Source organism: Glaciecola sp. G7-5 (assembly GCF_055808975.1).
In genome coordinates, this window is record NZ_CM147892.1 from 2,364,532 (window position 1) to 2,479,874 (window position 115,343).

A 115,343-nucleotide genomic window follows, 5' to 3' on the forward strand; every position below is an offset into this window, starting at 1 on the left:
CGTCGTATAAGTACGCGAAACCACCCGTCATACCAGCGCCAAAGTTAACGCCTACACTTCCTAATATTGCAACTATTCCGCCAGTCATATACTCACATGCATTGTCGCCTGCACCTTCAATCACCGCAATGGCGCCTGAGTTTCTTACCGCAAAGCGTTCACCAGCTCTTCCTGCTGCGTAGAGTTTGCCGCCGGTTGCACCATATAAACAGGTATTCCCCATTATGGCACTAGCGTGAGTGTCAAACGTGACCTTTCTTTGTGGACGAATCACTAAGCGACCACCTGCCATGCCTTTACCTACGTAATCGTTAGCATCGCCAATTAAGGTCATTTCAAGCCCACCCGCATTCCACACACCAAAGCTCTGCCCGACTGTGCCGGTCAGGGTGATTTTAATTGGGCTGTCATCCACGCCACTGTTACCGTAACGTTGAGCTATCAGACCACTTAAGGTCGCGCCCACAGAACGGTCAGTATTGCGTACATTATAAGACAATGATTTGGATTTTTTCGCAACCACAGCGCCTTCACAATCTGTCACCATTCTTTGATTTAATAAGCCTTTATCGATAGGTTCATTAGTGATCTCAGAACAGAATAGTTGCGTGTGAGTCCCCGCTAAGGGTTTCTCAAGCAGCGGCGATAAATCAAGCTTATTCTGCTTAGCCGTAATGCCATCAAGTAATTCAAGTAAATCGGTACGACCTACCAAATCTTGGAACTGGCGTATGCCAATGCTTGCCATTATTTCACGTACTTCTTGAGCAACAAACTTAAAGTAGTTCATTACCATTTCTGGCAAGCCAATAAAGTAGTTGTCACGTAATTTACTATCTTGTGTTGCTACGCCTGTCGCACAGTTATTTAAATGACAAATACGTAGATACTTACAGCCAAGTGCGACCATAGGGCCAGTGCCAAAACCAAAGCTTTCAGCGCCTAACATACCGGCTTTTACAACATCGAGCCCGGTTTTAAGACCACCATCGGTTTGCACGCGTACTTTGTGACGCAAGCCGTTTTCTACTAAAGCTTGTTGCGTTTCGGCTAGACCAAGTTCAAAAGGGCTACCTGCATATTTGACCGAGGTTAACGGACTTGCACCCGTGCCGCCGTCGTAACCAGAGATTGTAATCAAATCAGCGTAGGCTTTCGCCACGCCGGTTGCAATGGTGCCTACACCTGGCTCTGATACTAATTTAACTGATATTAGTGCGCTTGGATTAACTTGTTTTAAGTCAAAAATAAGCTGGGCCAAATCTTCAATTGAATAAATATCATGATGCGGTGGAGGCGAAATGAGCGTAACGCCAGGCACAGAGAAACGCAGTTCGGCAATATACTTGTTTACTTTGTCGCCGGGTAACTGACCGCCTTCACCGGGTTTTGCACCCTGAGCAACTTTAATTTGAATAACGTTTGCATTCATTAAGTAATGCGGTGTAACCCCAAAGCGACCCGATGCAACTTGTTTAATTTTAGAGTTTTTCTCGGTATTAAAACGTTTAACGTCTTCACCACCTTCACCTGAATTAGATTGCCCACCTAAGCGATTCATCGCGATGGCTAGTGCCTCATGGGCTTCAGGACTTAACGCACCAATTGACATTGCCGCGGTGTCGAAACGCGGGAATAGGTTCTCACTTGGTTCAACTTCTTCAATGTTGATGGCGCTACCCGCTTTAATCCCCATTAGGTCACGTAAATGACTCGGGTTGCGGTTATTTACTAAACCTGAAAAGACTTGATAATCGCTATATTCGCCGCTCATAACGGCCTTTTGTAGCGAACTTACTACATCGGGGTTATAAGCATGGTATTCACCCCCATGGACAAATTTAAGCAATCCGCCATGAGAGAGGTTTTTACGCGCTAACCAAGCAAGTCTTGATACATTAATCAAGTCTTGTTCGAAGTCTTCAAAGCTTGCGCCTTGAATACGGCTAGGTACGCCTGCAAAACATAAATCAATTACATCTTTGTTGATGCCAACCGCTTCAAACAGTTTTGAACTACGGTAACTAGCGATGGTGCTTATGCCCATCTTAGACATAATTTTGAATAAGCCCTTGTTTATACCTTTGCGATAATTTTTAACCGCATCAAGCGGGCTCATATCGATGTCGTTCTTCTGGACCATTTGCTCGATGGTTTCGTAAGCTAAATAAGGATAAATAGCGGTTGCACCCAAGCCAATCAATACAGCAAAGTGATGAGGGTCTCTAACCGAACCGGTTTCTACCACGATGTTCGCATCACAACGCAGTTGGTCGTGTACTAAGCGTTTCTGCACCGCGCCTACAGCCATCGCAGATGGGATGGGTAAGGTATCTTTAGATATTTTACGGTCAGACAAGATGACAAACGCTGCATTTCTATTTTTAACGGCATCAACCACTTCGTCACAAACGCGTTTTATCGCGTTTTCTAAACCCTCTTCAACATTATAATTAATATTGATTTTTTCATTGTGATAATACTTATCATCAAAATCGCGCAGTTGTTTTAAGTCAGTGTAGACTAAAACGGGTGATTCAAATAATACGCGGTGCGCATAACCACTGGTTTCGTTAAATACGTTTTGCTCACGTCCAATACAGGTTGCCAGTGACATTACATGGTTTTCGCGTAAAGAATCGATTGGCGGGTTGGTAACTTGTGCAAATTGTTGTCTAAAGTAATCAAAAAGTGTGCGCTGTTTTGACGACATAACCGCCATAGGCGTGTCATCGCCCATTGAACCAACCGCTTCTTGGCCGTCTTTTGCAAGGACCTTAATCACTTGGTTGATTTCTTCATAACTATAATTAAAGAGTTTATGTAGGGTGGCCATCTCATGGTCATCATAAGCGCGCTTACCAATTAAGCTAGCATCACATTCTTCAAGCGGCTTGAGCCTTTCTATATGCGACTCTAGCCATTGTGCATATGGATGTTGAGATTTTAATTCTTGGTCGATTTCGTTTGAACGCCAGATTTTACCTGTGTGAGTATCTACTGCTAGCATTTCACCGGGGCCAACACGCCCTTTTTCGATAACATCTTGTTCTTTGTAATCCCAAATGCCAATTTCTGAAGCTAGGGTAATAAAGCCGTTTTTCGTAATGACATAACGTGCAGGTCTTAGGCCATTGCGGTCAAGGTTACACGCAACATGGCGACCATTGGTCAATACAATCCCAGCAGGTCCGTCCCATGGCTCCATATGCATCGAGTTAAATTCGTAAAATGCCCGCAGGTCTTTGTCCATGGTTTTGTTGTTCTGATATGCCGGTGGCACTAACAAACGCATGGCGCGGAAGATATCCATGCCGCCTGCTAAGAATAGCTCAAGCATATTATCTAGCGAGCTACTATCTGAGCCTTCTACGTTAACAAAGGGTGCTGCTTGCATAAGATCAGGAATAAGCGGTGTTGCAAATTTGCTTGTTCTGGCAATAGCCCAATCACGGTTACCTTTAATTGTGTTTATTTCACCGTTGTGCGCTAAATATCTAAAAGGCTGTGCTAGTGGCCACTTGGGTAAGGTGTTTGTAGAAAAGCGTTGATGAAACACACATATAGAAGAGGTCAGCTCAGCGTTCGCCAAATCCAAATAGAATTTGGGCAAGTCTTTGGGCATTACTAGCCCTTTGTAGATGGTTACAAAAGTCGACAAACAGGCGATGTAAAAATCACTATCCTCTAGCGCAACGCGTTTTTCTGCGCGGCGTCGAGCGATATATAAACGCCGTTCTAAATCAGGGGCCAACCAACCACTAGGCGCGTTTACAAATACTTGTTCAATTTGCGGTACACCAGTTTTAGCTAAGTCGCCAAGTACACTATGGTCAACGGGCACTTCACGCCAACCTAGTACATTCAACATCTCTTTTTGTAATTCTTCATTTAATACTTTACGCGAAGCTTCGGCTTTGATCGGGTCTTGTGATAAAAAAACCATACCAACCGCATAGTTTTTGTTTAACACCCAGCCTTCCTCTAAAGCTACTTTTTTGAAAAAAGTATCAGGCTTTTGCAATAGCAATCCACAGCCGTCACCGGTTTTGCCATCAGAGGCAACACCGCCTCTGTGCTGCATGCGGTCCAAACCTTCAATCGCAGTAGCCACTAACTGATGGCTCGACTCGCCTTCAGTGTGCGCTATTAAACCAAATCCACAGTTGTCTTTCGAATCTGATGAATGATATAAACCCATACATTACTCCTTCGCGCCGTTTATAAAAGCGGCGCTCGTTGTGCTTTCCTATGAAATAAGGACCTAGTCATCTAGCATGTAGCCATTGCCACTATGCTAATGTATTTGTCGACTATTATTATTGTATTTGTTCGACGTCGTTAGCTGTTTTGAGGATACGGTTGCGTATCGAATTTTTATTCATTCCACTAAGCGGGATGTTGAAGTTACATACTTACGCGCCAGAAATCAATTATCTTGCATTAGAATATTGATACTCGTCAATTTGAAATCAATTAAGTCTTTGTTTTATATGTGGATATATTTTTAGTCTATAAAACAGGCAAAGTATGTTTTTTGACGCTTGAGGTAAATAAAGTGTTAAAAATAGTTGAAACAGCAACTTTTATCTTAATACGAATGCAATAAAACAGGGGTTTATCGCATAATTATAGTTTTTTAATGCGTAAACTTGCACTGACATTGTTTTGCAACAAATTTAGCCTAGGTTTCTGCCTTATTCGACTATTCGTCACTCCAAATTCTTGATAGCATGCAAGGCCCAAACTTTCTTTTATATCGCTTAAACGCGGTTTGCTTGCTTAGGCACCAAAAAAACTATGTTAAATAAAACTCCAAGTGACTCATGGGCAATTAACGTCGCTCAGTATGTGAATAAATTAGGCACGTTTAAAGTCAGTGTTTTATTTGTCCTGTTTACTTTGTGCTTTACCATTTCAGGCTCCTTTGTGGTGCGCTTAGCGCTTGGCAGCGATATTCGTACTCATGATTTATTAAGTGCAATTGTTTTAACCTTAATCGGTGCACCATGTCTGTTGTTCTTCTTTGGCAAATTAATTAAACAATTAGAACATTCTCGTATCAATTTAGAAGAAGCGGTCAATCAACTTGAGCGGCTGCGTCGTCACGATGTGATACTTAACCGTGAACTGCAAAACAATATTCGTCAATTGAATTACGAAATCGAACAACGTAAGCATGCTCAACTTGAACGCGAAGCGATGTTTTCAAAATTAGAGCAAGAAATAAAACAAAAGTCTGAGCAAGAATTAGAAGCGCGCAGACTATCTACGTTAACGCGTTCCATTATTGATGCTTCTCCTGATTTGATTTATTACCGAAATGAAGAAGGGCGCTTTGAAGGCTGCAATAAAGTCGCCGAAGCGCTTGTGGGTAAAACTCAAGAAGAACTAATGGGCTTAACACCGCATCAAGTATATGATGAAGAGTTAGCCAGACAAGTAGCTGCTTCGGATCAAGAAGTATTAGAAACAAACGCGCCTATTACTGAAGAATTATGGCTGCGTTTTGCGGACGGTCGGCGTCGCTATTTTGAAATGCGCAAGGTACCTTTCTTTGATCATGACGGTAAAAGGCTTGGTTTATTAGCCTTTGGTCGCGATATGACTGAGCGTAAGCAGTCGCAGTTGGCAGTAGAGCAAGCGAGTAAAGATAAGACAAAGTTTATAGCAACCATATCGCACGAACTGAGAACGCCACTCAATGGTATTGTCGGTTTGTCGAGAATGATGCGAGACACTAAGCTAAACGCCGAACAATTTGAATGGGTGAGCACTATATACGCCAGCGCAATCACGTTGGGGAATATTTTCAATGATATAATTGACCTCGATAAACTCGACCGCGACAAAGTAGAAATGCAATATAAAACGGTCAGTACAGTCAATTTTGTCAATGAGTTAGCGAGTATTATTAAGTTGCTGGCTGCAGACAAGGGCTTAGCATTTAATTGGAAAATTGTAGACCCTGTCCCTGTTGCCTTTGAAGCGGATGGCACGCGCTTGCGCCAAGTACTCTGGAATATGCTTTTCAACGCTGTCAAATTTACTCCGAAAGGCTCCGTATCGTTGACTATGTCGGCAACAATACACAGCGAGACGCAAGCTGATATCACATTTACGATTCAAGATACGGGTATTGGCATTGAAAAAGACCAACTCGACAAAATATTTGCCATGTATTATCAAGTTCAACGTGATGACTTTCAATCTGCGACAGGTACGGGTATAGGCTTAGCTATATGTAAGCAGATGGTAGATAAAATGAATGGTAGCATTCGTGTCAATTCAGAGCTTAATCAAGGCACGTGCTTTGAAATTAAACTGCCTGTGACTGTCAGCCATCAAAGTCCAGATGTAGAAGAGCTGAGAGTAACTGGCTTAAACATTCTTTTAGTTGAAGATATTGAACTGAATGTAATGGTCGCCAAGGCCTTGCTAGAGAAACTAGGCCAACACGTTGCCGTAGCAATGACCGGGCAAGAAGCGATTGATATGGTTAAAGAAACCACCTATGACCTCATTTTATTAGATATTCAGTTACCTGATATGAGCGGTTTTGATGTTGCTCGCACATTGTTAGAAGAGGACTTAGTGCTGCGTACTCCCATTGTTGCCTTAACTGCCAATGTGATTAAGACAAGAGAAGAGTACTTACAAAACGGAATGGACGATGTTATCGCAAAACCCGTTAAAAAGAGTCGCATTATCCAAGTATTCAATGAGTTGTTCGCTACTGATCTACGCAACGATCTGCCCCCACCTCGAAACACTGATCAAAAAGGGAGTAAAAAAGTCGTGATAGAACAAGAGTCACAAAAAGTCCTCGATCTTGACTTGCTTATCATGTTAATTGAAACCATTGGTGAGGGCATGGTAGAAGCGAGTTTAGCGGTCTTTGAAGACAAAATACCAGAATACATGGAGATATTGAATGTATCGCTGGCCGCCGATGATAAAGACGAAGTGTGTTCGCAAGCGCATAAAATAAAAGGTGCTGCTAGTTCTGTGGGCTTAAGCCGAGTGCAAATCACCGCGAATATGATTCAACAAGGGGATCACCCCGCTTGGTGGGAGAATGTTCACGAGTGGGTAGAACAACTGCAAATGGCAATAAGCAAAGATGTGCCTTATTTGCATGAGTGGCTTAAACAACATCAATACGACGATTGAGTTGACGGGGCGCTTTGCAAACCTTACATAAGAAACAATGTTGCGGTGCCCAAAAAGGCAAATATACCGACCACGTCTGTGATGGTGGTTAATATAACGCTACCGGCAAGGGCTGGGTCTATTTTCATTTTCTTCATGACGATAGGTAAGGTAGCACCGGCTAAGCCTGCAGCAATCATGTTCATCAACATGGCGAAGGCGATTACTAAGCCAAGCATGTAGTCTTGTTTCCACAGGGCAATCACAGACGCTATCAAAAAAGCCCAGATAATACCGTTTAGAAAACCAATCGCGAGTTCTTTTCTCACTAACCATAATGCGTTGGCGCTAGTTACATGACCCAAAGCCATACCGCGAATGACTAGGGTTAGTGTTTGATTACCTGCGACTCCGCCCATACTCGGCACTATGGTGTTAAGAATCGCCAAAACAGCTAATTGACTAAGTGTGGCTTCAAACATATCGCTCACTGCTGCCGCGAGTAAAGCCGTGACTAGGTTCACACCAAGCCAAATAGAGCGGCGCTTGGTAGACTGGCCGACAGGAGCAAAGGTATCTTCTTCATCGTCAAGACCAGCCATACTCATCATTGAGTGCTCTGCGTCTTCACGAATGATATCAACGACATCATCAATCGTTATTCGTCCGACTAACTTTCCGTCTTCATCTACGACCGGCGCTGACAACCAATCGTAGCGCTCGAACATACTTGCCACGGCGCGTTCTTCCATATTTACGGTAAGTGCTTCTGGTTCGTCGTCCATAATATCTTCGACACTGACATTTGGACTTGAGGTTAACAAGCGAGAAAGTGACACCGTTCCAATTAGCACGTCCTGCCTATTCACGACATACAGGGTGTCGGTATTTTCAGGTAGCTCAGCTTTTAAACGCAAATAACGTATCACTACATCAACAGTAACTTCATGGCGTAGCGTGATAGTGTCGGTATTCATAATGAAGCCGGCGGTATCTTCTCCATAAGAGAGCGCTTTTTCAGCTCGCTGCCTATCTTGAGTGTCCATCGACGTTAAAATGCTATTGAGCACGTTCTCTGGCAAAGAACTTAGCGTTTCTGCCAAGTCATCAGTATCCATGTCTTCTAGCGCATCGACAACGCTTGAGGGCATCATTTTACTAATAATACCGTTACGTACGTCCTCAGATAATTCTTCTAATACATCACCATGAAAGTCCGCATCAAGCATTTGCCACAGAATATCACGCGTTTTGGTGGGTGATGATTCAAGCAGTAGGGCTGCATCACCAGCAGGAATGTCATGTAATAGTTTTCGAACACGCACAAATGCACCAGCAGCTAGTGACGCTGAAATCTTTTCTAACCTAGCTTGTGTGTGCGTTGTTTCGATTGTGTCAGACATTGAGTCGGTCTATATAAGAGTGTTAATTTGCGCTACAGCAATATTACTGTGTCTTATAAATGCTTTTGTTGTGTTTGTAAATAAGAATGTTGCAGTGCGCTATGATGTGGCGCAAGTATAGCATTTGTCAGAACATTGTGGGATGAATTGACTGGAAAGATGCTATTTATTCGCCTTCATCAAATTTATTCGCGATGAGGTTTTCAATATTCTGCATAGCGACTTGTGCATCAGCACCGTCGCAAATTAACGTCACTTGTTTGCCTTGGCTGCTTTCTAACATCAATAAGGCAAGTACGCTATTTGCGGGGGCTTGTTGTGAGTCTTGTTCAAGCACTATTTCGCATTCATAGCTATTGGCTAACTGCACTAACTTCGTCGCAGCCCTTGCATGTAAGCCTAGTTTATTAACAATGGTAAGTGTCTTTACTAGCCTCATTTTTTAGCTCCGTTTTCCCTAGTTTACTCGCTGCCGGCTTCGCTATTGATGTTACTTTGTGCGTCAGGCGTTTCTTCAGCGTTTGCCATTTCTAAAGGTTTTGATAAGCCAATTTCACGGTGTTTAACTTGCACATCACCGTGGCTACTTTTAAATGCCTCTGCTAAAGACTGCGCTACGTAAACCGAACGATGTTGGCCTCCTGTGCAGCCAATCGCAATGGTGACATAAGAGCGATTATTGCGCTCTAAGTGGGGTAACCACGTTGTTATTAAATTTTGAATTTGCCAAATTAACTTCATTACCAATGGTTGGCTTGATAAAAACAACTCAACGGGGCCATCAAGTCCACATAATGGTCGTAGGTCAGGATCCCAATGTGGATTAGGTAGAAATCTTACATCAAACACATAATCTGCGTCTTTGGGGATGCCGTATTTAAAACCAAATGACTCAAAGACAATGACTAAATCAGAGCTTTTCTTACCTAAAACGCGCTCGCGAATAAGTTCAGCTAAATCATGTACCGATAGCTTGTCGGTATTTATATGTAAATCCGCTTTTTCTGCGACGGGCACTAAGATTTCGCGCTCTTCGTTGATCGCATCTACCAGTGAGTTACTGCGTTTGAACAAGGGATGTAGGCGCCGCGTTTCACTATAGCGTTTGACGAGTACATCGTCACTTGCATCAAGAAAAATAATGGTAATTTCCCAAAATTCAGGCAGGTAATTAAGTAGTTCGCTAATTTCATTTTCAGTTTCAGGCATATTGCGCACATCAATACTCACGGCAACAAGTTCATGTTGATCCACCAAGGTGTGCGTAAGTGTGGGTAGAAGTGAAACTGGAATATTGTCTACACAGTAGTAGCCAAGATCTTCTAGTGACCGCAAAGCGATTGATTTACCCGAACCTGAGCGACCGCTAATAATCAGAAGTTTCATTTATCACCTTATAAGAGTTACATATGCGTTTGTTTTTATTGCGCTTATGTTCATGAAAAGGTTTAGGCTAACGCGGCGACGATTTCATTTTTGTTTGTGGCTTTACGTATAGCCTTGACGGTGTCCTTATTACTCAGTTTGCGTGCAATACCAGATAATGCTTGAAGGTGTTGATCGGTTTGTTCCTCAGGGACTAATATGGCAAAGAAGATATCTACAGGTTTGCTGTCAATAGCGTCAAACTCAATGGGCTGACTACTAGTGACTATCACCGCAATCATATTGCTTAAGTCTTTAATTTTGCCATGGGGGATAGCAATGCCATGCCCTATACCAGTACTGCCCATTTTTTCGCGGGCCAGTAAACTGCTTAATACTTCCACTTGGTCTAATTCAGGGGATTGTTGGACCGCAATCTCGGAGATGACTTCGAAAATTCGTTTTTTGCTATGACATTCGACCGAACATTGAGTTCGGTCGAGTGAAATGATGTCATTTATTATCATATTCTACTTAGTGACGTTTCTGTTTTTCTTTGTGTTTAATGACCTGACGGTCAAGCTTATCAATGAGGCCGTCGATGGCCGCATACATATCTGTGTGTTCGGCATTCGCAAATACTTCGCCGCCACTTAAGTGAAGCGTCGCTTCTGCTTTTTGAGTGAGCTTTTCGACGTTGAGAATAACATGAACATTGTTAATGTGGTCGAAATGCCTTTCGAGTTTTTCAAATTTGGTATCAACATAATTGCGAAGTGATTCTGTTATGTCGATATGATGACCGGTTAGGTTTATTTGCATAATGCTCGTCCTCTAATGCTTGGCCTCAAACGAGGCTTTTTCGTTGATTCGAAGGGGGAATATGTAACGATTCCCGGTATTTTGCAATTGTTCGTCTAGCTACCTTAATACCCTGGTCCGAAAGCAATTGCGCAATCTTGCTATCGCTTAATGGCTTATGCGCAGGTTCGTCAGCCACGAGCTTCTTAATAAAGGCTCTGATAGCGGTGGAAGAACAATTTTCACCTGACTCCGTTGCTACATGTGACGAAAAGAAATACTTAAGCTCATAAATACCTCTGGGAGTATGCATGTATTTTTGGGTTGTTACACGCGAAATTGTAGATTCGTGCATATCGACCATTTCGGCTACATCATTCAACACCATTGGTTGCATTTTTTCTGGCCCTTGCTCAAAAAATTCGCGTTGTTTGGCAACAATACAATGCGACACTTTAAGTAAGGTTTCATTTCTGCTCTCTAAGCTTTTTATAAACCATTTTGCTTCTTGTAAATGAGACTTAATATATTGAGAATCGTTCGGATTTTTAGTCGTTTTTGACAATTTAGCATAGGTTTCGTTTACCGTCAGCGCAGGTAGAGCTTCGTTATTGAGTTCAACCGTCCACACGCCTTTTTTCTTATAGACATTTACGTCGGGCACAATATATTCTGGTTCTCGTGACGATATTGAGCTGCCAGGACGAGGATTTAAGGTTTTTAATAAACGCATTACTTCCCGAAGTTGGTCTTCTTTGAGGCGAGTCTTGCGCATTAAGGTACGATAATCTTTGCTACTAATTAAATCTGAATGTTCATCAATAATACTGCGAGCTTGCGCCAACCAAGGTGTATCTTCGTTAAATTGTTGAAGTTGTACGAGTAGACACTCTTTTACCGAACGCGCGCCTGAGCCCACCGGATCAAATCGTTGAATGCGTTTCAATACACATTCGACTTCGTCGAGTTCTATGTCTTCATTATCTAAACTCTCGAGAATTTCTTCACTACTAACGGTCAAGTAACCTGATTCATCGATAGAATCAATAATTGCAATTGCGATAGATTTGTCATTATCACTAAAGTGGGTGAGTTCTACTTGCCACATAAGGTGGTCTTGAATAGATTCGGTTGTTTCTCCTTGAAAAACGTAGTCATCATCAGGATTAATACCGGTCATGCGCGTTGGCGCTGAAGTCGACCCTAAATACTCTTCCCAAGAGCTATCTAATGGCAAGTCATCGGGCAGTTCTCTATTCTCAAGCGCATCATGCGAATCCATAGTATCTGGCACTTCAGTGTCGCCGTTGGCCATTGCTGTATCGTTGTTGTTTGTCGCTTCGGCACTCACTGACAACTGTTCTTTATCAGTGCGAGAATCAAGGGTTTGATTGTCATCCGATGACGCACTATTGCTTTCTACATCATGCTCTGCAGTCTCTAATAATGGATTGGATTCAAGGGCTTCTTGAATCTCTTGTTGTAAATCCAGAGTAGAAAGCTGCAACAACTTGATTGCCTGTTGCAATTGAGGAGTCATGGTAAGTTGTTGACTAAACTTGAGCTGCAACGAAGGTTTCATTACTGACCTTCTACTTTATTAATGCGGTGTTTTTGCATAAGGGGCTCTAATTTCTCCAATTGTAGGAAACATCGGTTCCTGTCTATTTTGACATAATGCTGAAGCTATCAACGACTAAGCACTCACTTTTCTACATGATAGCGCTTTAGCGAGTCATTACAAAGAAAATTGTTCACCTAAATAAACATCTCTCACCGTCTGGTTCGAAAGTACTTCTTGTGCACTGCCCGAGGCAATAAGTTCCCCATGGCTAACAATATAGGCTATTTCACAAACATCGAGGGTTTCTTTAACGTTGTGGTCGGTAATGAGTACGCCAATGCCGCGCTCTTTCAACTGATAAATAATCTTCTTTATGTCATTCACCGATATAGGATCGACACCAGCGAATGGTTCATCTAGTAAAATAAATTTAGGATCAGCGGCTAATGCGCGAGCAATTTCAACTCTTCTGCGTTCACCACCCGACAGGCTCATGCCTAGACTATTGCGAATATGATTAATATTAAAATCATCAAGCAGTTCATCTGCAATGCGTTCGCGTTGTTCTTTTGAAATCTCTTTGCGCGTTTGTAAAATTGCCATTAAGTTCTCATACACGCTCAGCTTTCTGAATATAGAAGCTTCTTGTGGCAAGTATCCAATACCCTGACGCGCTCGCTCATGCATCGGCTGAAAACTTAAATTGGTTTGGTCTATAAAGATATCGCCCTTATCTAAGGGAACTAAACCCACAATCATATAAAAGGTAGTGGTTTTGCCTGCGCCGTTTGGTCCTAATAAACCCACTATTTGCCCGGTCGATACTTCAATACTCACATCTCGTACTACTTGACGTGACTTATAGGACTTGGCTAAATGTTTAGCGGATAATGTACTGCTCACGGTTTGTCCTCATCGTCTTTTTTATCTGAAACGAAGGCACCTGGACTCAATACGGTCGTTACTGGGATTTCACTATTGGCATCAGTTGAGGCAATAATTTGTTCTTTGGCCATGTTAAAAGCGATAGAGTCACCATTAACCTTAATATCGTTTTGGTTAATTGCAGCATTGCCTTTTAAAGAAATCGTTTGTATTTCTACTTCATATTTTATTTCATTTGCACTGGCTGTGACCACCGAGCCATCTTCAAGCTTCTGTTTATAACTAGCAGGATTCCCCGTTGCAGTGATGACCTCTTTGCCTTTACCTGCGGTCGCATCTGCAACAACCTTATCGGCTAAGATTTCAAGACTACCTTGGCGTATTATTACATTATCGATGAAAATTGAAGTTTTAGTTTTACCATCGACAGATTGATTTTTGGATTTTGCGGTGACCGGCAATAAAAAATCGGTCGCAATGGTGCTTTGCTCACTTGAGGGCGGTGTTGATTGCGCCGCGATGACTTTACTCCCAAGGTTGACAACCAACAAGCTAGCCAAGATGCTGGCATATAAGCCCTTCCTACGTACAGACTTATTCAGCTTAACTGCGTAATTGCTTTGACCGCCGTTATTAGCTTTGGCATCGCCGCCTTTTGCAAGGCGTAGATTAAAGAACGGGGTTAAATTGGGTCTGTACATGTTGTTTAAACTCGTATTGTTGGGTCGTTAAATTACCAAAGATGCCAATGCTGTTAACCTCATAATTGAGGCCACTAATGGTTACTTTTTGGTCTGAACTTAGGGTTTTGTCTTGTAAGTTGATTTCAATGTACTCGGTGCTTATTTCCTTAATATACTCTTGCGATCGCAAATTCACAATCTTGACGTTTTTTTCAAGTTGAATTCTATTGTTCGTATATAATGTGCCTTCACCAGCAGTCACTTGCCACGGCTGCCCATCATCTAAATAGAGGGTGTAGACAGGATTATGAAATACTGCAAAACCTAAGGCATCGTAATGCTCCATTTTATCGGCAGCCACTTGATGGCTCAGCCTACCTTCTTTATCATACAACTTACTATTTAGGTTAACAGCTTGATAATTTGGAATTAATTCAATATCACGGTCGTTGGCTATTTGTTGTTCTTCATCTTCAAATAACATTGGTAAATAAAGAATGAGTACCGCCGTAAAAATAATAGCGATACTCCATGTTATACGATTCATATACTGGCACCGTGAACTATCTCAAGCTTACCTTTTGCCTGTAAGAATAAGTCACACACCTCTCTTACCGCACCTTTACCACCACCTAAGGTGGTAATGTAATTAGCTTTCATTTTAATAAGTGGATGGGCGTCAAGCGTTGCTACTTTGATACTGCTAAAAGGAAACATTTCCATATCAGGCATATCATCACCAACGCTGGCTATTTGATGACTTTGGTATCCTGTTATACGCATTAATTCAGCTAAGGCTTTGTGTTTGTCTTCACGCCCCTGTAACAAGTGGCGCACGTTGAGCGCTCGCATACGTTGCTCAACAATTGCAGACTTACGACCGGTAATTACGCCCACCATTACACCGCATCTCGCAAGGGCTTTGACGCCGTAGCCGTCTTTCGTATTAAAGGCTTTTAATTCTTCGTTGTTATTACCTAAATAAATTTGGCCATCACTAAAAACGCCGTCTACATCAAAAACGACGAGTTTTATCTTTTTACATTTTTCGAAAAATTCTGATGAAACGGGTTGGTAAAGTGTGTCAATCATCGCTTCATTATTCTCTTCGCTCGACAATGCTTGATTTTGTGTGTCGTTGTGCATATCTACACGACTCCTGCTTTTAGTAACATGTATGTGGTCAGTGCGCCTATCGCTTGTTTCTTTTCATTCAAAACAAACAAGGCGTTTATTTTTTTACTTTGCATTAGATTCAATGCGTCTATGGCTAGGGCGTTTTCGGTAGTGCTTACTCCCCCACGGTCATCACTTCGCAGATTGGGGTTTGATGAATGTCGACACGTTTGTCGAGTGCTCTGCGAAGATCTCCATCACTGAAAATACCTATTACCTGATTGCTGTCGTCTACCACAGCAGTAACCCCAAGACCTTTCGATGAAATGTCCAGTAACGCTTCTTTTACATTGGCAGACGATGGTGTTAAGGGAATATCTTTACCACTTACCATAATGTCAGCGACGGTCAGTAATAAGCGTTTGCCTAAGGCGCCGCCAGGATGAGAAAAGGCGAAATCTTCGGCGGTAAAACCTTTGGCTTCTAGTAATGCTATGGCCAATGCATCGCCTAATACCAATGTTGCCGTAGTGCTCGTGGTGGGTGCTAAGCCCAATGAACAGGCTTCTTTTTTCACGCCCAGTTGCAATACCACATCGGCATATTTGGCAAGGCTACTGTCTTGCTTATTGGTAATTGCAATTATAGGAACTTGAATTCGTTTAATGGACGGTAAAAGGCCTATCAATTCATGCGTTTCGCCAGAGTTTGATATCGCTATTACGACATCATTTGGACTAAGCATGCCAAAATCACCATGATTTGCTTCACCCGGATGCATGAAGAACGAAGGCGTTCCTGTACTAGCAAAGGTGGCGGCCATTTTATTACCAATGTGACCAGACTTACCCATACCTGATACAACGACTTTACCTGTGCATCGCATCAGTAAATCACAAGCTTGAGTAAAACTTTCATCGAGTTGCGATTGCAAGGCCCCAAGTGCTTCTATTTGGTTGTTAAACGTTCTATTTGCGGATTCTAAATAAGTCATATAGTCGAAAATAACCTGAAAATATTGTAAAAATGATGCACCTAAAGTGTACTTATACCAGTGCCAAATCTTGATTGATAAGCACAAGGCCTAGGTCGTAACTAGGCAAATAAAAAGTACTGATAGCCCACAAAAATCCCAAGGAAAATAACCGCTTCTATGCGATTAATTTGTCTTGTTCCTTTTAGATTAAAGCAGAACACAAACAATAGTATAGATAAACCGAGCATGACCAAGGTGTCTCGATTTGCTGCACTGGCGTCAATCGCCCCTGGTGCAATCAGACCCGGCATAGCTAAAACTGCAAGCAAATTAAAAATGTTTGAACCGATGATATTGCCTAATGCAAGATCATCTTCACCTTTCATGACGCCCGCAACACTGGCTGCTAACTCAGGTAAACTAGTCCCTATTGCAATAATTGTTAAGCCAATCACTAAATCACTAATACCAAAGTACTTAGCAATATAGACCGCCGATTCAACCAAGAAATGCGCACTAAGCGGCAGAACAACCAAACCCACGCAGACCCAAAATATTGCGGTACTTGTTGCTACGTTACGCGGGATTTCTGAGTCCGTCTCTTTTATTAAGGGGTCGTTCTTCTCTACTTTAAAAGACAACAGCGCCATACCTGCAATCACTAGCACAAAAAGGGTGATTAAAACGATGCCTTCAATTCTCGATAAATCGCTATCAGCAAGAAAATATACGCCTATCAGCGTAATCACTAACATAACGGGCAATTCACGTTTTAGCGTCGTAGACGAGACTATTAAGGGCTTTATTAGCGCTGTAATGCCAAGCACCAGTGCGATATTTGTAATGTTTGAGCCTATTGCATTACCAACTGCGGTGTCTGTACTGCCTGCAAAAGAGGCCGTTGCGGCCACGACTATCTCTGGTGCAGAAGAGCCCATAGCGACAATGGTCAGACCGATCATCATAGGCGCTACACCTATATTTTTCGCAAGCGCTGAGGCGCCATAGACAAAACGGTCAGCACTCCAACTTAACACTATTAAACCAACAACAAATATCGCTAAATTAACTATCACTACCGAATTCTTCTTTTTGGTGGAAAGGCTTTATTCTATGACAAAGTGTAGCGATTTCGAGATAGAAAATCACACAAAATCAAAAATAAATAGCTTATACGAATAAAATGTACGTTTTGTTACGTATTTCTCACGCCAAAAGGCTTGAAAAGGGCTAAACTATACCAACATAGAGGTGTCTAGTGTAGAGCACTACAAAATGTGTATGAATTTTAGTCTCTTTTCATCCTATATACGCCTTCATACAATGGCGTATAAAAAAGAGAAAACAAGGGCGTAAAAATTTATTCGATAAGTTAAGCGCGTTTAGATGAACTTTTCTTAATGATCATGGCCTTGTTGTAAAGCGTAAACCAAATTACAAATAGCATTGGAGTTTTAAAAATCAACGGATGTCTGAAAATATAGTTTCAATCACTGACATGCAATTTTACCGAGGCGAACGCGAGATATATAAAGATATTTCGTTGTCGGTAAAGCGCGGCGGTATCACCGCTATTATGGGGCCCAGTGGTATTGGTAAAACGACGTTGCTCAAAATTATAGGCGGCCAGCTTAGACCATCAAAAGGTCAGGTTATTTTTCAGGGCGATGACGTTCATGGAGTATCAAGAAACCGTTTATATGAAATGCGTCGAAAAATGAGCATGCTGTTTCAAAGTGGCGCTTTATTCACCAATATGTCGGTGTTTGATAACGTTGCCTTTCCATTGCGTGAGCATACCCAGCTTGATGCATCGATCATCGCCACTATAGTCAAGCTTAAATTAGAAGCGGTAGGTCTGCGCGGTGCAGCAAATTTAATGCCATCTGAACTATCTGGTGGTATGGCAAGGCGCGCTGCTTTAGCAAGAGCCATTGCTTTAGACCCAGAATTAATTATGTACGATGAGCCTTTTGCTGGCCAAGATCCTATTTCGATGGGTGTACTAGTGACGTTAATCAAAGCCTTAAACAAAGCGTTGGACCTAACCTCAATCGTGGTGACACATGATGTAAATGAAGTCTTAGAAATCGCTGATTATGCATATATTCTGGCAAACAAAACGATTATTGGCTCTGGAACCCCTGACGAGATTAAAAATTCAGACTCACCTTTAGTACAGCAGTTTTTGCAAGGCAATGCTGATGGTCCCGTTCCTTTTCATTACCCAGCTGACTCGATTGAAGAAGAACTGCTTGGAGGAAAGGCGTGAGTTTCTTAACTAATTATTTGGCTAATTTGGGTAAGGCAAGTCTAGACCGCTTCAATGCTATCGGGCAAGCGTCATTGATGCTATTTGGTGCATTGTTCGCATTGCCGCAGTTAAAGCATATTCGTCTAACCATTGCCCAGATTTATGTAGTGGGTGTGCAATCTTTGTTGATTGTCATGGTGTCGGGTTTATTCATTGGTATGGTTATGGCTCTCCAAGGCTACACTATACTGGTAAATTATGGGGCTGAAGGTAGTCTGGGTCCTATGGTGGCCTTGTCTATATTGCGAGAGCTTGGGCCTGTTGTGACCGCGCTTCTTTTTGCTGGTAGGGCTGGGTCTGCGTTAACTGCTGAAATAGGCTTAATGAAAGCAACTGAGCAACTGAGTAGTCTGGAAATGATGGCGGTTGACCCTTTACGTCGTATCATCGCGCCGCGTTTTTGGGCGGGTGTGATTAGCCTACCCATGCTAACAATGATTTTTTCTGCCATCGGCATTTTGGGTGGGCACATTGTTGGCGTTGACTGGCTTGGCGTCGACTCTGGGAGTTACTGGTCTATTATGCAAGCCACGGTTGAATGGGACAAAGACGTCATCAACGGCGTCATAAAAAGTTTAGTGTTTGCGCTAGTGGTGGTATGGATTGCTCTGTTTAAGGGTTATTCATGTATCCCTACCTCTGAGGGTATTAGCCAAGCTACTACACAAACCGTTGTGTATTCGTCACTTGCGATACTCGGATTAGATTTTATATTAACAGCATTAATGTTTGGCATTAGTTAGGAATATCGATGACCTCAAGAAAAACAGAAATTTTAGTAGGCTTCTTCGTCGCATTAGCGATTGCTGCGGCTTTGTTGTTAGCGCTTAGAGTAGCCAATCAAGGGATGAGTGGTAACACAGATACTTTTACGCTCACTGCTCGATTTGACAATATAGGTGGATTGAAGGCTCGCTCATCGGTAAAAGTCGGTGGTGTTGTGGTGGGGCGAGTTGAGCGTATCTACTTGCATAAAACGGACTTAATGCCAATTGTTGAGCTTAAAATCTCAACTGAATATGCAAATACATTCCCAGATACCAGCAGTTTGTCGATTTTAACTTCAGGATTATTGGGGGAACAGTTTATAGGCTTATCTCCTGGCTTTATTTTCCCCGAAGACTTAGTTCGCATAGAAGAAGATAAGGTTTGTGAAACTACTACCCAATCTGATTGTCCATATTTAACAGAAGGCGAAGAAATCTTTGATACCAAGTCAGCATTGGTACTTGAAGATCTTATTGGCCAGTTCTTATTTAACCAAGGAAGTGAATAGTTGAAAACTTTCAAAGATACCCAAAAAAGCTTAATTCCGCTGAAAAAGCTAAGTGCGATCGCCGCAATACTTATGCTGTTTAGCGTAGGTAATACAAGCTATGCATTAGCAAATCAAGACGCAACACTAGTAGCGCAGGCCGAGGCTGTAGAAGCAATTAAAGTGGCCCAAGATGACCCTTATGAAATGGTTGAACAAGCGGCATCTAAAACCTTTGACCGTATTAAAAAAGACCAAGCAAAGATAAAGCAAGACCCTGAAAACTTGCGCACCATCATGGAAGAAGAGTTGATGCCCTATATTGACTATCGTTTTTCTGCTTACAAAGTGCTGGGGAAATATGCTCGCCAAGTTCAGAAAAAAGAACTTTTAGAGTTTGTTTCCGTGTTTCGTGAATACCTTATTACTACATATGCGGTAGCGATGGGTTACTACGATAACCAAGAGGTGTTATTTGACCCGGTAAAAGAATATGGTGATCGCACCGACGTTACTGTCCGAGCGGTTATTCGTGACGATGTAAGGCCTGACATTAAAGTCGCTTTTAAGGTGAGAAAAGACGCTCGTAGTGGAGATTGGCAGGCTTACGATATGATTGCTGAAGGCATAAGTTTACTGTCGAGCAAGCAATCTGAGTTTGAAGGTATATTACGTAGAGAAGGGATAGCTAAAGTCATTGAGCAGATGCGCGAGAGTATTAGGCAACCTATTGTCCTTCAAAGCGACGATAAAGATAGTAGCGATAACGCAGAGTCTAGTGAGAAAATTTAAGTGAATCTGAAGCTGAATCTACCCACTTCAAGTGGCTCCGATGCTTGCTTATTAATAAGCGGTGAACTTGATCAGATGACACTTGAACATGATTATTGGCCGCGCTTGGCTTCGAAGGAGCGCGATGCTGTGAGCCAAAGCGGAAAATTGACCGTGGATTTAAGTGATGTTGATCGTTCTGACACAGCGGGCCTAGCTTGGCTAATTAATTTGGTTAAACACGCCAAAGCGGACAAAGTAAAGGTGAGCTTTCAAAGCGTTCCTGATAAACTACTTAACTTGGCTGATTTGAGCGGTGCAAAATCGCTGCTCATTGCTGAATAAATAACAAGTCGTAAATTATATAGGAAGCTTATGACCAACGAAGAAATTGCTAGCATGCTGAAAGCTCGCTTAGAATTGCACGATGTTAAAGTAAAAAGCGAAGGCACGCATTTCCAAATCATTGCAATTGATGACCGATTCGTCGATATGAGTCGTGTGAAAAGGCAGCAATTTGTTTATGCACCTTTATCTGAACTTATTGCTGATGGCACTATTCATGCCGTGTCCATTAAAACCTTTGATACCGCCCAATGGCAGCGCGACAAATTATTTAACTAGGATTGACCTTGGATAAACTACGCATTAAAAAAAGTCCTCCTTTGCATGGCACTGTGACAATATCAGGTGCTAAGAACGCAGCTCTTCCAGTACTTATCTCTAGCTTGTTAGCTAGCTCTGCCTGTACCTTTACTAATGTTCCTAATTTGCGAGACATCAATACAACGGTTTTACTGTTGCGTGATTTTGGTGCGAAAGTCAACCAACTTACCACTAACTCCGTCGAAATCGACGCTAGCGAATTAGATAGTGTAACCGCATCGTATGAATTAGTGCGCACGATGCGTGCGTCTATTTTAGTCCTTGGCCCTCTACTGGCTAAATATGGCCGCGCCAACGTATCGCTGCCAGGCGGATGTGCCATTGGCGCTAGGCCGGTAAATTTACATTTAAATGGCCTCGAGAAAATGGGTGCCAAAGTCGATGTTGAAGAAGGCTATGTCAGAGCATCTGTGAATGGCAGGCTAAAGGGTGCGCGTATCTTTATGGATATGGTGAGCGTAGGGGCAACTGAAAACTTAATGATGGCAGCTGCCCTCGCAGACGGCCAAACGATTTTAGAAAATGCGGCGCGTGAACCTGAAATTGTGGATCTTGCCGATTGCATTAACGCTATGGGTGGAAATGTATCTGGTGCTGGCACCGATAAGATCACTATTGACGGCGTTGAGACGCTGCACGGCTGCACCTATGATATATTGCCAGACCGCATTGAAACGGGAACGTTTTTAGTTGCCGCTGCGGTTTCAAAAGGCGCGATTAAATGCATAAACGCTGCGCCCGCAACGCTCGAAGCGGTGATAAGTAAGTTAGAGCAAGCTGGCGCGATAATCGAAATAGGTGATGATTGGATCAGTTTAGACATGCAAGGCAAGGCACCTAAAGCAGTTAGCCTTAAAACGATGCCGCACCCGGGTTTTCCTACCGATATGCAAGCTCAGTTTGTAACCTTAAATGCAGTGGCTCAAGGCAATGGTGTTATCACTGAAACCATTTTCGAAAATCGCTTTATGCATGTGCCTGAATTACACAGAATGGGTGCCAAAATCGAATTAGAAGGTAATAATGCTGTTACCCAAGGTTCTTCGAAACTGCGTGGGGCACAAGTTATGGCGACTGACTTACGCGCGTCGGCTAGTTTGGTTATTGCCGGACTTGTTGCTGATGGTGAAACCATTGTTGACCGGATATACCATTTAGACCGTGGCTATGAGGCAATCGAAGCTAAGTTAGGTGGTTTAGGCGCGCACATCGAAAGGGTGAGTAACTAATAAAGGTTATTAAAACCGCTTAGCAAGCTTTGGTCCTAGCTGTTTAGGGCCATTTGCGGATTTAACTCTCCTACAGTAACTGTCATCGTGATAAGTTGATCGTTTCTGCTCACGACGATTTCTAACTGAGCGCCAGGGCGAGTGCCTGCAATTAAATCGAGCGTTTTTGAAACATCAGCGACTGCCTCACCATTGACCGACAACAATAAGTCATTCACTTTAAGACCCGCTTCAGCAGCAGGCCCACCAGCGGTAACCTCTTCTACCAAAATTCCGCGATTATCGTAGCCTTTGCCACTAAAGCCAAGTTGTCCACGACTAACGCGACCATTTTCAATAATATCGTCCATGACACGTTTTGCTATGGGGTAGGGAAGCGCAAAATTAACACCACTAACATCTTGCACTCTGCCGCGATTGTCGAGAGTTTTAAAATTAGCGTTTGTAATGCCGACTAAATACCCGTTTGAATCAATCAAGGCCCCGCCAGAATTCCCAGGATTCAAGACTGCGTCGGTTTGCACTCTATCAAAGTAATTAGCTAGTCCGTTGTTTCTTCCGAGTCGGCTAACGATGCCCGAGGTAATTGTTTGACCAAGATCTAACGGGTTGCCAATAGCCATAACAACATCACCAACGCGCAGGTTAGGTTCTTCAACCTGTGGAATCACATGCAAATTTTCTTCAAATATACGAAGTACGGCTAAATCAGTAACCTCATCAAAGCCGATTAGTTGGGCAGGAATGAATCGACCGTCTTGAATACCGACGATGATGCTGTCGGCATTTCTTATAACGTGATAACAGGTAAGTAGGTAGCCATCATCGCGCATGATGACGCCAGAACCTAAATTTGTTCGCTCAATGGGGCTACTTCTAAATAAACGATTAGAGTTTTCTAAACTCACGCTATAAATATTGACAACAGCAGGTGCACTACTCGCGAGAGCGTCATAGTAACTTAGGCGCTGAGGAGGGTTATGCTCGGTGTTTAAAAAGTGGAGATTTAAGCCTTCACCTTGTCTAAATTCGGGGAACAAGAATAGCAGCATAGCAGCAACCACCACACCCAAAATGATGGGTTTTAGTATTGCTAGCAAAAACCGCGAAAAAATAGACATAAAGAGCAGATTCCCAAAAAACAAAGACTAGCGTCGACACCGCTTCAAATAATAACAAATTCATTGGTTTAAGCATAGCCTTTTGGCTAGGGCATGCGCAGTCAATGCTTGGGCCTGGTGCCAAACTGGCCGCTAAATGTCGAGTGGCGTATCAACTAAGGCGGATAAAAAAAGGCCCATCAATAATGAGATGGGCCTTTGTTATTTGTCCTATATCGCCAAGACGATAGTTTACAAGTTACTGTTATCGAATGACAATGTACAAGCTACTGTTGCCGCGTCTTACGTTAAGTGCAATCACATCTTTGGTGTTACTTATACGCTCAGAAAACTCTTTAAGGTTATTCACGCGTCGGCGGTTGACACCCACTATAATGTCACCTTCGCGCAAACCAATACTGGCAGCAGGAGAACGTTCAGCTACGCTATCAACGCGTATTGCATCACTACCATCTTTGTCTTTAGCATTGCTAAGCTGCGCGCCTTCAAGGGCAGGGTGCATTTCTTTTGCTGCAGCCTGACTTGGACCTGCAGCATCAAGTACAACCTTCACTTTTTGTTTTTCACCTGAGCGAATTATAGTGAGGTCTACCTCAGCACCTGCACCTAAACTTGCAATTTTAGCGCGTAGCTCGTTAAATCCTGTAAGGGTATTGCCGTTTATCTCAGTGATTATATCACCAGCTTGCAATCCGGCTTTTTCTGCTGCAGTCCCTGGGGCAACTTCATTTACAAAGGCACCAATGTTGACTTCAGAATTGAAAGCATCAGCGAGCCCTTCGTCAACATCGCCACCAATGATGCCTAGCAGGCCGCGGCGCACCTCACCAAATTCTATAATTTGATCGACCAAGCTTTTCATCATGTTGCTTGGGATGGCAAATCCTATGCCTACATTGCCGCCATTTGGTCCAAAAATAGCAGTGTTAATACCCACTAATTCACCGCGTAAATTCACTAATGCACCGCCTGAGTTACCGCGATTTATGGCGGCGTCAGTTTGAATGAAATCTTCATAGCCACCAATATTCAGACCAGAGCGGCCTAAGGCACTAACGATTCCAGAGGTCACGGTTTGGCTTAAACCAAATGGATTGCCTATGGCGACAACAAAATCACCCACAAGTAATTCATCTGAATTAGCCAATTCGACATCGACTAAACGCTCAGCATCAATTTGAAGTAAAGCGATATCACTTTGCTCGTCAGCGCCTAGCTTTTTGGCAACTAATTCGCGTCCGTCGGTAAGTTTAACTAAAATCTCGTCAGCATTATCAACCACGTGATTGTTTGTTACCACATAGCCCTTTTTGGCATCTATAATCACACCAGACCCCAAACCTCTGAACGGTCGTTCTTGGGCTTGGTTGTTGGGGTTACCAAAAAAATACTTGAACATTTCAGGAACTTGCTGTTGAGTTGTTTGGGTACCTTTGACCGCAATACTCACAATGGCAGGTGTTGTATCTTCAAGCATAGGGGCAAGGGAAGGCATTTCGTCTTTAGAAAAAAACGGAATACCTGCTAAGGCATTGGCTGAAGTTGCGGCTACAAAAGCCGCGGTAATCACCGCAAAAGCAGCTTGGCGTATGGCTCTTTTCATGAATCTAAATACTCCTAAATAATTATACCTAGTACAGACCTTAACTTAGGGGCATTAGTTCATATCTCAAGCTAATTGGTAGTTTTTTCTTTTGAAAACTCAGCTTGTATACCTGGTGTGCCTACAAATACGCCCGATCCGCTATTAGCAAAGTCTTTTGGTTGGTCGTCAATATTTTCGCTCATCATCGTTTTATTTGCTGAGCTGTCAGTATTGCGTAGGAACATACTAGCGTGTTCGCCGAAAAAAGTATTTTTAGAATAATCTTCATTAGAGACGTCGAGTGATTGTTCATATTCTTTCACGCTATTTAGTAAACGGTTTAGCTCGTTTTCTAGACTTTGAATAGATTGGCGAGTCACATCTAAATGATTTTTAGCTTGTAGCGCCAATAAGCCCTTTAACTCAGATTCAGTGCTACTTTTAGCGCTTTTCTTAGCTGATGCGGCAGAGTTAGTCCAAAACCACGCTATAGCAAAGCCCACGATTAACCCAACAATAAGGCCAATTAATATTGCGAGAAGGTCCATAGATAACTCCAAAATAGAAAAATAGAAAATAACGAGCTTGATCTTTGACTATCCTTGCGTCAGTTGCAAGTGCTATTTATGTAAATGTGTGTGTCTAAATCAAAAAAATCAACTTTTAAACCGCTACAATGCACACATCATCGCTATTCAATTCATTTGTAGCCTTGTATAATTATGTGATTGCTTTAATGATACTTGAAAAAGGCCCGTGAATGACTCCTTGGGAAAAATACCAAGACGACCTCTCTTTTATTGATTTTCAGTACGATGCTGCGCAAGAAAACGCAGTTAAAGAACTTCAACGATTGTTTGATGAACTAACCCAACCTAAAAAAAGCGTACGTGGCGAGTCACGTTGAAAGCGACGTTTGGGCGGGCTATGGAAAAACCCAATATTCAAGGTATCTATTTTTGGGGCGGAGTAGGCCGAGGGAAAACCTATTTGGTTGATACCTTTTACGAATGCTTACCTTTCGAAAATAAGATGCGAGTGCATTTTCATCGATTTATGCATCGAGTACATCAGGAGTTAAAATTACTCGATAAACAACAAGACCCATTGAAACTGATAGCAAAGAAGCTGGCCAAAGAGACCCGCATTATTTGTTTTGACGAATTTTTTGTTTCAGACATTACCGACGCCATGATTTTGGGCACGCTTATTCAAGAATTGTTTGCGCAAGGTATTGTGTTGGTGGCAACCTCTAATATCGAGCCAAACGGCTTATATAAGAATGGCTTGCAGCGCACGCGGTTTTTACCCGCGATTGAACTTATTAACCAACACACCCGTGTGGTGAATGTAGATAGCGGCAATGACTACCGCATGCGCACGCTCGAACAGGCTGAAATATACCATTTCCCCCTAGATAAGGCCGCGCAAGAAAACCTAAATAACTACTTTAGCAAATTAACACCCGACAAATATGAAAGTAACGTAGCCATCGATATTGAAGGTCGTAAGATTCCGAGTATGAAAAAAGCAGAAGGGGTCATTATGTTTGAGTTTTTAGCTCTGTGCGATGGTCCTAGAAGCCAAACCGATTACATCGAAATTAGTCGTGAATATCAGACCGTTTTGCTAGCAAATGTCACGCAAATGGATGGGTCAAAAGATGATGTCGCTCGACGTTTCATTGCCATGATTGATGAATTTTACGAACGCAAGGTCAAACTCATCATTTCAGCTGAAGTAAATATGGAAAGTTTGTATAGCGATGGCCGTTTGAATTTTGAGTTCCAGCGCTGCTTGAGTCGTTTGCAAGAAATGCAGTCACGAGACTATTTGTCCCAGGCACATTTATCTTAGAAGTGAGCCTCATCGTTTTTTTAAAACAAGTGTCAGCTTTAGGCCAAAGTTTCTGAGTCTGAGCTATGAGCACTGTATTTAGACAAAACGGCATTCTATACTGGTTTCCTCGCTGTCAAAAAACATCCATAAGCCGCCGTTGAGTTCGATTAGCTAAAAACCATCAATAAGCAGATCAAGACCATATTTTATGTCTTGTCGCTTTTGAGTAATTTGCGAAAACTTACTCGTTTTAAGGTTTTTCTGCGACACGGTCGCTATGTCAAGGAGGTCTATATAGTACTCCTCACCTTCAAGCTCACATGGGATTTGAAGGTTACTAATTAAAGTCCTACTCTGCCTTTTTAAGGGTGCGACTAACAAGGATTCTACATCGTTAAAAGTAGTGTTTGTCAAAACAACAACTAGTTGGGACGAGTAACTATAAATGTAAAATTGTTCAATCATCGAGTTGCCCAATAGACTCGGAAAAAGTTCCATGCTTTAGAATTTCTTGGTTGTGAAGTTCAATTGCTGACTTATTATCTATCATCCATTGAGATTGTTTTCTAATAGTAACTTCTTTTTCCAAAGCAGATTCAAAGACAACAGAAAGTTTTATATTCAGATCTTTGGCGGTTTTAAGTAAGTCACTATTGATTGTCGTATTGCAAGCAGATTTTTGAGGCATGAAACCACCATTTAAATAACGCGCATAATTTATGCGCATAATAATATGCCATATTTACTAGGTATTCAATACTAACAGCATGAGTATTATTTTTATTATCGAATTACAAGAGGTATATCAGCTAACATCCAATACCGGTCATAGACGATACATCCAACACCTTATTTGAAACTTCCCACCGTCATCATCGCGAAGGCGGTGACCTCCAACTATTTAAGAAATGTTTCGATAACAATAGGTTTTATGTTATTGAAATAACTTTTCTTTTTTGAATTTACTATGCTGTTTGGGAGGTTGCCGCCTGCGCGGCAATGACCTAGGATGTTTGAAGGTTAGAGGTGAAAATCCGTCCGCTATCTGCCTCTTAGCCGACCATCAATACAACAACTATTTAGGAGAAAGTGACTCGTAAAACTTCTTAAAATTTAGAAAAAGTATTACGACCTTACTCTAATAAGTCGCTAATTAGTCATTGGCTAATGGTCAGATTATTTACTGTTTGCTTCTATCTTTCTTTCTGAGATAAACCATTGCTTTAAGTCAACCGCCGTAGATGAGTTAAATCTAATTAGCAAAACTAAGCCTTATTTAGAGGAATGTTTTAAATGTAATGGAAAATCAACTATCCACGCTTGCAATAGACCTTCGCTCTGACCCTCAAATGGTCTGTCAGATGTGAAGATTAGTTTTTTCCCATCAGGGCTTATTCTTGCTCCAAACTCAGCATAGCCAGTATTTACTGTATCTCCAACGTTGATAGGGCTTTGCCAAATACCGTCAACCTTATTTGATATAAATATATCTGCGCTACCTTTACCTCCTCTATTAGAATAACTCAGTAGCATCAAGTTTCCTTCGGGGTTTACCCATACGCCGTCATCTCTGTCTGTTGAGTTAATTGGTGCGGGTAAGGGGTGAGCAATTGCGTATTCTCCGCTTTGTGTAGCTCGTGCAAGATAAATGTCTCTTTCACCAGTTCCATCAGATCGTTCTGTCATGAAATAAAGATCACCGCTGTTAGTTACACTTGGAAGAGACTCGTTATGTACAAAACGTGTTTTTTTAATTGCACCCGCTCTAGGTCTGTTAATATCAGCGCCCAATATTGCTTGCGGAACGGCTTCAGGTTCACTTAGGTCTAAGCTGAAAAGGTCAAAATTTTCGTATATATCTAGGTTTTTATATTCAGAACGAGGGCTGCCCACGAGAATAAAAGGCGCTTGCCATCAGGCGTCACAAATGGCCAATCAACTCTATCGTTTGTTGGCAGCCTTACAAATACTGGTTTAGTCCATCGCTTACCATTGTAAGTTGATGTTTTTAAACGTTGGGGACATTCCCAAATGGGAGAGCATTCTGATTGTGAAAAATAAATTCGATTGCCATCTGGAGTATAGCTTGGGCTTAGCGTGATTTTGCCGTCTTGCTGAATATCGTCAGGAAAAAAACGTTCGGCTGTTGGTATGCAATTCGACAATTACACTAGCGATGAAAGTGACATTTTCTTAACTGCTATCAAATGTAAATGGTTTTTTACAAAAAATTATTTGCTAGCGTTGACAAAGTGTGAAATATTCAAATCGAAGGGAAACGAACCTAACTACAAGAGAAATGATTCTATGAAAAAAAACGTTTACACACTGGGCTCTATTTTGACAGTTATTGCTGCCTTATCGATGTCAGTTGCTGCGCAAGCACAACAAAAAGTTAACCCTTGGAAAGATTGTGGCATCGGGGCGATGATTTTTGACGACAATGGCACTGCTGCTGCGTTATCTAACATCATCTGGGATTTAGGCACAACTGCCGTTACTTCAGCGTCTGCATCTGAAGACAGTTGTGAGGGCAATAAGGTTGTTGCTGCCCAGTTTATCAATGAAACTTACGCATCTATTGAGCAAGACCTTGTGAAAGGCAACGGCGAGCATTTATCTGCAATGCTAACGCTAATGTCATGTTCAGCTGATTCAGCGAATGTTATCCGCAATGCATTAGCAACAAAACTTGAAAACGACGATTTTGTAAATTCGTCAAAAGAGATTAAAGCAGAATCTTTATACAAAATTACTGACGCCGCTTGCACCGTAAGCTAAATTAATTTGTTCGTTTCCTTCTACATATATTTGGCCGCATAGTGTGCGGCCTTTAATGTTGTTATTATTCTCTGTTATGCTTAAACCAACTGCTCTTCTTTTCGCTTTGTTGTTTAGTCTATCTGCAAATGCCATTAGCCAAATTACTAAAGAACTTGATGAGCAAATACTAGCACTCTCAGAATCAAGACAATGGCTTAAATTACTGCATGTTGAAAAAGGCGAGTCGGAGATTGGGTCAGCCACTTTTTTTGACAAATCCCGTGGCAGATAATTTTACTTATCGAGAATTAGTGGCAACACTACAAAAGGCGAAGATTAACCCAATACTCGAGAATGGCTTTAGCTTCAAGTGCAATTATCCTGCACGAACGCTATTCCTCGCAAAGCATGGCTTTATTGATGCATTTAGCTTGTCCGATTGCCCTGAACTGGTTGAGTGGATAGGTGCTGACGAATTTGATATCTCGGTTGTTTACGCCGACGGCTATCTTGGCAATCCAGCCTCTTTTTATGGTCATTTGATACTTAAATTTGAAACTGACGAAGTCACTAAAGAATTGTTTAGTAACAGTGTAAACTTTGGTGCCGTGGTACCTAATGATGAAAATCCTGTCGTTTATATACTCAAGGGGCTTTTTGGCGGCTATCAAGCTGAATACTCTTCCAATTACTTCTTTAGACATAATTTAAACTATACCGAAGTAGAAATGCGTGATTTATGGAAATATACATTACAGTTAAATAGGTACGACAAACACTTACTCGCCGCCCATGCTTGGGAGTTAATGCGGTCTGAATATACTTATTACTTCACTTCTCGTAATTGTGCATATCACTTAGCAAAGGCTATTGAGGTCGTAAGCCAAGAAGATATTTTATCCTCATTACATCCTTTTGTGTTACCCATCGATGTATTCAAGAGCATGGAAAAAATGCAACAAAATGGCATGCCGCTTGTATCTCAACCTGACTATATACCCTCAAGGCAAAGTAAATTTAGACACAACTTCAGTGGACTGTCTCCAACACAACAAAAAGCGATGAAAACCTACTTCAGTACAAATGAATCAATCAAAGCAATGCAACTAGGTCTAGATTCTCAGCTTCTTGATGTGTTTTACGATTATGTCTCCTTTGCACTGACACAAGCTAAAGGAGACGAGCAAAGTATTCTTTGGCTAAATACGAAAAAAAGAGATATTCAACTCGCTAGAATTAAACTTCCCGCGAACGAAACTCGGGTCAGTATTGATAAACCTAAAGTTGATCCTGATGTGGGGCATAAACCTTCATTAGCGCGCTTTGCCTTTGCACACTCCGACAGGAATAACGTGATTGACTTGACACTAAGGCCTGCTTTTTATGACTTGCTATCTTCTGGTGGCTCATTACTTCCGAATTCAGCTTTAACAATGGGAGAAGTTGGTATTCGTTTGAGCGCAAATAATATCGAACTATCCCATATTGATTTGCTGAAAATTGAAACTTATCCTGTAGAGGCGAGCGGCCTCAACTATGACGAAGGCTTGGCTTGGAATGTAAACGTGGGCGGCCAGCGAAATTATATTGATGGTTTGGATAATCGTTTTGAAGCATTTGCTCAAGGGGGGCTGGCTATGCAAGCCGCTATTTTACTAATACCACTGGGTACGCCACACTAAATGCTAGAATAACGAGTCCAAACTTACTTGGTTCGCGAGTATTTTTGCTCCCTACTATTGGTCTACTCGGGAGCATTCAAGGTCAAAAACTACATTGCGAATTAAGCTATGTATACGATATCAAAAATCATAGTCATCGGTCTAAACGAAAAATAGGCTGTGGCATATCGCTTTTACAAAGCGAAAGCGCTGATATTCGCATCCGCATTAGCTCGTATTTTAAAACAGAAGCTTCAATCGGTTTCAGTTGGTACTGGTAATAGAAATTTCAATAGTCCACTTTATTGATGGTTAATATCAATCGCTTAAGGCGAATGAGGGATGACTTCAAAACTACGTGTTTTGCTTTTACCTATCTGCAGGCAAAAATCGTGCTTTTTGTTTGCCAGTTTGGCTGGGCAAACAAAAAAACCGTCAACATAAACTGTTGACGGTTTTTAGAGTCACACTTTATGACTATTTATGATTAGAAGTTGTAATTATATGAAATTGAAAGACCAGTCGGTGTTTCTCTTTCACGCACCGCTACACCCGCCTGAGTCACCTCTTGATCTTCATCAAGAAGATTTTGCAATTTAAAAGTCACGGTACTATTAAAGTCCGGGTAATAACTATATACAAAATCAAGTGAATGGAAAGGTTGTTCAAATACATCTGGATTACCACCTAAACCACTAGCCAAAATGCGCTCGCCAAATACATTATAAACTAACGAAGCAGCGTGTTCGCCATTCGCAGAATCATAATTTAGTTGGAAGTTAACAACATACTCAGAATGGCCTGCCATTCGACGGGTCGTGTTTGTTACCGCTCCTGCACGCGCTGGGTCGATAGTGACTTCAGAATCACTTAAAGTAACGTTACCAGACACAAATAATCCACTGTAAACTTCGGACAAGTCTCTTAAAAACTCTGCTTCAATACCGGTGACAGTTGCTTCTTCACCGTTAATAAACTGAGAATTGTAGTCTTCATCTCCGCGTCGCAATCTACTTTCAATTGGATCAGATATCTCTTTGTGGAACAATGCTATTGAGTAACTATTGCCTAAATCCCCGTAATACTCATATCTCAAGTCTATATGGTTTATTGATGACGTAACCAAATTCGGATTACCAAATGTTCTAATATCAGTCAGTGGATCGAAATAGAACACTGGGACTACTTCTCTGAAATCTGGTCGAACAACACTTTGACCAAAACTTGCACGAAGCTGATAATCATCTTGTAAATAAGTAAAAGCCAAAGATCCAAAAACGTCATCTTCTTTAATACTTCCAGCTTCAATCGTATCAGGATCATAGAATATATCTAAGTCCTGCTGAGTGAAAATAAGAGATGAAGACGCAATTGCGGTCTGCGAAAACTGCTCCCAACGAACACCACCGGTAATACGATAAACGTTATCCCAAATAAGGTCAGCCATACCGTAGCCAGCTTCTACCATTTGTGCAGCAATATAATCATCTGCATTTGGTGCAATTGGTTCGTTGAAATTGATTGCTACAAAATTACTGTCTACAAATTGATCAGTTAAAAAGCCTGAATCACTTAAGGTATCAGCACCACTGGCGTTTATAACAGTCGCAGTGCCTCCCACATTATCGATACTAAACCCATCAGTAGTATAATAACGTCCCCTTTCAGTAAAATCGTAACCTGCTTTTAACTCTATGTCGTAGCCATCACCTGTTATAGGTAACGAAAAATTACCGCTGTATGATTTAACGTTGTCATCCATATCAGTGAAGCTATAGATAACTCGGTTATCATCACCAGTAATGACCGTGTTAGATAACACACCATTTGAATCGTAATTATTTCTGAACGTAAATTCAGCATTCCCAGGTATTTCCGTGGTCGCTTCTGACTCAGTATACTGCCAGTCAAATCCAATACCCCAATAATCAAGGAAGGTGTGCTGACCTATGAACTGATGAACGTTAAGCTCACGCTCTTCATAGAAGAAATTATGTTCTTTATCAGCTGCGCCATCTCCTAATATCGTAAATATTGAAGATGCATTTGGGGCTTGAAGTAAAGAAATCTCAGCTTCGTCCTCATCATCTTTCAAATAAATATTAGTGTAGGATATGCTATGAGTGTCATATTCATAACCAAGGCTAAGATAAGTATTCAAGCGTTCATTTACAGTCGTACTAGTTATGTCTTTGAAAGTATCAAAACAAATATTGGCTAAATCTTCCTGGACGTTTATTTCAGTAGCACATCCAGCTTGAACACCATCAGACAAAACTGCCGTCCTTTTTTCAGCTGAAGTCGTGCTTCTATCGTAGGCAGCTGAGAAAATAGCTCCAATTTTCCCGCCAAAAATATCCTCATCAAAAGAGTTACCAATGCCGAACTTACCACTCCAATCAATATCAGCACTGTCTTGTGACACACCATAATCTCTGTAGAGCGTCTTCATTAGTGACTTATTGAATTCTGTTGCCTGCTGCGCAGCGGTGGTATCCCCATCGGTAAGAGACTGTCGAGTGATAATGTTGGCAATACTGAAATCCCCACGAAGATTCCCAATAGCCGCCCTAAGATCAGGTGACACCCCAGCGTCGCTGTTATTATAACTAATGTCGTCAGCGTCAGTTAATCTGTCACCTACTCCTAACTCAACGAACCCAATGAATTCGTTTGGTATTGATTTAGTTCTAATATCGATGTACCCACCACCAAATCCAGCTTGGATGTTAGGTGAATATGCCTTTTGCACAGACAACGATTCAATTATATTAGATGGAAAAATATCCAGAGGGATGACGTTACGACTCAAATCTGGACTTGGAACAGCTGCACCATTCAATCTAGCGCTTGAATAGCGTTCACCTAGCCCCCTTACATAGATAAACTTACCGTCTACTAAGGTTAGACCGGTAACACGGCGAAGGGCAGAAGCAGCATCGCTATCACCTGTTCGCGATATCTGTTCAGCGCCCAATATATCGGCAACGAATGCTTGATTTTTCTCTCTTCAATTACCGCTGTTGCGGTTCCTTGCAAGCGCGTACCTTTAGTCACCACCTCTTCAATGCTTTCTTCATCAGAGGTTTGAGCCATTAGGGACACCGGCAACAATGCTGACGCGACCGCAACAGTCAGTGCACTTAATTTATTCAATTTCTTCATAATGCTTCCCAAGATTAAAAAAAGGCGCTCTAAATTCTGTGGAGCGCCTATATAGAGACTAAATGACGCTATTAATCTTGTTCTGCAGCATCGTATGCCGCACGTACCCAGTTATACCATGTAGAAGAGGTATCTTCAGATGAAAGCGCACCTATGAAGTTACCACCAGTAAAGAACGGGTCGTCTAGGGTAGCAGGGTCAAATGCAGTTGCTGTGATAGGAGTACCAGCACCAACGTTAGTGTGTATGTCAGCAACTAAGACTTCTGAACCGAATGCCAACGTCTGAACATTTGTTTGACCTTCCCACCAACTCGCTAAAGTTGCGCCAGGATTATCTGCATCTGGATCATCGAACGTGCCACTAGCAGTCACTTCAGGGCAAGCAGCAACAGCGCCGTTAAATGTAATTTTAGTTGAATTAATGTGTCCATCACCACTGAAAGTAAAGCAAGGTGAATTCACTTCTGAAGGATCTCACTAACAATACGTTATAAAAATCCGACGTGTATGCATCATCAAACTTCATAGCTGTTGAAGAATCATCATCACGTACTGACTTTTCATCTGTTGTAATTACAGTTACGTTTGAAATAGTTGTCTTAGACACAGGAGATTGCGTGTAATCTCCAGAAGTACGACTATTGTCGTTTTTAGCACCATCTTGCTCAAACCCACCGTTACCCATGTTTGCAACCGTGCCAGTGCGCGTATTGACTGTGCCGTGTTTAACAAATAAATATTGTAGCTTGCCTTGGTAACCAGCATCAAAGTCAAATGAATCATCTTGAGTATCGGTCACTACGATATACTTAAGGTTTGCTGCGCCACCAAATGTTTCAATGCCATCATCAAAGCCTTGGTGAATATGGATATATTCAAACTTAGACTGAGCACCTACCGCATTAAGCGTGAGTGAGTTCAAATCGTCACCACCGCCACCGGCGCGTGGACCTGAACCAGCATACCAAATTTTTACAAATTCCATGTTTCCGCTTGACTCTGCGTTGCTGCTTCCGCCGTAATAGCTAGTAATACCTTCTGAAGCCACGTCACATGTGTTCGCATCTCGCTCAGCATCAGTACAGTTATCTGTGATACCGTTACCATTAATAATAATACCACCCCAGTCAGCGTACTGTGGACCTTGACCAGCGGTATCGAATCGGTCAAACGCTTTTGAAGATGTAAAAACTATTGGCTTTTCTGACGTACCAATTGCTTGAATTTTAGCGCCGCGTGCAATACGTAATATTGCTTCACCTGAATCAAATGCAACTGTTGCGCCAGCTTCAACAGTTAGTGTAGGACCGTTAGCAGGTACGACAAAACCTTCTGACGTTTGACCGTCTGCACCTATTTGTAGTGCTTGTTCGAATCTGTGAACACCACCATCTGGTAACTCAGAAAGCGTGATGTTTTGAGTAATACTGATATTTCCATTTGCAAAAGATGAACTATATATGCAATCTGCACCTGATTTAACACCTTCAACAACACCCACATCAGATGTGTAAGACGCACAATCCACTTCTACCACAGGATCAGGATTGGTAGTTGTTGTATTGTTCGAGTTATTGACGCTGTTATCTGCGCTATTGTCATTAACAGTCGGGGTAATGTTGATGTCTCCGCCACAAGCTGTCAATGCAATTGCAGAAGCTACTGCGCTAACTCGAAAGAGTCGTGATAAATTCATACTTTTGTCTCCAAACAAAAAATTCATGTGTATTATTGTGATGCCAGTTTGTTGCATCGATTTTTGTAAACGAGGTGTAAGGTACAGTATGAATATGACAATATTGTTACACTGTTAAGATGTAATAAAAAGTTCACGTAGTTAGTTATATTGCTGTTTTTATTGCATTTTTTAAACTTTTGGAATCTGGGTTTTAAGCAGCTTTGCCAAAATAACTAGCTAAAGGTTATATTGCAAATTTCACTTTTAGGAGATTTGTCATCAATGGCATAAGGGCTAAGTTCGCTGCTTTTATTGGATTTTATTGGGCAAATGAAAAATACGATTTTATGTGTGCAAGTAGGCAATGTTGACGAGCGCAATTGTTGCGTGATTGAGCATACACCAGAAGCTATTGAGCAAAATTTGCTTGATTTGCATAGGCAAGTATTGGGCAATATTGCTGTTGTGCGTTAGTTTGACAATAAATAATTAGCTAAACACTGCAAGGGTTACATAAATTGAGTACAATAATGAATAAGTGTATAACATAGTGAAGTGATGGTCTTCATATTCGGCTATCAAAAACAATACCACAACCAAAACAGTGAAGAGTGATTTATGGGAAGAAAGTTCGAAGTAAGAAAAATCTCAATGGCCAAAACGGCAACGGCAAAAACCAAAGTGTATTCAAAATACGGTAAAGAAATTTACGTTGTTGCAAAAAATGGTGGGCCCGACCCAGAAGCAAATCTATCTCTTCGTCGTTTAATCGAAAAAGCGAAAAAAGACCAAGTTCCTAGCCATGTTATTGACAAGGCTATTGAAAAAGCCGTTGGTGGCGCCGGTGAAGACTTTGCGCCAGCCCGTTATGAAGGCTTTGGCCCGGGTGGCTGCATGGTGATCGTAGATTGCTTAACAGATAACGTAAATCGCACAATTACCGATGTTCGTAATTGTTTTACTAAAACCGACAGTAAGCTGGGCGGTTTAAACTCTTCAGCCTTCATGTTTGACCATTTAGCCATTTTTGGTTTTGCCGGTGACGATGACGAAGTTATCCTTGAAGTATTGATGGATGCGGACGTTGATGTGACCGACGTTGAAGTTAACGATGGCCAAGTAACGGTATTTGTGCCTCACGTTGAATTCTTTAAAGCGAAAACGGCATTGACCGAAGCCTATCCAGACATCGAATTTGATGTTGAAGAAATCAGCTGGGTGCCTCAAGATACTAAGGACATTAGCGAAGAAGACATGCCCATGTTTGAAAAATTCATGGATATGTTAAACGACTGCGACGACGTGCAAAACGTTTATCACGATGCAAACGTATAGCCCAGCTATTAGCCTAAGCGTAAGGCCAATAATATAACTTTATTGGCCTTTACCCCCTTCAAGCGGCAAGTTTTTATATAACCCACACATCACATAGTTTATACTCCGCGCTAGAGTTGGCCAGACAATCGCTGCTTAATGTTGTTACTAAAGTAACTGTCATTAAGGGGAGGAAAGTCCGGGCTCCAAAGGGCAGGGTGCCAGATAACGTCTGGGCGGCGTGAGCCGACGACAAGTGCAGCAGAGAGGAGACCGCCCGCTAGGCGCAAGCCTTGCAGGTAAGGGTGAAAGGGTGCGGTAAGAGCGCACCGCATTGCTGGTAACAGTATATGGCAAGGTAAACTCCACCCGGAGCAAGACCAAATAGGTTCCCTGACGGCGCGGCCCGCGTTGGGAACGGGTAGGTTGCTTGAGTTATTGAGTGATCAATAACCTAGACGAATGATTGTCATTCTTCGCAAGAAGACTACAGAACCCGGCTTATGCGGCCAACTCTACTTTTTTTAAGCAGTTAAATAAAGCCAAGTTCTATTGCTTTTAGAACTGCCCGCGTGCGATCCCTTACACCGAGTTTACTTAACACGCTCGACACCTGATTTTTAATAGTACCTTCTGATTTAAATAGGCTGTCAGCAATTTCTTTATTTGAACAACCTGCTGCCATCAAGCGTAATATTTCGGTTTCTCGCTTGCTTAATGGGTCTGGCATATCGCTTGATTCAAATTCGCCTTTAATGCCCTGCAAACCTTGTATTAAACGTTCAGTAATTGCTGGCTGAATTAAGGTGTCGCCCTTGTGCACTGTCTCAATACTTTGAACAAGGGTTTCAAGGCTCACATCTTTAAGCAGATATCCCTTTGCTCCCGCTTTTATTGCTTGCATAACCGATTCGTGGTCGTCAAAGGTGGTGAGCATAATTACCGGTATACTTATATCTTTCTCGCGCATAGCAATAAGTGCCTCTATACCCGTCATTTTGGGCATCCGTATATCCATAAGCACAACATCAACGTTCATGTCTGCACTCTCTAATAAGGTGAGGGCGCTGAGTCCGTTTTCTGCCTCTCCAAGCACATTAATATCAGGTGATAAACCCAATAAACTTTTAATCCCATGGCGAACTAGGGTTTGGTCATCTACTAGTAATACATTAATCATCTTGTGCCACCGGAATAAGTAATTGTGTATGAAACTGGCCAGATTCGATCATAAATTTTGCTTTCCCTCGTAGCGCAAGTAAACGCTCTGAAATACCCGTCAAGCCATTTCCTTGATGAATGTGTTTAGGCATCTTCCCATCGTTGTAAATATCTACTTGTATGTGTTTTAGGTCGCTGTTATTCGTTTTCGCATAGGCTAAACTCATATTAATATGTTTACCTTGGGCATGTTTAAGGGTGTTGGTAATACTCTCTTGTACCGTTTTGACAATAGTATCGGCTATTTGAATATCGTCAATTTCAATGTGTTGGTCGATGTCCAGGTTTACTGAGAGCTTGGGGAGCTTTTCTAGCATTGCGCGAATGCTTGATTCAAGATCCAATTTACTTTTATCTCGAATATCGCTAACTGCTTCGCGTACGTCACTCAGCAGAAGCTTGGCTAATTGGTGGCATTGTTCTATAGATCCTTTTACTTCACCTTCGGACTTTATAGATGCAACCTGCAGATTAATAGTGAGGGCGGTTAAATGATGTCCGAGTAAGTCGTGAATATTACGAGCAATGCGCACGCGTTCGCCTTGTTTCACTGCTTCATTGAGCAAAAATTGGGTTGCTCGAAGTTGTCTATTAGAAAGCTCTGCTTCCATGCGTGCATCGCGTTCAGACATGCCTGTGTTGACCATAACAAGCGCGAATATGTTGAAGGTCCAGAACAAAAATGCGTTGACCACCACGCCACTATGGTCCCAATAAAAGCTATGTACCAAAAATAAAGGCAAGGCCAATAACGGTGAGAGGACAAGAGCGCGTTTAAAGCTCATAAAATAGCGCGTAACGGCACTATATATCACCATGAAAATTGCGATGAAGGTGACTGGGATGGCAAAATAAATTGCAATAATGATAAAGTACAATGCCACAGTAGCGAAGCGCTTTTTCAGAATATTACTATTGTCTCTAGCTTCATTTGTAATATAAAACCATATGACAATGTATACGACACAAAGTAACGAGGAAAGGACAAGATGAATAGCACTGAATGCATCAGAGTCCCACATCATCCATAAACTGAACCCGGACACAATTAACCACGTAATCACGGCGGACATTCGTTCGAGGGACATGTGTTTTATTTGCATAGAATAGCGCTATTTTGTGGGAACTATATAGCGCCTAGCTTAGCACCAAACTCGCAGGTAACAACATAGGCCAAAAGTCATTTTATGCTTTTTCGCTTTACCTTATGAAATGCTTACTTATGTTTTATAGGGACACTTAAGCTACTAAGCAGGAAAAGTAAGGCACCGCAAGCAGTGCCTTTTAATATTACTGTTCGTCGAGGGAAAAGACTTTATTTAATTCTGCAATAAAGGCTTTTACTTCGCTGCTAAAGAGCACAAAATCGGCATCAATTTTCAGCGCTACGTTCTCTTTCTCTATGTCTTCGTTTTGTTCAAGTACAATGTCGGTAAACTTCAATCTTTTAATCGACAAGTCTTCAGCAATCACACAAGTCAGTTTATCTTGGAAAGATACGGCTAGTTTGTGTACCATTTTACCTGCTTGCACATGGCCAAGTACTTCGTCTGCATCTAAATCTTGTTTCTTACATCTTATGATGCCGCCGTCTTCGGCGCTAGATTGAAACTCAGCCTCATCAAGTAGTTCAAAACCAGCTGGCGCGTCTTTCATCAGCCAATCGGTCAGTATTTCTTGTTGCTGGGATTTAGAAAACGGAACAACAGGCAAACTACCAATACACTTTCGTAGACAGGCTAAAAAGGCTTCAGCATTACCGTCTGAACTCGAATCTACGACAACGATTTGTTGATCAAGAGAAACAAAGGCATTAGTCACACCAAACTTACTAAAGGCGCGCGGTAATAAACGCTGCGTAATCTCTTCTTTCAGATCTTTTTGCGCTTTTTTAGGCATGGGTGAACCCGTTTCAGATTCAATTTCACCTACTTTCAGTACAAGCTCACTGTTTATCACACTGGCAGGAAGTAATTTTTGTTCACGCTTTAAGCTAAACAAAAAGTCTTTATTTGCTTGATGAAACAAATTTTCTGACTTAGGAATTGGACTAACCCAACCCATGCTAGAGATTTCTTGTGATGAACAAGGGCGAAAAGACATACTCTCGAGCATGCCCTGCAATTTTTCTTCGTCAAAGGAGAATTCACTAGTAAAACGATAAACTTTTAAATTTTTAAACCACATACGCTTTTCACTTATCAAAAATAGAGCGAGAGGGTAACAACACCTCGGCTAAGGGTCAAAGACTAGATGCGTTTTTCTTGCGCATAATGTTTATTTTTTCGTAACATTGTGGTTTTTAAAATTCATTGCTTGACATCTTTCCTTAGTTGTTTCATAAAACTGTCACATATCACTCTAATAATACAGGCAAAATTTATAATGCGAGTGAACAAAAATATGCCACGGACAATTTTATTAGTCGAAGATGAGGCGCCAATACGCGACATGTTGAGCTTTGTTTTGGAGCAATCAGGGTTTAACGTAGTTGAGGCTGAAGATTACGACGTGGGTTTGGCTAAAATAAAAGAACCTTACCCAGATCTCATCTTGTTGGATTGGATGTTACCGGGGGAAGTGGTGTTAAGTTGTGTAAACATCTTAAGCAGCACGAGTATGCGAAAGATATTCCTGTCATTATGTTGACCGCGCGTGGTGAAGAAGATGACAAAATTAGAGGCTTAGAGTCTGGTGCCGACGATTACGTCACCAAGCCTTTTTCGCCAAAAGAACTTGTGGCCAGAATTAAAGCGGTAATGCGCCGAGTGACACCAACGTCAAAGGAAGAGCCTATTGAGGTCAATGGATTGTTGCTGGAGCCAACTTCTCACAGAGTGACAAGCAACGAAAGTAAAGTAGAATTAGGTCCGACGGAATATAAATTATTGCACTTTTTTATGACTCACCCTGAGCGTGTGTATAGCCGTGAGCAACTTCTTGACAATGTGTGGGGTACCAATGTTTACGTTGAAGATCGCACCGTAGACGTGCATATTCGGCGTTTGCGAAAAGCGGTATCTGAAAACGGGCATGATAGTCTTATTCAAACGGTACGCGGTTCAGGTTATCGTTTTTCTGTGAAAGGCTAGTTTTTCTTAATCTAACGTTCGTGTAACAACAACTGGTTTCAATAATGTACTATCCACAATCATGGTCACGCACGTTACTGCGCTTCGCTTTATATTTAAGTGCTGTGTTATTAGTAGGGATCATCACGGGTCAATTGGTTGCTGCTTTTATGCTAGCAATCACAATGATGCTAATCATTAATTATATCCATTTGTACCGACTGACCAAATGGCTGTGGCATAGCCGTGCGATGTCAGTGCCTGCTGCTAGTGGAATTTGGCTGCATATTTATGAGGGGATATATTCCCTGCAACGGCGTAATCGCAACAAACGCAAAAACTTAAGCGCACTGGTAAAGCGTTTTCGTGAAGGCTCTGAAGCACTGCCTGATGCTGTGGTAGTTATCGACAAAGACGCTCGCATAATGTGGTGCAACCGCAATGCACGAATTGAATTAGGACTCAAGTGGCCAGACGATAATGGCCGGCGTATCGACAATCTCATCCGTCACCCCAGCTTCGTTGAATTTTTACACGAGGGTGACTATCAGTTTCCTATTGAAGTCCCAGCACCGACCAACCCAAACAAAATGTTTGAATACCGAATGATGGAATACGGACAAGACCAATTACTTTTGATTGTTCGGGATGTGTCTCGTGTTTCGCATCTAGAAGAAATGCGTAAAGATTTTGTTGCTAATGTGTCGCATGAACTAAAAACACCCTTAACGGTTATTAATGGTTACTTAGAAGTCCTTGAAGGGACAAACAGTGACGGCCCGCCGATTGTTGAAAAAGCGCTATCGGAAATGGGCTCACAAACCAAGCGCATGCAAGTGCTAATTGAAGATTTATTAATATTGTCGCGTATTGAATCCTCAAGCGACCGTATTTTTGAAAACGTGGTCGACATGCAGGCCATGTGCAAACAAATCGAAATTGAGGCCAGGGCCTTAAATAAAAACAAAGGCCATAGCATTAGCTTTAATGTTGACGATGAATTGCGTGTTTATGGTGTTGAAACAGAATTACGCAGTGCTTGTTCAAACTTATTATTTAACGCGATTCACTACACCCCCAGTGGTGGCAAAATTGAAGTTAAATGGAAGCGAAAAGCAACAGGCGCTTATTTTGCTGTCATAGACAATGGTGACGGAATAGAAGATAAGCATTTGCGCAGGTTAACGGAACGTTTTTATCGGGTCGATAAAGCTCGCTCTCGCACAACCGGCGGGTCAGGATTGGGCTTGTCTATTGTAAAGCATGTCTTGCATCATCATAATGCTAATTTGGAGATCCATAGTACCCTAGGTAAGGGCAGTAAGTTTTCCTTTTTGCTAGCCAATGAATTTATTGCTGATGATTGGTAATAAGCATCGATACAGGCTTTTACAATGACTATAAGAAAAAACGCTCATCGTTTAGTTTTTATTTTTTCTTCGTGCTTTCTTATCATAAGTAATAGCAGCATGGCCCAAACGCGTAGCCAAAACGAAATTAAGCCCGCTCTTCAAGCAAACGAAAACATCGTAACGCAGGCAACATCTGTGTATGTAGACGCTCAAGACTATAAAACGACACCGGGTGTTTATGGCACTATTACGTCTATAGGCTCAGATACATTGGCGGGTTTAATGGCTATTTGGGCGCAACGCTTTGAGGAAATATATCCCCATATAAAATTTCAGATTCAGGCAACGGGATCGGCAACGGCCAGCCAAGCATTGACACAAGGGAGTGCAGGTATAGGCCCGATGTCACGAGTGTTGAGCGCGCAAGAGATTAGTAACTTTAGCAATGTACATGGTTACCCACCAACCGCGCTAATTGTTGCTATTGATGCGATTGCGATATACGTCGAAAAGAATAACCCTATTGATAAACTAAGCACCGCGCAGGTCGACGCCATATTTTCGGCGACAAGACTGTGTGGTGGCGAGCAAGCATTAGTTGAATGGCAACAGCTAGGAATACAAAAATTTGGGGCCGCGCGCAAAATACAATTGTTTGGGCGTAATTCGGCTTCAGGTACTTATGATTTATTTAAACAAACAGCCTTATGCAACGGAGATTATTTATCTACGGTGAATGAAATGCCGAGTTCATCTTCAATCGTGCAATCTATTGCCTCTAGTGTTGGTGGTTTAGGTTATGCTGCACTAGGTTACAAAAATAATAATGTAAAGACTTTGTCCATAAAAAACGAAAGAAGCATTGGCACTTCGCAGTACTTTGCACCAAGCCCCAAGAACTTAAGAGAAGGCAAATATCCTTTTACGCGCTACCTTTATATTATTGTAAACAAACCACCCGACCAAGCGCTGGCGACCTTAGAGAAGGCCTTTCTGAAGTTTGTATTATCGCCTGAAGGCCAAGCAATCGTAGAGGAAAATGGATACTTTGCAATCTCTCGGCGAGTTGCTGAAAGTCAGTTAGTACAATTAGAAGCCAACATAAAACCCCTAGAGGTTCTCCAATAGGTTTTGACTTTATCACCCAATCTCGCCTTGCTGAGAACTGCCGATTTGACGTAAACCCCGTGCTTTTGTTCCTTACTAGTTTAGCGCCAGTTTTTGTTTCCCCACTTTGTATTACTGCGTTTTTTGCGTGCCTTCTTTGTTCCTTTAGGGAGGGTGTCAGCTTCAAAATTACCGTATTGGTCATCATCCTTTGCAGGCGCTGCTAATGCTTTTTCTGTTGGCGTAAAGCCGCTGACTATTGTCATTTCTAATTTGCGTTTGATAAATCGTTCGATGGCTTGTAGTTGTTTGTTTTCTTGCAAGCTACAAAATGAAATTGCGCTTCCTTTTGCTCCTGCGCGGCCCGTTCGCCCAATGCGATGCACATAGTCCTCTGGCACGAAGGGTAGGTCGAAATTAATAACGCAAGGTAGCTCTTCAATATCAATGCCTCTTGCTGCTATGTCGGTAGCAACAAGCACTTTAAGCGAACCGTTTTTAAAGGCCTCTAAAGCCAATGTGCGTGCTCGTTGAGTTCTGTTTGCATGAATAGAATCTGCACTAAAAGCTAAATTTTCAAGTGTGGCAACCAGTTCATCAGCACCGCGCTTGGTGCGCGTAAAAACTAATAATTGTGACCAGCTATTGTGTTTCAATAAGTGTATAAGAAGCTCACTTTTACGCGCTTGGTCTACGGGGTGTATGGTTTGCGTTATCGCATCCAGATTCTTTTGTTTCTTCTACTTCTATTGTCAGCGGCTTGTTTAACATATTTTTAGCCAATGCTTTAATGTCTTTGGAGAAGGTTGCTGAAAAAAGTAAACTTTGCCGGTCTTTGGGAAGTAAGCTTTGGATGTAGCTAATGTCATCAACAAAGCCTAAATCGAGCATGCGATCAGCCTCATCCAATACGAGTATTTCAAGGTGCTCAAAGTTTATCGCTCCTTGTTTATATAAGTCTATGAGGCGGCCTGGCGTGGCAACAAGTAAATCAATACCTTGCTCTAAGGCATATAGTTGAGCTTCAATCCGCACGCCCCCAAACACAACTGACGAGCTAATATCTAAGGCTTGACTATATTGGCTAACGCTTTTGTCGAGCTGGGCCGCAAGTTCGCGTGTTGGTGCAATCACGAGTGCGCGTAATTTTTTTGGGGTGTTATTTGGGCTATCAGCGAGAAGCTGTAATATAGGCAACACAAAGCTGGCAGTTTTCCCTGTGCCCGTTTGCGCTATTGCGATCAGGTCTAATTTACTTAATACCGCTGGTATAGCCTTTTGTTGGATAGGTGTTGGACGCTTGTAGTTTAATTTCTCAAGCGTTTCTGATATCGCTTGGCATAAGCCTAGCGTGGTAAAAGACATAGTTGATACTTCCTTGACGAGCTAGCAACTACAACTTTTTATTTCTAGCTGCTGCAATGTTTTTTAATTTATTGCGATAAATCTGCATAGAATGGCTTTTAATCGGCTTGCCGAAAGACGCGCCTATCGCAGTAAAAAACCAAAATACTTGATCAAACTTAGATGGGTTACTCAATATTTCCGCTTTCACTTCTTTTGATTCTGTTACATCGGTTAAATAACGGAGGTCGCCATAATGGCGGTAATAGGACAGACTGTCTGTATATTTTTCGGCTTTGTCTAATATTTTTGACAACAGCGGGTGCTCAGGGCTTTCAATACCTTGGCGTATTGAAAACACCCACCTTACTACATAAATAGGCAGTTTAAAGATTGGCGCATAAACCCCAGGCGGGACCCTGGGCACAATGTCACTTGAATTTACTACTCTGAAAATAGGCGTCTTCATACCGTTAAAATAATTGTAGTCCGCAACACGCGGTGCCCCGTAACTATATACGGCGCCGTTACTGTCAGGCAATAATTCACGCGCAGCGATGGTTGCCATCGCGCCGCCTAACGAGTGCCCGGTGAAATAAACGGGACAGTCTTCTTCACCAAGGGCTGTTTTTGCCGCTTGAATGTTTTTCATTATTTGCGGTGCGAGTGCTAAAAAGGCGCCATAAAATCCTTTATGTACACGTCCAGAACGCTCTGCTGGATTGGCAGCAAAGCCAAATATCTTGCGCTGGGCGAGTAATTGCATATCTGCTTGTGCAATTTGTGCATCTATTAGAGGCTGGGCATCACCATTGGTTAGCCAATCTTCCACGTTTGATTCAGAGCCTCTAAAAGCGACGACAATGAAGCTTTTTTTAGGGCTTGGATTTTTGTGATAGCAGACAAAACCTTGGGCGCTTAACTTACTAATATTGTTTGGTGTTTGATGCTGTTTAAACTCTATAGTCTGATTGCTAAGATAGGGCTCTACTAGGTTAAAGGAGCCGGTTTTTAAGCCTTTATTTAATACCTCCTCGAAGTGCTCTGCACCGCTTGACACATTTTTTAGTATGTTGTTGAGTTCATCTTTGCTGGCGTTATCGATGCTAAGTTTTTGTGCCCAGTTTTCTATTGGGCTAAGTGCCGGCGTAAACAAATAAGAGATATCTTCACATGGGATGTACGCAAGCTCTGCCAATTCGCCCATCGTGTATGACATACGGTCACTGTAACCTATACGCGTATGCGGGATGTTGCTTGCGTTAATCGAATCAAAATATTGCTTTTGGGATGTTGTGGTGGTTATTCGGCGATTATATAATTTTGCCAAAATTGCACATAGCGCCAAGGCAAATCCGCCCGCGACATAGGCATCTATGCCGGCGATAAACTCAATAATGGCTTGGTAACCGCTAAGTAATTGCGCATATATGTTGTTAAATACATCACCAACGGTAGTGGTTTTTTCATCGCTACCCGCACCATCATTGCCACTTAAATACGCTAGTATACTGGTCCCGGCTCCCAAACCTAATGAAGCTCGTAAAAAACGAAAGATGCTAAAACCATCTGAAGATGATTGATTAGAAGACGGTTTGTCCATGAGCGTGCAATCCTTTTTTAGTATTATTTGCTATTAATGCATTGAGTACTGCGAACAAAGCCCTGCGTGCAACTTCAACGACGGCTTATTTAATTTAGGTAATAACGTGCATGTTTGCAAGAAGAACTGCTGCTTGGGGTAGGTGTTTGCTTAATTAAACGGGCGCTTTTGTTGCTGCAAGTAATAGATCAGGAAAACTATGAAGATAGGCCAGCTAGACAGACTGACCTTTGTAGTCGCTCTTGACCATTGGCAAAGCGTGGCGTCTTTGCGGCGTTGTATTGCTACTTATATGCCCATGCTTTGTTTTGTTAAGGTCAAGTTTCCATTTACTAAGTACATCAAAAGCCATGGGTTTCGCGAAATAAAAACCCTGCACATAGCGTAAACCTAATGACCTAATTAGATTGAGCTGCGCTTGTGTTTCAACGCCTTCAACGATAGTGATTGCCTCAAATTGCTGAGCAATAAAATTAGCCGCTGAGACAATCGAAATATCTTTTTTGTTCATGTCTTTAATAAACGAACGATCTATTTTTATCACATCAAAGTTAAGGGCTTGTAGTTGTTGCAAAGAAGAATAGCCAGTACCAAAATCATCAATCGAGATACTAATGCCAACATCAACGAATTGTTTAATCAGTTTGGCAAAGGTAATTTGATCTTGAATTTCGGTCGATTCAGTAATTTCAAAGTGTAGGGATGTCTTTTTAATTGGATACTTGTTTAAAATACTCAAGACTTTATAAGCAAAGTCGGGTTGTAGCATCTGGACACATGAGATGTTTATCGACAGTTTGTAGTTCTCAAAATCAGTTAGCTGACAAAATTCTTTTATGGCATTGTCAATTACCCAATAGCCAATATTAATGATAAAGCCGGTTTTTTCAGCGATAGGAATAAATTCATCAGGACTGATTAATTCACCTTTGCATCGCCATCGTAGAAGGGATTCAAAAGCATAGGTACGATTTTCTTCAATATCTATGATAGGTTGAAAGACCAAAAATAATTCATTGTTATTGACAGCATTGCTAAGCGCTTTACGTAAGCGTTGTTGGCGTAAAAAGGCGTCTAGTAAATCCGGCGTATAAAAAAGCGCGTTTTGTTTTTGATTATGCTTACAATGATACATCGCTAGATCAGCAAATTGGATTAGCTCATGGGTATCGGTGCTGTGCTCGGGGTATAATGCTACGCCTACGCTAGCCGATACATTTAACAAATCTAGGTCTACGCCAATGGGTTTCTCAATTGTTTCAATAATTTCTTGTGACGTGCTAACGGTATCTTGTTCACATTTATATTCGCATACATAAATAAATTCATCGCCACCCCAGCGACACAAAAGTGGCTCCTCAGTCAATTTCTGCGATGCAAGTTGGGTTAACCGCTGTGCTATTTCACTAAGAACCGAATCGCCATGGGCGTGACCAAAACTGTCATTAATGCCTTTAAAACCGTTTAAGTCGATAAAATAGAGTGTGTATTGCTTTTCTTGTAAGCGCGCACTTGACAGTGATTCGTCTAAAAACTTCAAAAACGCTGAGCGATTCAATAGCTGAGATAGTGGGTCTAAGTTAGATATCCTATAGATTTCCTGCGTACGGCTATCAACCTCATCTTGTAAATTAATAGAATAGGTATCGAGCCTTTGGTTAGCTGTTAGTAAATCAAGATTACTTTTTTCTAAGGCTTCTTTTTCAGTTTGTATTTGCGCTAATAGCCTAGTGTTATCTGACTGCAACTGAATGGCTTGAGATATGAAATCGCTGGACTTTTTGGAAGTAAGTAGCATCACGCCCCAAAAAGCGATGGCTAAATTTGTGACGTAAAAGAACCCATCATAGTCCAAAGTAAAACCCAAAATCGCAAAAGGCAATATCAAAGAGCTAACGTACAAGCTAGATAAAATACGGACAGGGCCCAAAATACTAATCGCACCACCGGCTAAACCCGACAGCACTATCGCCATTAAGGTTATTTCAACCAGAGACATTAAGGGCATAAACGTCAGTGTAAAAATAACCCAAATAAGACAGTTAGACAGTAAACCAAGGGAGAATCTTGTCAGTGCCATATCATAATTAAAGTTTGGCAACTGCATATTTTTAAGTGTGGATTTGGCATCAAATAATCGTCCCAAGCAGACTAAAGACATTGACACCATTAAGAAAAATTGGATCATTCTCATGCTAAGAGAAAGCGCATTGTCAACAAGGCTATAGTTCAGAAAAGCGAAAACCAATACTGTCACCACAAAGCCATTGAACGAATTTTCGCAAAGTAGTGTAACGCGCTGTTCTATTGACTGCCGCTCTTCTTTAGATATAAGTGCCAAGCGCTTTCCTTAACCTGATGGATTTATGACATGTTGCAATAAAAATATTTCATAAATTTAATCGGCCGATATCTTAATATCATGAAATTATTATTTACGCTTGTCGTTGTGCAAATACCTACTAGCAAACTACTGCCAGAAGGAAAGGTGAGCTAAGGTATTGAGTACGCTAGTCTAAAAGGTCTCCTTTAGTAAATTGAGCATGTCGTCGACCGAGAGCTTGGTCGCTGTTTCATTACCCGAAAGTAAGTTGTCTGCTAAGTTGCGCTTGCGTTGATGCAGCGCTACGATCTTTTCTTCAATGGTATTTTTTGCGATTAGTCTATAGATAGTAACCGGCCTTGTTTGTCCCATGCGATGAGCGCGGTCCGAGGCTTGATCTTCAACTGCGGGGTTCCACCATGGATCCATATGAATGACATAGTCAGCCGCGGTCAGGTTTAAACCAGAACCCCCTGCTTTTAAACTAATTAAAAAGATATCTCCTTCGCCACATTGAAAGGCATTTACACGCTTTTGTCGCTCTTTTTGTGTGGTTGAACCGTCTAGGTATTGATAGCTAAAGCCCTTGCTTTCTATATGCTGTTTGATAAGTTGCAAATGCCCCACAAACTGACTAAAAATAAGCGCTTTATGGCCATTTAACTGCAACTCCTCAAGCAATTCATTGAGTGCCTCAAGTTTTGAACTAGGGATATCACTTTCGCTCATCACCAACTTTGGATTGCAACAGGCCTGACGAAGTTTTACCAATTCAGCAAGCATACGAATCCGTTGTTCACCACTATTTGCATGCTGCTCACTTTGGGTAATATTATCAATTGCATTTAAGCGCAGGGCCTCGTAAAAGGCTTGCTCTTTAGTACCCATAGTAACTTGAATGTTAATTTCGGTTCGCGGGGGTAATTCGTTTAATACCTGATGTTTCATGCGCCGTAGTATAAAGGGTTGAATCAATGCTTTTAGGCTTTGACTGGCTTTACGCGCGGCGAGTTTATCGTCTTTTGCATTTTCGATTGGCATAATAAAGCGCTGGCCAAAGCGTTTTAAATTACCCAGCAAACCAGGATTGATAAAGCGAAACAAACTCCACAATTCACTCAGGTCATTTTCGATGGGTGTCCCTGTGGTGATCATCTTAAAATCGCCTTTTAGCGCATAGGCGGCTTTGGTGCGTTTGGCTAAGGGATTTTTGAGTGCTTGTGCTTCATCAGCAACAATTGTGTGCCAGTTTACCTCTTTTAATAGCTCACTAGTTCGTTGCAGCAAACCATAACTAATCACTACGCAGTCAAAGGGTTTTAAGTCTTTTAGTAAGGCAAGGCGCTCGTCGCTCGTCACGGCGTCGGCGAACATTCTTATGCGTAAGGTCGGGCTAAATTTAAAGGCTTCTTGTTGCCAATTAAAGCATACCGACGTTGGCGCAATGACCAAGCTTGGCCCTTCATTCGCGCGCAACAACATGATGGCTAATGCTTGTAAGGTTTTCCCCAAGCCCATGTCATCGGCTAAACAAGCGCCTGCTCCCCAATACGCCAAACGAGCGGCCCAATCAAAGCCTTCAATTTGATAGTCGCGCAGTTCTGCTTGAAATGTTGAAGGGATTTTAGGTTCTATAGAATTGGCCTGATGCATTCTTTTGGTTTGCTCATCCCATGCATCAATGGTTTTCATGCGCATGCCGGTGGTAGCGTCTTCCATCTGCAGGCTGGCAAGAGGGTGGAATTCACCATGGTCAGTTAACTGACTCATGTGGTCGAGCTTGTCGCGCAAGTCTTGCGATAAGGCGACTATTTGATCTTGTCCTAGTTCTATAAAGCGGCCATTACTACTTTTCACCAGCTCAAGTAACCTACGTAACTCTATGACTTGGTCATCGTTTATTCTTAAATCACCCGTAATATCAAACCATTCGCTTTGTTTGTTTACCGCAAGTTGTAAATGTTGTGTTTCAAGCGGCTTGCTTAGGCTGATTTTTTTGCCTTTTGGCCAGCGTAAAGATAAATCAAAGGTATCACGTTCTAGGGCTGCTTCTAATTGCTCTAGGGTTTGTAATGCTTGTTGTAAATCATCCTGCAGTAAAACGTTGTCGGGCATGGCTAAAAAAGCAGGGCAGGCTTTGTCGAGCAAATCTAAAAGATTTTGTTCTCTTACTAAATCACGCTCGGTTGCCACGCGTTTGCCGTTAATATCGGTGCTTAGGTTAGCACTGCCAATGGCTGGTTTATAGGCGGGTCCGTTTTCACCAAAAGGCATCACGACACAAGTAAAAGACAAGCCATTTTGTGAGGGCTCAATATTGACTACCAAATGGGGGTCGCAAGGGTGCACTTCTAAGCCTGTATCAAGCCCCGCGATGTCTGATTGAATATTCAAAAAAGGTGCAATGGCAGAAATACCTTCAATTGCTTTTTGTTTTGCGCTTGCAGGCACTAATAAGCCACCTTCACCAATGATGTTAGCAACTTTAATATGCTCTGATGAAAATACAGTAAGCTGATATTGATCCTGACTTAACGCTTTAAGATCGTATATGTCTTGGCGTTCAATATCATCAATTTCATAGGGTAAGTCGGCAATGCTTAAACAAATTTGATTGCCTTGTTGGCTGACAATAAGTTCGGGTTCCCGCTTTACAATGCTAATTGGGAAGTCTAGGTTATTTTCGTCGTAAAGGTTGTCAATACCAACTGCCGCCTCAAGGGCAGGCAGGCCCTCTAGCGCATATTCAGTTTTTGAATAATAACCATAGCCAAGGTAGGACTCGATAGCGCGGCATATTTTCATGTCGCTTTGACTTAAATAGTCAAAAGACTCTGGTTCTTCAGCGAGGCGTTTGAGCGAGACAACGCGCCCTTTGCTCCAACCCGTTTTGTTTAGCTTTTGTTCGCGTGGGGTTAAGCTGTGTGTATGTTGCGTTGATAACTCCCACACCAAGCGCGATGCTTTGGCATTTGGCGTTTTGGGCTGGGCAAGGTTTCTTTCGTTGTTTGGGTTTAAGGCTATTAATTGGTCTAAGGCTAAATCCCACTGAGACTTGCATTCAATCAGTCGGCTTATATCCACTAAGTCATTTTTTTGAGGCGCTTCTTGATTGCCTATATTGGCGATGATTTGTCCGCACATTTGTGCAAAGAGAGTGTAGCCTAACTGACTGAATTTGCGTTTATGCTTGGTCGCAAGCTCTGCCAACTCTGGGTCTTTGCTTTGATTGCACCAAATATTCGCCAGCATATAATTAAGGTAGTTTAGTTGATGACAAAAGAAGTCGCTTTGTTCGTCTACGCAGCTATACTGAATGAGAATGTTGTAGTTGCCACCACTTGACAAGCATTGAATCGGCCTGATTAAGTTGCGTCCTAAATTAGCATAATCGCTTTGTGTTTTTTTGTCAGCTTGCTCAAATTCGATTTGGTCCAATGCATTGGCAAAATAGGCCGCGTCGGTGTGGTTTCCTTCTACCATGAGGGCTAGTTTATGAAAATAACCAAGGACATCGTTGATGTACTGCTTTTTTCGTCTACTGTATTTATTTTTAGCGACAATCGCTTGTTCAAAGCGAGTAATAGCGTCATGAGTTTGGCCCGTTAAAAAGTGGTAGGTGCCCCATAATTGCATCGCGTAACTTGTGCTTTCAGGGTCTATCTTAAGGGCAATAAAGTCCTCAAAACGCGCCTGATACAAATACTGTTCACCTAAAAAGGCAGTAGCAATCTGCATTGTATTTTCGGCTTTTTATATTCGTATTTGCACGGCAAACTTGCTCTAATAAAGCAATTGGGTAGTCGACATTTTTACCTTCAACTTGAAAGGCTCTAAAAAGGGTAGCAAAAGATTGGTATTGAAATACCTTCGGTAAGGATAAAAAACTATCTAAATTAAAAGGAATAAAAAACAGCTCAATTAGAATGATATTTTTTATGTGGTCAATAACTTGTGGGTTTTTACTAAATGAAAGTGTTTGTTCGATCTTGCTCATTTCATTTAAAAAATATAAGTCGCGAACAAGGCGGCGGGTATCTACTTCTTGATAGCGCCAATGATTATTTGGGCTAAGCGGCATAACTTCCTGGCTTGCCGTCATAATCTCGAGCAAACGCTGTTGCGCTTTTTTATGCCCCTCACTGCCTATTTCATTGGGTTTAGTAAAGGCCAATTGAGGAGGGAATTGACCAACCTCTGCGGTGAGCCTATTCGCCAATAAGCGATTAACACATAAGCCGTCTTTGCTCTGTATTAGCATATTGCAGTAAATTAACTTTTCTCTTCTTACCGGAGTTAAATAATATAGATGCGCTTTGTGTGCCAAAAAACCTTTAGTGGCCAATATATCAAGCAAGGCCTCCAGTTTCTTAATGGGGATGGGTTTATGCACCACCGCCAAAATAAATAATACGCTTTGATCTTGTTCGCTTAATTTTAAAAAGGTGCGGTAAAGTGCGTCTATTTGTTGATGAATTTGTGGCTGGATAAAGGTAGCGAGGGCCATAGCGCGGTCGTTTTCACTTTTATTAACGTTTAGTGCATTGAAACTAACAAAATTTGCTTAGCGACACAATCAACATCCCCTTATTTTACTTACTTCAGCGGTAGCACCAAAACACAGCGCCTTGTTGTTTCAAAAAGTCTTCTGCTTGAGCTCCTTGCAATAGTGAAAGCGTAGCAAGCAAGCCTGCTTGAATGCAGTGCTCACTAGCAACCGTGACCGACCTTGCGGCATCTTCGATAGGGAAACCGGTAAAGGGATTAAGTATATGAGAGTAGCGTTTGCCGTTTTTCTCTAAATATCGATTGGCGTCGCCTGAGGTCGCTAGGCCGCCTTTAGCAATATTGACTACGGCACTACCTTTAGCATTGGTTGGGTTTTCAATACCAATCTGCCAATAAGGCGCGTTTTGACGTGGACGAGTGACTTGTATATCACCGCCAAAATTAAGCAATACTGAGGTTTCAGGCAAGGCTTCGGCTAATATCTGGGCTGCCTTATTAACAGCATACTCTTTCCCTATGCCGCCTAAGTCTATTTCAAACCCCTTAGGCACCACGATATTTGTTGAGGTAAATGATAGTTTCTCAAAGCCAATGAAAGGAAGGAGCTTTTTGACACTCGCAGCACTAGGTATGTTATCAGAGCCATCAAACTTCCAAACCTTTCTTAAGATACCTGAGGTAATATCGAATTTGCCATTGCTGATGTCAAAGCAGGTTTTCGCAAAGTTCAGTAAGCCAAAGGTTTCTTCATCAATTTTTACTGCCTTGCCTGCGCTGTTATTGATTTTGTATAAGGGATTACCTTTTATGTAGCGGCTGTACTTTGCTTCTATGCGTTTGGTTTCGCGAATGGCTTGAGCAAAAAATGGAGCAACCAGGGCTTTGTCTTTGGTATCAAACAAAATCTCACAGGGGCTTGCCATAGCAGAAAAACGACCACATAAGTGGTCGTTTTGTACGCTAAGCGATGGCGTATTCTGGCGCATTATCATTCACACTATTATTCTAGGATGTCTATGACTAGAAAGAATAACTTAATTGTGCAATGACTGCCTTAATAGATGGATATAAATCCACATTCTGTAGTGCGCCAGGTTCATCAAAGCCCGCATTTTTAGGCGATTGTTGATAGTATTCTAAACGCACGCCCCATTCATGACCGTTACTCAATTTCTGACCGTATTTAAGACCCACGGTGATTGCTGACATTTCTCCTAAGCGGTAATCCGCGCTTGCGTACATGGGCAGTGCATCACCTTCTTTTAAGAAGGGCTGATAAAAATCTGCGGCCGCTTGCTGGTAGTAACGAATATGCGGCTGGATGTATGCGGTATCAGACACATTAAAGCGTAGCCTACTATCAATAGTATGCGAATCAATTTCCCAATCATCTGTCGCAAAGCGATAAGACACATCTATTACGCCATTGTCCATCGCATATTTTGTTTGCCAATATACGTTGTGCTTAGTGCGCTTATCAGGCCTATTTTCATAAAGTATTGACTGAGTGAGACCTTGGTCGTCTACCACACTGAGTACTTTGTAGGGGTCGTTAAGGTAACCGTCGGCGACTGAAAAGCCATAGTTTAGTTGCATAATCATGCGTTTGTTGATGGTTTGTGTTAAACCAAGTAAGACATCAATTGTGCTTTTGTCTTGCGAGTCAGCTTGGCGAGTATTTGCAAAGGCACTGTCAAAGGCGTCATCGCTCAAATAGTCACTTTCAAATAGCATGTTCGCAAAGCCCACCGGTGCGCCACCCACAGGATCAATGCTGTCGTATTGATAAGACAAGCCTAGTGAGAGAGTGCGGTTTTTACGATCGAAGTCTCGGGCAATTGAAGCATTCGCGCCAATAGATAGGTAGTCGTATTCATTTGATACATTTACGCCAGCGCTACCACGAGTGTCTGTCCATAAAGGTTGGGTCCATTGACCATTTACCTGTACACGGGTATCTCTGAAGGTATCATCAAGCGGCGTTTCACCGCCTTGTACCTCATAAGCTCCATTGCCTGAAGGCCTGGTGTAGCTTTGTACGCCGGGCTGTGCGACTGCACCTGAGGCCGATGCACCCGTTAAGGTGTCAAACACTATTTTACCGCTAAATATATGTTCATCGCCAAAATCTTTAGTTGCTTGTGCTACGCCTTCAATCAAACTGACGCGGTCGGTTTCGCCGTAGTACAAAATGGCGGTGTCGAAATCCCATGCTTGTTCATTCTCTTGCGCATTTGTTGTTGGTGACCCTAACAAAGCACAGGTCGCGGCGGCAAGTACCGACGAAATCTGGGTGTGTTTTTTTAGTTGCATCCACAACCTCCACCGGCAAATGCTCTGCCGCCACTGCTGGCCTCTTTACTGAAATAAATATGTTCATCTAAACCTATTTCGACCGCATCAGCTGTCAAGCTCATGTCGTCTTGTGCAAGCAGTGCACGTTCCCATGGTTGAACACCTAAGCTGGCGCAACCGCCTAATTGCAAAAGTCCAATGCATAAGGCAATCTTGCTTAGTTTACTGGGGAGCTTTGTTTTCGTATTCTTCATATAAAGGCCTGTTATAACGTCGTTATGTTTGTTTATTCAGAAAGTAGTTTCTGTATTTCGTTTTCATAAGCAGCCGTTTTCGCTGCAAAGAATCCTTGATGTGAAATCCGTACATCGCCATTTTTATCAATCAGGTAACTGCTTGGCATGCCGACTAAGTCATATTGACTGGCGATATTTCCCTGAGGGTCGTAAACGATTTGAAACGAAGCGGGGAGGAGCTTCAAAAATTTGTGGGCATCTCTTGAATCTTCATCCAAATTAATGGCGATCACCTTCAAGCCTTGCTCAGCATACTTCTCGTGCATCATATTCATCCATGGAAAAGAAGCACGACATGGCTTACACCAGCTTGCCCAAAAGTCCACATAGACCACTTGCCCTTGTAAACTTTGTAAATCGTTGTTGCTATCTATCTGAAAGTTTGGCGCAGATGCTGCGCTTGTGAAGCTAAAAAAAGTAAACACTACTGCAAATAATATTTTCATTAATACATTAAATTCTTAAATGACATAGTTAGAGCATAAATAACAAACCTTAAGGAAAACTTAAGCTTTGTTATTTATGCCTTAGACTTTTTAGGCGACGTTTCAAATATTACAGATTTGTTAAGCTCGTCGCTTTGCCCGTTTTTGTCATAAAACTGTCACAGAATGTACATATCCTCTTCGGGATAAGTTTTTACATTATTTTTTAAAGGTCTCAGGAATGCATATGAAGGTTTTAAAACCCTTAGCTACGATAACTATGCTCAGCGCGCTACATGTTGGCGTTTACGCACCGCTAGCATTTGCACAAGAAGCACAATATTTAGATTCTGCTAACGCTACAGCTACCGAAATAAACGAGTCTGCTAAGAAATCGCAAACCCGTATAAATGGCATAACTGAGCAAATTGACAGCAAGCTATCGCAATATAAAACCTTGGTTAAAGAAATCGAAGGCTTGGCTATTTACAATGGTCAGCTCAATAAGCAGATTGCTAATCAGAAACAAGAGATGCTGGATTTAAATAGCGCAATTGATGAAGTCAGTGTTATTGAGCGACAAATTACGCCGCTTATGATGAACATGATAGACGGATTAGCGCAGTTTGTTGAGCTAGACCTACCGTTTCTACCCCAAGAGAGAAGTGACCGTATTGCGGATTTACGAGCGATGATGGACAAAGCTAACGTTGCTCCTTCAGAAAAGTTTAGGCGTGTCATGGAAGCCTATCAAGTTGAGATGGATTACGGCCGTACCATTGAAGCTTACAGCGGCTTTCAAAACATCGATGGCAATGACAGTAACGTAGACTTTTTACGCATTGGTCGTACAGCTCTGTTGTATCAAACCCGTGATGGCAGTGCTCAAGGCGTTTGGAACAAACAAACGCGCCAATGGGACTCATTAGATTCAAGCTATCGTACACAAATCACCAAAGGTCTTCGTATGGCCAGAAAGCAACTGGCGCCTGACTTGATCATGGTGCCGGTGGCGTTGACAGACTAATTAAGGACTAAGGAACAGTAACATGAAATCAATCAACTCTTTGGTTCAGCTAGTAGCAAAAACCGCATCAATTATAAGCTTTAGTGCCATACTTGCCTTTGGTGTGAGTGCACAAGAAAATGACAAGGCGCTAGATTTAGATGCCTTACTTAAACAACTTGAAGAAGGCAAGTTTTCCCAAAACCAACAAAACCAAGCCCGCGAAAAAGAATTTGTGGCTAAACGTGCTGACCAAGACCGTATTTTAAGAGAAACATTGGCTAAACGTGACGCGATGCTGCGCGAATCAGAAAAGCTAGAAACTCAGTTTGAAGAAAACGAATTTAAGCTTGGTGACTTAAATGGCGCGCTTGATACGCGTTTGGGTTCATTAAAAGAACTCTTTGGTGTATTACAGCAAGTCGCTGGAGACACTAAAAATAAGTTTGCAAACTCGGTAATTAGCGCCCAAATCCCAGGACGAGATGACTTTTTGGATCAAATGGCGCAATCAATGGGCTCGTCTTCTAAGCTAGCCTCTATTGAAGAAATCGAAAGAGTTTGGTTTGAAATTCAACGTGAAATGACCCAAGCAGGTAAGGTTACTAAATTTACTACTGAAGTCGTTGAAGCCAGTGGCGAAAAAGTGGTTAAAGACGTGACTCGCGTTGGTCCATTTGCACTTATCGCCGACGGTAAATACTTAGAATATAAGAATGAGACAAACACCGTTGCTGAGCTTATTCGCCAGCCAGCTAATCGCTTTGGTGATACGGTCTCACAATTAGAATCATCAAGTGGTGAAATAGTGCGCTTCGGTTTAGATCCTACGGGTGGGTCAATCCTTGCACTGTTAGTGCAGGCTCCTAGCTTGAAAGAACGTGTAGAGCAAGGTGGATTGGTTGGCTACATCATCTTAATTGTAGGTGCAATAGGTTTACTACTTGCTCTTGAGCGTCTTATAAGCCTGACTATAATTCGTACTAAGGTAAATTCACAGCTCAAAGCAAGTACGTTTAAAAGCAGTAATCCACTTGGACGCGTTATGCAAGTGCGTGACAAATATCCCCATGCAGACGTTGAAGCACTGGAACTACATTTGACTGAGGCGATTTTAGGCGAAGTTCCAAAATTAGGACGCTTCTTAACAATCATTAAAATTATCTCAGTGGTAGCGCCGCTCATGGGCTTGTTAGGGACCGTTACCGGAATGATTAATACCTTCCAAGCAATCACTTTATTCGGTACCGGTGACCCTAAACTGATGGCCGGTGGTATTTCAACCGCGTTGGTCACAACGGTACTCGGCCTTGTAGTAGCAATCCCCACTACTTTGTTATACGCAATGCTAAATACGCGTAGCAAAAACATAGTGTATATATTGCAAGAACAAGCCTCGGGCGTTATCGCAGAGCGTGCTGAACTAGTGAACGCTAAGTCAAGCAGCTAAGGTTCAGACTTATGATTGAAATTTTCGAAGCCATCCGAGATTTTACCGAAACCGGCGGCCAAGTGCTGCTGGTTATCGGGATGCTTATCTTCGTGATGTGGTTGCTTATTTTAGAACGAATTATTTATATTCAAATCAGCCATAAGCAACTTAAGAAAACGGTAGTTCAAGAGTGGATGGCGCGCAAAGACCGCACTTCGTGGAATGCTGAGCAAATTCGCCAAGCGCATATTTCACGCCTGACGATGAAATTGAGTGGAAGTATTCCTATCATTCAAGCCTTGGTAGCCTTGTGCCCTTTATTAGGACTAATGGGAACCGTGACCGGCATGATAGAAGTGTTTGATGTAATGGCAATTTCAGGTGGTGGCAATGCACGGTCTATGGCATCAGGCGTTTCCAAAGCGACTATCCCTACCATGGCGGGCATGGTTGGCGCGCTCTCGGGTGTGTTTGCATCGACATGGCTAATGCGTACGTCTAAATCAGAACGAACGCATTTAGAAGATGCATTACCTTTAGCGCGTAATATTGGCTAAAACCCTATTTACTCTAATTTAATGATTATTTTTGCCCCGCGACGTAAACCGCGACATTAGCAAAAAAGGAAAGAACATGAAGCAACATTTTCAAAACTTAATGGACGAAGAAGAAGCAAACATCGATATGACACCCATGCTGGATGTTGTCTTTATTATGCTTATTTTCTTTATTGTGACGGCTTCATTTGTGAAAGAGTCGGGCATAGATGTGAACCGCCCAGAAGCGTCTACCGCTGTGAAAAAAGACAAGGCGAGTATTTTAGTTGCGATAAGCGAAAAAAATGAGATTTGGATAAATAAGCGCCGCGTTGACGTACGAGCAGTACAAGCGAATGTTGAACGTTTGCATGCTGAAAATCCGCAAGGTTCGGTGGTCATTCAAGCGGATAAAAAATCCACCACCGAAATCCTAATGAAAGTATTGGACGCTACCCGCGCTGCGGGTATCGATGACGCAGCTGTGGCCACTGAAGACTAAATTATGTTTCGATATCTCACTGCTATTGTTATTGCAGCATTCATCACCTTGGGCTTGTTTTTCCTGATGCAGTCTTTGATAAAGGCAGGTGGTAGTGCATTGACAGATCCCGCAAAGGGAAAGGTACTTGATTTTGTGCGTGTTCAACAAGAACAACAAGTACAACAAAAAGAAAGAAAGCCCAAAAAGCCGCCCAAGCCTCAAGAGCCACCACCACAAATGGAGGCGCCACAAATGGAAGCGGCAAGTCCCGATGGTGGTCAAAGTGGTTTGGATTTTGCGGCTGATTTGAGCTCTGAAGTGTCGCTGGATTCAGGACTGTCTTTAGGTTCAGGTGATGGAGAATATGTACCGATTACTAAAGTGCAAGCGGTGTACCCGCGCCGAGCAATGCAACGCGGCATTCAAGGCTATGTCATTGTAGAGTTTACGGTAAGTAAAATCGGTGCTGTTCAAGACCCAGTCGTGGTCGAGGCAAATCCTCAAGGCATTTTTGAACAAGCTGCCTTAGATGCAGTGGTTAAATTTAAATACAAGCCAAGGGTAATTAATGGCGAGCCGGCTGCGGTGGCAGGTGTACAAAACCGTATTACCTTTGAGATTGATTAGGGCAAGGAATAAGACATGAAACTATATCAATCAAATATCGTTAAGCTGACGTTCAGCCAGGTGGCAATGTTAATTGCAATTTTAGCTGCTTTATTGTGTGGCCTACCAAGTATTGCTAAAGCGCAGAGTGATTCTGCAGAAACGCGAGAAACCCGCAGAGTTCCTGCCCTTCGAGCGAAGGTGTACGAACAGCTTGAGCGCGCTCAACAAACAAGTGACCAAGGCGACATTACCCAAGCCCTAAACATACTTGATGCGGTCAAAGAAAAAGCCAACAGCATGAACAGTTATGAAATAGCGACCATGTATAACTTCTATGGCTTTATTTATTATTCTCAAGATGACATTGAAAATACTATCGCCTCGTTTAAACAAGCGGTTAAGCAATCGCCCATCCCGGTGAGTTTTGAGCAAACTGCACTTTATAGTTTAGCTCAATTGAGTATGGCCCAAGGTAACTACGACGACGTGATTAGCTACATTGAGCGGTGGGAAGCGCTTCACACGGGACCTATTCCACCCAAAAACTTTATTCTCAAAGCGCAGGCTCTGTATCAAAATAAATCTTATGAAGACGCCGCCTATTATATCGAAACAGCAATAAAAGGGCATGAGGAAGAGGGCTATTTACCCGACGAAAACTGGCTGGTTTTGCAACGTGCTATTTATTTTGAAATGCAACAGCCTGAAAAAGTAAAAGACATTATTATTAAGCTGATTCGTTTATATGACCAGGCCAAATATTGGATACAACTAGCTGGCATGTATGGTGAACTGGAGCAGGAAGATAAGCAATTTGCCACGATGGAAATTGCGTATCAGCGGGGCTTTATTAGTTCAGCCTCTGACACATTTAATTTAGCCCAGTTATACTATTACCACGGCGTACCATACAAAGGCGCAAGGTTAATGGAACAGGCAATAAAATCAGGCTTACTACAAGAAAACTTGCGTAACCTTAAGTTTTTAGCCCAAGCTTGGCAAAGTGCTAAAGAGGAGCAAAAGGCCGTGCCAGTTATGCGTAGCGCCGCTGCTTTGTCTGATGACGGTGAGCTTGATGCTCAACTAGCATTATTGCACTATAATTTGAGCGAATATGAGCCTGCTATTGAGTCCGCTCGTCAAGCTTTGGCAAAAGGCAATTTAGACCGACCTGGCGACACACATATGGTGCTTGGATTATCTCTATACAGTATCAATGACTTTGCAAATGCATTAGACGAACTTGCTAAGGCTGAAGAATTTAGTAGTAGTCGCTCAGCAGCGCGCCAATGGCGAAAGTATGTTGAAAAAGAAAAGGTAGCCTTTGACATGAGAAATGGTTTATCTGCTTCTTTGTAAGGCAAACTAAAATAGCTCTCCGCGTGAGCTATTTTAGTCTCTTTAAGCAGCGTACAGTAAGTGCAAGTCAATAACTTTCAAAAAGTCTAAGGGGTCTTTTCGCAATGAAGATCTTGCATTGACTGCTCATCGGCAACTGTTATGCAAGCACCACTTGGCAGTTCATTAGGTACATAACGTTGTAAGTTAGGGTCATACAAAGCACTTTCTAGAAAAACGACCAAGTCATCGACGTCTGCATCATTTAAGCCAAGAGGAAGAAAACGATAGTCAAGTTGGCTAGCGGGTATGTCTTTTTGTGAAATCCCGATTGATTGGCCAACACGGTGCGTTCATAGGCTGCAATCGCTTTACCTGCGTCGGCCTTTGCATCACCGTTACTATTGGGGAAGGCTGCACTTAGCATCTGCGCGTATGTTGCATTTGTTTGCAATGCGGACTCGTTCTCTACATCTAGGCGATGCACACTAATTCCTGCTACAGCCTGAGTTTCTAAACCCGATAACTGGCGCGAGTTTTCTGCTTTAGGAGTATCTTCGCTTGCTAAAATATGCGTGTCTAAGCCTGCATTTATGACACCGTCAACCGCATTACCGAATTGGCCATTCCATAACATCGCTTCTTGATAAGCAGTATTTAAAATAGAGGGCGACGCTAAAGGCTGTACATCAGGAACAAGGCTTGGATCGCCTGACGCCATACTGAATTGTTCTGCCATTTTGCGCATTGCACCACCACAAAACTCAGTAAAATCACCCGCAAAGCCGATTGCGTGGCTTGTGCGCAAAGAAGGGCAGAAGTAATAAATCGAGGTCACGAGTGTTAGTCAGCGGCCTTTACTCTTATTTTGCTATTGGCGATATTTGCATGATGTAGAGCGGCAATTGCTTTTAGCGCTTCGTCCTCGTTTGGCATTTCAACAAAGGCGAAACCTTTAGATGTGCCAGTGTTTTGATCAAGTACAAGGGTGCAGTCACTAACTTCGCCTTGTGCTGTGAATAGAATGGATATTTCATTTTCGGTGGTGCTACGTGCTAGATTACGTACAAGAAGTTTCATGTGATGCCTAATTATGGAGGATATTTCTGGCAATATTACAGTAAAAAACAATAAGGAGTAAAAAACCTCGATCAGATCAACACTTCATTCTAGTATTGTTCATATACTTATGTTGATTATTTTAACAAAAGGTTTTGCGTAAAACACAAGGCTACACAGAATTACAGACTATGAAGGGCGCGCTATGCAGCTACTTAAATCACAATTTACTAATAAGATTGAATGGCATGAATTGCTGAAGTCAGGAAACCGTGTTTTTATTGGTTCAAATGCCGCTGTACCAAATGCATTGATAGATAGTTTAATTGCAGATGGTAAAGGCATAGATGATATTGAACTTACGCATATAGTGACCTTAGGGGCAAGCCAATGGGCACTGCCAGAATACAAAAATCGTTTTAAAATAAATACCTTTTTTATACATGGCGACAATGTGCGCAAAGCTGTTGAAGAAGGGCGAGCCGACTACACGCCTTGCTTTTTATCGCAAATATCGACCTTGTTTAGTGACAATACCTTGCCCCTTGATGCTGCCTTAATTATGGTCTCGCCGCCTGATTCTTTGGGCTATTGCTCTTTGGGTGTATCGGTTGACGTGGTAATGTCGGCAGCACGCAGCGCAAAGCATATTATTGCCCAGATTAATCCTGAAATGCCGCGCACATGTGGACATTCTTTTTTACATGTAAGCGAATTCTCTGCTTGTATTGAACAAGCCCAAGTGCTACCAGAAATTGTGTTGCCCGAGCGGTCAAAAATAAGCGACCGTATTGGCCAATATGCTGCGATGTTAGTTGAAGACGGCGCAACTATACAATTAGGTATTGGAAAAATACCTGATGCGGTAACTCGCTATCTGCATTCTCATAAAAACCTTGGCGTGCATACTGAAATGCTCAGTGACGGTATCGCTGAATTAATGCAAAAAGGGGTTATTAATAATCGTCATAAAACTTTTCACCCCGGCAAAACGGTTACCAGTTTTTGTATTGGTAGTGAAAAGGTTTATCAATTTGTGCACAATAATCCTCACGTTGAGTTTTATCCTGCATCCTACATAAATAAGCCTGCCAATATAGCTAAAAATAGAAATATGGTGTCGATTAACAGTGCGATTGAAGTCGACCTTAGTGGTCAAGTTGTCGCTGATTCTATTGGCTATCAGTTTTATAGCGGAATAGGCGGACAGGTCGATTTTGTTGAAGGAGCATCAAAAAGTAAAGGCGGTAAACCTATAATTGCGCTTCCTTCAACGGCTAAAGGTGGCACTGTATCTAGGATAGTGGCAAATATCAGTGAGGGTGCCGGTGTGGTTACATCACGCGGAAACGTGCACTATGTGGTTACTGAGTTTGGTATTGCAAGTTTGCGGGGCAAAAGTGTACGTGAACGCGCGCTCGAACTTATCCGCGTAGCCCATCCTAAATTTAGAGAAGAGCTATTACAGCAAATAAGGCAACATTTTTGGGTGCCCAATTATCAAAAACAATTTCCAACAGATGTGCAAGAATTTGGTGAGTTGCAAATCAGGTTGATTGATATCCACGGTGAACACTTTTATTTGCGGCCCCTAAACCCAGCAGATGAAAGACGTTTACAAGAGTTTTTCTATTCCCATACCAAAGAAACTGTGCGCATGCGCTACAACTATATTCCCCAAGGTATGACGCGCGAAAAATCCTGTGATTTAGTTAGCGTTGATCAGTCTAAAGATATTGCACTGACTATCGTGCAGCAAGAAGGTTCACGAACTCGGATTGAAGCGGTTGGCCGTTACTACTTGTACCCTGATGGTGCATGTGAAGTTGCTTTTGTTACGCGCGAGAACAATCAAGGTAAAGGCATGGCAAAAAGACTTCTGCAAGAAATGATTAAAATCGCCACAGCGCGAGGCTTAAAAAAGATGTTCGCCATGGTGAAAAGTGAAAATAAACCAATGATTTCGGTGTTTGAGCAATTTGATTTTAAACGTGTGTTCAATTCAGATCCTGGCGAAATTGAATTAGTGTTGCGCTTAAACCCACCAGCAAGCACAGATACAACGCAATCTTAAAAAAGGAGCACAACCATGACCGTGACGATTATAAGCAGTCCTAAATGCAATTTGCATAACATGGGCAATGATCATCCTGAACAATCCGCTCGTTTGCATCAAATCAATGATCAAATAATTGCATCGGGCCTTGAGTATGTTGTGCACTTTGCTGATGCCAAAAAGATTGATATAGACATCATAAAACTGGCTCACGATGCTGATTTCGTAGACAAGGTAATTAGCAGCGCCCCTGAAAAGCAAGGCGAGACGGTCCATATTGATGAAGATACTGTACTGATGTCAAAAAGCCTTGATGCAATTTTATATGCCGCAGGTGCCGTTAAAGATGCTGTTGACTTGGTGTATACAAACGAAACCCGAAGCGCCTTTTGTTCTATTAGGCCACCAGGGCACCATGCAGCTTATAGTAAGTCTTCTGGTTTTTGTGTGTTCAATAATGTTGCGATTGGTGCCAAATATGCGCTTGAAAAACTAGGCTTGAAACGGGTCGCAATTATAGATTTCGATGTGCATCACGGTGATGGGACGCAAGATATCATCAACAGTGACGAAAGAATTATGTTTTGTTCGTCGTTTCAGCATCCTTTTTATCCCTTTAGTGGCGCAGAACCCACTCGGGAGGGCATATTGAATGTGCCTGTTAAAGCTAGCACCGGCGGAAAGGAATATCGTGAACTTGTCGCTCCTTGGTTTGAGGCCCTAGATGCGTTTGCCCCAGAGCTTATTTTTATATCAGCCGGTTTTGATGCTCATGTTGAGGATGACATGTCATATTTACGCTTAGTCGAAGATGACTATGCATGGATTACTGAGCAAATAAAACAAGTTGCCGAAAAGCATTGTGATGGTCGCATTGTGTCTGTACTTGAGGGAGGCTACGCCTTGAGTGCGCTCGCGCGTAGCGTGGTGGCACACTTGAAAACCTTGGCGAGTTAGCCCCTAAGGTATCCCAATTGCCGGTGTGAAAAAAAACGTTCCAAAACAGATATATTTGCGTAACAATAAACCACATTAAAAGCGTGTATGAGCAAGCACGTTTATTCATTTATAACAACGGTTAAGGTGTATATGCGCTATTCAAAGTTAGGGAATTCGGGTCTATCAGTATCACGAGTGTGTTTAGGTTCGATGACATGGGGAATTCAAAATACGCAAGCCGATGCCGATGAGCAAATAGATTACGCGCTTGATGCCGGCATTAATTTTATCGACACCGCTGAGATGTATCCCGTTCCGCCTACAAAAGAGACCCAAGGCGATACTGAACGCTGCATTGGCAATTGGCTGTCACGCAATAATAACAAGCGAGAAGAAGTGATCATTGCCAGTAAAATCGCTGGGCCAGGTTTCTCCTATGTCAGAAATAACAGCCCCATTACGGGCAAAAATGTTGGGCTTGCGTTAGAAGGGTCTTTGTCGCGCCTGCAAAGTGATTATATTGATATTTATCAGTTGCATTGGCTAAATCGCGCTACCGCGCATTTTGGTACCCATTGGCCAAACCAAGTCAAACCAAGCGAAACCGATGTTGAGCAACAAAAAGAGAACATGCGTGACATTCTTGGTGGCATAGACCTTGCGCTTAAAAGCGGCAAGATACGCCATTGGGGCTTGTCAGATGATAGCACTTGGGGCATCCACACTTATTTAGCCTTATGCGAAGAGATGAATATTCCCAAGCCGGTGTCTATCCAGAATGAATTTAATCTACTGCACACCAAAGATTGGCCGTATTTAATTGAGTCATGTGTTTTTGAAAACATCGCTTATTTGCCATGGTCACCGTTATCTGGCGGCATGTTATCGGGCAAGTACTTGAATGGAGCGCGTCCAAAAGGAAGCCGATGGACCTTAGTTCAGCGAAATGGTTTATTTCGAGACAGTGAATTTAGCCAGCAAGCGACGCAAGCTTACTGCGATATTGCCAGCAGATACGGTATAACACCGAGTCAATTAGCGCTAGCATGGTGCGACCAAGTAGACGGTGTGACCTCTACCATTATTGGTGCTACTACTATCCCTCAACTCGAAGAAAATATCGCAGCCTTCGATATTAGCCTTACTAGCGAATGTTTAGCAGAAACAGAAGCGACATTGAAACGATTCGCAATGCCTTTTTAAGGCATTGCTCGTATTTGCCCGCGCAAAATACCCTTCGTTTAAGCGTTTCAAGACAACCATCGTCTTCCCACGACAACCGTCATCTTCGCGTAGGCGAAGATCTCCTAAACACCCTAGCAAAGCCCATAAAAACTCGCATTTTTGCATATAATTTTGGAGATTCTTCCCTTCGCATTATACTGTTCACTTAAGCTAATCGTCTTTCCTGCGAAGGCAGAAATCTGTTTGATGCAGCCTCTATCACCCCATAAATAGAGGATGCTTTTAGGAGATCTCAGCCTGCGCTGAGATGACCAAGGGGAGGGCAAAACGTTTTACCGATCGGTATTATGCCCGCACAAAAACGAGGCGGGTGTTTACAATGCTGTAACGAGTATCTGACGACTAATCTGGGGTGTCACTTCGCCATGTTCGCCTAATTTCAGCATTCCATGCGCGGTTAGCTTCTCGATCAACAAATCTATATCATCTTCACCTAAATCAACATGAGATAAACGCGTTGGCACCTGCATCTTTTCAAAGAAGGCTTCGGTGAGTCCTATGGCGCGCTCGATGCGTTCGTCCTCTTGGCCGTCTGTGATATTCCAAATGCGCGCTGCGTACTGAAGAAGTTTTTCACGCTTGGCTTTTTTACATACTTTCATTACTGCCGGCAATACGATTGACAACGTGCGGGCATGATCTATTCCGTGCACGCCGGTCAGCTCATGTCCTATCATATGTGTTGCCCAATCTTGGGGGACACCAGCGCCAATTAGGCCGTTTAATGCCATTGTCGCTGCCCACATAATATTACTACGAACATCCATGTTTTTAGCCGTTTCAGGGGCCAAGGCTTTAGGACCTTCTTCTATTAGGGTAAGCAACAAGCCTTCGGCAAAGCGGTCTTGTACTTTCGCATTTACATTGTAGGTGAGGTACTGCTCCATTGTGTGAACGAAAGCGTCTACAACCCCGTTACCAATTTGACGCATCGACAAAGACAAGGTAACTGCAGGATCAAGTACGGCAAAAATAGGGCGTACCAAAGGGCTACTAAAGGGGAGTTTATTACCGTCGCGGGTAACCACTGCGCCAGTATTCGATTCAGAACCGGTTGCTGGAAGTGTTAAAACACAAGCTAGGGGCAGCGCCTTTTTTATGCGGGCTTGTTTACTCACAATATCCCAAGGATCTTGACCTTCAAACACAGCCGCAGCGGCAATAAACTTTGACCCGTCAACTACCGAACCACCGCCTACAGCAAGTATAAAGTCGATATTTTTCTCTTGTATAATTGCTTGCGCTTTCATCAATGTGTCGTAACTTGGGTTTGGCTCAATGCCGGAAAACTCATGCCATGTGTGGTCGGCTAAGGCTTTTGCTACTTGATCATATACTCCATTACTTTTAATAGAGCCTCCACCATAGGTAACCAACACCTTTGCATCACGCGGTATGTTTTTGCTAATCGCCGCAATTTGCCCTTCACCAAAGAGGATTTTGGTGGTGTTTTGAAAACTAAAATTCATCATGAAAAATATTCCTATTGAAAACTAAAAAGTGATGCTTACAAAGCGAGCGCTAATCCCATAAACCGATTTATGCAAGACTTTCTAATAATTGCTTTGCTGCCAATGCCGAGCTTGCTGGATTTTGGCCAGTAATGACTAAGCCGTCTTGAAGCGTAAATACTCCCCAATCATCCCCTTTACTATATTTACCACCGCGTTTAATGAGCTCATCTTCTAACAAAAAGGGTACAACCTTGCTAAGCTCAACGGCTTCTTCTTCACTATTACTAAATCCTGTGACAGCCTTATCTTTGACAATGTATTCGCCACTAGCATCTTTTACATTCAAAAATGCAGCACTGGCATGACATACCGCCGCGATAGGTTTGTTGCCAGCTATAAAGTTTTCAATTAGCGAAATAGATTTACTGTTATTTGTAAGGTCCCACAATGGTCCGTGACCGCCAGGATAGAACACAGCGTCGTAGTCGCCAGCATCTATAGAGGCCAGTTTGCTGGTGTTAGCAAGGAGTGCTTGCAAATCACGATCGTTATCAAATCGTTTGGTGGATTCGGTTTGGAAATCAGCTAATTCACTTTTTGGATCTATTGGCGGCTGCCCGCCTGCCGGCGACGCTATGCTAACCTTAGCTCCCGCATCAACAAATGCGTAATAAGGTGCGGCAAACTCTTCAACCCAAAACCCGGTTTTTTCACCGGTATCGCCTAGGGCGTCGTGAGAAGTTAATACCATTAATATATGTTTGTTAGAATTTTGTGTGCTCATGTTCTTCCTTTATCATTTAGTTACAAGCTATACGCTAGTTTAAAAGTTAAAGTTTAATTTAACAGAGCAAACTTTCCACCTTGGCCACTTGCCTAGCAGTTTAGGGAGCTTGTTCATAAGCATGTAATTTGGGCTATATAATCTGAATGAAGTGGCTCAATCGCAGACAAAAAAATCCGCCCTCAAAAAAAGGGCGGTAAAATCCGACAAGGAATTATGTCAACGTCTATCCTCTTTTATAAATGCTTCAGTGCATATTAGCACTTAGTCTTACAGACCAATGTAGGGCTTATTTTGTGGTATCGTGGAATATTAGGCTTTACGCTTGTTTCAGCCCTTTTACATTTCGAAACATTCATTTGCATTTTTAAGTTACTACCAAAGTCGCATTTTTCTTTATATTAATAGGGCTATTGTTAACGAATAAATAACACCTTTATAACGGAGAGAACACCATGAGTGTTAATCAATATCCAGTACCAGCGTCTTTAACGGCAAATACGCACTTTAGTGAAAGCGACTATGAGGCCATGTATAAGGCTTCTGTCGACGATCCTGATGCATTTTGGGCCTCACAAATTGAAGAGTTAGATTGGTTTAAAACCCCTACCATTATTAAAAATACTAATTTCTCGCCAGACAATTGTGATATCAAGTGGTTCGAAGACGGTCAACTTAATGCAAGTTATAACTGTATCGACAGACATCTAAAAGACAACGCCAAGAAAGTGGCTATATTCTGGGAAGGTGATTCACCAGAAGACTCTGAGAAAGTAACGTATCAGAAACTGCATTATGAAGTGTGCAAGCTCGCCAATGGCCTAAAAAAATTAGGCGTCAAAAAAGGTGATAACGTTGCCATTTATATGCCTATGGTTCCGCATGCGGCTTACGCAATGCTCGCATGTGCACGCATTGGTGCTGTGCACTCTGTCATATTTGGTGGTTTTTCTCCTAATGCGATTGCTGACAGAATTAACAACAGTGAAGCAAAGGTGGTTATTACCGCTGATGAAGGGCGAAGAGCGGGTCGCAGTGTTCCGCTTAAAGCAAATGTTGATGAAGCGATTGCCAATGGCGCATGCCCAAGCATAACAGCCGTGCTTACGCACCAGCTTACCGGAGGCGATGTCGCTTTTAACAGTGATGTTGACGTATGGTGGCATGAGCTTGTTGACGACTGTAGCGCTCAGTGTGAACCTGAGATTATGAATGCTGAAGACCCATTGTTTATTCTGTATACTTCAGGCTCAACGGGCCAACCAAAAGGTGTTGTTCATACAACAGGTGGTTACTTGTTGTATACCTCGCTCACTTTCCGTTATGCATTTGATTACAAGCCTGACGACATCTATTGGTGTACTGCTGATGTTGGTTGGATCACAGGACATAGTTATATGACCTACGGCCCGCTTGCAAATGGCGCTTCTCAAGTGTTTTTTGAGGGTGTACCAACCTACCCAGATGTAAGACGTATCGCTCAGATTGTAGAAAAGTATAAGGTCAATAGTTTGTACACTGCACCTACTGCAATTCGCGCACTTATGGCTCATGGCGAGAAGCCAGTAGAAGGCTGTGATTTGTCTTCCCTACGTATTTTAGGCTCAGTTGGTGAACCAATAAACCCTGAAGCGTGGGAATGGTACTATCGCGTTATTGGTCAAAGTCGTTGTCCAATCATTGATTCGTGGTGGCAAACTGAAACTGGTGGCATGATGATTGCGCCACTTCCTTGTGCGACAGCATTGAAACCAGGTTCAGCAACACGTCCATTGTTTGGTGTTCAACCTGCACTTTTTGATGCTGAAGGCAATGAACTTGAAGGTGTTGCCGAGGGCAACCTTATCATAAAAGACAGTTGGCCCAGCCAAGCAAGAACCGTATATGGTGACCACAAGCGTTTCATTGAAACCTATTTTAGTGCCTATCCAAATGTTTACTTTACCGGTGACGGTGCGCGTAGAGATGAAGACAATTATTATTGGATCACCGGCCGCGTAGATGATGTTTTAAATGTATCCGGACACCGTTTAGGCACTGCTGAAATAGAAAGTGCCTTAGTAGCTCACAAAGATATTGCTGAAGCCGCTGTGGTTGGTTTCCCGCATGCCATTAAGGGCCAAGGCATATACGTTTACGTATCCCCTAATGAAGGGATTACGATCACCGATGAGCTTACCGCAGATGTTAAAAAGTGGGTCAGAAAAGAATTGTCACCGATTGCGACCCCTGATCTGATTCAATGGACAACCGGTTTGCCGAAGACTCGTTCTGGCAAAATCATGCGCCGCATACTTAGAAAAATTGCAGCAAATGAATATGATCAGTTAGGTGATACATCTACTTTGGCTGACCCAAGTGTGGTCGATTCATTGATAGAAAAAAGGTTAAACCGCTAAACGTTTAGCTAACTTAAAAACCTAGCAGTGAACGAAATTACTATTCGCTGCTAGGTGTTTCTACATAGTCGTAAGCCAGACAACAGTGTGTTGTGCGTATGCGAATAATTTTCTGATGTAGCCATTGCAGTTTGTTAAGAAAAGGTTACACTTATTAACTTAAGACCTGACTTACATCTGAACATATGTTCCCGTCACGCCACGACAAAAATAATATGGACGTAATATGATCACACTCCTCATCGCTGACGATCATCCTCTATACAGAGATGCTTTAAAAGGTGCGTTGAACATCGTTTTTAGTGATATCACCATTCTTGAATCTTCTGATGTCAATAGTACTGTTACAACCTTACAAGAAAATGAAGTCGATCTTCTATTACTTGATTTACACATGCCTGGTAGTAGTGATTTATTTGGGTTTTTACATATCCAAAAACAGTTTACAGATTTACCTATTGCGGTAATCTCGGGTACCGAAGATGCAAGCCTAATTTCTAAAATTGTTGGCTTAGGAGCGATTGGGTTTATCCCTAAAACAACTAGTGCAAGCAACATCGGTGAGGCGGTCAATGCGATGCTCGAAGGTGATGTATGGTTACCTGAATCTGTGCGAGTAAAAATCCAAGACGTCGATGAGAACTTCAGTAAACTCGCTGAAAATGTCGCAAGTCTTACCCCATCTCAGTATAAAGTCTTGTGTTATATGCGTGATGGTTTGCTAAATAAACAGATTGGCTACAATTTAGATATTGCAGAAGCCACAGTAAAAGCCCACGTTACCGCCATTTTCCGTAAACTCGGTATTAATAACCGCACTCAGGCGGTACTTATTGCCTCTGAATTACAACTCGAGCCACCTGAAAAAGAAGCGTAGCTCTATATTTATCGAAACTTGCCGAGAAAACCCATTGATCGACGCGAAGCGGCGTCGATGGGTAGTTCACTTCGAATCAATGTCTACATTGCGAATAAATTTCGCCATACTTTGGATCAGCGAGCGCAATTTTGCAGGTTTAAGTGGTTTTGACAAATAATTGACCCCATGATCATTGCAAAGTTTAAGAAGATCGTCACCTCTTTTTGCGGTCACCAAACAGGCAGGTAAGATTGTATTGAGCTGTTGACGCAGTAGGTCGATAATTTCTAGACCATCAGGTCCCTTTCCTAATTGATAATCGACTAGCAAAATATGTGGCTGAAGTTCATTCGCAACCTCAATAGCTGCCTTATATGATTTAGCTAAACCGACCTCAATTCCCCATTTCGTCAATACGGTTTGCATGGCATCAAGATTCTCTTGTTGATCATCGATGCATAAAATTCTCAGCTTTTTAAATACAGAATTAACCGGATTGGCAATAATTTTGGGTTTCTCAGGCGCCGGCATGCTTGCAAATTCTAAACTGAAGCAAGACCCCTTGTTTTCTTGAGAGTCGACCCTAATGCAGCAGGAAAGCTGTTGACTGAGTCGTTTTACTACGCCCAAACCCAAGCCAATACCTTCTTCATCAGTGTTTTCAACTCGATAGAAATCGCTAAATATGGCGGCTTGTTGGAGTGTTGAAATACCAATTCCTGTATCTCTAACTTGTATAAGTATTTTGTCAGCCCGTTTTCTGACAGTTAACAACACTTTGCCCTTTTTAGTATATTTTACGGCGTTTGACACGAGATTTTGTATAATTCTATACAAGTAAGTTTTATCTGCACTTACCCAACAATCAACCCCTCTATACCTAAAGTCAAGGCCCTTACTTTTGGCTTTCATCGTCATTTCATTAACAATTGGCGTTACGGTTTCAGGAATATTCACGGTTTCTATAAAGGGTTTCATTTCGCCTTGATCGAGCCTTGATATATCGAGTATTGTACTGATGAGAGTCTCGCTCGAAACTACCGAATCATTAAGCTTGGTGAGGATATCGTTTGTATCTTTGTCAAACTGCGTTTCTTGTAAGGCAGTTAAATACAGTTTAGCCGCATTTAAAGGTTGCAATACATCGTGACTGGCCAAAGCTAAAAAGCGCGTTTTACTTTCGTTGGCATCTTCAGCTTCTTTTTTCGCGCGAATAAGGCTTTTTTCAAGCTGATTTCGTCGTTCAATTTCAAGTCGCAATTCAGCATTTATTGAATGCACTTCTTCTGTTCGCTTTTCAACCCGCGCGGCTAAGTCAATATTTGATTCTTTTAGTTCCTCTTGCGCCATAACATAACCGGTTATATCGTGAAAACTAATTACAAAGCCCCCGCCTGGGAGTGGGTTACTGACCATTTCGATAATATGGCCATCAGCGCGAGTCCGTCTTGACTTATGGGGGTGCCATTTCGAAGTAAGACCATACGTTCTGAGACTATTGTATCGATATCGTTTCTTTCGCCAACGTCGTGTAATGCGTTGTGGCGAATCAGCGGTTCAACAGGTGCACCAACAAAAACAAGTGAAGAAGGGTAGTTGAACAAACTTGTATAACGTTTATTCCATGCAATGAGGCGTAAATCTTTATCTATAACACTAATCCCTTGGTCAATGTTTTCAAGTGATGTAAGCAAGGCGCTCATGTTAAATTGCATGGCTTGGGTTGTGCCATCAAAGAAATTCACGACATCGGTTATATCTAAGGACTTACCTCGTATTAAGCTGTCAATCAGTGCCCTGGCACTTGATGAACCAACAACGCCACCTAAAGCACGTTCACAAAAAGACAGTAACGCTTGGTCAACATCGCTAGTTTTTCCTTTTTTAGCTGCTTGCAGTTCATAAACTTCAAATAATTGGTCGCAACGTTTTTGGCCTGTAAACTTACTAATGAGTGTTTTTAGATCATCTTTGCTGACATTTACCGCTTTGTTGTCATTGAACTGATCACCCATACTCGTGGGTTCAACAAACATTTTTGCTTGTATTCGGTCAATAAGACTCGGTTTTGCGATTAAGGAAAAACCAATAAAGAAGCTAATATTGGCAAGTAAACTGTAGAGTGCGCCAATACTAAATAGATGGGTTTGATTCGACACATCAACAGGTGTTGAACTTGGGTCGATTAAAGGAATGAAAAGGAATAACAGCCATACTAAGAAGCCAGACAACAAGCCTGCATAAACCCCGTGAGCATGCGCGCGTTGCCAGTATAATCCCCCCACAATTGCGGGTAATAATTGAATTACCAAGGAAAAAGCCAATAAGCCTATGGACGACAGCGACGCTTGATTTGCCATTTGTTGTTGATATAAATAAGCAAGCACCAAAATACTAAATATAATAAAACGTCGGATATGCTTTATCCGCTTTACTCTATTGATACCTGAATAGGTCTCGTTGTCCATTAGTTTAGGCAATACAAGATCGTTGGTAATCATCGTACTAAGTGTTAAGGTCGCAACGATTATCATTGCTGTAGCAGCAGATAAGCCGCCTAAGAAAACAATTAATTGCAATAGCATAGAGTCGGAAAAAATGGCAATCCCCAACACATAGCTATCTGCATTTAAACTTTCGTCAGCGAAGATCACTTTACCTGCAGCGGCAATGATCGGTATTGTCAGCGCAATTATGGTGAGATATAAGGGGAAAAACCAGCGAGCCGTTTTCAGATGACTAATCTTTAAATTGTCTATGACCGCCACATGGAACTGCCTCGGCAAACAAATTACTGCTGCTCCCGCCATTAATGTTTGTATCCAAAAGTCCACAGAAATGAATGCTAAAAGGGCATCGCTACTTACATAGTCGTGGAAGATTGGTTGCGTGCTTGCTTTAGACCAAAACGCGTAGCCTACAGAGGCGACCAATATAAGCGCAACTAATTTGATGCATGACTCTAACGAAATAGCCAAAATCAAGCCACGTCTATACTCAGTAACATCGGTATTTCTTGTGCCAAAGTACATGGCAAAAAGCGCTACAAATGCGGTCGCAAATAAAACGATTGCCGCGGTATTTTCTTGATTGGTAACCAGCTGAAACGTCGATCCAATAGCCTGTAACTGCAAGGCTACATAAGGAATTGTTGCAAGCAAGGCGATAATTGTTACCAGCAGCGCGACCAATTGCCGTTTACCATAGCGAGAACTAATAAAGTCGGCGATGGTACTAATATGTTGCTTTTTGCTGACATGGGTCATTTTGTAAATAAAGCGATAAGCGAAGAGATATACAATAACCGGGCCCAATAAAATAGGGAGGTACATCCATTGTTGAGTGCTTGATTGACCTACCGCACCAAAAAAAGTCCATGCAGTACAATAAATGCCTAAGGCTAAACTATATACAAGGGGGTGTGAGGTTAACCAGCGTGCAGTTTGCGAGTTTGTATCACCCCAGCGTGCTACCCAAAATAACACGGTCAAATATCCTAAACCTAAGGCCAGCCAACCAAAAGACATGTAAATCCCTAAATAATGTGTTGTCGCTTATTACTCTATCATAACCCTAAATAAAGCGAATATCTGTACAAATATTTAACAAGCAACGCCTGGATATAGAGGCTTTCAGAGAGCCTAGACTAAAGTTTTATATCAAAAAATTAACATTTATATAATATTTGATTCCGGGGATGCTTAGATGTGTAAGTGCTACAGAAGTTACTGCTCATCCAATCATCGTTACTATTATATTTTAAACCCAAGTGATCGCATACGGCGCTTGGAATTTCTAGGAGAAGTTTGTGGAGAGTCAAAGCACGTATTGGCAAGAAAACCTCCGTCTAATCTTAATCTGCCTAGCCATATGGTTTGTCGTATCATTTGGTTTAGGAATTTTGCTGGTTGACGAACTTAATAACATTCGCCTTGGTGGGTATAAACTCGGTTTCTGGTTTGCACAACAAGGTTCTATTTACGCATTTTTAGGACTCATTTTCTGGTACGGAAAGAAAATGAACGATCTTGATAAAAAATACAATGTCGAGGACAAATAATGGATGAGTTAAAGATTTATACTTACATTGCTGTATTTGGTACCTTCGGCCTTTACTTTGCTATCGCAATATGGGCACGAGCCGGATCAACCAGCGAATTCTATGCTGCCGGTGGTGGTGTTACCCCTTTACAAAATGGTATGGCGATTGGCGCCGACTGGATGTCAGCGGCATCTTTCATTTCGATGGCGGGTTTGATTGCCTTTTTAGGTTACGGTGGCTCAGTATTCTTGATGGGTTGGACCGGTGGTTATGTATTGCTTGCATTGTGCTTAGCACCTTACATGCGAAAACATGGTAAATTTACCGTTCCTGAGTTTATCGGGGATCGTTTTTACTCTAAGACCGCTAGAATAGTCACCATTATTTGTCTTATCGTTGCATCAGTTACCTATATCATCGGTCAGATGAAAGGTGTTGGTGTTGCATTCTCTCGCTTCTTAGAAGTTGAATACGACACTGGCTTATATATCGGTATGGCTGTGGTATTCTTCTACGCTGTATTAGGCGGCATGAAAGGCATCACTTATACGCAGATTGCTCAGTACATCGTATTGATTACCGCTTATACTATCCCTGCTGTCTTTATTTCATTCCAGTTAACAGGCAACCCAATCCCACAACTTGGACTTGGCTCTACATTAGCCGACGGAAGTGGTGTGTATCTTTTAGATAAACTTGATTTAGTCGTCACAGACTTAGGATTTAAAGAATATACAACCTCCAAAATGGGCGGCACGCTTAATATGTTCGCTTATACCATGTCACTAATGATTGGTACTGCTGGTTTACCACACGTAATCATGCGCTTCTTCACTGTACCATCAGTAAAAGCAGCTCGTGCATCAGCTGGTTACGCACTAATCTTCATCGCTTTACTTTACACTGTAGCGCCTGCTGTTGGTGCAATGGCTCGCTTAAACTTAATGAGTACAATTGAACCAAGCGCGGGTCAATACCTTGAATATGAAGCACGTCCTCAGTGGTTTAAAGAATGGGAAAAAACAGGTTTATTAGAGTTTGAAGACAAAAATGGCGATGGAAAAATCCAATATAGCGCCGATGCTGCTACCAATGAAATGGTAAAAGTTGACCGCGATATAATGGTACTAGCGAATCCGTCTATTGCGAACTTACCAAACTGGGTAATCGCACTGGTCGCCGCAGGTGGATTGGCAGCAGCCTTATCTACTGCAGCTGGATTGTTGCTTGCTATCTCCTCATCAATCTCGCATGACTTATTGAAAGGAATATTAACGCCTGATATGACGGATAAAACAGAGTTACTTGTTGGTAGGGTGGTGATGTCAATATCTATTCTATTTGCGGGTTATCTGGGGCTCAATCCACCAGGATTTGCAGCCGGTACAGTAGCTCTAGCGTTTGGTTTGGCCGCGTCGTCTATATTCCCTGCACTAATGATGGGTATATTCTCTCGCTCTATGAATGATAAAGGCGCGATTGCAGGTATGTGTGCAGGTCTTGGTGTAACAATGCTTTATGTGTTCCAACACAAAGGTATTATGTTCATCCCAGGTACTTCGTTCCTAGGTGGCATGGAGCCAGATTGGTTCTTAGGTATATCACCAAACGCATTTGGTGTAGTGGGTGCCATTGTAAACTTTGCTGTTGCTTTCATTGTTTACAAAATGGGCAAACCTGCTCCACAAGAAATCAGAGATTTGGTTGATAACTTCCGCTCGCCACATGGTGACGTTGCGGTAGCGCAAGACCACTAATGAAGTATAGGTCTTGCGATGAGATATCAACAGACCTCTTTAAGGCTTCACTAAAAAAGGCCTCCTTTCATTAGGAGGTCTTTTTAATTTAAGATTCTCAATAATATCGCTTATCTTTAGTGGTCAAAAAGTTAATACTATAAAGTGTTAATTCATAATAAAAGAATAGGTCAATTTCATGCTGTTTAAATCATTCAATAAACTTAATCGACATACCAAAATCGCAATTTTCGTTGCGCCCATATTAATGATCTTGGGTTTTGGTGCTTCTGATTTATGGGTAGAAAATAAAGCTATGGAAGCGCGTTTCTATGAAATGACGCCTGAGTCACCAAATTGCGATATTAAAAATGAGCAATGTGTACTGGTGTCGGGTGAATTTAAAATTAGCGTCTATCAAGAGAATGGACTGACGACCTTAAACGCAACTTTTCCACTCGACACTGCGACATTATTCTTAGTCGACAAAAACGACAATGCAAGTGCTTATCGTATGGGTATGAAGGACAGCCCTTATTACTGGTACCAAAAAACGCCTATCGAAAGCTTGAGCGCAGGAAGTCAGCAAAAAGTACGTTTCATTGCGACGGTTAAAGGCGGGCAGTATGTTGCCGAGTTTTACAGCACAACTAAGGGTGCATAATTGTAAATAAGCAGCTGCGCTGGGGTATTTGAATTAATCTATGTAGTGACAAATAAATAAGGAATTATTATGGCTGCAGTGGTACAACAAATCATTGAGTTTTTAAGCCAACATAGCCCGTTTGACGAGCTTAAAAAAGAGTTGCTTGAAGATATCGCGCAATCGAGCCATCTCATTTATTTGACCCAAGAAAATAGTCAAGCGCTGTTAGATGAACATTCACACTCTCTATACTTAATTCAAAATGGCCAATTCGCTATTAAAGATAGCGCAGGACCAATTAATCACCTCAGTGACGGTGATTATTTTGGCTTTCCAAGTTTATTAGATTCAGTAGACTACGGTATAAGCGTAGTTGTTGATAGCCCAGGTATTGTGCTTTGTATTCCCGCGTCTTTCTTTAATACGGCAATGAAGCAAGCAAAATTTAAAGAATTTTTTGAAGCAATAAAAGCCAACTCCCTACAAAACAAAGCGGTCACTGATACCAATTCAATGTGGTTATACAAGCCGCTGTTTGAAGTTGTACAAAATAGTCCCGTTTGTGTTGAACCAACAACAAGCGTTCAAGCTGCTGCTGAACTTATGACTGAGCATAGAGTTTCATCGGTATTGGTAATGCAAAATGGCGAACTAAAAGGTATTGTTACCGACCGTGATTTACGCAAAAGGGTCGTCGCAGCGGGGTTTAATACCGCTGAGCCAGTAGCGCTAATTATGACTATTGCTCCGGTCTTTTTAACAAAAAACAAGACTATTTTTGACGCTATTTGTAAAATGAACGAATACGGTATCAATCATTTGCCCATTATTGATGCACGCACAGGCAAGCCGTTTGGCATGATTACCAATACTGATATATCACGACAGCAACGCACCAATGTCGTATTTGTTATTAGTGATTTGTCAAAATCGACAAATATTGACGAGCTCGCCAGCCGGGCTAAGCAAGTACCACAGTACATTATGAGTAACGCCAAACGTGCTGGGGATTTTGACATTGCAGGTAAAATTCTCGCCCAAGCAACTGATATAATGACCCGAAAACTCATCTACTTTTTTCAAGAAGAGCATGGCAAAGCGCCAATGTACTTTTGTTGGTTAGTTTTTGGTTCACAAGCGCGAGAAGATCAAACCATGGGTTCTGATCAAGACAACGCCTTACTACTTGCCAATGAACCTACACCAGAGCAAGATGCGTATTTTGAAGCCTTGGCAAACTTTGTTTGTAAAGGTCTGGGTAAATGCGGCATTCGGCTATGTGAAGGCAATATAATGGCCAGCAACCCTAAATTAAGATTATCACTTGACGCTTATCAAAAAGAATCTGCGCGTTGGGCATCAAACCCGACGAGTCAAGCCATCCTAGATTTTAATATATACCTTGATGTAAGGGCGGTTGCAGGTGATTCTCGTCTCCTTGAACAACTGCACCAAACACGTAAGCCATTGTTTCAAAAATCAATATTTTTGGCTGCACTTGCGCGTAGTGCAAACGAGGTGAGTGTGCCCTTATCTATGTTCCAAAAGTTTGTTTATGCAAAAGGGCAAAGCCATAAAGAAAGTATCGATATTAAGAAGTCGGCGGTGCTTATTATCAATAATATCGTGCGCTTGTATGCACTGGCCAGTGGCGTGAGTTTGGCAAACACCGTCGCTAGACTAAACAACCTTCCAGCTAGTTCAGGACTGTCACCCAAAGATCGTCAAAACCTAAAAGATATTTGGATATTGATGAATCGTTTACGTTGGCGACATCAACTAAGCAATAATGTTGATGATAATTATGTGCGCATTAGTGACTTGTCATCAATCGAGCGCCATCAGCTAAAAGCTGCGTTTCAGGCCATCCATCGAGCGCAGCAAGCGGTTGTATTGAAATTCTCTGGAGGCATTGGCTAGTGTTTTCCTATCTTCGTTCACAAGTGGCTAGGATTTTATGGGGGCGCTACCCCATAAATGAAGCATTTCTGCATTGCTCTCACAGCGAGCTCCCTTTAATTTCAATCGACTTAGAACTCACTAGTTTGGATGCAGAGACCGCAAAAATTACCTCTATCGGTTGGGTAAAAGGCAAAATGTTTGATGTAGATTTAGCCAGCGCTCAATATGATGTAGTGCGAGCAAGAGGTGACTTAAATCAAAGTCCGGTCATCCATGGCTTATGTGCTAAAGACATTGCCCAAGGCTCTCATATTCGCGACAAGCTTGAAGAACTTCGTCAGTACGCCCATTCACACATATGGGTATTTCACAATGCTGTACTCGATATGAGAATGCTTCAGCGAGTGTCTGCATTATTGGGATACGAACCATTAACGGTGTCAACAATTGATACTATGCTGATGCAAGTCTATGTTCTGGAGAAAGCGCACGGTTTCGTACCTGGAGGTGGCGTTACCCTAGGCAATGCAAGATCTTATTATGGATTGAGTGATGCGCCAGAACACAATGCCTTAGACGATGCGCTGGCAACCTTAACCTTACTCTATGCGCAACTTCATCAACTCGATAAAAGCGCGAAAGTCAGTCTCTATGATTTGTCTCATACCCGGGCGATTAAAACCTATAAGTTGTGAAAACGAGCAGATTGGTTTATGGTAAGAAGAACACTGACGGCATGCGTGACTGTATAGTACAGCCTTATTAAACCTTCCTGAAGTATATGTTTAGCATGTTGCAGTAGCCCTTTATTTTGAAAGGAGCATGACGATGCACAATACTAAACTTTATTTAATTTTAGTTTTTTCACTTGCACTCAGTGCTTGCAACAGCACCTATCTAAGCAAAAATAAGATGCCATCTCTATTGGACTCTGAGTTTCCTACATCTACTGAAGTGAAAATAGAAAGCGCTGAAGAAATATTTGCAATTGATGAAGAGATGATTGCCTTTGTTGAAAAAAGCACCCGCGGCAACATAACTAACCAAGCTAAGATAACAGCGCTTGCCAATGCCATATTTGACCGTAACGCATTGTCTGTAGTTTATAGCGAAAGTGCAAACACCACTGCCCGAGAAACCTTTAAACTGGGTGCAGCAAATTGTTTATCGCTCACCATAATGACTTACTCAATGGCCGAGCATTTAGGTATGCGGACCGCTTTTCAAGACGTTGCTATTCCTGAGTTTTGGACGCGCCGGGAAGGTAATACACTGATTAATCGACATATCAATTTAGCAGTAAAAGAGCATATCGTAAATCGTCAACTTTTAACGAGTCCCCCAATAGTGGTTGACTTTGATCCTCAACAAGGCATGCGTCAATTTACATCTAACGAACTGAATAAATCAGAAATAGTGTCATTGTTTTACGCTAATAAGGGAGCTGATTATATTATCAATGGTAATCCGGGATTTGCGTATGCTTATTTGAAAGCAGCGGTTTTAGAGGATCCAAACAATGAAGGAGCGTGGTCAAATTTAGGCGTTTTGTTTTCGCAGCAAGGGCGTCTTGAAAAGGCCGAAGAGTTTTATGCGATGGCGCTTTTCGTCAAGCCAGACTTTGCGTCAGCCTACGAAAATCTAGCCTTCCTGTACAAGCGTCAAGGAAAGCCGAACAAGTCTACCCAGTTGTTAAAACGTTTGCACAAGCAGCGCCAAAAGAATCCATACTATCATAAGGTCTTGGGCGATATTGCAGCAGAAAGCTTAGAGTATGCAAATGCTATTGAACACTACAAACGCGCAATATTATTAAATCATAAACCTCATGAGTTTCATTTTAGTTTAGCTAAAATATATTTTGCACAAGGCGATATTGAAAATGCGCAGCGCTACCTTAAAAACGCCAAAAAACGCGCATCAACCAAGGAGCTAGGTGAGCGCTATGCGTCGAAGCTATCAACCTTAATTGCTAGTCGATAAATGCGACGCATGCCTCGTACACTATTATACTACGCCTAGCTCACGTAGGCGCTCTGTTAGGTAGGTACCAGCAGTATACTTGTCTGATAACACGACATCGGGTCTTGGATGCAAAAACAGTGGTAACGAAATACGCGCTTTGGATGTGTCAGCGCCTTCCGGGTTTACCACTCTGTGGGTGGTAGATGGAAAATAATGTCCAGAAGCTTCTTGCAACATGTCGCCTATATTTACAATTAAGTTACCAAAGTCACTAGGCACGTCTAACCAACTTCCATCCTTTGCTTTCACTTGCAAACCGGGTTCATTTGCTGCCGGCAAGATAGTAATAAGATTAATATCTTCGTGCGCAGCAGCACGGATAGCGTCAGGCTCTTCGTCACCCGCTAAAGGAGGATAATGCAAAATACGTAATAGAGTTTGGCTACTTTGTTCAATCATGCTTGATAGCGGTTCGCGGAAGTGCCGACTGACTTCGTCTGGCGACTCTTGCTCAATCCAGTTCAATAGCTCTTGTGCCAGTGTTAAGGTACTTGAATAATAAGCATCAATCTCGGATTTGAGCGCCGGCGGGCATTGTCCCCAAGGATAATAATGATAATACTCTTTGATATCTTTTTTCTTAAAGCCTTTAGCTACTTCTGACACAGATTGTGGAAAAAAGCCATCTTGTGTGCCTTTGTTGTAGACATAATTATTTTTTTCTTCAGAATTAAAAAAGCGATGCCAATTTTCATAAATACTGCTAACTTGTTGTTGCGCAATGGGGTGGTTTTTCAATACCCCAAATCCAGTTTGTCTTAACGATTCGACAAAATCTTTGGCGGCAGTAGGTGATTTAAAATCAACGGCTTGTAGTTTCATATTTGTCTCTTTTTCACTTGTTCTTTTTCAAGAAAGGCTCTTGTCATGTCATGCGTGTGCGGGCATGTGCCCATCACAGCGCAAAGTCAGGCTAGTGACAAGAAGATGCCGGCTAGCGCAGCACTCATTAGGTTAGCCAAGGTTGCGGCTAACACGGCCTTGAGGCCAAGTCGGGCGATTTCTGGCCTACGTTTAGGGGCCATCGCACCAATACCGCCCATCAAAATAGCGATAGACGATAAGTTTGCAAATCCACACAAAGCAAAAGTAATAATTGCCTGTGAGGAGACTGATAATTGTTCTTTGTAATTAATAAAATCTAAATAGGCTACGAATTCATTGACGACCACTTTTTGGCCAATGAAACTGCCCGCCAAATTCGCTTCTGCCCAAGGCACACCAATAAGCCAGGCGATGGGTTGAAACAAATATCCTAAGATAACTTGTAGTGTTAAATTCTCTGCACCAACCAAATTGCCAAAATAGCCAATCATGCCATTTAACATCGCAATGAGTGCGATGAAAGCAAGCAACATAGCACCTACGTTTACGGCCAGTTTTAGACCTGAAGAGGCACCACTGGCAGCAGCGTCAAACACATTGGCGTATTTTTGTGCCTCGCTTTCTTCTTCGCTGAGAGTTTCGTTTGGGGTAGCTAATTCAGGCTCTAGTATTTTTGCCATCATCAGACCCGCAGGGGCTGCCATGAAACTTGCTGCAATAAGGTATTTTAGTTCAATGCCTAAACTAGCATAACCTGCCATGATAGAACCCGCTACTGACGCTAATCCACCGACCATAAGAGCAAACAGTTCAGAGCGTGTCATGTTAGGAATGAATGGTTTTACGACAAGTGGTGCTTCAGTTTGGCCAACAAATATATTCGCCGAAGCTGACATAGATTCAGGACTACTGGTGCCGAGTAGTTTTTTAAGCCCACCGCCGATGATCGCAATGATTATCCTCATAAGGCCAATATGATATAAGACGGATATAAGCGAAGAGAAGAAAATAATGACTGGCAAAACTTGGAAAGCGAATATGAATCCTATGTTTTCGGCTTTCGATAGGTCACTCAAAGGACCAAACAAAAAGCTTGTACCAGCTTTACTGTAATCGATTATATTCTGTACAAAACTGGTTAAGCCATTGAGCAACTCTACACCAAAGCCCGTATATAGAACAAATCCGCCTATTAATGCTTGCAAAGCAAAAGCACCACCAACTGTGCGCCAATTGATGCTTTTTCTGGCGTTGCTTAACGCAAAGCCTACTGCAAATATAAAAATTATCCCTAAAAAACTAATCATTAAGTGTGTTTCCATTTTGTTGTTTTAACAAATAAGCACTTAACACATCTACTGCTAAGTAGTTTTCGCCACCATGAGGCACAATCAAGTCTGCAAAATTTTTGCTTGGCCGAATAAATTTGTGATACATGGGTTTAACGGTCTTTTCGTACTGTGTTGCCACCGACGCCAAAGAACGCCCGCGTTCTTGTGTATCTCTTAACATTCTGCGCATCAAACAAACATCTAACGGGGTGTCTACAAAAACCTTAAAATCGAAGTGATCAAACAATTGAATTTGGGTAAGTAGCATAATACCTTCAATAATGATGATAGGTGCCGCTTTAACTTTCTGCCCTTTTTTTAGTCGAGTATGTGTTTTGTAACAATAACTCGGGTAATCAATTGTTTTACCCGCACTTAGTGCATGGAGGTGCTGAGATAGTAAGTCATGCTCAAATGCATCGGGGTGGTCGTAATTAGTAACTACGCGCTGCTCCATCGACAAATGGTCTTGAGATTTATAATAGTGGTCTTCTTGCAATACTAAAACAGCTTGTTGATGTTTTTCGAGAGTAAGCCTCAAGTTTTGTGTGAAAAGCGATTTACCTGATCCTGAGGCCCCAGAAATAGCAAGTATGATTGGTTTTTTATTGGTTTGCATAATTTATACTAAGTCGTCTTTTGCGGCCTACGAAAGCCAGCTATTTTAAGGACAAACTAGGCATAATACAAAGTAAAAAACATTTATTACTCACTATCGCACACAAAGCGTGCAACAAAAACATTGCGCTAGGCACTTAGTGGATTAGTTTTCAAAGATTTAAGACTCTTAGTTGAAGCTGTTCGCACGCTTATACTTTCAAGCCTAGGCGATGAATCCCTTCGCTAAAACTCTGTTTGATAACAAGCCTAAAAGTTCCAGTTCATCTTCGCTTCGCCGGCCATCGACTTCGGTGATATCCATTGCAAGCTCAAGTGCCCTTGCCGGGTCGTGGTTTAAGCCATTGGCGAGTGCAAACAAAAATTCGCGGGCGCGCTGGTGATCAATCGCTATGCGTGCTTGATGGATGGCGTCATTTACGAAAGCTGAAATAGACACGCCACTATGCCAGTCCAATTGCGCGAGTATATCGTCAAATAGGTCTTGTTCGGTTAAGGTAACTTTGCCGTCTATTTGATATAAGAGTACTAATAATTTAATGAGTGCTTCATTGAAAGCTTGTTGGGCGCTTGCATCGTGCAAACTTGTTGTTGCTTTTTGCTCTTCAATATTGGGCATTTCACTTCCTTGTAACTTATTTAATGAAAGGGCATCTACTATGACTGTTTGTTGCCCGTTTTTGTTACCGTTACTGCTTGATAAATTACTATGCATTGACTCTACCTCATTAAAACTAAGCCCTATCCAAAATTATCTTATGCTCGCGCACAGTTCTTATAGACTATTTTGTGCCTAAAAGGTTCACTTTCGCGGCGTAAACCCGGGCGCTAACTGCGGGTTTTCAATACTCGCTAGTACCTCATGGTTTTTTAGCGCGAGTTGGCAACCTTGATTTAAAATACGATGTTCAAACGAGCAGTCTACTTGCCAGTGCCTAAGAATATAGGCCGCTAACGCAGCTCTGACTTGCATTAATTTTTCACCATTTTGCATGGCATAGTCCATCTCAATAGCTTGAATATTTTTAATTTCCGGATGTACCATAAGGACCAAGCTAACCATTCGGTTAAACTGTTCGTCATCTTTTGAAAATTGTCCTGATGAGGCTGCAACTTCACTGGTTGTTACCTGCGTAAAACGAGTGCATACAAAATCACGAAAAGTCCCTGATTTTTCATCAAACGCGCGTACGTGCCAACGATGTCCATTGTTGATAATGGCGTGAGGAACGATAGTACGCTTACTTTCGCCCGAACTAATCGACACATAACCCACATTGCATGCTAGTTGATTATGAATAGCGCGCATTAAGGCGGCAATAATATGGATATTAGGATGAATCAGTTGAGTGGCCTCAAAGCAATGCGCTGAAGGCTGAACCGCAGCGGTAACACCGTCACTAAAGCCCTTGCTTACAGAGTGTAGAATCGCATCAGCAGAGAATTGAAAGATGGGTTCGAAATTACTAGTTCGCCAATATTGCTTTGTAGAATGGTCTAGCTTTAAATTGGCTTGTGCGATTTCTCTATAGGCAGCAAAGTCACGAGTGCTCGCAGCTAAACCCGTCTTGAAGCGATTGATTAGGTCGCTTCGTGAAATCTTAGAAAAGAACTGTAGGTTAAAGTCGATAAAGGCAAGTCGTTCACGCTGGGCGAGAGATAGGCTTTCGACAAATTCACTGGAATGTTGATAAGCGGCGCTAAGTTGCATGTAAGGAACACCCTTTGTATTGTAGCTACAGTTACAGTTACAGTATAACCACTGTGTTTATATACAGAGTATAGAATCAAAAATATAAACTTGCAATCAAATTGATGATAGCTTTTGCGATCAACTGTCCTTCATTGTATAAACTTCACACAGACTGCTGCAAAATCATACAGAAAAGATCAACAGGCCCTAGCTAAGAATGGAAAAATAATCTTTATTAAAGCCATTTGGCTTATTTTTCTGTAGTAACATTATCCACTAAACTAAATCAATACCTAAGCTCAGATGATACCGCTTATCTTCCATCCTATTTATAGCCAATTGGATTTACCTAAACGACATCGTTTCCCTATTCAAAAATACCAAGGGATCAAAGATGCTTTGCTCGGGCAAGGGCTTAACGAGCAGGCTTTTATCCAACCAGAAGGTATTGATACTAAGCATTTAGAACGCATTCACGATGCCAACTACGTGCAGAGCTTTGTAAGCGGACGGATGTCAGATAAAGCGATTAGACGCATTGGAATGCCTTGGTCATCACAATTTGTGAAGCGCACACTGCACGCTGTTGGCGGAACAGTACTGACCTCGCAATTAGCCCTTGAACATGGGGTCGCATTAAATCTAACGGGTGGTTATCATCATGCCTTTAAAGACTTTGGTTCTGGTTTTTGTGTGTTCAACGATATCATGTTAAGTGCAACAATGGCCTTAGATAAACCAAATATTGATAAGGTATTAATATTTGATTGTGACGTTCATCAAGGTGATGGGACAGCCGCTTTAGCGCAAGGCAATGATCAGATATACACTGTTTCACTGCATTGCGAGAAAAATTTCCCGGCCAGAAAACAGCAATCCGACCTGGATTTTGGCCTGAGCAACAGGATGCGTGACGACGAATATTTGCATAATGTTGATTGTGCGCTTCACTTAGCGCTAAATAGCAGTGTTCCTGATTTTGTGATTTACGACGCTGGCGTAGATATTCATGAATCAGACGATTTGGGCTATTTGGATATTAGTACCCAAGGAGTATACCAGCGTGACAAACTTGTGTTTGATACTTGTAAGCGTTATGGCGTTCCCGTTGCAGCCGTCATTGGCGGAGGCTACCAACGAAATATTGATGATTTGGTGAAGGTTCATGTTCAACTTTATCGAGCTGCGGGCGTGATTGCTTAATTCTCTTCTTTTTTAGTTTGCTGCCTAAGCTGAGATGGCTGCACTTCAAACATCGTTTTAAATTGCTTGCTAAAATAACTATGTTCACGAAAGCCGCAGGCATCTGCGATATCTGCGATAGGTGAATCGGTTTCCATTATTAGTCTTCGTGCGTTTTCAAGTCGAACTTGATTGATGAATTGCTTGGGCGTTTTAGAAAGTTGCTTTTTGAATCGTCGTTCAAGTGCACTCACTGACAAAAAACTGATACTGGCAAGTTTTTCAATCGTAATTTCACGCCCATAATTTTCTCTAATGTACTTAACCGGTGTTTTTATTTCATTTATGTTTGAGAGCAGGGTAGAGGTTTCATCTAAATACTGGGTGAAGCCGTAGGAGCCTTTTATTTCGCCTTGTTCGTCATGAAAGGGTCTCTTTGATGTTGCAAACCAGCCATATCCGCCTCCTTTCAGCATATTGAGCTCCAAGCGATTCGTTATACTTTGGCCTTGCATCACTTTTTGATCGTCTATCATATATTGCCGCGCTAGATGTTTTGGAGAAAAAGCTAAGTCACTTTTACCCAACATTTGTTCAAGGCTTTTTACCCCTATATGCTCAATAAAGTTGACATTTGCGTGGATAAATCGGCTTTCCTTATCTTTTATCCAAAAAAGAGTATTTGGTAGCAAATCAAACATTTTTACAATTTCAGAAAGACTAATATGTGTAATAAGACTTTGTAGATCTAACTGTTCTTCTGGGGGCATGCTAATTTAGCGCCTCTATCTTGCTTCTACTCTAAAATAAAGATACGCCGAAAAAGTAATACTAGCAACTGAATTCAAATGAACGAAATTGATTGTGTCATCAGTATAATGACAGAGCAAAGCACCACGCATGTTACACAAAGCGCTGAGTCGAGCGAAGGCTTCGCAAAACTAGCTGCTGAACCCAACGATATGGTAGTGGGCTTTACAGTCTGGGCGAGTATTTGCTGCTTGCCTATACTAGTCTTGGATCCCTTTGCCCGTTGCTGTCCAGTAAATTCCACCATAGAGATGCTCCAAAAATTTAACGTCGCTATAAACACCGGGTAAATGGCCTAATGCAGTATAAAATGAACGCCCACCATCATATTCGTGATACCAAGCAAGAGGATGGAAATCGCCCATTCCTTCTGATTTTACCTTACCCCAATCAGCCTTTGCGCTATAGCTACTCTCATCAATGCTTAGCAAGTAATTGAGTGAATCCACATTGGCGGGCTTAAAGTCATAAAATTCGTCGGTCCACAATTGGCGCTGATTAAAGCCTTGCATGCCTGGGAATTTATTGTCTATTTTGTCGAGCATAGCGGTTTGAATTTTAGGATGAATTTTAAAGTAATGACCAACTAACTTGCCGTACCATTCCCAGTCATACTCGGTATCTGATGCCGCATGAACGCCCACAAAGCCTTTTCCTGATTGAATAAAGCGTTCAAATGCAGCCTGTTGCTCTTCGTTAAATACATTGCCAGTAGTATTTATAAGCACGATAGCATCAAATTTCTTTAAAAAGTTATCGTTGAAGCGGTTCGCATCTTCATGCCATTGTAAACCAAAGTCGTGGCGCTGTGATAAGGTGCGCATTGCCGTGACTGCATCATGTATAGATTCGTGATGAAAGCCATCGGTTTTGGTGAATAACAATACGTTAAATTGTTTCGCAAAAACGCTCGTGCTACCTAATAGCAACATCAGTAATATAATTAAATTACGGTGACCTTTGTTCATGTTAAAACCTTATTTTAATCATTAATTAGGGGGGTAATATACTCAATACTCTTAGGAACTTGTTGCAAAACGCGCGAGGATTCATCTTCTATAAAGAAGTATTTGATACCTTGCTTTTTAGCTTCTTTTATCACATCACTAATACCCACATCTCCTGTACCTAACACGACGTTTGTTTTATCAATATCGGCGCTTCCGTTTGTGGTATTTTCAGTTCCTTTTAAGCGGTCTTTTAAATGAAGAGAGGTAAATCTTCCAGCGTATTTTTCAAAATATCAACGGGGCTGCCACCGCCTTGTTTAATCCAAAATACGTCCATTTGGAACTGGGCTTCTTTGGTGTTTTGAATAATATAGTCAAGCAACGTTCCATCTTTATAAGGTGTTAATTCGTATCCATGAGGATGGTATTGTAAAGTAATGCCGTGTTTTGCGAGTATTTCGCCGCCTCGATTAAAGACCTCAACCGCCATTTTGGCATCGTCGATAGTAAAGCCTTTTTCGCCATCATGACCTACCCAATAAATAGTGGCATACTTAGCTCCAAAATAATGGGCTTTAAACACCGCGCCCATCGGGTTATCTCGTATTTCTTCAATACTTGTGTCTACACTTACGATTTGTACGTGATGCTCGTCTATTATCTTTTTAAACGTCCTTAAGCTATTCCCATGTAAATTGCCGCCTCCCTCTACATCGCGAATCCCCCATTTTTCAACTTGCGCAATAGCTTTGCTGGTGTCTTTAGAGAGTTGATTGCGCAAACTATATAGTTGCAGACCTATTTCGTGTTTGTTGTGCTTAACGCCTTCAGACTTATGGCCATGGGCAGCGGCATGTGTGCTTGACAGCAAAGCGATGGCAAAAGTAGCGCTTGCAATGAATAGTTTTGTTTTCATATTACTCCCTTTCATCAAGTTAAATGCGACCTTGCTGCATTTCTTTGGCGCAATAATCAACGGCTCTTGCGGTTAACGCCATAAATGTTAAAGACGGATTTACGGTAGCTGATGAGCAATAGCTACTGCCGTCAGTGACAAACAAATTATTGATATCGTGCGCCTGATTATAGCCATTTAAGACAGATTCTTTTGGATCTCGTCCCATTCTAGCGGTGCCTACTTCATGAATAGCAACACCAGGGGCAATATTGTCTACAGAGACCCAACTGTTCACGTTGGTTCCGCCAGCTTTACGAATCATTTCTTCACATGTTTGGGCGCAATCTTCCATCATATTACGTTCATTGTCAGACCAGCTCACATTGAAGTGTAATTGGGGGATGCCCCATTTATCAGTTTTAGTTGGATGCAAGCTAACTTGATTGTCAAAGCGAGGAAGCATTTCACCTTGCGCGTAAAAGCTAAAGCCCCACGGCCCCGGTTTTGTCAACTGTGCTTTAAAATCAGCACCAAAGCCTTTTTTCCAAGCCGCACCTGTCCAATCTCCTCTGCCCGAGCCACCACCTAACGCGTAACCTCTCACATAGGATTTATGATATTTGCTTGGTGTATACCTAAAGTTGGGGACGTAAATCCCAGTGGGCCGTCTGCCAGAGTAATATTCATCTTCGTAACCGGCTAGTTCACCAGAAGCACCTGCACCATAACAATGGTCCATTAAATAGTGGCCTAATACGCCAGAAGAGTTTGCTAAGCCTTTAGGAAAGCTTTTGGTTTTAGTATTCAGTAGGATCTGAGTTGAGCCTAAGGTTGATGCACATAAAAAGACCACTTTGGCACGATATTCACGTGTGCCTAAAGTGTCGTTATCAACGACATTCACGCCCTTAACTTGTTTACTGTTTTCATCATAAATTAGGCTATGTACTACGCTATTTGGCGCGATGTGCAAGTTACCCGTAGCCGCTGCGGATGGCAGCGTTGAGCTTTGGGTTGAAAAGTAGGCGCCAAATGAACATCCTTTTTGGCATTCTGAACGTGCTTGGCAGGTGATACGACCTTGTTGAATATGGTACTGCGTTGGTTTTGTCAGGTGCGCGGCTCGGCCTATAATTAAAGGCCGGTCAGGGTAATGTTCAGCTAAGGTCGCTTGAATGTCGATTTCAGGCTTGGTCATCTCAAACGGGGGCTGAAATTCGCTATTTGGTAACTGCGGTAAATCATCTTTATTGCCAGAAATACCAGCATGAACTTCGACTTTCGAATACCATTTTTCAAGATCTTTATAACGAATTGGCCAGTCATTCCCATAGCCATCTGCTTTATTTGCTTCAAAATCAAAGGGACTCATTCTATAGGCTTGGCGATGCCAAGTAATAGATTTTCCGCCCATTTGGTTACTACGTATCCAAGTAAAGTCCGATCCCTCTTCAGTGGAGTAGGGCAAGTCTTTATCGTTTCCAAAAAAGTGCTTAGTTGCCTCGCTAAAGGCATAGCATTTTGATTGCACTTTGTATTGATCTTGAATCAGTAGGTTGTCGACTTTCGTGCGATTTTGGTAAGTCCAAGGTGGCTTGTTTTCTGTCGGATAGTCTTTACGATGTTCAACTACTCGACCACGTTCTACCATGAGAGTTTTGAAACCTCTTTCACAGAATTCTTTAGCAGCCCAACCACCCGTGATGCCCGAGCCAACGATGATAACGTCGAATTCTTCTTTGGTATCGTTTATATATAATTTTTCATTCATAAGGTTTACCGCACTTAGTAATAATCTCTCGAGCCATAAGCAGGCGTGTTTTCGTCTATTTTAATCGAACCTTTGAAGCCTCCGGGCACCGCTTGATACTGCAACACTTTTGAGGCGCCCACTTCGCTGGTGAAGTAGGCAAATGCGACCAAGGCCTTCAATCGCGCAAATTCACCTTTTTTGTCTAGATTAATGAGCGGATCATTTTCGATATCGTTTAACATGCTCAGTTGCTGCTGGGCTGTTAACTCATAAAAGTGTGCTTTATTAAATTTCGCACTAAAGCCATCTATAAAATCTATGCAGCTGACGAACGACGCTTGTTCCTCTTCGGAATAACATATCTTGAGTTGTTGGTCGATAAAACCATGACAATCCAATTGGCTGGCACTTGGACTGTCAGTTGCTGGCAAAATGATATCGACGACATGTTTTAATGTCATCATTTGTGCTTGTGAGAAAAGCAATCCAGCGCGTTTCTCTGAACCTGATTTTGGAGTATAGGCCAAGGCTAGATTGATTGAAGAGGCGCCCAAAGCAATGCTTGCGGCGCTCCCTCCCATCATAAGGGAGAGTTTCTTTAAAAAGTCACGCCTTCCTATCATGTCACGACTATCATTTTGTTTTTTCATAAAAAGTCTCTTATTCTGCTTGACGAGTTTTTTTGATATAAAAATAAAGCGCAGCAAAAAGTACGATAAGCACGATTGGGAAAACCATGATATTTGTTAAGATCGCTTGGCCTGAAACCATGGTAAGTGCATCGCCTGTGACGCCTTGTTCCTGTGCATAAATTGTTGCGGCATCGGCCCATCCACCAATAATGGGATTGAAGATAGCTACTCCAGCCATCCCTGCGCCGCCAACTAATGAAAGACCCAGCGCGCCGGTTTTAGGTAAGTATTCAGCGACACATCCCAACATAGTTGGCCAAAAGTAAGTCACGCCTAAGGCAAAGCAGACCGCGGCAACATACACCATGGAACCTGACAGTTGCGTAAGTAAGAAGATCCCCAGAAAAGCAAGTACTGCTGAGCAAAACAACACCCCAACAGGGTCCAGTTTGTGTACCAATGGGCCTGCAAAATAGCGGCCTACCGCCATGATACCTGTTATTAGCGCAAGGATGACCATTGGATGTGCACCCGAGGCGGCAAGTATTTCAGTTATCCAACCTTGTGTGCCTAATTCTGTTGTCGCGGTAATTGTCATGACAATGAAGAAAAAGAAAAACAAAGGTGTAAAAAGTGCTTTTATATTGCCTGACGTCGTGTTGACTTCTTTATTGAGTTCAGGAAATTCGCAACTTACTAACATCGCTGCATACACTACCGCAGGGACCAGCATGACTGCAATTTGGTATTCCCAAGTAAGGCCTATGCTACTCATGCCGCCAGAAACTAAGGCACCAATAACTATCCCGCCTGGAAACCATACATGAAACTTGTTCAACATGGTCGTTTTATCGTTTTTGTACATTTCGGATATTAGTGGATTACAAGCCGCTTCTACGGCACCGTTACCAAAACCAACAAGAAAAGTAGAAAACAATAAACCGCCAAAGCTACCCGCGGTAATGGTTAATATAAGCCCTAATGTGTGGCATACAAAAGCAACCCACAGCAGCTTTTTCGCACCAAATGCATTGTAGGCGAACCCGCCCAATACGGTTGCTGCTGGAAAGCCCCAAAAGGCCATTGCGATAACCCAACCTAGCTGGGTCTTCGTTAAGTTAAATTGCGCACCTAGTTCAGGCACAATGCCGGCGCGGATCGCAAAGGTCATCGCTGTTACGATAAGGGCTAAACAGCTAAGGAGAAATATTCTCGAGGCATGCTTATGTGGAAGTTCGTTTGTTGTCATTATTGTGCTTCCTTATTTTAAGCCAAGTATGGCTTTATTGAGCTCATCATCTGCGCCGGCATCAGCGAAGTCGTCAAAAGCTTTATCTGTTGGTCTAATTAGATGGTCGTTAATGAAAATAGCGCCTTCTTTGGCCCCGTTTTCAGGATGCTTAATACAACATTCCCATTCCATAACCGCCCAGCCGTCAAAATCATACTGCGTTAACTTACTGAAAATGCTCTTAAAATCGATTTGCCCATCACCTAGAGAACGGAAGCGTCCTGGGCGGTCTATCCAAGCTTGGTAGCCGCCATAAACGCCGCTGCGACCAGAGGGATTAAACTCAGCGTCTTTGACATGAAAGGCTTTTATACGTTCATGATAAATATCGATAAATGCGAGATAATCGAGTTGTTGAAGCACAAAGTGGCTTGGGTCATACAGAATATTGGCCCTTGGGTGTTGATTTGTTACATCAAGAAAGCGTTCGAAGGTAACGCCATCATGTAAATCTTCACCAGGATGCAATTCATAACATACGTCGCAATCGGCCTCGTCAAACGCGTTTAGGATTGGCAACCAGCGTTTACCAAGTTCTTCGAAGCCTAATTCAACCAAACCAGCTGGTCGCTGAGGCCATGGATACATTGTTTGCCATAACAGTGCGCCTGAAAAACTGGCGTGGGATTTAAGGCCAAAGTTGGCGCTAGCTTTGGCTGCTAAATGCATTTGGTTTACAGCCCAATCGGTGCGAGCAGTTGGATTGTTGTGCACGTGTTGTGGAGCAAAGCCATCAAACTGTTTATCGTAGGCAGGATGAACAGCGACTAATTGACCCTGTAAGTGGGTGGATAGCTCCGTTAAAGTTAGTCCGTATTTTGCCATAGTGCCTTGCACTTCTTGACAGTAATCACGACTAGTGGCGGCGAGTTCTAAATCAAACAAACGCTCATCCCAAGAAGGCATTTGGATGCCTTTGAAACCTTGTTCAGATGCCCATTTGCAAATGCTGTCAAGACTGTTAAACGGAGCATCATTGCCTGCAAACTGTGCTAAAAAAATTCCTGGTCCTTTGATCTCTTTCATTTTATCTACCTGTTAAATTATATCGGTCCATATGCCGCATATGGTTGATGTCTATAGACTGAACTTGTGCCATTTGGTATCAGAAGCGCTCGCATTTACCGCATTTTCAATAAAGGCCATACCCCGTATTGCTTCTTCTATGCTCGGAATGGGCTCTAAAGTGTCAAGCTTGTTTGGGTGGGCTTTCACTTGTAGAGCAAAACGTGTGTACAAATTGGCGAAAGCTTCTAAATATCCTTCAGGGTGACCCGCTGGTGTGCGCGTGGCAAGTTGCGCTTCATTGCACATTTCACCCACTCCGGTGCGCATCATTTGTGTAGCTTGACCATTGAAGGCAAAGTAAAGTGTATTGGGCTCTTGTTGCCGCCAACGCAAACTGGCTTTTTCACCATAAATGCTAATGGCTAAGTCGTTTTCGTCGCCAACGGCGATTTGGCTCGAGGTCAAAACGCCTTTTGCACCTTGATCAAACTTCACTATCACTGTGCCGTCATCGTCAAGTTGCCGACCGTCCACTGTTGCCGTTAAATCAGCACACAAATCTGTAATTTTTTGGCCGCTGACGTATTCCATTAAGTTTGCAGCGTGAACGCCTATGTCACCCATGCAACAACTGATACCCGCTTGTTTAGGGTCAAGCCTCCAAGCCGCTTGTTTATTGTTCGTATCAGCACTTGCGGCTAACCAACCTTGGCTATACTGGGCAACGACTTTTACAACTTTGCCTAGCTCGCCTTGTGCAACCATGTGGCGTGCTTGTTTAACCAGAGGATAACCATTGTAAGTATGGGTGAGTCCATAAACTAACTTACTCTTATTGACGATGTTGGCAAGTTCTTTAGCTTGTGCCAAATCAAAAGTTGCAGGTTTGTCACATATGACATGAAAACCATGTTCTAAAGCCATCTTGCTAGCGTCGAAATGTAAAAAGTTGGGTGTGACAATAGCCACGAAATCCATGCGCTGGTCACTACTAAGCGCTTGTTCTTTTTCAAACATTTCTTTATAGCTACCGTAACAGCGGTGGTCGGGTAAAAACAAATTGCTTCCAGAACGCTTGCTCTTGTCGGGATCTGAACTAAACGCGCCACAAACGAGCTCAATCTGACCGTCTAGATTAGCGGCCATTCGATGCACATTACCAATAAATGCACCGTCTCCACCACCAATCATTCCCATTCTTAATTTTCTGTTAATCATTTAGTTTCTCACTTTGGTAGGCATTTCTTTTTTTCAGGAAAAAAGGGATAACTAGATATGTTAACGAGATTAACAAACATGTAACAAATGAAGGTAGTAAAAATTCGGTGGATACTATGATTTTTTCGGCGAGTAAGGCTTTCTTTTCTAGGCGCGAAAACATCATTTTAAGATGCTAAAGCCTTTGTTGTAGCTTGTTTTCTACCTATTTTGAATGAGTTAAAAATAAGACAAATACGTATGTTAATATATCTGTGTTATGGACTGTGGTGAATTACTCTTTTATGTGTATGCGGGTGGCAACTTAGCAATGCATTCAGCTTTGTCGCGTATTGACAGTCTAAAGCGCCAATCGAAAGTTAATATATTTATATATCAGGCCGCATCAGGTATACTCATTCGTGGACAGAAAGTCCGAAGTACTTTTACTTCTTTGGGATAAAGAGCAGCAGCTAAGATGACAATTAAAAATGTAAAAATAATAGCAACAAAAAGCACTTTAATTGCAACTGTTGCGGTAACGCTAAATGTTTTTTCGTTCAATGCTGCGTCGCAGCAATTTGAAGATGCAAGTAGTCTAGATTTTGGTGGTTTCGATTTTACGCCAACGATAGATATTGGCTTACATTACGACGATAACCTTACCAAGACTTCAGTTAATCAAATTGACAGTTGGTCACGTGTGATTTCACCTGAATTTAATCTGCAGTCGAGTTATGGTGCTAATCAGGTTAACTTCGGCTATCGTTTGCGCAATGAAGATTATTTTAGCAGTGAAAATGACAATTATACTGACCATTTTTTTATTGCCGATGTGGACCTCGAGTTAGATGCTAGAAATCGCCTTCAAATCGCCCTTCAATTTGAAGATGGTCATGATGAACGTGGTTCTAGTTTTTCAATAGGTAGCGGCCGTGATTTAAGTGAGCCAGACCAATACAAACAAAGCGAATTCGACGTTCTTTATAAATACGGAGCGTTTAACTCTGATGGAAGCATCGAGATTAATTATAACCTTCGTGATCTCGATTACGACATAGGTACTCCAAGATACCTCGCTCGAGATCGACAAATATCACGCTTAGGTGGTGTTTTCACTTATCGAATTGGTGCTACTACCGATATCACTTTTGATATTCGCCAAAGTGAAGTCGATTACAAATATGACATCAATAGTTTAAATCCACTTGACTCTACCATCAGAGAATACTTAATAGGCTTGCAGTGGGAAGCTACCGCAAAAACATCAGGCTTTGTGAAAGTAGGTTATGAGCAAAAAGATTTTGATTCTGATTTGCGCGAAGACTTTGGCGATTTCGACTGGAAAGCAGGCGTACTCTGGGAGCCAACAGAATATGCTTCTTTAGAATTAGTGACCGGCGCTGACACTGATGAAACAAATGGCGAAGGGAATTTCATTCTTGGACGCACCCATAGCTTGGAGTGGCGACATGAATGGTTAGAACGTCTGCGCTCTAAGGCGTCAATTAACGTGAATAACAACCGCTACGAGGGTAATTTGCTAAACGGTTTTAGTGTCCGTTCGGATGATAATATTTCGTTTGATGCGGCAGTGTACTATCAGTTTAGACGTTGGTTGAATTTTGAAGTGGCTTATCGATACAGTGAGCGTGATAGTAATCGGGACCTCATCGATTTTGACCGCAACCAAGTATTTATTAATGCGCTTATTACCTTATAACAAGGCAATGTGATGTAAACCCATGCAATATTTTTCATTCGTAATTTTGAAACAACTTTCTATTCGCAGCATCTTTGTTGCTGCTCTGTGGACTTTACTTTTGAGTATAAGTATTACCTTATCTACAAACGCAAATGCGCAGTTGAATGATATCGAATATACTTTAGGCTCAGGAGATATGGTGCGTATCACCGTGTTTGGACAGAGTGATTTAACCGTAGAAACCAGACTTTCAAATGTTGGCGTCATCCGCTATCCCTTCTTAGGAGATATTACTTTAGTGGGTAGAACCGTGAATCAAGTCGAACAATTAATCGATAGCGGTTTGCGTGGAGATTATTTGGTTAATCCGTCGGTATCAGTCACTGTATTGGAGTATCGTCCGTTCTTTATTGATGGCGAAGTAAAACGTCCTGGAGGTTACCCTTATCAACCGGGTTTGAGTGTAGATAAAGCAGCAGCACTAGCCGGTGGCTACACAGAGCGAGCATCAACTAAGGGGCAAATGATTGTGCGGCGCAACGTGAAAGGTGAAGAACTCACGCTCGAACTAGGTGCCAACGATATAATTATGCCCGGTGATAGTATTACCGTGCAAGCACGTTTCTTCTAAGCGAAAGGGTAGCTAGTGGCCAAATCATCTGAAAATCGCATTCACGAAAATGAAACTGTTAATATAGGTCAACTTATACACACTCTTAAGACCTATAAGTGGCGTATTCTAAGCCTTGCGATTGCGGTAACTGTGTTGGTATCGTTACTTGTTTTGTCAATGACCCCTCGTTATTCATCCAAAGCCTCATTATTGATTGAAGCAGAACAGGCTAATGTTTTGTCAATCGAAGAAATTTATGGCTTAGATTCAAGTCGTAAAGAATATTTTCAAACACAATACGAAATTTTAAGATCGCGTAAAATCGCGCAGCGTGTTGTTGATAAATTATCGCTGACAGACGAAGCATCTTTTGACCTAGATGTATTTGAGGCGAATAAAAGTGGCTTTAAACGTTTTATACAAGATACTAAAGAGCTCCTTTAAAGCGCTACTTCCTTTTTTGCCTCAAGTCAAAGAGCTTGAAAAGACCGACGAAGAACTCGAACAGGCCAAACGTAAGTTTGCAGCCACCCGCCTAATGGAAGATTTAAAGATTTCTCCTTTAGTGAATACGCAAGTTGTGTCTATCACCTTTGTGAATGAAGACCCAGCGCTTGCTGCCTTAGTCGCCAATACTGTTGCTGACGTGTATATAGAAAGTTATTTGCAAGCAAAGCTTGAGATGACGGCCAAAGCAACTTCTTGGCTTAATGAAAGTTTACAAGGCTTACGAACAAAGTTAGATAGCGCAGAAAAAGCCCTCGCTTTGTTTGATGAGCGTGAGCAGCTTGTAAATGTTGACGGGGTGGCTGGCTTAGCCTCTGATGAGTTACAAAAGCTCAACAATCAATTGATTGAAGCGCAAGTTGCCCTACAACGAAACCAAGCTATTTATGAACAAGTAAATCGTCAGAATGTCAGCTTAGCCGAACTGGCCACAGTACCAGACGTGTTAAATCATCCAACCATCCAGTCGGTCAAACGTGAGGAAGTAGTAGCGCAAAGCAAGGTATCAGAGCTACGTGAAGTATACGGTCCTAAACACCCTGTAATGATTGCCGCGATTGCAGAATTAAATTCTTTGCGTACGAGTTTACAAAAACAAATTAGTATTTTGGTGTCGGGTATTACTAATGAATATTTAACTACTCAGGCCAAAGTGAATGCCTTAAAAAATGACATTGAACAGGCCAAAGGCAATTTTAGAAAACTTAGCAGTCTTGAGAACCAGCGTCGTGCGTTACAGCGTGATGTTGATATCAACCAACAATTATACGATTCATTTTTTACCCGTTTAAAAGAGACTGATCAATTGGGTGGTTTTGAATCAGCAAATGCACGTTTGCTTGATCCTGCAATCGCCTCGGTTGTCCCTTCTGAGCCAAAAGTTACCCTGATTATTTTTGCCGTCTTTGCTTTAAGCATTGCCTTTGGGTGTTTTCTCGCCTTAAGTATTGAAGCGTTAAATAGCGGTATTCGTTCTGTTGATGATGTTGAACGCAAACTTGGTCAACGCATGCTCGGCATCGTTCCATGGCAAAAACATAAAAAACATCAAAACCTGCCGCTTCGTCACTTTTTTGAGTCTCAAAACCATTTGTTTAGTGAAGCGGTTAGGACGATACGTACCAGTTTGCAGTTGATAAATATCGATAAGCCATCGCAAACCATACTGGTCACCTCGAGTGTACCAAAAGAGGGCAAAAGTACGGTGTCGGTCAATCTTGCGTTTGCAATTGGTCAGCTCAATAAGGTCTTGTTAATTGATGCTGACTTACGCAAGCCGTCAATAGCAAAACGTTTTGACTTACCGGGATTTCAGCCTGGCTTAGTAAATGTTGTTGCGGGTACTCATGCAATTGATGAATGTATCGTTAGCGATGAAACGTCGAGTATCGATATACTTTGCGCAGGTACTTTGCCGCCAAACCCACAAGAAATCCTTGCCTCAGAAAAATTTGCACAATTGATTACGAGTTTACGCGAACGTTACGAATACATCATTATTGACACAGCGCCAACACAAGCGGTGAGCGATGCAATTGTGGTGTCTAAATTATCGGATTCGTTGGTTTATGTGGTTAAATCAGACGCAACAAACGCCAAAACTATTTACAATGGTCTTAGCCGTTTCATGCAAATTGGCCACCGAATTGACGGAATTGTGCTCAATCAAGTAGATTTGAGAAAAGCACAAAAAACAGGCGAATATTCAGGTTATTATGACCAATATGGATATCATAATACGCCTCAGGGCGATGTTAAAAAAGAAGGTGCTGCAGTATGATTGATTTACATAGCCATATTCTCGTTGGGTTAGATGACGGTGCTCGCACCGTGGAAGACGCTCTTGCGCTCGCTCAAAATTGCATAGAGACGGGAGTCACACATGTCATGTGTACACCGCATATTCACCCTGGTGTATTTGACAACAATGTGCAAACGATTCAAGCGGCTTTTGATATTACTTTAAATGCTTTTCAACAAGCTAATTTACCTCTTAAACTGGCAATGGGAAGTGAAGTCCGCATTAGTACTGAAATGTTGGCGTGGATTAAACAAGATGAGCTTCCCTTTATTGGTACTTGGCAGGGTAAATCAGCATTGTTGTTAGAACTACCACATAGTCATATTCCTCCCGGAGTTGAAAACGTGATTAAGTGGCTTTTATCTCGTGGCATTCAGCCCATCATTCCCCATCCAGAAAGAAATCGCGATATTCTTAACAACTATAGTAAAGCGCGCTGGTTGAAACAATTAGGCTGTGTTTTCCAAGCGACCGCGGGTGCTTATATTGGACGTTTTAAAAAGAATGTTGAAGAGACTGTGTGGACGATGCATGACGAAGGTCTAATCAACTATATTGCATCAGATATGCACAGCGTGAAAGGCCGTCCCAATGACATGCTCGCAGCGTATAAGCTAATCAGTGACAAAATGGGGCAACAGGAAGCTGAGTTAGTGTGTAAGGAAGTTCCGCAAACCATTACCGCAGAGATTGTTTGGCAATGAGCAAACTCGCCAATTTAGTGAAACGGGAGCGTTTGTTTGCTAGCTTCGTTTTGTTGATTGTGGTTTTGGGAATATTTAGTGCGTTTAGGTTTGGGGCCGCTAGTTTAGACTACTATTTGGTAAGAAATACCATACAAGACTGGCAAATTGACGCTCGCATTCAAACAAAAGAAGAGTTTACTCGAGCTAAAGAAGCAATTAATACCGCGAATGCTCTGCATCGTTCAAACCCCTTGTACATGGATTTGTCTGGACAAATTAACGAGTGGGGGGCGGTGTCTGGTTTTGATCATCTCGCTAGCTTAGAACGCGCAAAAATGGATTATTTGATGGCTACAAAAGCCCGGCCACTATGGCCAGTAACTTGGGCAAATTTGGCAATGGTAAAATGGCGTTTACAGGAGTTTGATGACGAAATGCTGCACTACCTAAACAAAGCCAATGAACTTGGTCCGCAAAGTGTTGAAGTACATATATTGTATGCGCGCCTTGGCATAACTCTTTACAACGCAAAACATCCTATGTTCACCGTAATTAGTGATACTGTGCGCGAGCGCATTAGATTGGGTTTACGTAATCAACAATCAAAGCCGGTCATTTTATCTTTCGTAAAGCTCACAGGTGCGATTGAAGAGGTCTGTAAGTGGATGACAATTACAGATCAATATACAGCAGACAGACATTTACCGTGTCCGTAAAGGCGTCACATTTTTATTCAGCTTAAGACTGTTAATGATCATGCTTAAGGCTAAAAATACCACGAGATAACTTGCATTAGCATAGGCTTGCAACGGAAAATCGACCAGCATATGTATACCCATTCCCATGAATACGACTAGGCAGGCAAATCCACTGCCTTTAAAAATGGAGTTTCGACGCATACGCATTGCTCGCATGGATTTGTAGATACAAAAGATACTCAGCGTAAACAATATCAATGAACCAACAATTCCATACTCTATAATAAATTGTAAATAATCATTATGTAAGTGGTCATAAAATGCGTTTACTTCTGATTGCCTGTAGCTTGGGAAAGTGGAATAGAAACTACCACCGCCTGACCCTAATAATGGAAAATCTGCGATCATTGGGTAAGCGTCATGTACGATTTCGTCTCTCGTTTCTTCAGTGAAGCTAGTTTGTGCAAGCCTTTCTTTTACTCTCTCTAAACCAAAGTATGCACTCACTATAAATAAATCGACAATAAACATGCTCACCACTAACACTGTTAAGCCTTTGCTTCGATTTTTGATGAGTACAAATGCAATTGCGCCTACCACCGCCACGCTAACAAAAAACGCGGTGTTTCCCATCCTAGAACGAGACATAACCAAGCCAATTACCATCACGGCAATACAAATACGGATAACGACCTTACTACTCAATAGTGTGTTTATCATGCCTCGCATTAATTCTTTTCTCGAGCCAGATTTAGATTTTTCGAGAGACGCAACCAACAGGCCGATGCCAGCGGCGAGACAAAGTATTAAAAAGTTAGCGAAATGGTTTTTATATACGAAACTGCCGGTGGCAACATCGCCAACATCGAGCTCAAAGACCAAGCTAGAGGACGATCCAAGTAAAATTTCAAGGGCACCATACAGTGCTTGGAAAGTGCCTGCTGCAACAATTGTCATCAGTAACATACGAATGCGTTTTTCGCTATTAACAAGGGCAATAACACAAATGAAGAGGCAGAAATAGCTGAGCAGTTTAATAAAGCTCACCATCGATTGCCCAGGGTCAACAGAAATAAAATAATCTTGGGCACCTACCTCTTGAAATAATGCAAAAGAGCTTGGTGATAAAAGACTAACAACGCTTGGTGGTAGGGGAATAATTTGAATCGCAGACACGATAATGAAGGCAAGCCAAAAATAAATTGCATTAATTGAATGGGAAATTCCCAGTTTTTCAACCTTCCAATTTTTAACGAGCACAAAAGCAGTCAGCGCAAAAATAGCTAACTCAAAGAAACTCCAAGCCCATGGTCTATTGGCACCAAGAGGAATAGGCAAGCAAAATAAAATTGCCAGAAGAGCATAAAAAGTCTTGTTGGTGTGTGACTGCGCGAGATTGATGAGCGTGACTTACTAGTTGCTAGAAGCAGTAGTATCACCACCACCGGTGCCACCCGCCCCAATACCTGCGCCTAAGGGGAGGGCAAAGGAGGGCGGTTCAACTGACGCACCAGCTGCTGTTGCTGCAGATACTCGGCTCGGGTCGGCACCAGCTTGCAATGCCGCAATGAGTATATCATCAGCATGCATCGTGCCTGATAGGGCTGCGCCATCAAATACTTCTTGCACGAAATCAGGATAGAGCACAACGCCTAGCGTGATGACGTGTACAGTCTTATCAGGATGTTGTTGAATTAGACCAATGGTGACATCAATTAAACTATTTATATTTACCATTTGAGTATAAAAGTCATTGGCAAGAGGAATATCGAAGGCGACTGCTGATTTCGACTCTCCATTGAGGGTGTTGTCGCTATCGCTTAAAGAATTGTCGATTGCTTCGCTAATGGCTGGTTGTAATTCGTAACCTGCCTCAACTAAGGTCATAATATTACTATGAAGACGATTGCCAGGTTGGTCTTTATCACCAAAAAAATTGTTGCCATCGCTTTGCGCGAAAACTGAAACACAAGACATCGCAACGAGTATAACAACAAGCATGTTCACAATGATCAGTTTTCGAAATTCCATAACTACCCCTAAATATTGGCACCGCTTAAATGATGAATAAATAGCCAATGTTTTTATATTTTATCTCATCGCACAATAACTAAGCAAACGCTATTATGTTATTTTTTTAGACAAACAAGACAAGCCTAGTGTAAATCGTCAAAGTACATGAATATATTGCACATTACTGAGCTATTGGTGTTGGCGAAGCAATAAAATAACCTTGGAAATAATCAACCTGTGCCTGCATTAACCATTCTTTTTCTTGCTCAGTCTCTATCATTTCAGCAATAACTTTTATGTGTAAGCCGTGGGCAATATTTACCAAGGAATGAATAAATAACTGATTGTCTAGCTCATTGTGGATGTTGCGTGTGAAGCGCCCATCTAGTTTTAGATAGTCTGGCTTTAGTTTGCGTAAATGCCTTATTCCTGCGAGTTGAGCACCAAAATGCTCAACAGCAATTTTGATTCCCAACGCTTTTAAGCGATTGGTTTGTGCCACTAAAGCGTCAATATCATGCACCAAAGCGCGTTCTGATATCTCGACCACTAAATTTTCGCATTGCTCGCCTGCACCTGCTAATTGGTTTAGTAACCAATCCATAAATTCAATATCAAATACCGACAAACGAGATAAGTTAAGCCCTACGCTGGCGTCAGAACTATGTAATTTAGTCAGTAGATTAGAGACAATTAAGCGGTCTAAACTCTGTGCATGATCTAGCCTGATGCTTGCGGGAATAAGTTGTGCCATGGGCATGTTGGCGCTATTTTCAGCATTTGGTAAGCGAGCAAACCATTCACTGTATTCGACAACTTGTTCGCGATTGACAATAGCCTGTGCGGCAAAGTCGGAGGTACCAGCGCTTATTATCGCTTCTATTTTATGGCGCCATACTTCGTTGCTATGCGTCAAGCTTAAGTTTTCAGCTAGTTCCCAACGTTTTTCACTATCTTTGGCCACGCTAAGTGCATTATCTGCACGCTCCATTAGTTGTGACAATTCATCGTTAAAACTAAACGCTGATACACCGATGTGCGCGGTGCCTTCGCTATACTCACTTTTTTCCATTCGTTTATAGTTAAGCGCTAAAGCTTTTGCTAGCGCAACTACGTCGTCTGTTTTCGTATTTTCAATCAATAGCCCAAAATCCGCGCCGTTAATACGATAGATTGAAAAGTGGTCAAAGTGCTGAGCGATTGTCTTTTTGCTGCTTTCACAGATATCGATAAGATAGTTATCGCCAATATCACCACCGTAGCTTTTGTGCACATCCGCAAGGCTTGAGGCGCGAATTAGCAATAAGTGGCCCGAGTTATGTTCAGCATCATTACGCAGTAATTGCCCTATATATAATTCGTAGGCGCGACGATTCCCTGCTTTGGTTACGGGGTCGGTATACGCAAATTGGCGATATTTTTCAGATTGTTCGCTTAATTGTTTGAACAAGCTTGAGAGCCTATTTGACATGAAGTTAATGGCGCTAACAATTTTACGTAGCTCCATCGTTTTTGGAAGCGCGATAGTATGATCAAATTGCTGTTGGCTAATCGCTTGTGTTTGCTCAATAACGGCATTAATTGGGGCTGATATAACTCGTTTTACGAGTAACCATACAAAGACAAGCGCGACACCAAACACCAAAAAAGTAATCCAAAAGCTACTCATGGTATTTGCCCATAATTGCTGGTAAGCATACCCGGTATTGCTGGTCACCGTGAGCTTCCCCATTAATGTCCAGCCATTGTTCAATTCACTTGTTGCACTTGGTTGCGCTATATCAAAAAGACTGACAAACCATACTGGAACCCCCTCAAAAGCAACAGGGTTACTTCGCTCAATAATGACATTGCCGTCAAGGTCGCTGAGGGTGATTGACGCATAATAGCCTCTATCAAAAATGGCATTGGTCATCGTTTCTACGATGGGTAAATCTTCTTCGTTGGCAACGTAGGGCGTTACCGACAAGCCAAGTGAAGTCGCAGTATCTTGCGCATGAGAACTAAGTTGCAGCGCGATAAAGTTGCGCGTGTTTGCTGTATTCGTCCACAAAGTACCGATAAACATCAGCAGCACCACACAAAAAAAGCCGATACCTAATTGTTTCGATAGTGACATTGTAAATCCTTGCTGTTGTTCATAGTGTGATGGCATTAATAGTTGCCTGCTAGCATGCGCTTTTGTAAATCCGCCCACAACTTATTATTATTACTTGATTGCATTTTTCTGCCACGCCCTTGTTCTTTAGCTAGCCACAAACCTTCACCATTAAAACTGTATATAGGCATAAGATCGTCACGCATGCTCGCGGGTAAAATACGTTTGTTGATGTTGTCTAAAACGAGGGGGATGGCATTCTTCTTCTCATAGTAGGCCAGTACCATATGCGCTTGTCTAGGGCTTTTTACGGTAACATACATAAAGCGTAATTTTTCATCATCAATGCCAAGGGCAATTAAGGTCATATATTTTGCAATGGTAAAATCTTCGCAGTCGCCAGCATTTAGGCTCAAAAACTCAATTGGCGTGGCCCAGTAGTCGAGTTTATTCCAAAGACTTTGGTCATCCACGAAGGATACGCGATTAAAAAATTGATTGACCTTATAGAGCTGTTCTTCTATTGGCAAATCTTTACTGTTGTCGATTAAGTTTTGCCAAGCGCGCACGCGCATTTCAGCTGTTTTATTGTATTGTTTAGAAATACTTGCAAACAATGATTCTGAAAATTGAATAGCAGCGTTTACACTTAATTGTGATGTGCATAAGAGTACTAACAAAATAATCTGCGGTAATCTTGCTAGTCTCATTATAAGTGTACGGCTCGCGAAAAAAATAGGGCTATATAGTTCATCGCGCTTTTGGCAATAAACCTTAATAAATTGGGAAAAAACCTGTGTTGGTTTACACTAGCTTTTTTTGTAAGGTAAAAAGGCTTTATATTGCCTTATTTATAGGAACAGTTATTCACTCGTGTTTGAAATTGTAAAAGTTATTTGTGTGATGGTGACCGCACTTATCATTGTCAACGCAATTCGAGAAGACTGTTCTCGGCCGCTTGCCTTTGCGTTGTTCGCTATTTGGCTTCGCTTTGCGCTCTCAGCCTTCCACGACATCACGCATCAACCCTTATTTTCAGGCTTATCGATAAACGCCTTAGGATCAGTATTTGTTGTCGCTTTAGGCATCCTCTATTTACCTGCTCGTGGTTTTTTGCTGCGCAAACTTATTCCCCTATATCTTTTTTTGTTAGTCATTGTTGTAAGTGGTTTATACAATCTAGAGATTATTGGTTTGCTTAATGTCATCGTTAAATGGGCATATTTCTTTGTACTTAGCTTGGCGATCCTTTTAGCGGCGCGTATTCATTCACTCCATCCTACCTTGTTAGCTTTGCTAAAAGCATTCTATTTGCCCGTTGCCTTGTTGGTCTTATCTATTTTGCTAGGCGAAAGTAAAGCAACTGAACGTGATGGTTCAATCAGTTATATTGGGGGTTACAGGCACGAATCTGGCTTTTCTATGGTTATTATTAGTTTTGCCCTCATCGTGTCATTGATAGACAAAAAATTCTTTAGATTCAGAACGCTGTGGTTCTATATAGCTATACTACTGCTCTATATGGTGAATTACCGAACTGCACTGATTACAATATTGCCTATTGTATTTGTGTTTATTTTTGCCGGTGCGCAACAAAAAATTAGGAAAAAATATCAGTTAGTATCCTTTGCTTTTATTTCTGTTTTCGTTGCCTTGGGCTTTTATATTGTAGCTGGGAATATGGCTGACAGGTTTGCAGACATTTCTATTTTCCTGGGTAGTTGGAATGATCTACTAAAAGCGCCAGCGTACTTCTCGCAATCTGAAAAAGCGATATTTTCTTCACGAGTATATATTTGGAGTCAGTACATGGAGGAGGTTTATAACGCGAGTCGCATGAATCAAATTATTGGTCATGGCCCTGAATCGTGGAAAGGAATCTTCGATTTATACGCACATAATACCTACATAAGCTATATCTTTGAGTATGGCTACGCTGGACTAGTGGCTTTTACTGGATTTATTATTGGTATCTTTGTTAATGCGTTTCAAATTAAACATACTGCTACGAAAGCAAAATTAATGGGAAGTTTACTAGGCTTTTTAATTATGAATATGGCGACCATGCCATTGTGGAGTATTGAAGGGCTAATTATTCTATCAATTATTTTTGGTGTAGTGCTTGGCTGTAGCGACAATGATTACCTTACGGCCAACGAGAGGATGAAGCTATCAAAGTAAGTGTTATTATCACTACCTATAATCGCCCAGAGTACTTAGAACAGGCTCTTGCTGGCGTGCATGCGCAAACTCGACAGCCAGATCAAATAGTGATTATTGACGACGCCTCTTCACCCGATTGCCAAAGCGCCTTGCAAGTGTTGCTAGCGCAATATCCGTCAGTAGAATACTATCGTATGCCGTCTAGTGTGGGGGCAAATGCTGCTCGTAATTTTGGGATTGAAAAGGCTCGTGGAGACTTGGTCGCATTTTTAGATGACGATGATATTTGGCTTTCGCATTATTTAGAAAGCCATATCAAGCAATACCAAATATATCCTGAATATGCTGCACAAGTATGTGGCTACCGCATGTTAGGAAGCAAAACAGAAGAGATCAATAACGCAAAAACAGTGACCGAGGACGCCCTTCGTCTTGGTAATGTGTTTTGCGGAATTAGTGGGTTTACAGCAAAAAAATCCCTCATGCAAAGCTACCGTTTTGATCCTGAACTACAAAATGGCCAAGATTGGGATTTATTTGTGAATATGATCATTGGCGGTGAGACGATTGGCAATATTTCAGAGCCGCTATTTGAATATCGAAAAAATACGCCAAAAGGGATAAGCGACATTACTAGAAAAATGACCGTGGATAAATCTGATGCAAGACTGGCATCAGCTTACAAGCATCGCGATTGGTTGGGTGAATATTACTTTAAAAAACGGGTAGCTGAGCAATTGCTGACTTTTTTACAGCATAAACCCGATAAACTGCGTTGGTTTTTTAAATCAATCAAGATAGCTGGGATCCGATTAACGATTATGACTATCCTAAACAAACTGTGGCGCTAAATGCGAACTCACGTTTAACTCAAATGTTGCCTATTTATGAAAAATATTGTTTTTATTATTAACTCTATTGGCAGTGGTGGTGCTGAATCTGCTTTATTTAATATTCTTAAAACAGTGCCTGCTAATATTCTTAGTGAGGCAAGAGTTCATTTAGTCTTGCTTGATGATGAGCCCCGCTTAAAGATCATTCCTGAGGGGATAATAGTTCACCAACTCGAGGCAAAGCGCTCTTTAAGTAAAAGCCTAAAACAATGCTACGCACTTTTTTTGAAGATTAAGCCGAGTATTGTTATCAGCTTTTTGGTGCGGGCCAACATCGTGAACTCTATTTTAAGAGCTTTGTCTAGATATCCTGCGTCAATAGTGTGTGAACGAATGCACCTTTCGTCTCACCTCAGTTCGCAATTTACGGGCTTTAAAGCCAAAGTCGCAGAATTTTTACCTTGGTTGTTATATGCGAAAAATGATTTGGTACTGGGCGTCTCTTCAGGCGTTTCTTATGATTTGATTCAGCGTTATAGGCTAAGTCAGGAAAAAGTGAAAACGATTTATAACCCTTTTGATATAGACTTGTTGCAAAGCCAAGCTTTGCAAGCATTGCCTCAAGCACTGACCTTACCTGATAACTATATGGTCAGTGTTGGGCGCTTGACCAAAAGTAAAGATTATGAAACCTTAATTCGCGCTTTTGCCAACGCAAATACACGTAAATCTTTGGTCATAGTTGGTACCGGAGATTTACACCATTCCCTATCCCAATTGGCGAAGCACTTACAGCTGAGTGAACGCGTTATTTTTACCGGTTATTTAAAGAACCCGCATCCTGTCATTGCTAAGGCGGATTACTACATTGCAACATCTCGTAATGAAGGCTTCCCAAACGCTTTGGTAGAATCTATGGCGCTTGGAAAAGCCATTATATTTACAAGTTGTGATTCTGGACCTGCAGAAATACTCGGACGCCACCACCATTTTAAAGCAAACGAAGCATGTCACTGTGAATATGGGGTATTAGTACCTGAAGGCGACATTGAGAGCGTTGCAAATGCAATGACACAATATGAAGATCCCGAACTTGTTAATCACTATTCAATGCAATCATTGAAAAGGGCGCAGGACTTTACCTTAAATGAGATCAGCGGCCACTATTGGGATGAGATTAGGCAATTGATATAGCGGCGAAGACAGCCGGCTATTTTGTACAAAGCTCTTTGTAAAGCGCTAGGTGCTCTAGTGCATTGCGCTGCCATGTGTTTGCTTGTTGATAGCTTACCGCTTCGGCAGAAATACAGTCATCAAAACTAGGCATTGATAGTTTTTCTGCGAGTTGCTCAATATTTCCCATTTTGAAAAAACAGGTATCAGGGAGTTTAAACTCTTGATGTGCGGGAATATCACTGAGAATAACGGGTGTATTTACTGATATCGCTTCAGCCACAACCAAACAGAAACCTTCCATGACCGATGGATGCACTAAGGCTGCCGCATTTTTATACAAGCTATAAAGTTCATCCCCATATTTTGCGCCAGTAAAAATAATATTGGATGAATTGAAGGTTTGCAGGTAGTTCCAGTATTCATAGTCGTCAAGGGCATCTCCCACAATTATAAGCGTTTTAGTCGTCTTGGCTTTTGCAAAGGCGCGCATTAAAACATCTATCGCTTTAGTTGCTTCTAATCGACCCACATAAAGAAAGTATTCTTTTTCCTTAAGCATTGAATTGGCTAAGACTTTACCTTCTTTAAGACTTCCACCGTTTCGAATAGTAATAACATTGTCGGCAAAGTTTGGAAATCGACGATGTAAGTCGTCTTTTAGGGCATGGCTGACACAAATCGTTTTATGTGCGTATTTGACACTCATGCGCTCGCCGGTTTTTAAGAACCACTTGCCAAACCTTCCCCACTTGGGGCGTTCATAATCAGCAGCATGGTTGGTTACTACCACTTTACTACCTGTTAGTTTTGCAAGGGTCGTGTAAAAACCCGGACCAATTCCATGAAGATGGATAATATCAGGCCGCACCACAACAAGTGCATATAAAATCGCGAGAAAGGTACTTAGTGCATTTTCAAGTCCTGGAGCTTGGATGGTTGGTATAGTTTTAACGCGCAGACGTTCAGCTGCTACATTCTCTGTATTCTCAGGACTATTTTCATGCGTCATGTTTTGCACAACTCGAGTAAGAATCGTTACTTCTACTGAAGGGTCAAGTGCGATTATCTGTGAGTACAAGTGTTTACAGACTGTTTCAATACCGCCAAGAAAATCGGGAAAGCCCCTTGTTCCAATCACGCATATTCTTAAATTTGATGGTGACATCTATTGAGGGCCACCGTTGTGTAATACTTGCAAAAACGTACCTATTTTTATGGTTTTTTATGCACGCAGATACTTTGAGGGTATTTAAATGCAACTAGCGAAGAAGGTCGCTCATGAAAAACTGAAGATTAGCACGCTCAAAAGGGTGAAGGTACACTTCATTAAACCATTTTGCGCGACGCTAGTCTTTTGATGCAGAGCTCAAAGGCGCATATTTTAGCACACATTTTTAGCAGGAATCACCCTGTATAATTTTTATGCGTCTAGATAACAGTGTTGAGCTACAAAATGAGCGAGATTGTCTGGTTTGAGATCAACAGGCCCTACAGGGAATAGGTGGAATAATTTCGTCACATTGATATAAATCAAAATACCAATCGATAATAATAAAAATGAGAATTGCAAAGCAAAATGTAAAAATAACCACTTTACAAGCAGTTAGCATTTCCTTGTCCCGCCTGCGATTGACAGCATTCTGGTGAAATAGTGTCACCTTTCTTTACACTATGTTCTAGTTACGATATATTCAACCCGAGTCGCCAAAAGGCACAAAAAATGAATACCTAAACTTTCACATTTTTATTCGTTTTCGATACTTTTGGTATTAAGTTTTTTTTCTGGGCACACACTGTAGACAATGCGATATGTAGTAGCCGACAGGTTATTTTCTAGGCAGTCATTTAGGGAAGTTTTATGAAGAAAATTTTATCGTTAGCATTTTTGGGTTGCGCACTGTTTCTTTCGCCACTCGCTAATTCGGCAATGATTTCGGCAAATGGAGTTGATGTCAATCCACTTAATTTAACAGGCGAATATGATACTTTTGCTCAGTTTTTTGATTATAGATTGAGTAATACATCTTCACATACCGGGTATGAGCTAAAGAACGAGGTGATGGTGTTTTTTGCAAATATCGGGCAAGAAACAGCAATAATAATTACCGCTGGAGGCTTTGGAGGATGGACTGGGAAAGTTGACGCCACTATTTCTGGTTCCATGGGTGGCATATCGTTTATTGATGATCCTACAGGTCCATTTGTTGACCCTTTTGACGGCACCACAGTTAATTGGGCTTATGCTAGAGATAAGAGCGATGGTTTAATATACCAAGGGCTGTTTGGTGATTTCTGGGATATCGATTTATCACTGACCAAGCGAGGTGGTGGAGTTAATAGATATAATGTATTGACCTTTGACGGAGATAATAACTCCTCGGTTGCATTGACCGAATACATGAAACCGGATGAACGCCACTCGATAACAATGAATTCGGTCAGTGCGCCAGCAATAGCGTCTCTGTTTGGATTGGCAATTGGGGCATTGGCTATGCGGGCTAAACGCAATAAGTCTTAGCATTTTCGAGATGAAAACACATAAAAAAAGCCATTAACATGGCTTTTTTTTGCTTTAAAGTATACCCTTATTTAACGCGGCCGTAGCGGTCAGAAAAACGCACAATGTCGTCTTCTCCTAAATAACCACCTGACTGCACTTCAATAAGTTCCAGAGGTATTTTCCCTGGATTTTCAAGAGCATGTACTTCTCCAATTGGAATATAAACAGACTCGTTTTCTGTGACCAGTTGGGTTGTTTCACCAATCGTAACGCTTGCGGTACCAGATACGACAATCCAATGTTCAGCACGATGATGATGCATTTGTACTGACAATTTTTCGCCTGGTTTAACGCTAATGCGTTTTACTTGGTAACGGTCACCATTGCCGATAGAATCATAGCTACCCCAAGGTCTAAACACTTCACGATGGAATTCAAATTCGCTTCTGTGCTGTGCTTTCAATTTGTTAACTACATTTTTGATATCTTGCACCTTATGGCGGTTTGCGACTAATACTGCATCCTTAGTTTCAACCACGACGACATCGTCAAGCCCAATAACAGAGATCAAGCGTTGCTCAGCATTAATGTAGCTATTGTTAACGCCTTCAAGCATCACATCACCTATACAAGCGTTTCCTTGTGCGTCTTTATTTTCATTGGTATCCCATAAAGAGCTCCACGAACCTACATCGCTCCAGCCAGCATCTAAGGGCACCATGCAAGCACTGTTGGTTTTTTCCATGACAGCATAATCGACAGAGTCATCAGGGCAGGCTTCAAAAGCTTCTTTGTCTATTCTGATAAAATCTAAATCAGTCTCGGTGTTTGCAATAGCGCGTTCACACGCGTCATAAATCTCAGGGTTAAATTTTTGTAGTTCTTCTAAGTATACGCTGGCCTTAAACAAAAACATGCCGCTGTTCCAAAAGTGTTGTTTGCCATCAAGGTATGCTT

The 115,343-nt window shown here is 42.0% G+C and carries 99 protein-coding genes, 1 other RNA gene and 6 pseudogenes (2 of these 106 only partly in view); 46 read left to right on the plus strand and 60 right to left on the minus strand.

The genetic code is table 11. The features are described from left to right. On the minus strand, nucleotides 1-4,201 hold the 5' portion of the coding sequence (gltB, locus tag AC0L6H_RS10400; protein WP_473394209.1) for a glutamate synthase large subunit. The gene continues 266 nt to the left of window position 1, outside the view; 4,201 of the gene's 4,467 nt are visible here — the first part of the coding sequence; its start codon is at nucleotides 4,199-4,201; the stop codon falls past the left edge of the window. A gap of 599 nt (nucleotides 4,202-4,800) precedes the next feature. Here gltB and arcB point away from each other — a divergent pair. Beyond that, on the plus strand, nucleotides 4,801-7,173 hold the full coding sequence (gene arcB / locus AC0L6H_RS10405) for an aerobic respiration two-component sensor histidine kinase ArcB (protein WP_473394210.1): 2,373 nt from the start codon (nucleotides 4,801-4,803) through the stop codon (nucleotides 7,171-7,173). A 23-nt stretch (nucleotides 7,174-7,196) separates the two neighbouring features. Here arcB and mgtE read toward each other — a convergent pair whose 3' ends face one another. The 12 genes and pseudogenes from mgtE to AC0L6H_RS10465 form a co-directional block, all read right to left on the minus strand. Continuing rightward, on the minus strand, nucleotides 7,197-8,555 hold the full coding sequence (gene mgtE / locus AC0L6H_RS10410) for a magnesium transporter (protein WP_473394211.1): 1,359 nt from the start codon (nucleotides 8,553-8,555) through the stop codon (nucleotides 7,197-7,199). A gap of 166 nt (nucleotides 8,556-8,721) precedes the next feature. Then, nucleotides 8,722-8,994, minus strand: coding sequence for an HPr family phosphocarrier protein (locus AC0L6H_RS10415; protein ID WP_473394213.1), 273 nt, complete (start codon nucleotides 8,992-8,994; stop codon nucleotides 8,722-8,724). 23 nt (nucleotides 8,995-9,017) lie between these two features. After that, complete coding sequence (gene rapZ / locus AC0L6H_RS10420) at nucleotides 9,018-9,941, minus strand: RNase adapter RapZ (RefSeq protein WP_473394214.1); 924 nt, start codon at nucleotides 9,939-9,941, stop codon at nucleotides 9,018-9,020. Nucleotides 9,942-10,003: 62 nt separating this feature from the next. Beyond that, nucleotides 10,004-10,447, minus strand: a complete 444-nt coding sequence (gene ptsN, locus AC0L6H_RS10425) for a PTS IIA-like nitrogen regulatory protein PtsN (RefSeq protein WP_473394216.1) — start codon at nucleotides 10,445-10,447, stop codon at nucleotides 10,004-10,006. A gap of 7 nt (nucleotides 10,448-10,454) precedes the next feature. After that, nucleotides 10,455-10,742: a ribosome hibernation promoting factor gene (hpf, locus tag AC0L6H_RS10430; protein ID WP_473394217.1), complete on the minus strand. Its 288-nt coding sequence runs from the start codon at nucleotides 10,740-10,742 to the stop codon at nucleotides 10,455-10,457. A 25-nt stretch (nucleotides 10,743-10,767) separates the two neighbouring features. Continuing rightward, nucleotides 10,768-12,303: an RNA polymerase factor sigma-54 gene (locus AC0L6H_RS10435; RefSeq protein ID WP_473394218.1), complete on the minus strand. Its 1,536-nt coding sequence runs from the start codon at nucleotides 12,301-12,303 to the stop codon at nucleotides 10,768-10,770. A gap of 156 nt (nucleotides 12,304-12,459) precedes the next feature. Further along, nucleotides 12,460-13,188 (minus strand): LPS export ABC transporter ATP-binding protein, encoded by a 729-nt coding sequence (lptB, locus tag AC0L6H_RS10440; protein WP_473394219.1) that lies wholly within the window; start codon nucleotides 13,186-13,188, stop codon nucleotides 12,460-12,462. After that, nucleotides 13,185-13,871 carry a lipopolysaccharide transport periplasmic protein LptA gene (gene lptA / locus AC0L6H_RS10445; RefSeq protein WP_473394220.1) on the minus strand — a complete coding sequence of 229 codons (687 nt, stop codon included), beginning with the start codon at nucleotides 13,869-13,871 and terminating at the stop codon, nucleotides 13,185-13,187. The genes lptB and lptA overlap by 4 nt, the downstream gene beginning before the upstream one ends. Next, nucleotides 13,840-14,400, minus strand: coding sequence for an LPS export ABC transporter periplasmic protein LptC (lptC, locus tag AC0L6H_RS10450; protein ID WP_473394221.1), 561 nt, complete (start codon nucleotides 14,398-14,400; stop codon nucleotides 13,840-13,842). The genes lptA and lptC overlap by 32 nt, the downstream gene beginning before the upstream one ends. Then, nucleotides 14,397-14,945, minus strand: coding sequence for a 3-deoxy-manno-octulosonate-8-phosphatase KdsC (gene kdsC / locus AC0L6H_RS10455; RefSeq protein ID WP_473394508.1), 549 nt, complete (start codon nucleotides 14,943-14,945; stop codon nucleotides 14,397-14,399). Before kdsC ends, lptC begins: the two co-directional genes overlap by 4 nt. 56 nt (nucleotides 14,946-15,001) lie before the next feature. Continuing rightward, nucleotides 15,002-15,963: pseudogene (locus AC0L6H_RS10460) on the minus strand (KpsF/GutQ family sugar-phosphate isomerase). Nucleotides 15,964-16,064: 101 nt separating this feature from the next. Then, nucleotides 16,065-17,021: a calcium/sodium antiporter gene (locus AC0L6H_RS10465; RefSeq protein ID WP_473394222.1), complete on the minus strand. Its 957-nt coding sequence runs from the start codon at nucleotides 17,019-17,021 to the stop codon at nucleotides 16,065-16,067. 392 nt (nucleotides 17,022-17,413) lie between these two features. On the opposite strand from AC0L6H_RS10465, the gene AC0L6H_RS10470 reads away from it, so the two are divergent. The 7 genes from AC0L6H_RS10470 (at nucleotide 17,414) to murA (ending at nucleotide 22,180) form a co-directional block, all read left to right on the plus strand. Beyond that, nucleotides 17,414-18,217, plus strand: a complete 804-nt coding sequence (locus AC0L6H_RS10470; RefSeq protein ID WP_473394224.1) for an ATP-binding cassette domain-containing protein — start codon at nucleotides 17,414-17,416, stop codon at nucleotides 18,215-18,217. 17 nt (nucleotides 18,218-18,234) lie between these two features. Beyond that, nucleotides 18,235-19,002, plus strand: coding sequence for a lipid asymmetry maintenance ABC transporter permease subunit MlaE (gene mlaE, locus AC0L6H_RS10475; RefSeq protein WP_473394509.1), 768 nt, complete (start codon nucleotides 18,235-18,237; stop codon nucleotides 19,000-19,002). Between the two features lie 8 nt (nucleotides 19,003-19,010). Continuing rightward, complete coding sequence (gene mlaD / locus AC0L6H_RS10480) at nucleotides 19,011-19,535, plus strand: outer membrane lipid asymmetry maintenance protein MlaD (RefSeq protein ID WP_473394225.1); 525 nt, start codon at nucleotides 19,011-19,013, stop codon at nucleotides 19,533-19,535. A gap of 72 nt (nucleotides 19,536-19,607) precedes the next feature. Then, on the plus strand, nucleotides 19,608-20,306 hold the full coding sequence (locus AC0L6H_RS10485; protein ID WP_473394511.1) for an MlaC/ttg2D family ABC transporter substrate-binding protein: 699 nt from the start codon (nucleotides 19,608-19,610) through the stop codon (nucleotides 20,304-20,306). Next, nucleotides 20,307-20,630, plus strand: coding sequence for an STAS domain-containing protein (locus tag AC0L6H_RS10490; RefSeq protein ID WP_473394226.1), 324 nt, complete (start codon nucleotides 20,307-20,309; stop codon nucleotides 20,628-20,630). 30 nt (nucleotides 20,631-20,660) lie between these two features. Then, nucleotides 20,661-20,909 (plus strand): BolA family protein, encoded by a 249-nt coding sequence (locus tag AC0L6H_RS10495; RefSeq protein ID WP_473394227.1) that lies wholly within the window; start codon nucleotides 20,661-20,663, stop codon nucleotides 20,907-20,909. Between the two features lie 8 nt (nucleotides 20,910-20,917). Beyond that, complete coding sequence (gene murA / locus AC0L6H_RS10500) at nucleotides 20,918-22,180, plus strand: UDP-N-acetylglucosamine 1-carboxyvinyltransferase (RefSeq protein WP_473394229.1); 1,263 nt, start codon at nucleotides 20,918-20,920, stop codon at nucleotides 22,178-22,180. Between the two features lie 35 nt (nucleotides 22,181-22,215). Here murA and AC0L6H_RS10505 read toward each other — a convergent pair whose 3' ends face one another. The 3 genes from AC0L6H_RS10505 to AC0L6H_RS10515 all read right to left on the minus strand — a co-directional run bounded on the left by AC0L6H_RS10505 (nucleotide 22,216) and on the right by AC0L6H_RS10515 (nucleotide 25,434). Beyond that, nucleotides 22,216-23,301 carry a trypsin-like peptidase domain-containing protein gene (locus tag AC0L6H_RS10505; protein ID WP_473394230.1) on the minus strand — a complete coding sequence of 362 codons (1,086 nt, stop codon included), beginning with the start codon at nucleotides 23,299-23,301 and terminating at the stop codon, nucleotides 22,216-22,218. A gap of 244 nt (nucleotides 23,302-23,545) precedes the next feature. After that, nucleotides 23,546-24,904, minus strand: a complete 1,359-nt coding sequence (locus AC0L6H_RS10510; RefSeq protein WP_473394231.1) for a DegQ family serine endoprotease — start codon at nucleotides 24,902-24,904, stop codon at nucleotides 23,546-23,548. Nucleotides 24,905-24,975: 71 nt separating this feature from the next. Then, the gene (locus tag AC0L6H_RS10515; RefSeq protein ID WP_473394233.1) at nucleotides 24,976-25,434 is read right to left on the minus strand and encodes a ZapG family protein; all 459 of its coding nucleotides are present in this window, start codon (nucleotides 25,432-25,434) and stop codon (nucleotides 24,976-24,978) included. Between the two features lie 212 nt (nucleotides 25,435-25,646). Here AC0L6H_RS10515 and zapE point away from each other — a divergent pair. Beyond that, nucleotides 25,647-26,743 (plus strand): annotated as a pseudogene (zapE, locus tag AC0L6H_RS10520) (cell division protein ZapE). Between the two features lie 153 nt (nucleotides 26,744-26,896). Here the strand turns inward: zapE and AC0L6H_RS10525 are convergent. From AC0L6H_RS10525 to AC0L6H_RS10540, 4 genes are all read right to left on the minus strand, one after another. Then, the gene (locus AC0L6H_RS10525) at nucleotides 26,897-27,223 is read right to left on the minus strand and encodes a CcdB family protein (RefSeq protein WP_473394234.1); all 327 of its coding nucleotides are present in this window, start codon (nucleotides 27,221-27,223) and stop codon (nucleotides 26,897-26,899) included. Then, nucleotides 27,183-27,452, minus strand: coding sequence for a type II toxin-antitoxin system CcdA family antitoxin (locus AC0L6H_RS10530; protein ID WP_473394235.1), 270 nt, complete (start codon nucleotides 27,450-27,452; stop codon nucleotides 27,183-27,185). Before AC0L6H_RS10530 ends, AC0L6H_RS10525 begins: the two co-directional genes overlap by 41 nt. 545 nt (nucleotides 27,453-27,997) lie before the next feature. Then, nucleotides 27,998-28,618, minus strand: a complete 621-nt coding sequence (locus tag AC0L6H_RS10535; RefSeq protein WP_473394236.1) for a hypothetical protein — start codon at nucleotides 28,616-28,618, stop codon at nucleotides 27,998-28,000. After that, on the minus strand, nucleotides 28,585-28,890 hold the full coding sequence (locus AC0L6H_RS10540) for a TolB-like translocation protein (protein WP_473394238.1): 306 nt from the start codon (nucleotides 28,888-28,890) through the stop codon (nucleotides 28,585-28,587). Before AC0L6H_RS10540 ends, AC0L6H_RS10535 begins: the two co-directional genes overlap by 34 nt. A gap of 142 nt (nucleotides 28,891-29,032) precedes the next feature. On the opposite strand from AC0L6H_RS10540, the gene AC0L6H_RS10545 reads away from it, so the two are divergent. From AC0L6H_RS10545 to AC0L6H_RS10555, 3 genes are read left to right on the plus strand one after another with little or no spacing between them, the layout of a single operon-like run. After that, on the plus strand, nucleotides 29,033-29,506 hold the full coding sequence (locus AC0L6H_RS10545) for a DUF3015 family protein (RefSeq protein ID WP_473394239.1): 474 nt from the start codon (nucleotides 29,033-29,035) through the stop codon (nucleotides 29,504-29,506). A 55-nt stretch (nucleotides 29,507-29,561) separates the two neighbouring features. Continuing rightward, nucleotides 29,562-29,780 (plus strand): hypothetical protein, encoded by a 219-nt coding sequence (locus AC0L6H_RS10550; protein WP_473394240.1) that lies wholly within the window; start codon nucleotides 29,562-29,564, stop codon nucleotides 29,778-29,780. Continuing rightward, nucleotides 29,770-31,170, plus strand: a complete 1,401-nt coding sequence (locus AC0L6H_RS10555; protein WP_473394241.1) for an Lnb N-terminal periplasmic domain-containing protein — start codon at nucleotides 29,770-29,772, stop codon at nucleotides 31,168-31,170. Before AC0L6H_RS10550 ends, AC0L6H_RS10555 begins: the two co-directional genes overlap by 11 nt. A gap of 466 nt (nucleotides 31,171-31,636) precedes the next feature. Here the strand turns inward: AC0L6H_RS10555 and AC0L6H_RS10560 are convergent. The 3 genes and pseudogenes from AC0L6H_RS10560 to AC0L6H_RS10570 form a co-directional block, all read right to left on the minus strand. After that, nucleotides 31,637-34,314, minus strand: a pseudogene (locus AC0L6H_RS10560) (TonB-dependent receptor plug domain-containing protein). 71 nt (nucleotides 34,315-34,385) lie between these two features. Beyond that, nucleotides 34,386-34,778, minus strand: a complete 393-nt coding sequence (locus AC0L6H_RS10565) for a hypothetical protein (RefSeq protein ID WP_473394243.1) — start codon at nucleotides 34,776-34,778, stop codon at nucleotides 34,386-34,388. Beyond that, nucleotides 34,747-36,012: a hypothetical protein gene (locus AC0L6H_RS10570; protein ID WP_473394244.1), complete on the minus strand. Its 1,266-nt coding sequence runs from the start codon at nucleotides 36,010-36,012 to the stop codon at nucleotides 34,747-34,749. Before AC0L6H_RS10570 ends, AC0L6H_RS10565 begins: the two co-directional genes overlap by 32 nt. A 312-nt stretch (nucleotides 36,013-36,324) precedes the next feature. Between AC0L6H_RS10570 and AC0L6H_RS10575 the strand changes: the two genes are divergently transcribed. The 3 genes from AC0L6H_RS10575 (at nucleotide 36,325) to rnpB (ending at nucleotide 37,829) form a co-directional block, all read left to right on the plus strand. Next, entirely contained in the window at nucleotides 36,325-36,468 is a 144-nt protein-coding gene (locus AC0L6H_RS10575; protein ID WP_473394245.1) for a hypothetical protein, read from the plus strand. Nucleotides 36,469-36,612: 144 nt separating this feature from the next. Further along, nucleotides 36,613-37,329 (plus strand): YebC/PmpR family DNA-binding transcriptional regulator, encoded by a 717-nt coding sequence (locus AC0L6H_RS10580; protein ID WP_473394246.1) that lies wholly within the window; start codon nucleotides 36,613-36,615, stop codon nucleotides 37,327-37,329. A gap of 112 nt (nucleotides 37,330-37,441) precedes the next feature. Further along, an RNA gene (gene rnpB, locus AC0L6H_RS10585) (RNase P RNA component class A) lies at nucleotides 37,442-37,829 on the plus strand. An 11-nt stretch (nucleotides 37,830-37,840) separates the two neighbouring features. Here the strand turns inward: rnpB and AC0L6H_RS10590 are convergent. The 3 genes from AC0L6H_RS10590 to rdgC all read right to left on the minus strand — a co-directional run bounded on the left by AC0L6H_RS10590 (nucleotide 37,841) and on the right by rdgC (nucleotide 40,716). Further along, nucleotides 37,841-38,488, minus strand: coding sequence for a response regulator (locus AC0L6H_RS10590; RefSeq protein ID WP_473394248.1), 648 nt, complete (start codon nucleotides 38,486-38,488; stop codon nucleotides 37,841-37,843). Beyond that, nucleotides 38,481-39,632: a sensor histidine kinase gene (locus AC0L6H_RS10595; protein WP_473394249.1), complete on the minus strand. Its 1,152-nt coding sequence runs from the start codon at nucleotides 39,630-39,632 to the stop codon at nucleotides 38,481-38,483. Before AC0L6H_RS10595 ends, AC0L6H_RS10590 begins: the two co-directional genes overlap by 8 nt. Nucleotides 39,633-39,819: 187 nt before the next feature. Next, the gene (rdgC, locus tag AC0L6H_RS10600) at nucleotides 39,820-40,716 is read right to left on the minus strand and encodes a recombination-associated protein RdgC (RefSeq protein ID WP_473394250.1); all 897 of its coding nucleotides are present in this window, start codon (nucleotides 40,714-40,716) and stop codon (nucleotides 39,820-39,822) included. 216 nt (nucleotides 40,717-40,932) lie between these two features. Between rdgC and phoB the strand changes: the two are divergent. The 3 genes and pseudogenes from phoB to AC0L6H_RS10615 all read left to right on the plus strand — a co-directional run bounded on the left by phoB (nucleotide 40,933) and on the right by AC0L6H_RS10615 (nucleotide 44,080). Beyond that, nucleotides 40,933-41,621, plus strand: a pseudogene (gene phoB / locus AC0L6H_RS10605) (phosphate regulon transcriptional regulator PhoB). 44 nt (nucleotides 41,622-41,665) lie between these two features. After that, the gene (phoR, locus tag AC0L6H_RS10610) at nucleotides 41,666-42,970 is read left to right on the plus strand and encodes a phosphate regulon sensor histidine kinase PhoR (protein ID WP_473394252.1); all 1,305 of its coding nucleotides are present in this window, start codon (nucleotides 41,666-41,668) and stop codon (nucleotides 42,968-42,970) included. 99 nt (nucleotides 42,971-43,069) lie between these two features. Continuing rightward, entirely contained in the window at nucleotides 43,070-44,080 is a 1,011-nt protein-coding gene (locus AC0L6H_RS10615) for a PstS family phosphate ABC transporter substrate-binding protein (RefSeq protein ID WP_473394253.1), read from the plus strand. 80 nt (nucleotides 44,081-44,160) lie between these two features. Here AC0L6H_RS10615 and AC0L6H_RS10620 read toward each other — a convergent pair whose 3' ends face one another. From AC0L6H_RS10620 to AC0L6H_RS10660, 9 genes and pseudogenes are all read right to left on the minus strand, one after another. Beyond that, the gene (locus AC0L6H_RS10620; RefSeq protein WP_473394254.1) at nucleotides 44,161-44,715 is read right to left on the minus strand and encodes a helicase-related protein; all 555 of its coding nucleotides are present in this window, start codon (nucleotides 44,713-44,715) and stop codon (nucleotides 44,161-44,163) included. 22 nt (nucleotides 44,716-44,737) lie between these two features. After that, on the minus strand, nucleotides 44,738-45,424 hold the full coding sequence (locus AC0L6H_RS10625; protein WP_473394255.1) for a DEAD/DEAH box helicase: 687 nt from the start codon (nucleotides 45,422-45,424) through the stop codon (nucleotides 44,738-44,740). 28 nt (nucleotides 45,425-45,452) lie between these two features. After that, nucleotides 45,453-47,006, minus strand: coding sequence for a lipase family protein (locus AC0L6H_RS10630; protein WP_473394257.1), 1,554 nt, complete (start codon nucleotides 47,004-47,006; stop codon nucleotides 45,453-45,455). Nucleotides 47,007-47,220: 214 nt separating this feature from the next. Further along, entirely contained in the window at nucleotides 47,221-49,347 is a 2,127-nt protein-coding gene (locus AC0L6H_RS10635) for a putative bifunctional diguanylate cyclase/phosphodiesterase (RefSeq protein ID WP_473394258.1), read from the minus strand. A 174-nt stretch (nucleotides 49,348-49,521) separates the two neighbouring features. Then, nucleotides 49,522-53,836, minus strand: a pseudogene (locus AC0L6H_RS10640) (DEAD/DEAH box helicase). A gap of 94 nt (nucleotides 53,837-53,930) precedes the next feature. Beyond that, nucleotides 53,931-54,824: an FAD:protein FMN transferase gene (locus AC0L6H_RS10645; protein ID WP_473394259.1), complete on the minus strand. Its 894-nt coding sequence runs from the start codon at nucleotides 54,822-54,824 to the stop codon at nucleotides 53,931-53,933. A gap of 34 nt (nucleotides 54,825-54,858) precedes the next feature. Next, nucleotides 54,859-56,151, minus strand: a complete 1,293-nt coding sequence (locus tag AC0L6H_RS10650) for a DUF3570 domain-containing protein (protein ID WP_473394260.1) — start codon at nucleotides 56,149-56,151, stop codon at nucleotides 54,859-54,861. Further along, nucleotides 56,142-56,387, minus strand: a complete 246-nt coding sequence (locus AC0L6H_RS10655) for a DUF4266 domain-containing protein (protein ID WP_473394262.1) — start codon at nucleotides 56,385-56,387, stop codon at nucleotides 56,142-56,144. The genes AC0L6H_RS10650 and AC0L6H_RS10655 overlap by 10 nt, the downstream gene beginning before the upstream one ends. Nucleotides 56,388-56,419: 32 nt before the next feature. Beyond that, nucleotides 56,420-56,875, minus strand: coding sequence for a TlpA disulfide reductase family protein (locus tag AC0L6H_RS10660; RefSeq protein WP_473394264.1), 456 nt, complete (start codon nucleotides 56,873-56,875; stop codon nucleotides 56,420-56,422). 259 nt (nucleotides 56,876-57,134) lie between these two features. Between AC0L6H_RS10660 and AC0L6H_RS10665 the strand changes: the two genes are divergently transcribed. From AC0L6H_RS10665 to AC0L6H_RS10690, 6 genes are all read left to right on the plus strand, one after another. Then, a complete protein-coding gene (locus tag AC0L6H_RS10665) occupies nucleotides 57,135-57,881 on the plus strand; it encodes a DUF3450 domain-containing protein (protein ID WP_473394512.1) in 747 nt (248 codons plus the stop codon). Between the two features lie 22 nt (nucleotides 57,882-57,903). Beyond that, entirely contained in the window at nucleotides 57,904-59,310 is a 1,407-nt protein-coding gene (locus AC0L6H_RS10670; RefSeq protein ID WP_473394265.1) for a MotA/TolQ/ExbB proton channel family protein, read from the plus strand. An 11-nt stretch (nucleotides 59,311-59,321) separates the two neighbouring features. Beyond that, nucleotides 59,322-59,849 (plus strand): MotA/TolQ/ExbB proton channel family protein, encoded by a 528-nt coding sequence (locus tag AC0L6H_RS10675; protein WP_473394266.1) that lies wholly within the window; start codon nucleotides 59,322-59,324, stop codon nucleotides 59,847-59,849. 76 nt (nucleotides 59,850-59,925) lie between these two features. Continuing rightward, nucleotides 59,926-60,330 carry an ExbD/TolR family protein gene (locus tag AC0L6H_RS10680; protein WP_473394268.1) on the plus strand — a complete coding sequence of 135 codons (405 nt, stop codon included), beginning with the start codon at nucleotides 59,926-59,928 and terminating at the stop codon, nucleotides 60,328-60,330. A gap of 3 nt (nucleotides 60,331-60,333) precedes the next feature. Then, entirely contained in the window at nucleotides 60,334-60,939 is a 606-nt protein-coding gene (locus AC0L6H_RS10685; protein WP_473394269.1) for an energy transducer TonB, read from the plus strand. 15 nt (nucleotides 60,940-60,954) lie between these two features. Continuing rightward, nucleotides 60,955-62,280, plus strand: a complete 1,326-nt coding sequence (locus AC0L6H_RS10690; protein ID WP_473394271.1) for a tetratricopeptide repeat protein — start codon at nucleotides 60,955-60,957, stop codon at nucleotides 62,278-62,280. Between the two features lie 244 nt (nucleotides 62,281-62,524). Here AC0L6H_RS10690 and AC0L6H_RS10695 read toward each other — a convergent pair whose 3' ends face one another. Then, a complete protein-coding gene (locus AC0L6H_RS10695) occupies nucleotides 62,525-63,097 on the minus strand; it encodes a cytochrome c peroxidase (RefSeq protein WP_473394272.1) in 573 nt (190 codons plus the stop codon). Between the two features lie 5 nt (nucleotides 63,098-63,102). Further along, the gene (locus tag AC0L6H_RS10700) at nucleotides 63,103-63,339 is read right to left on the minus strand and encodes an RNA recognition motif domain-containing protein (RefSeq protein WP_473394273.1); all 237 of its coding nucleotides are present in this window, start codon (nucleotides 63,337-63,339) and stop codon (nucleotides 63,103-63,105) included. A 184-nt stretch (nucleotides 63,340-63,523) separates the two neighbouring features. Between AC0L6H_RS10700 and AC0L6H_RS10705 the strand changes: the two genes are divergently transcribed. The 3 genes from AC0L6H_RS10705 to AC0L6H_RS10715 all read left to right on the plus strand — a co-directional run bounded on the left by AC0L6H_RS10705 (nucleotide 63,524) and on the right by AC0L6H_RS10715 (nucleotide 67,516). Next, a complete protein-coding gene (locus AC0L6H_RS10705; RefSeq protein ID WP_473394275.1) occupies nucleotides 63,524-65,392 on the plus strand; it encodes a GNAT family N-acetyltransferase in 1,869 nt (622 codons plus the stop codon). Nucleotides 65,393-65,407: 15 nt separating this feature from the next. Then, nucleotides 65,408-66,331: a histone deacetylase family protein gene (locus AC0L6H_RS10710; RefSeq protein WP_473394276.1), complete on the plus strand. Its 924-nt coding sequence runs from the start codon at nucleotides 65,408-65,410 to the stop codon at nucleotides 66,329-66,331. Nucleotides 66,332-66,463: 132 nt separating this feature from the next. Next, nucleotides 66,464-67,516, plus strand: a complete 1,053-nt coding sequence (locus tag AC0L6H_RS10715; protein ID WP_473394277.1) for an aldo/keto reductase — start codon at nucleotides 66,464-66,466, stop codon at nucleotides 67,514-67,516. A gap of 356 nt (nucleotides 67,517-67,872) precedes the next feature. Here the strand turns inward: AC0L6H_RS10715 and AC0L6H_RS10720 are convergent, their stop codons facing one another. After that, nucleotides 67,873-69,030 (minus strand): iron-containing alcohol dehydrogenase, encoded by a 1,158-nt coding sequence (locus tag AC0L6H_RS10720; protein ID WP_473394279.1) that lies wholly within the window; start codon nucleotides 69,028-69,030, stop codon nucleotides 67,873-67,875. Between the two features lie 67 nt (nucleotides 69,031-69,097). Continuing rightward, nucleotides 69,098-69,796 (minus strand): type 1 glutamine amidotransferase domain-containing protein, encoded by a 699-nt coding sequence (locus AC0L6H_RS10725; protein ID WP_473394280.1) that lies wholly within the window; start codon nucleotides 69,794-69,796, stop codon nucleotides 69,098-69,100. A 455-nt stretch (nucleotides 69,797-70,251) separates the two neighbouring features. On the opposite strand from AC0L6H_RS10725, the gene acs reads away from it, so the two are divergent. Further along, nucleotides 70,252-72,195 (plus strand): acetate--CoA ligase, encoded by a 1,944-nt coding sequence (gene acs, locus AC0L6H_RS10730; RefSeq protein ID WP_473394282.1) that lies wholly within the window; start codon nucleotides 70,252-70,254, stop codon nucleotides 72,193-72,195. A gap of 226 nt (nucleotides 72,196-72,421) precedes the next feature. After that, nucleotides 72,422-73,072, plus strand: coding sequence for a response regulator transcription factor (locus AC0L6H_RS10735; protein WP_473394283.1), 651 nt, complete (start codon nucleotides 72,422-72,424; stop codon nucleotides 73,070-73,072). 66 nt (nucleotides 73,073-73,138) lie between these two features. Here AC0L6H_RS10735 and AC0L6H_RS10740 read toward each other — a convergent pair. After that, a pseudogene (locus AC0L6H_RS10740) lies at nucleotides 73,139-76,581 on the minus strand (PAS domain-containing hybrid sensor histidine kinase/response regulator). Nucleotides 76,582-76,862: 281 nt separating this feature from the next. On the opposite strand from AC0L6H_RS10740, the gene AC0L6H_RS10745 reads away from it, so the two are divergent. The 6 genes from AC0L6H_RS10745 (at nucleotide 76,863) to AC0L6H_RS10770 (ending at nucleotide 83,363) form a co-directional block, all read left to right on the plus strand. Continuing rightward, nucleotides 76,863-77,114, plus strand: a complete 252-nt coding sequence (locus tag AC0L6H_RS10745; RefSeq protein ID WP_473394284.1) for a DUF4212 domain-containing protein — start codon at nucleotides 76,863-76,865, stop codon at nucleotides 77,112-77,114. Beyond that, a complete protein-coding gene (locus tag AC0L6H_RS10750; protein WP_473394286.1) occupies nucleotides 77,114-78,853 on the plus strand; it encodes a sodium:solute symporter family protein in 1,740 nt (579 codons plus the stop codon). The genes AC0L6H_RS10745 and AC0L6H_RS10750 overlap by 1 nt, the downstream gene beginning before the upstream one ends. Nucleotides 78,854-79,031: 178 nt before the next feature. Next, the gene (locus tag AC0L6H_RS10755; RefSeq protein ID WP_473394287.1) at nucleotides 79,032-79,496 is read left to right on the plus strand and encodes a hypothetical protein; all 465 of its coding nucleotides are present in this window, start codon (nucleotides 79,032-79,034) and stop codon (nucleotides 79,494-79,496) included. 69 nt (nucleotides 79,497-79,565) lie between these two features. Beyond that, nucleotides 79,566-81,398, plus strand: a complete 1,833-nt coding sequence (locus AC0L6H_RS10760; protein WP_473394288.1) for a DUF294 nucleotidyltransferase-like domain-containing protein — start codon at nucleotides 79,566-79,568, stop codon at nucleotides 81,396-81,398. Continuing rightward, nucleotides 81,398-82,075, plus strand: a complete 678-nt coding sequence (locus tag AC0L6H_RS10765; protein ID WP_473394290.1) for a 3'-5' exonuclease — start codon at nucleotides 81,398-81,400, stop codon at nucleotides 82,073-82,075. Before AC0L6H_RS10760 ends, AC0L6H_RS10765 begins: the two co-directional genes overlap by 1 nt. Nucleotides 82,076-82,208: 133 nt before the next feature. Then, nucleotides 82,209-83,363 carry a tetratricopeptide repeat protein gene (locus AC0L6H_RS10770; RefSeq protein ID WP_473394291.1) on the plus strand — a complete coding sequence of 385 codons (1,155 nt, stop codon included), beginning with the start codon at nucleotides 82,209-82,211 and terminating at the stop codon, nucleotides 83,361-83,363. Nucleotides 83,364-83,387: 24 nt separating this feature from the next. Here the strand turns inward: AC0L6H_RS10770 and AC0L6H_RS10775 are convergent, their stop codons facing one another. The 5 genes from AC0L6H_RS10775 to AC0L6H_RS10795 form a co-directional block, all read right to left on the minus strand. Next, nucleotides 83,388-84,227: an isopenicillin N synthase family dioxygenase gene (locus tag AC0L6H_RS10775; protein WP_473394292.1), complete on the minus strand. Its 840-nt coding sequence runs from the start codon at nucleotides 84,225-84,227 to the stop codon at nucleotides 83,388-83,390. Between the two features lie 86 nt (nucleotides 84,228-84,313). Beyond that, nucleotides 84,314-85,537: a NupC/NupG family nucleoside CNT transporter gene (locus AC0L6H_RS10780; RefSeq protein WP_473394294.1), complete on the minus strand. Its 1,224-nt coding sequence runs from the start codon at nucleotides 85,535-85,537 to the stop codon at nucleotides 84,314-84,316. Further along, nucleotides 85,530-86,180, minus strand: coding sequence for a uridine kinase (udk, locus tag AC0L6H_RS10785; protein WP_473394295.1), 651 nt, complete (start codon nucleotides 86,178-86,180; stop codon nucleotides 85,530-85,532). Before udk ends, AC0L6H_RS10780 begins: the two co-directional genes overlap by 8 nt. A 204-nt stretch (nucleotides 86,181-86,384) precedes the next feature. Then, nucleotides 86,385-86,894 (minus strand): TerB family tellurite resistance protein, encoded by a 510-nt coding sequence (locus AC0L6H_RS10790; protein WP_473394296.1) that lies wholly within the window; start codon nucleotides 86,892-86,894, stop codon nucleotides 86,385-86,387. Between the two features lie 87 nt (nucleotides 86,895-86,981). After that, the gene (locus AC0L6H_RS10795) at nucleotides 86,982-87,890 is read right to left on the minus strand and encodes a WYL domain-containing protein (RefSeq protein WP_473394298.1); all 909 of its coding nucleotides are present in this window, start codon (nucleotides 87,888-87,890) and stop codon (nucleotides 86,982-86,984) included. A 285-nt stretch (nucleotides 87,891-88,175) separates the two neighbouring features. Between AC0L6H_RS10795 and AC0L6H_RS10800 the strand changes: the two genes are divergently transcribed. Then, the gene (locus tag AC0L6H_RS10800; RefSeq protein ID WP_473394299.1) at nucleotides 88,176-89,075 is read left to right on the plus strand and encodes a histone deacetylase family protein; all 900 of its coding nucleotides are present in this window, start codon (nucleotides 88,176-88,178) and stop codon (nucleotides 89,073-89,075) included. On the opposite strand, the gene AC0L6H_RS10805 is transcribed toward AC0L6H_RS10800, so the two are convergent. From AC0L6H_RS10805 to AC0L6H_RS10845, 9 genes are all read right to left on the minus strand, one after another. Next, entirely contained in the window at nucleotides 89,072-89,824 is a 753-nt protein-coding gene (locus tag AC0L6H_RS10805) for a helix-turn-helix domain-containing protein (RefSeq protein WP_473394300.1), read from the minus strand. The two genes, AC0L6H_RS10800 and AC0L6H_RS10805, sit on opposite strands and share 4 nt — an antisense overlap. A gap of 240 nt (nucleotides 89,825-90,064) precedes the next feature. Continuing rightward, nucleotides 90,065-90,832 (minus strand): ThuA domain-containing protein, encoded by a 768-nt coding sequence (locus AC0L6H_RS10810; protein WP_473394302.1) that lies wholly within the window; start codon nucleotides 90,830-90,832, stop codon nucleotides 90,065-90,067. A 14-nt stretch (nucleotides 90,833-90,846) separates the two neighbouring features. After that, nucleotides 90,847-90,999, minus strand: coding sequence for a hypothetical protein (locus tag AC0L6H_RS10815; RefSeq protein WP_473394303.1), 153 nt, complete (start codon nucleotides 90,997-90,999; stop codon nucleotides 90,847-90,849). A gap of 65 nt (nucleotides 91,000-91,064) precedes the next feature. Further along, the gene (locus tag AC0L6H_RS10820; RefSeq protein WP_473394304.1) at nucleotides 91,065-91,730 is read right to left on the minus strand and encodes a sugar phosphate isomerase/epimerase family protein; all 666 of its coding nucleotides are present in this window, start codon (nucleotides 91,728-91,730) and stop codon (nucleotides 91,065-91,067) included. 19 nt (nucleotides 91,731-91,749) lie between these two features. Next, nucleotides 91,750-93,483 (minus strand): GMC oxidoreductase, encoded by a 1,734-nt coding sequence (locus AC0L6H_RS10825; RefSeq protein ID WP_473394305.1) that lies wholly within the window; start codon nucleotides 93,481-93,483, stop codon nucleotides 91,750-91,752. Nucleotides 93,484-93,497: 14 nt separating this feature from the next. Next, nucleotides 93,498-94,115 carry a gluconate 2-dehydrogenase subunit 3 family protein gene (locus AC0L6H_RS10830; RefSeq protein ID WP_473394306.1) on the minus strand — a complete coding sequence of 206 codons (618 nt, stop codon included), beginning with the start codon at nucleotides 94,113-94,115 and terminating at the stop codon, nucleotides 93,498-93,500. Nucleotides 94,116-94,125: 10 nt separating this feature from the next. Then, entirely contained in the window at nucleotides 94,126-95,346 is a 1,221-nt protein-coding gene (locus AC0L6H_RS10835) for an MFS transporter (protein WP_473394307.1), read from the minus strand. Nucleotides 95,347-95,358: 12 nt separating this feature from the next. Next, nucleotides 95,359-96,414 carry a sugar phosphate isomerase/epimerase family protein gene (locus AC0L6H_RS10840; RefSeq protein WP_473394308.1) on the minus strand — a complete coding sequence of 352 codons (1,056 nt, stop codon included), beginning with the start codon at nucleotides 96,412-96,414 and terminating at the stop codon, nucleotides 95,359-95,361. Nucleotides 96,415-96,465: 51 nt separating this feature from the next. Continuing rightward, nucleotides 96,466-97,614, minus strand: coding sequence for a Gfo/Idh/MocA family protein (locus AC0L6H_RS10845; RefSeq protein ID WP_473394309.1), 1,149 nt, complete (start codon nucleotides 97,612-97,614; stop codon nucleotides 96,466-96,468). 457 nt (nucleotides 97,615-98,071) lie between these two features. Here AC0L6H_RS10845 and AC0L6H_RS10850 point away from each other — a divergent pair, with 457 nt between their 5' ends. The 6 genes from AC0L6H_RS10850 to AC0L6H_RS10875 all read left to right on the plus strand — a co-directional run bounded on the left by AC0L6H_RS10850 (nucleotide 98,072) and on the right by AC0L6H_RS10875 (nucleotide 103,621). Further along, nucleotides 98,072-99,316: an outer membrane beta-barrel protein gene (locus tag AC0L6H_RS10850; protein WP_473394310.1), complete on the plus strand. Its 1,245-nt coding sequence runs from the start codon at nucleotides 98,072-98,074 to the stop codon at nucleotides 99,314-99,316. A 61-nt stretch (nucleotides 99,317-99,377) separates the two neighbouring features. Then, nucleotides 99,378-99,929: a polysaccharide biosynthesis/export family protein gene (locus AC0L6H_RS10855; protein ID WP_473394513.1), complete on the plus strand. Its 552-nt coding sequence runs from the start codon at nucleotides 99,378-99,380 to the stop codon at nucleotides 99,927-99,929. 15 nt (nucleotides 99,930-99,944) lie between these two features. Beyond that, nucleotides 99,945-100,355, plus strand: a complete 411-nt coding sequence (locus tag AC0L6H_RS10860; RefSeq protein WP_473394312.1) for a Wzz/FepE/Etk N-terminal domain-containing protein — start codon at nucleotides 99,945-99,947, stop codon at nucleotides 100,353-100,355. Then, nucleotides 100,312-102,198, plus strand: a complete 1,887-nt coding sequence (locus AC0L6H_RS10865) for a GumC family protein (RefSeq protein WP_473394313.1) — start codon at nucleotides 100,312-100,314, stop codon at nucleotides 102,196-102,198. The genes AC0L6H_RS10860 and AC0L6H_RS10865 overlap by 44 nt, the downstream gene beginning before the upstream one ends. Then, entirely contained in the window at nucleotides 102,195-102,923 is a 729-nt protein-coding gene (locus tag AC0L6H_RS10870; RefSeq protein ID WP_473394314.1) for a tyrosine-protein phosphatase, read from the plus strand. The genes AC0L6H_RS10865 and AC0L6H_RS10870 overlap by 4 nt, the downstream gene beginning before the upstream one ends. After that, a complete protein-coding gene (locus AC0L6H_RS10875) occupies nucleotides 102,920-103,621 on the plus strand; it encodes a VpsP family polysaccharide biosynthesis protein (protein WP_473394316.1) in 702 nt (233 codons plus the stop codon). The genes AC0L6H_RS10870 and AC0L6H_RS10875 overlap by 4 nt, the downstream gene beginning before the upstream one ends. On the opposite strand, the gene AC0L6H_RS10880 is transcribed toward AC0L6H_RS10875, so the two are convergent. From AC0L6H_RS10880 to AC0L6H_RS10895, 4 genes are all read right to left on the minus strand, one after another. After that, nucleotides 103,607-104,941, minus strand: coding sequence for an O-antigen ligase family protein (locus AC0L6H_RS10880; RefSeq protein ID WP_473394317.1), 1,335 nt, complete (start codon nucleotides 104,939-104,941; stop codon nucleotides 103,607-103,609). The genes AC0L6H_RS10875 and AC0L6H_RS10880 overlap by 15 nt on opposite strands. Before the next feature lie 75 nt (nucleotides 104,942-105,016). Beyond that, nucleotides 105,017-105,634: a hypothetical protein gene (locus tag AC0L6H_RS10885; RefSeq protein WP_473394318.1), complete on the minus strand. Its 618-nt coding sequence runs from the start codon at nucleotides 105,632-105,634 to the stop codon at nucleotides 105,017-105,019. A 163-nt stretch (nucleotides 105,635-105,797) separates the two neighbouring features. After that, nucleotides 105,798-107,735, minus strand: a complete 1,938-nt coding sequence (locus AC0L6H_RS10890; RefSeq protein WP_473394319.1) for a bifunctional diguanylate cyclase/phosphodiesterase — start codon at nucleotides 107,733-107,735, stop codon at nucleotides 105,798-105,800. A 35-nt stretch (nucleotides 107,736-107,770) separates the two neighbouring features. After that, nucleotides 107,771-108,424, minus strand: coding sequence for a transglutaminase-like cysteine peptidase (locus tag AC0L6H_RS10895; RefSeq protein ID WP_473394320.1), 654 nt, complete (start codon nucleotides 108,422-108,424; stop codon nucleotides 107,771-107,773). 163 nt (nucleotides 108,425-108,587) lie between these two features. Between AC0L6H_RS10895 and AC0L6H_RS10900 the strand changes: the two genes are divergently transcribed. Genes AC0L6H_RS10900 through AC0L6H_RS10910 form a run of 3 tightly spaced genes read left to right on the plus strand, consistent with a single transcriptional unit; the run spans nucleotide 108,588 to nucleotide 111,904 of the window. After that, on the plus strand, nucleotides 108,588-109,895 hold the full coding sequence (locus tag AC0L6H_RS10900) for an O-antigen ligase family protein (RefSeq protein WP_473394322.1): 1,308 nt from the start codon (nucleotides 108,588-108,590) through the stop codon (nucleotides 109,893-109,895). Nucleotides 109,896-109,903: 8 nt separating this feature from the next. Beyond that, on the plus strand, nucleotides 109,904-110,728 hold the full coding sequence (locus AC0L6H_RS10905) for a glycosyltransferase family 2 protein (protein ID WP_473394514.1): 825 nt from the start codon (nucleotides 109,904-109,906) through the stop codon (nucleotides 110,726-110,728). Between the two features lie 36 nt (nucleotides 110,729-110,764). Beyond that, nucleotides 110,765-111,904 carry a glycosyltransferase gene (locus AC0L6H_RS10910; RefSeq protein WP_473394323.1) on the plus strand — a complete coding sequence of 380 codons (1,140 nt, stop codon included), beginning with the start codon at nucleotides 110,765-110,767 and terminating at the stop codon, nucleotides 111,902-111,904. Nucleotides 111,905-111,920: 16 nt separating this feature from the next. On the opposite strand, the gene AC0L6H_RS10915 is transcribed toward AC0L6H_RS10910, so the two are convergent. Next, nucleotides 111,921-113,024 (minus strand): glycosyltransferase family 4 protein, encoded by a 1,104-nt coding sequence (locus AC0L6H_RS10915; protein WP_473394324.1) that lies wholly within the window; start codon nucleotides 113,022-113,024, stop codon nucleotides 111,921-111,923. 720 nt (nucleotides 113,025-113,744) lie between these two features. Here AC0L6H_RS10915 and AC0L6H_RS10920 point away from each other — a divergent pair. Beyond that, entirely contained in the window at nucleotides 113,745-114,404 is a 660-nt protein-coding gene (locus AC0L6H_RS10920) for a hypothetical protein (protein ID WP_473394326.1), read from the plus strand. Nucleotides 114,405-114,471: 67 nt separating this feature from the next. On the opposite strand, the gene AC0L6H_RS10925 is transcribed toward AC0L6H_RS10920, so the two are convergent. Further along, nucleotides 114,472-115,343, minus strand: the 3' portion of a protein-coding gene (locus AC0L6H_RS10925; RefSeq protein WP_473394515.1) for a mannose-1-phosphate guanylyltransferase/mannose-6-phosphate isomerase. The gene runs 538 nt beyond the window's last position; the window shows 872 of its 1,410 coding nt (coding positions 539-1,410); its start codon lies off the right edge, out of view; the stop codon is at nucleotides 114,472-114,474.

Excerpts from the sequence above, each read along its gene's own strand:
- mgtE (WP_473394211.1), bottom strand. The coding sequence starts at position 8,555 with ATGTCTGACACAATCGAAACAACGCACACACAAGCTAGGTTAGAAAAG.
- AC0L6H_RS10550 (WP_473394240.1), top strand. The coding sequence starts at position 29,562 with ATGTTGTTATTATTCTCTGTTATGCTTAAACCAACTGCTCTTCTTTTC.
- AC0L6H_RS10760 (WP_473394288.1), top strand. The coding sequence starts at position 79,566 with ATGGCTGCAGTGGTACAACAAATCATTGAGTTTTTAAGCCAACATAGC.
- AC0L6H_RS10665 (WP_473394512.1), top strand. The coding sequence starts at position 57,135 with ATGCTCAGCGCGCTACATGTTGGCGTTTACGCACCGCTAGCATTTGCA.
- AC0L6H_RS10595 (WP_473394249.1), bottom strand. The coding sequence starts at position 39,632 with ATGCAAATAAAACACATGTCCCTCGAACGAATGTCCGCCGTGATTACG.
- AC0L6H_RS10870 (WP_473394314.1), top strand. The coding sequence starts at position 102,195 with ATGATTGATTTACATAGCCATATTCTCGTTGGGTTAGATGACGGTGCT.
- AC0L6H_RS10525 (WP_473394234.1), bottom strand. The coding sequence starts at position 27,223 with ATGGAACTTTTTCCGAGTCTATTGGGCAACTCGATGATTGAACAATTT.
- AC0L6H_RS10485 (WP_473394511.1), top strand. The coding sequence starts at position 19,608 with ATGCTGTTTAGCGTAGGTAATACAAGCTATGCATTAGCAAATCAAGAC.
- AC0L6H_RS10845 (WP_473394309.1), bottom strand. The coding sequence starts at position 97,614 with ATGATTAACAGAAAATTAAGAATGGGAATGATTGGTGGTGGAGACGGT.
- AC0L6H_RS10670 (WP_473394265.1), top strand. The coding sequence starts at position 57,904 with ATGAAATCAATCAACTCTTTGGTTCAGCTAGTAGCAAAAACCGCATCA.
- phoR (WP_473394252.1), top strand. The coding sequence starts at position 41,666 with ATGTACTATCCACAATCATGGTCACGCACGTTACTGCGCTTCGCTTTA.
- AC0L6H_RS10660 (WP_473394264.1), bottom strand. The coding sequence starts at position 56,875 with ATGAAAATATTATTTGCAGTAGTGTTTACTTTTTTTAGCTTCACAAGC.
- mlaD (WP_473394225.1), top strand. The coding sequence starts at position 19,011 with ATGACCTCAAGAAAAACAGAAATTTTAGTAGGCTTCTTCGTCGCATTA.
- AC0L6H_RS10705 (WP_473394275.1), top strand. The coding sequence starts at position 63,524 with ATGCAGCTACTTAAATCACAATTTACTAATAAGATTGAATGGCATGAA.
- AC0L6H_RS10700 (WP_473394273.1), bottom strand. The coding sequence starts at position 63,339 with ATGAAACTTCTTGTACGTAATCTAGCACGTAGCACCACCGAAAATGAA.
- AC0L6H_RS10645 (WP_473394259.1), bottom strand. The coding sequence starts at position 54,824 with ATGCGCCAGAATACGCCATCGCTTAGCGTACAAAACGACCACTTATGT.
- AC0L6H_RS10675 (WP_473394266.1), top strand. The coding sequence starts at position 59,322 with ATGATTGAAATTTTCGAAGCCATCCGAGATTTTACCGAAACCGGCGGC.
- AC0L6H_RS10680 (WP_473394268.1), top strand. The coding sequence starts at position 59,926 with ATGAAGCAACATTTTCAAAACTTAATGGACGAAGAAGAAGCAAACATC.
- lptA (WP_473394220.1), bottom strand. The coding sequence starts at position 13,871 with ATGTACAGACCCAATTTAACCCCGTTCTTTAATCTACGCCTTGCAAAA.
- AC0L6H_RS10530 (WP_473394235.1), bottom strand. The coding sequence starts at position 27,452 with ATGCGCATAAATTATGCGCGTTATTTAAATGGTGGTTTCATGCCTCAA.
- AC0L6H_RS10580 (WP_473394246.1), top strand. The coding sequence starts at position 36,613 with ATGGGAAGAAAGTTCGAAGTAAGAAAAATCTCAATGGCCAAAACGGCA.
- AC0L6H_RS10885 (WP_473394318.1), bottom strand. The coding sequence starts at position 105,634 with ATGGAATTTCGAAAACTGATCATTGTGAACATGCTTGTTGTTATACTC.
- AC0L6H_RS10920 (WP_473394326.1), top strand. The coding sequence starts at position 113,745 with ATGAAGAAAATTTTATCGTTAGCATTTTTGGGTTGCGCACTGTTTCTT.
- AC0L6H_RS10780 (WP_473394294.1), bottom strand. The coding sequence starts at position 85,537 with ATGATTAGTTTTTTAGGGATAATTTTTATATTTGCAGTAGGCTTTGCG.
- AC0L6H_RS10895 (WP_473394320.1), bottom strand. The coding sequence starts at position 108,424 with ATGAGACTAGCAAGATTACCGCAGATTATTTTGTTAGTACTCTTATGC.
- AC0L6H_RS10720 (WP_473394279.1), bottom strand. The coding sequence starts at position 69,030 with ATGATGAATTTTAGTTTTCAAAACACCACCAAAATCCTCTTTGGTGAA.
- hpf (WP_473394217.1), bottom strand. The coding sequence starts at position 10,742 with ATGCAAATAAACCTAACCGGTCATCATATCGACATAACAGAATCACTT.
- AC0L6H_RS10805 (WP_473394300.1), bottom strand. The coding sequence starts at position 89,824 with ATGCCCCCAGAAGAACAGTTAGATCTACAAAGTCTTATTACACATATT.
- AC0L6H_RS10825 (WP_473394305.1), bottom strand. The coding sequence starts at position 93,483 with ATGAATGAAAAATTATATATAAACGATACCAAAGAAGAATTCGACGTT.
- AC0L6H_RS10850 (WP_473394310.1), top strand. The coding sequence starts at position 98,072 with ATGACAATTAAAAATGTAAAAATAATAGCAACAAAAAGCACTTTAATT.
- kdsC (WP_473394508.1), bottom strand. The coding sequence starts at position 14,945 with ATGATTGACACACTTTACCAACCCGTTTCATCAGAATTTTTCGAAAAA.
- AC0L6H_RS10725 (WP_473394280.1), bottom strand. The coding sequence starts at position 69,796 with ATGAGCACACAAAATTCTAACAAACATATATTAATGGTATTAACTTCT.
- AC0L6H_RS10495 (WP_473394227.1), top strand. The coding sequence starts at position 20,661 with ATGACCAACGAAGAAATTGCTAGCATGCTGAAAGCTCGCTTAGAATTG.
- AC0L6H_RS10690 (WP_473394271.1), top strand. The coding sequence starts at position 60,955 with ATGAAACTATATCAATCAAATATCGTTAAGCTGACGTTCAGCCAGGTG.
- AC0L6H_RS10510 (WP_473394231.1), bottom strand. The coding sequence starts at position 24,904 with ATGAAAAGAGCCATACGCCAAGCTGCTTTTGCGGTGATTACCGCGGCT.
- AC0L6H_RS10910 (WP_473394323.1), top strand. The coding sequence starts at position 110,765 with ATGAAAAATATTGTTTTTATTATTAACTCTATTGGCAGTGGTGGTGCT.
- AC0L6H_RS10890 (WP_473394319.1), bottom strand. The coding sequence starts at position 107,735 with ATGTCACTATCGAAACAATTAGGTATCGGCTTTTTTTGTGTGGTGCTG.
- AC0L6H_RS10835 (WP_473394307.1), bottom strand. The coding sequence starts at position 95,346 with ATGACAACAAACGAACTTCCACATAAGCATGCCTCGAGAATATTTCTC.
- lptC (WP_473394221.1), bottom strand. The coding sequence starts at position 14,400 with ATGAATCGTATAACATGGAGTATCGCTATTATTTTTACGGCGGTACTC.
- AC0L6H_RS10545 (WP_473394239.1), top strand. The coding sequence starts at position 29,033 with ATGAAAAAAAACGTTTACACACTGGGCTCTATTTTGACAGTTATTGCT.
- AC0L6H_RS10790 (WP_473394296.1), bottom strand. The coding sequence starts at position 86,894 with ATGCATAGTAATTTATCAAGCAGTAACGGTAACAAAAACGGGCAACAA.
- udk (WP_473394295.1), bottom strand. The coding sequence starts at position 86,180 with ATGCAAACCAATAAAAAACCAATCATACTTGCTATTTCTGGGGCCTCA.
- AC0L6H_RS10625 (WP_473394255.1), bottom strand. The coding sequence starts at position 45,424 with ATGTCTTTTACCACGCTAGGCTTATGCCAAGCGATATCAGAAACGCTT.
- AC0L6H_RS10715 (WP_473394277.1), top strand. The coding sequence starts at position 66,464 with ATGCGCTATTCAAAGTTAGGGAATTCGGGTCTATCAGTATCACGAGTG.
- AC0L6H_RS10570 (WP_473394244.1), bottom strand. The coding sequence starts at position 36,012 with ATGAATTTATCACGACTCTTTCGAGTTAGCGCAGTAGCTTCTGCAATT.
- AC0L6H_RS10685 (WP_473394269.1), top strand. The coding sequence starts at position 60,334 with ATGTTTCGATATCTCACTGCTATTGTTATTGCAGCATTCATCACCTTG.
- AC0L6H_RS10515 (WP_473394233.1), bottom strand. The coding sequence starts at position 25,434 with ATGGACCTTCTCGCAATATTAATTGGCCTTATTGTTGGGTTAATCGTG.
- AC0L6H_RS10415 (WP_473394213.1), bottom strand. The coding sequence starts at position 8,994 with ATGAGGCTAGTAAAGACACTTACCATTGTTAATAAACTAGGCTTACAT.
- AC0L6H_RS10820 (WP_473394304.1), bottom strand. The coding sequence starts at position 91,730 with ATGAAAACAAAACTATTCATTGCAAGCGCTACTTTTGCCATCGCTTTG.
- AC0L6H_RS10795 (WP_473394298.1), bottom strand. The coding sequence starts at position 87,890 with ATGCAACTTAGCGCCGCTTATCAACATTCCAGTGAATTTGTCGAAAGC.
- arcB (WP_473394210.1), top strand. The coding sequence starts at position 4,801 with ATGTTAAATAAAACTCCAAGTGACTCATGGGCAATTAACGTCGCTCAG.
- AC0L6H_RS10590 (WP_473394248.1), bottom strand. The coding sequence starts at position 38,488 with ATGATTAATGTATTACTAGTAGATGACCAAACCCTAGTTCGCCATGGG.
- rdgC (WP_473394250.1), bottom strand. The coding sequence starts at position 40,716 with ATGTGGTTTAAAAATTTAAAAGTTTATCGTTTTACTAGTGAATTCTCC.
- AC0L6H_RS10470 (WP_473394224.1), top strand. The coding sequence starts at position 17,414 with ATGTCTGAAAATATAGTTTCAATCACTGACATGCAATTTTACCGAGGC.
- AC0L6H_RS10710 (WP_473394276.1), top strand. The coding sequence starts at position 65,408 with ATGACCGTGACGATTATAAGCAGTCCTAAATGCAATTTGCATAACATG.
- AC0L6H_RS10630 (WP_473394257.1), bottom strand. The coding sequence starts at position 47,006 with ATGGACAAACCGTCTTCTAATCAATCATCTTCAGATGGTTTTAGCATC.
- acs (WP_473394282.1), top strand. The coding sequence starts at position 70,252 with ATGAGTGTTAATCAATATCCAGTACCAGCGTCTTTAACGGCAAATACG.
- AC0L6H_RS10800 (WP_473394299.1), top strand. The coding sequence starts at position 88,176 with ATGATACCGCTTATCTTCCATCCTATTTATAGCCAATTGGATTTACCT.
- AC0L6H_RS10505 (WP_473394230.1), bottom strand. The coding sequence starts at position 23,301 with ATGTCTATTTTTTCGCGGTTTTTGCTAGCAATACTAAAACCCATCATT.
- rapZ (WP_473394214.1), bottom strand. The coding sequence starts at position 9,941 with ATGAAACTTCTGATTATTAGCGGTCGCTCAGGTTCGGGTAAATCAATC.
- AC0L6H_RS10875 (WP_473394316.1), top strand. The coding sequence starts at position 102,920 with ATGAGCAAACTCGCCAATTTAGTGAAACGGGAGCGTTTGTTTGCTAGC.
- AC0L6H_RS10575 (WP_473394245.1), top strand. The coding sequence starts at position 36,325 with ATGAAAAATACGATTTTATGTGTGCAAGTAGGCAATGTTGACGAGCGC.
- AC0L6H_RS10770 (WP_473394291.1), top strand. The coding sequence starts at position 82,209 with ATGCACAATACTAAACTTTATTTAATTTTAGTTTTTTCACTTGCACTC.
- ptsN (WP_473394216.1), bottom strand. The coding sequence starts at position 10,447 with ATGATAATAAATGACATCATTTCACTCGACCGAACTCAATGTTCGGTC.
- AC0L6H_RS10830 (WP_473394306.1), bottom strand. The coding sequence starts at position 94,115 with ATGAAAAAACAAAATGATAGTCGTGACATGATAGGAAGGCGTGACTTT.
- AC0L6H_RS10775 (WP_473394292.1), bottom strand. The coding sequence starts at position 84,227 with ATGAAACTACAAGCCGTTGATTTTAAATCACCTACTGCCGCCAAAGAT.
- AC0L6H_RS10755 (WP_473394287.1), top strand. The coding sequence starts at position 79,032 with ATGCTGTTTAAATCATTCAATAAACTTAATCGACATACCAAAATCGCA.
- AC0L6H_RS10655 (WP_473394262.1), bottom strand. The coding sequence starts at position 56,387 with ATGAAGAATACGAAAACAAAGCTCCCCAGTAAACTAAGCAAGATTGCC.
- AC0L6H_RS10735 (WP_473394283.1), top strand. The coding sequence starts at position 72,422 with ATGATCACACTCCTCATCGCTGACGATCATCCTCTATACAGAGATGCT.
- AC0L6H_RS10615 (WP_473394253.1), top strand. The coding sequence starts at position 43,070 with ATGGCCCAAACGCGTAGCCAAAACGAAATTAAGCCCGCTCTTCAAGCA.
- AC0L6H_RS10810 (WP_473394302.1), bottom strand. The coding sequence starts at position 90,832 with ATGAACAAAGGTCACCGTAATTTAATTATATTACTGATGTTGCTATTA.
- AC0L6H_RS10750 (WP_473394286.1), top strand. The coding sequence starts at position 77,114 with ATGGATGAGTTAAAGATTTATACTTACATTGCTGTATTTGGTACCTTC.
- AC0L6H_RS10435 (WP_473394218.1), bottom strand. The coding sequence starts at position 12,303 with ATGAAACCTTCGTTGCAGCTCAAGTTTAGTCAACAACTTACCATGACT.
- AC0L6H_RS10840 (WP_473394308.1), bottom strand. The coding sequence starts at position 96,414 with ATGAAAGAGATCAAAGGACCAGGAATTTTTTTAGCACAGTTTGCAGGC.
- AC0L6H_RS10650 (WP_473394260.1), bottom strand. The coding sequence starts at position 56,151 with ATGCAACTAAAAAAACACACCCAGATTTCGTCGGTACTTGCCGCCGCG.